This is a genomic window from Streptomyces sp. NPDC013317 (genome assembly GCF_055563155.1).
The window spans coordinates 730,326-841,271 of record NZ_JBVHDX010000002.1; the positions used below are offsets into that span (position 1 = coordinate 730,326).

The 110,946-nt window shown below is 71.7% G+C and carries 106 protein-coding genes and 3 pseudogenes (1 of these 109 cut by a window edge); 51 read left to right on the forward strand and 58 right to left on the reverse strand.

Features of this window, described 5'->3' with window-relative positions:
• Positions 1-291 precede the first annotated feature (291 nt).
• The 3 genes and pseudogenes from ACZ3IJ_RS08040 to ACZ3IJ_RS08050 form a co-directional block, all read left to right on the forward strand.
• Positions 292-405, forward strand: a pseudogene (locus tag ACZ3IJ_RS08040) (CPCC family cysteine-rich protein); the annotation flags it as partial.
• A 219-nt stretch (positions 406-624) separates the two neighbouring features.
• Entirely contained in the window at positions 625-1,410 is a 786-nt protein-coding gene (locus ACZ3IJ_RS08045) for a HEAT repeat domain-containing protein (protein WP_467466964.1), read from the forward strand.
• Positions 1,353-1,982 carry a DUF6000 family protein gene (locus ACZ3IJ_RS08050; protein WP_467466808.1) on the forward strand — a complete coding sequence of 210 codons (630 nt, stop codon included), beginning with the start codon at positions 1,353-1,355 and terminating at the stop codon, positions 1,980-1,982. The genes ACZ3IJ_RS08045 and ACZ3IJ_RS08050 overlap by 58 nt, the downstream gene beginning before the upstream one ends.
• A gap of 178 nt (positions 1,983-2,160) precedes the next feature.
• Here the strand turns inward: ACZ3IJ_RS08050 and ychF are convergent, their stop codons facing one another.
• Positions 2,161-3,249 (reverse strand): redox-regulated ATPase YchF, encoded by a 1,089-nt coding sequence (ychF, locus tag ACZ3IJ_RS08055; RefSeq protein ID WP_391798692.1) that lies wholly within the window; start codon positions 3,247-3,249, stop codon positions 2,161-2,163.
• A 184-nt stretch (positions 3,250-3,433) separates the two neighbouring features.
• Between ychF and ACZ3IJ_RS08060 the strand changes: the two genes are divergently transcribed.
• Positions 3,434-4,057, forward strand: coding sequence for a DUF6542 domain-containing protein (locus tag ACZ3IJ_RS08060; protein ID WP_467466809.1), 624 nt, complete (start codon positions 3,434-3,436; stop codon positions 4,055-4,057).
• A gap of 389 nt (positions 4,058-4,446) precedes the next feature.
• On the opposite strand, the gene ppgK is transcribed toward ACZ3IJ_RS08060, so the two are convergent.
• Positions 4,447-5,187 (reverse strand): polyphosphate--glucose phosphotransferase, encoded by a 741-nt coding sequence (ppgK, locus tag ACZ3IJ_RS08065; protein ID WP_467466810.1) that lies wholly within the window; start codon positions 5,185-5,187, stop codon positions 4,447-4,449.
• A gap of 65 nt (positions 5,188-5,252) precedes the next feature.
• Positions 5,253-6,281, reverse strand: coding sequence for a 4-hydroxy-3-methylbut-2-enyl diphosphate reductase (locus tag ACZ3IJ_RS08070; RefSeq protein WP_467466811.1), 1,029 nt, complete (start codon positions 6,279-6,281; stop codon positions 5,253-5,255).
• Positions 6,282-6,362: 81 nt separating this feature from the next.
• Between ACZ3IJ_RS08070 and ACZ3IJ_RS08075 the strand changes: the two genes are divergently transcribed.
• The 4 genes from ACZ3IJ_RS08075 (at position 6,363) to ACZ3IJ_RS08090 (ending at position 10,045) form a co-directional block, all read left to right on the forward strand.
• Positions 6,363-7,706: an APC family permease gene (locus ACZ3IJ_RS08075; protein ID WP_467466812.1), complete on the forward strand. Its 1,344-nt coding sequence runs from the start codon at positions 6,363-6,365 to the stop codon at positions 7,704-7,706.
• 153 nt (positions 7,707-7,859) lie between these two features.
• On the forward strand, positions 7,860-9,080 hold the full coding sequence (gene xseA / locus ACZ3IJ_RS08080) for an exodeoxyribonuclease VII large subunit (protein ID WP_391798697.1): 1,221 nt from the start codon (positions 7,860-7,862) through the stop codon (positions 9,078-9,080).
• Positions 9,081-9,090: 10 nt separating this feature from the next.
• A complete protein-coding gene (locus ACZ3IJ_RS08085; RefSeq protein ID WP_391798698.1) occupies positions 9,091-9,333 on the forward strand; it encodes an exodeoxyribonuclease VII small subunit in 243 nt (80 codons plus the stop codon).
• Between the two features lie 121 nt (positions 9,334-9,454).
• Entirely contained in the window at positions 9,455-10,045 is a 591-nt protein-coding gene (locus tag ACZ3IJ_RS08090) for a malonic semialdehyde reductase (RefSeq protein WP_467466813.1), read from the forward strand.
• A gap of 102 nt (positions 10,046-10,147) precedes the next feature.
• Here the strand turns inward: ACZ3IJ_RS08090 and ACZ3IJ_RS08095 are convergent, their stop codons facing one another.
• Positions 10,148-10,681: a DUF4245 domain-containing protein gene (locus ACZ3IJ_RS08095; protein ID WP_467466815.1), complete on the reverse strand. Its 534-nt coding sequence runs from the start codon at positions 10,679-10,681 to the stop codon at positions 10,148-10,150.
• A 117-nt stretch (positions 10,682-10,798) separates the two neighbouring features.
• Between ACZ3IJ_RS08095 and glpX the strand changes: the two genes are divergently transcribed.
• On the forward strand, positions 10,799-11,830 hold the full coding sequence (gene glpX / locus ACZ3IJ_RS08100; protein WP_391798701.1) for a class II fructose-bisphosphatase: 1,032 nt from the start codon (positions 10,799-10,801) through the stop codon (positions 11,828-11,830).
• A 119-nt stretch (positions 11,831-11,949) separates the two neighbouring features.
• On the opposite strand, the gene ACZ3IJ_RS08105 is transcribed toward glpX, so the two are convergent.
• Together ACZ3IJ_RS08105 and ACZ3IJ_RS08110 are read right to left on the reverse strand one after the other, a co-directional pair.
• Positions 11,950-12,318, reverse strand: coding sequence for a WhiB family transcriptional regulator (locus ACZ3IJ_RS08105; protein WP_391798702.1), 369 nt, complete (start codon positions 12,316-12,318; stop codon positions 11,950-11,952).
• Between the two features lie 194 nt (positions 12,319-12,512).
• Positions 12,513-13,226 (reverse strand): DUF1707 SHOCT-like domain-containing protein, encoded by a 714-nt coding sequence (locus tag ACZ3IJ_RS08110; RefSeq protein WP_467466817.1) that lies wholly within the window; start codon positions 13,224-13,226, stop codon positions 12,513-12,515.
• A gap of 132 nt (positions 13,227-13,358) precedes the next feature.
• Between ACZ3IJ_RS08110 and ACZ3IJ_RS08115 the strand changes: the two genes are divergently transcribed.
• The 5 genes from ACZ3IJ_RS08115 (at position 13,359) to ACZ3IJ_RS08135 (ending at position 17,367) form a co-directional block, all read left to right on the forward strand.
• On the forward strand, positions 13,359-13,721 hold the full coding sequence (locus tag ACZ3IJ_RS08115; protein WP_391798704.1) for a DUF1304 domain-containing protein: 363 nt from the start codon (positions 13,359-13,361) through the stop codon (positions 13,719-13,721).
• Positions 13,718-14,389, forward strand: coding sequence for a TetR/AcrR family transcriptional regulator (locus tag ACZ3IJ_RS08120; RefSeq protein WP_467466818.1), 672 nt, complete (start codon positions 13,718-13,720; stop codon positions 14,387-14,389). The genes ACZ3IJ_RS08115 and ACZ3IJ_RS08120 overlap by 4 nt, the downstream gene beginning before the upstream one ends.
• A gap of 107 nt (positions 14,390-14,496) precedes the next feature.
• Positions 14,497-16,167: a fumarate hydratase gene (locus ACZ3IJ_RS08125; RefSeq protein WP_467466819.1), complete on the forward strand. Its 1,671-nt coding sequence runs from the start codon at positions 14,497-14,499 to the stop codon at positions 16,165-16,167.
• 103 nt (positions 16,168-16,270) lie between these two features.
• The gene (locus ACZ3IJ_RS08130; protein ID WP_467466820.1) at positions 16,271-16,669 is read left to right on the forward strand and encodes a VOC family protein; all 399 of its coding nucleotides are present in this window, start codon (positions 16,271-16,273) and stop codon (positions 16,667-16,669) included.
• Positions 16,670-16,713: 44 nt separating this feature from the next.
• On the forward strand, positions 16,714-17,367 hold the full coding sequence (locus ACZ3IJ_RS08135; protein ID WP_467466821.1) for a lipoprotein: 654 nt from the start codon (positions 16,714-16,716) through the stop codon (positions 17,365-17,367).
• Between the two features lie 76 nt (positions 17,368-17,443).
• Here the strand turns inward: ACZ3IJ_RS08135 and ACZ3IJ_RS08140 are convergent, their stop codons facing one another.
• Positions 17,444-18,973, reverse strand: a complete 1,530-nt coding sequence (locus tag ACZ3IJ_RS08140; protein WP_467466822.1) for a ricin-type beta-trefoil lectin domain protein — start codon at positions 18,971-18,973, stop codon at positions 17,444-17,446.
• 105 nt (positions 18,974-19,078) lie between these two features.
• Here ACZ3IJ_RS08140 and ACZ3IJ_RS08145 point away from each other — a divergent pair, with 105 nt between their 5' ends.
• The 3 genes from ACZ3IJ_RS08145 to ACZ3IJ_RS08155 all read left to right on the forward strand — a co-directional run bounded on the left by ACZ3IJ_RS08145 (position 19,079) and on the right by ACZ3IJ_RS08155 (position 23,549).
• A complete protein-coding gene (locus ACZ3IJ_RS08145; RefSeq protein WP_467466823.1) occupies positions 19,079-20,482 on the forward strand; it encodes a class II fumarate hydratase in 1,404 nt (467 codons plus the stop codon).
• A 44-nt stretch (positions 20,483-20,526) separates the two neighbouring features.
• Positions 20,527-21,192 (forward strand): cytidylyl-2-hydroxypropylphosphonate hydrolase, encoded by a 666-nt coding sequence (gene fomD, locus ACZ3IJ_RS08150; RefSeq protein ID WP_467466824.1) that lies wholly within the window; start codon positions 20,527-20,529, stop codon positions 21,190-21,192.
• A gap of 290 nt (positions 21,193-21,482) precedes the next feature.
• Positions 21,483-23,549, forward strand: a complete 2,067-nt coding sequence (locus ACZ3IJ_RS08155) for a SpoIIE family protein phosphatase (RefSeq protein WP_467466825.1) — start codon at positions 21,483-21,485, stop codon at positions 23,547-23,549.
• A gap of 105 nt (positions 23,550-23,654) precedes the next feature.
• On the opposite strand, the gene ACZ3IJ_RS08160 is transcribed toward ACZ3IJ_RS08155, so the two are convergent.
• Positions 23,655-25,844, reverse strand: coding sequence for a transglycosylase domain-containing protein (locus tag ACZ3IJ_RS08160; RefSeq protein WP_467466826.1), 2,190 nt, complete (start codon positions 25,842-25,844; stop codon positions 23,655-23,657).
• A gap of 305 nt (positions 25,845-26,149) precedes the next feature.
• Between ACZ3IJ_RS08160 and ACZ3IJ_RS08165 the strand changes: the two genes are divergently transcribed.
• Genes ACZ3IJ_RS08165 through ACZ3IJ_RS08175 form a run of 3 tightly spaced genes read left to right on the forward strand, consistent with a single transcriptional unit; the run spans position 26,150 to position 29,699 of the window.
• The gene (locus ACZ3IJ_RS08165) at positions 26,150-26,674 is read left to right on the forward strand and encodes a PadR family transcriptional regulator (RefSeq protein WP_391798714.1); all 525 of its coding nucleotides are present in this window, start codon (positions 26,150-26,152) and stop codon (positions 26,672-26,674) included.
• Positions 26,671-27,354: an ABC transporter ATP-binding protein gene (locus ACZ3IJ_RS08170; protein WP_467466827.1), complete on the forward strand. Its 684-nt coding sequence runs from the start codon at positions 26,671-26,673 to the stop codon at positions 27,352-27,354. Before ACZ3IJ_RS08165 ends, ACZ3IJ_RS08170 begins: the two co-directional genes overlap by 4 nt.
• Positions 27,351-29,699, forward strand: coding sequence for an ABC transporter permease (locus ACZ3IJ_RS08175; protein ID WP_467466828.1), 2,349 nt, complete (start codon positions 27,351-27,353; stop codon positions 29,697-29,699). The genes ACZ3IJ_RS08170 and ACZ3IJ_RS08175 overlap by 4 nt, the downstream gene beginning before the upstream one ends.
• Positions 29,700-29,811: 112 nt before the next feature.
• Here the strand turns inward: ACZ3IJ_RS08175 and ACZ3IJ_RS08180 are convergent, their stop codons facing one another.
• Entirely contained in the window at positions 29,812-30,747 is a 936-nt protein-coding gene (locus ACZ3IJ_RS08180) for a hydrogen peroxide-inducible genes activator (protein ID WP_467466829.1), read from the reverse strand.
• Between the two features lie 150 nt (positions 30,748-30,897).
• On the opposite strand from ACZ3IJ_RS08180, the gene ACZ3IJ_RS08185 reads away from it, so the two are divergent.
• Both ACZ3IJ_RS08185 and ACZ3IJ_RS08190 read left to right on the forward strand, forming a co-directional pair.
• Entirely contained in the window at positions 30,898-31,452 is a 555-nt protein-coding gene (locus ACZ3IJ_RS08185; protein WP_260229113.1) for a peroxiredoxin, read from the forward strand.
• A gap of 6 nt (positions 31,453-31,458) precedes the next feature.
• Positions 31,459-31,992 (forward strand): alkyl hydroperoxide reductase, encoded by a 534-nt coding sequence (locus tag ACZ3IJ_RS08190; protein WP_329116564.1) that lies wholly within the window; start codon positions 31,459-31,461, stop codon positions 31,990-31,992.
• 134 nt (positions 31,993-32,126) lie between these two features.
• Here ACZ3IJ_RS08190 and ACZ3IJ_RS08195 read toward each other — a convergent pair whose 3' ends face one another.
• The 5 genes from ACZ3IJ_RS08195 to ACZ3IJ_RS08215 all read right to left on the reverse strand — a co-directional run bounded on the left by ACZ3IJ_RS08195 (position 32,127) and on the right by ACZ3IJ_RS08215 (position 38,112).
• A complete protein-coding gene (locus ACZ3IJ_RS08195) occupies positions 32,127-32,834 on the reverse strand; it encodes a hypothetical protein (protein WP_467466830.1) in 708 nt (235 codons plus the stop codon).
• Complete coding sequence (locus ACZ3IJ_RS08200) at positions 32,831-34,471, reverse strand: AI-2E family transporter (protein WP_467466831.1); 1,641 nt, start codon at positions 34,469-34,471, stop codon at positions 32,831-32,833. Before ACZ3IJ_RS08200 ends, ACZ3IJ_RS08195 begins: the two co-directional genes overlap by 4 nt.
• 116 nt (positions 34,472-34,587) lie before the next feature.
• A complete protein-coding gene (locus ACZ3IJ_RS08205; RefSeq protein ID WP_391798720.1) occupies positions 34,588-35,277 on the reverse strand; it encodes an aggregation-promoting factor C-terminal-like domain-containing protein in 690 nt (229 codons plus the stop codon).
• A gap of 376 nt (positions 35,278-35,653) precedes the next feature.
• Complete coding sequence (locus ACZ3IJ_RS08210; protein WP_352190479.1) at positions 35,654-36,976, reverse strand: PhoH family protein; 1,323 nt, start codon at positions 36,974-36,976, stop codon at positions 35,654-35,656.
• 374 nt (positions 36,977-37,350) lie between these two features.
• Complete coding sequence (locus tag ACZ3IJ_RS08215) at positions 37,351-38,112, reverse strand: isoprenyl transferase (protein ID WP_391798721.1); 762 nt, start codon at positions 38,110-38,112, stop codon at positions 37,351-37,353.
• A 110-nt stretch (positions 38,113-38,222) separates the two neighbouring features.
• Here ACZ3IJ_RS08215 and mgrA point away from each other — a divergent pair, with 110 nt between their 5' ends.
• Positions 38,223-39,260, forward strand: a complete 1,038-nt coding sequence (mgrA, locus tag ACZ3IJ_RS08220) for an L-glyceraldehyde 3-phosphate reductase (RefSeq protein WP_467466832.1) — start codon at positions 38,223-38,225, stop codon at positions 39,258-39,260.
• Between the two features lie 396 nt (positions 39,261-39,656).
• Here mgrA and ACZ3IJ_RS08225 read toward each other — a convergent pair whose 3' ends face one another.
• Complete coding sequence (locus ACZ3IJ_RS08225; protein ID WP_352190482.1) at positions 39,657-40,022, reverse strand: winged helix-turn-helix transcriptional regulator; 366 nt, start codon at positions 40,020-40,022, stop codon at positions 39,657-39,659.
• A 129-nt stretch (positions 40,023-40,151) separates the two neighbouring features.
• On the opposite strand from ACZ3IJ_RS08225, the gene ACZ3IJ_RS08230 reads away from it, so the two are divergent.
• The gene (locus tag ACZ3IJ_RS08230; RefSeq protein ID WP_467466834.1) at positions 40,152-41,309 is read left to right on the forward strand and encodes a winged helix DNA-binding domain-containing protein; all 1,158 of its coding nucleotides are present in this window, start codon (positions 40,152-40,154) and stop codon (positions 41,307-41,309) included.
• A gap of 74 nt (positions 41,310-41,383) precedes the next feature.
• Here the strand turns inward: ACZ3IJ_RS08230 and ACZ3IJ_RS08235 are convergent, their stop codons facing one another.
• Complete coding sequence (locus ACZ3IJ_RS08235; protein ID WP_467466836.1) at positions 41,384-42,910, reverse strand: DUF2079 domain-containing protein; 1,527 nt, start codon at positions 42,908-42,910, stop codon at positions 41,384-41,386.
• A gap of 25 nt (positions 42,911-42,935) precedes the next feature.
• Positions 42,936-43,817 (reverse strand): prepilin peptidase, encoded by an 882-nt coding sequence (locus tag ACZ3IJ_RS08240; RefSeq protein WP_467466838.1) that lies wholly within the window; start codon positions 43,815-43,817, stop codon positions 42,936-42,938.
• A 40-nt stretch (positions 43,818-43,857) separates the two neighbouring features.
• On the opposite strand from ACZ3IJ_RS08240, the gene ACZ3IJ_RS08245 reads away from it, so the two are divergent.
• Positions 43,858-44,217 (forward strand): DUF192 domain-containing protein, encoded by a 360-nt coding sequence (locus ACZ3IJ_RS08245; protein WP_467466839.1) that lies wholly within the window; start codon positions 43,858-43,860, stop codon positions 44,215-44,217.
• On the opposite strand, the gene ACZ3IJ_RS08250 is transcribed toward ACZ3IJ_RS08245, so the two are convergent.
• Together ACZ3IJ_RS08250 and ACZ3IJ_RS08255 are read right to left on the reverse strand one after the other, a co-directional pair.
• Complete coding sequence (locus ACZ3IJ_RS08250; protein WP_467466840.1) at positions 44,189-45,322, reverse strand: hypothetical protein; 1,134 nt, start codon at positions 45,320-45,322, stop codon at positions 44,189-44,191. The genes ACZ3IJ_RS08245 and ACZ3IJ_RS08250 overlap by 29 nt on opposite strands.
• A gap of 194 nt (positions 45,323-45,516) precedes the next feature.
• Positions 45,517-45,882 carry a DUF7674 family protein gene (locus ACZ3IJ_RS08255; protein WP_467466842.1) on the reverse strand — a complete coding sequence of 122 codons (366 nt, stop codon included), beginning with the start codon at positions 45,880-45,882 and terminating at the stop codon, positions 45,517-45,519.
• Between the two features lie 124 nt (positions 45,883-46,006).
• Here ACZ3IJ_RS08255 and ACZ3IJ_RS08260 point away from each other — a divergent pair, with 124 nt between their 5' ends.
• Positions 46,007-46,993, forward strand: a complete 987-nt coding sequence (locus ACZ3IJ_RS08260; RefSeq protein WP_467466843.1) for an endonuclease domain-containing protein — start codon at positions 46,007-46,009, stop codon at positions 46,991-46,993.
• 73 nt (positions 46,994-47,066) lie between these two features.
• Here the strand turns inward: ACZ3IJ_RS08260 and ACZ3IJ_RS08265 are convergent, their stop codons facing one another.
• From ACZ3IJ_RS08265 to ACZ3IJ_RS08335, 15 genes are all read right to left on the reverse strand, one after another.
• A complete protein-coding gene (locus tag ACZ3IJ_RS08265; protein WP_467466844.1) occupies positions 47,067-47,609 on the reverse strand; it encodes a DUF1707 SHOCT-like domain-containing protein in 543 nt (180 codons plus the stop codon).
• 13 nt (positions 47,610-47,622) lie between these two features.
• Positions 47,623-48,228, reverse strand: coding sequence for a GNAT family N-acetyltransferase (locus ACZ3IJ_RS08270; RefSeq protein WP_467466845.1), 606 nt, complete (start codon positions 48,226-48,228; stop codon positions 47,623-47,625).
• 191 nt (positions 48,229-48,419) lie between these two features.
• Positions 48,420-49,022, reverse strand: coding sequence for an OmpA family protein (locus tag ACZ3IJ_RS08275; RefSeq protein ID WP_467466846.1), 603 nt, complete (start codon positions 49,020-49,022; stop codon positions 48,420-48,422).
• A gap of 11 nt (positions 49,023-49,033) precedes the next feature.
• Positions 49,034-49,573 (reverse strand): hypothetical protein, encoded by a 540-nt coding sequence (locus ACZ3IJ_RS08280; protein ID WP_467466847.1) that lies wholly within the window; start codon positions 49,571-49,573, stop codon positions 49,034-49,036.
• A 62-nt stretch (positions 49,574-49,635) separates the two neighbouring features.
• On the reverse strand, positions 49,636-50,301 hold the full coding sequence (locus ACZ3IJ_RS08285) for a pilus assembly protein TadG-related protein (RefSeq protein ID WP_467466965.1): 666 nt from the start codon (positions 50,299-50,301) through the stop codon (positions 49,636-49,638).
• 2 nt (positions 50,302-50,303) lie between these two features.
• Complete coding sequence (locus tag ACZ3IJ_RS08290) at positions 50,304-50,519, reverse strand: Flp family type IVb pilin (RefSeq protein WP_467466967.1); 216 nt, start codon at positions 50,517-50,519, stop codon at positions 50,304-50,306.
• Positions 50,520-50,645: 126 nt separating this feature from the next.
• A complete protein-coding gene (locus tag ACZ3IJ_RS08295) occupies positions 50,646-51,347 on the reverse strand; it encodes a response regulator (protein WP_467466848.1) in 702 nt (233 codons plus the stop codon).
• A 45-nt stretch (positions 51,348-51,392) separates the two neighbouring features.
• Complete coding sequence (locus ACZ3IJ_RS08300; protein ID WP_391798735.1) at positions 51,393-52,280, reverse strand: DUF5936 domain-containing protein; 888 nt, start codon at positions 52,278-52,280, stop codon at positions 51,393-51,395.
• A 10-nt stretch (positions 52,281-52,290) separates the two neighbouring features.
• Positions 52,291-53,232: a type II secretion system F family protein gene (locus ACZ3IJ_RS08305; RefSeq protein ID WP_467466849.1), complete on the reverse strand. Its 942-nt coding sequence runs from the start codon at positions 53,230-53,232 to the stop codon at positions 52,291-52,293.
• Positions 53,233-53,319: 87 nt separating this feature from the next.
• The gene (locus ACZ3IJ_RS08310) at positions 53,320-54,660 is read right to left on the reverse strand and encodes a CpaF family protein (RefSeq protein WP_467466850.1); all 1,341 of its coding nucleotides are present in this window, start codon (positions 54,658-54,660) and stop codon (positions 53,320-53,322) included.
• Positions 54,657-55,100, reverse strand: a complete 444-nt coding sequence (locus tag ACZ3IJ_RS08315) for a TadE/TadG family type IV pilus assembly protein (RefSeq protein WP_467466851.1) — start codon at positions 55,098-55,100, stop codon at positions 54,657-54,659. The genes ACZ3IJ_RS08310 and ACZ3IJ_RS08315 overlap by 4 nt, the downstream gene beginning before the upstream one ends.
• On the reverse strand, positions 55,097-55,429 hold the full coding sequence (locus ACZ3IJ_RS08320; protein WP_467466852.1) for a TadE/TadG family type IV pilus assembly protein: 333 nt from the start codon (positions 55,427-55,429) through the stop codon (positions 55,097-55,099). The genes ACZ3IJ_RS08315 and ACZ3IJ_RS08320 overlap by 4 nt, the downstream gene beginning before the upstream one ends.
• Positions 55,430-55,474: 45 nt before the next feature.
• The gene (locus ACZ3IJ_RS08325) at positions 55,475-56,773 is read right to left on the reverse strand and encodes an AAA family ATPase (RefSeq protein WP_467466854.1); all 1,299 of its coding nucleotides are present in this window, start codon (positions 56,771-56,773) and stop codon (positions 55,475-55,477) included.
• A 7-nt stretch (positions 56,774-56,780) separates the two neighbouring features.
• Complete coding sequence (cpaB, locus tag ACZ3IJ_RS08330; protein ID WP_467466856.1) at positions 56,781-57,485, reverse strand: Flp pilus assembly protein CpaB; 705 nt, start codon at positions 57,483-57,485, stop codon at positions 56,781-56,783.
• Positions 57,486-57,518: 33 nt separating this feature from the next.
• Complete coding sequence (locus ACZ3IJ_RS08335; protein ID WP_467466857.1) at positions 57,519-58,535, reverse strand: hypothetical protein; 1,017 nt, start codon at positions 58,533-58,535, stop codon at positions 57,519-57,521.
• Between the two features lie 431 nt (positions 58,536-58,966).
• Here ACZ3IJ_RS08335 and ACZ3IJ_RS08340 point away from each other — a divergent pair, with 431 nt between their 5' ends.
• Complete coding sequence (locus ACZ3IJ_RS08340) at positions 58,967-60,670, forward strand: chitinase (RefSeq protein WP_467466858.1); 1,704 nt, start codon at positions 58,967-58,969, stop codon at positions 60,668-60,670.
• Positions 60,671-60,754: 84 nt separating this feature from the next.
• Here ACZ3IJ_RS08340 and ACZ3IJ_RS08345 read toward each other — a convergent pair whose 3' ends face one another.
• Positions 60,755-62,032 carry an Nramp family divalent metal transporter gene (locus tag ACZ3IJ_RS08345; protein ID WP_467466859.1) on the reverse strand — a complete coding sequence of 426 codons (1,278 nt, stop codon included), beginning with the start codon at positions 62,030-62,032 and terminating at the stop codon, positions 60,755-60,757.
• A 188-nt stretch (positions 62,033-62,220) separates the two neighbouring features.
• Between ACZ3IJ_RS08345 and ACZ3IJ_RS08350 the strand changes: the two genes are divergently transcribed.
• On the forward strand, positions 62,221-63,558 hold the full coding sequence (locus ACZ3IJ_RS08350) for a M14 family metallopeptidase (protein ID WP_467466860.1): 1,338 nt from the start codon (positions 62,221-62,223) through the stop codon (positions 63,556-63,558).
• A gap of 107 nt (positions 63,559-63,665) precedes the next feature.
• Here ACZ3IJ_RS08350 and ACZ3IJ_RS08355 read toward each other — a convergent pair whose 3' ends face one another.
• From ACZ3IJ_RS08355 to ACZ3IJ_RS08370, 4 genes are all read right to left on the reverse strand, one after another.
• Positions 63,666-65,132, reverse strand: a complete 1,467-nt coding sequence (locus ACZ3IJ_RS08355; RefSeq protein ID WP_383225276.1) for a GntP family permease — start codon at positions 65,130-65,132, stop codon at positions 63,666-63,668.
• Between the two features lie 94 nt (positions 65,133-65,226).
• Positions 65,227-65,637 carry a RidA family protein gene (locus ACZ3IJ_RS08360; protein WP_467466861.1) on the reverse strand — a complete coding sequence of 137 codons (411 nt, stop codon included), beginning with the start codon at positions 65,635-65,637 and terminating at the stop codon, positions 65,227-65,229.
• Positions 65,634-66,395, reverse strand: a complete 762-nt coding sequence (locus ACZ3IJ_RS08365) for an IclR family transcriptional regulator (protein ID WP_467466862.1) — start codon at positions 66,393-66,395, stop codon at positions 65,634-65,636. Before ACZ3IJ_RS08365 ends, ACZ3IJ_RS08360 begins: the two co-directional genes overlap by 4 nt.
• Positions 66,392-67,462: a sugar kinase gene (locus ACZ3IJ_RS08370; protein ID WP_467466863.1), complete on the reverse strand. Its 1,071-nt coding sequence runs from the start codon at positions 67,460-67,462 to the stop codon at positions 66,392-66,394. The genes ACZ3IJ_RS08365 and ACZ3IJ_RS08370 overlap by 4 nt, the downstream gene beginning before the upstream one ends.
• Positions 67,463-67,585: 123 nt before the next feature.
• On the opposite strand from ACZ3IJ_RS08370, the gene ACZ3IJ_RS08375 reads away from it, so the two are divergent.
• Both ACZ3IJ_RS08375 and ACZ3IJ_RS08380 read left to right on the forward strand, forming a co-directional pair.
• The gene (locus ACZ3IJ_RS08375) at positions 67,586-68,869 is read left to right on the forward strand and encodes an amino acid deaminase (protein WP_467466968.1); all 1,284 of its coding nucleotides are present in this window, start codon (positions 67,586-67,588) and stop codon (positions 68,867-68,869) included.
• Positions 68,870-68,883: 14 nt separating this feature from the next.
• Positions 68,884-70,503 (forward strand): N-acyl-D-amino-acid deacylase family protein, encoded by a 1,620-nt coding sequence (locus tag ACZ3IJ_RS08380; protein ID WP_467466864.1) that lies wholly within the window; start codon positions 68,884-68,886, stop codon positions 70,501-70,503.
• 60 nt (positions 70,504-70,563) lie between these two features.
• Here the strand turns inward: ACZ3IJ_RS08380 and mptB are convergent, their stop codons facing one another.
• Both mptB and ACZ3IJ_RS08390 read right to left on the reverse strand, forming a co-directional pair.
• A complete protein-coding gene (gene mptB, locus ACZ3IJ_RS08385; protein WP_467466865.1) occupies positions 70,564-72,009 on the reverse strand; it encodes a polyprenol phosphomannose-dependent alpha 1,6 mannosyltransferase MptB in 1,446 nt (481 codons plus the stop codon).
• A 20-nt stretch (positions 72,010-72,029) separates the two neighbouring features.
• On the reverse strand, positions 72,030-72,488 hold the full coding sequence (locus tag ACZ3IJ_RS08390; protein ID WP_467466866.1) for a hypothetical protein: 459 nt from the start codon (positions 72,486-72,488) through the stop codon (positions 72,030-72,032).
• 247 nt (positions 72,489-72,735) lie between these two features.
• Between ACZ3IJ_RS08390 and ACZ3IJ_RS08395 the strand changes: the two genes are divergently transcribed.
• Together ACZ3IJ_RS08395 and ACZ3IJ_RS08400 are read left to right on the forward strand one after the other, a co-directional pair.
• Positions 72,736-73,947: a pyridoxal phosphate-dependent aminotransferase gene (locus ACZ3IJ_RS08395; protein WP_391798754.1), complete on the forward strand. Its 1,212-nt coding sequence runs from the start codon at positions 72,736-72,738 to the stop codon at positions 73,945-73,947.
• 92 nt (positions 73,948-74,039) lie between these two features.
• Entirely contained in the window at positions 74,040-74,432 is a 393-nt protein-coding gene (locus ACZ3IJ_RS08400) for an SCO4983 family protein (RefSeq protein WP_467466867.1), read from the forward strand.
• 65 nt (positions 74,433-74,497) lie between these two features.
• Here the strand turns inward: ACZ3IJ_RS08400 and ACZ3IJ_RS08405 are convergent, their stop codons facing one another.
• A complete protein-coding gene (locus ACZ3IJ_RS08405; RefSeq protein ID WP_467466868.1) occupies positions 74,498-74,920 on the reverse strand; it encodes a hypothetical protein in 423 nt (140 codons plus the stop codon).
• A gap of 110 nt (positions 74,921-75,030) precedes the next feature.
• On the opposite strand from ACZ3IJ_RS08405, the pseudogene ACZ3IJ_RS08410 reads away from it, so the two are divergent.
• Both ACZ3IJ_RS08410 and ACZ3IJ_RS08415 read left to right on the forward strand, forming a co-directional pair.
• Positions 75,031-76,001 (forward strand): annotated as a pseudogene (locus ACZ3IJ_RS08410) (hypothetical protein).
• Positions 75,998-76,174: a hypothetical protein gene (locus tag ACZ3IJ_RS08415; protein WP_467466869.1), complete on the forward strand. Its 177-nt coding sequence runs from the start codon at positions 75,998-76,000 to the stop codon at positions 76,172-76,174. The pseudogene ACZ3IJ_RS08410 and the gene ACZ3IJ_RS08415 overlap by 4 nt, the downstream one beginning before the upstream one ends.
• 190 nt (positions 76,175-76,364) lie before the next feature.
• On the opposite strand, the gene ACZ3IJ_RS08420 is transcribed toward ACZ3IJ_RS08415, so the two are convergent.
• Positions 76,365-78,191, reverse strand: a complete 1,827-nt coding sequence (locus tag ACZ3IJ_RS08420) for a phosphoenolpyruvate carboxykinase (GTP) (protein WP_467466870.1) — start codon at positions 78,189-78,191, stop codon at positions 76,365-76,367.
• A 196-nt stretch (positions 78,192-78,387) separates the two neighbouring features.
• Here ACZ3IJ_RS08420 and trhA point away from each other — a divergent pair, with 196 nt between their 5' ends.
• The gene (gene trhA, locus ACZ3IJ_RS08425; protein ID WP_467466871.1) at positions 78,388-79,059 is read left to right on the forward strand and encodes a PAQR family membrane homeostasis protein TrhA; all 672 of its coding nucleotides are present in this window, start codon (positions 78,388-78,390) and stop codon (positions 79,057-79,059) included.
• Positions 79,060-79,062: 3 nt separating this feature from the next.
• On the opposite strand, the gene ACZ3IJ_RS08430 is transcribed toward trhA, so the two are convergent.
• The 3 genes from ACZ3IJ_RS08430 to ACZ3IJ_RS08440 are packed head-to-tail and all read right to left on the reverse strand — an operon-like array spanning position 79,063 to position 81,236.
• A complete protein-coding gene (locus tag ACZ3IJ_RS08430) occupies positions 79,063-80,055 on the reverse strand; it encodes a glycoside hydrolase family 26 protein (protein ID WP_467466872.1) in 993 nt (330 codons plus the stop codon).
• Between the two features lies 1 nt (position 80,056).
• Entirely contained in the window at positions 80,057-80,701 is a 645-nt protein-coding gene (locus ACZ3IJ_RS08435; protein ID WP_467466873.1) for a vitamin K epoxide reductase family protein, read from the reverse strand.
• A gap of 31 nt (positions 80,702-80,732) precedes the next feature.
• Positions 80,733-81,236 carry a DUF5949 family protein gene (locus ACZ3IJ_RS08440; protein ID WP_391798766.1) on the reverse strand — a complete coding sequence of 168 codons (504 nt, stop codon included), beginning with the start codon at positions 81,234-81,236 and terminating at the stop codon, positions 80,733-80,735.
• A gap of 150 nt (positions 81,237-81,386) precedes the next feature.
• Here ACZ3IJ_RS08440 and ACZ3IJ_RS08445 point away from each other — a divergent pair, with 150 nt between their 5' ends.
• A complete protein-coding gene (locus ACZ3IJ_RS08445) occupies positions 81,387-81,830 on the forward strand; it encodes a tyrosinase family oxidase copper chaperone (protein ID WP_467466875.1) in 444 nt (147 codons plus the stop codon).
• A complete protein-coding gene (locus ACZ3IJ_RS08450) occupies positions 81,814-82,680 on the forward strand; it encodes a tyrosinase family protein (RefSeq protein ID WP_467466876.1) in 867 nt (288 codons plus the stop codon). The genes ACZ3IJ_RS08445 and ACZ3IJ_RS08450 overlap by 17 nt, the downstream gene beginning before the upstream one ends.
• 55 nt (positions 82,681-82,735) lie before the next feature.
• On the opposite strand, the gene ACZ3IJ_RS08455 is transcribed toward ACZ3IJ_RS08450, so the two are convergent.
• The 3 genes from ACZ3IJ_RS08455 to ACZ3IJ_RS08465 all read right to left on the reverse strand — a co-directional run bounded on the left by ACZ3IJ_RS08455 (position 82,736) and on the right by ACZ3IJ_RS08465 (position 84,194).
• Positions 82,736-83,014, reverse strand: coding sequence for a chaplin (locus ACZ3IJ_RS08455; RefSeq protein WP_467466877.1), 279 nt, complete (start codon positions 83,012-83,014; stop codon positions 82,736-82,738).
• Between the two features lie 299 nt (positions 83,015-83,313).
• Positions 83,314-83,781: a hypothetical protein gene (locus ACZ3IJ_RS08460; protein WP_391798769.1), complete on the reverse strand. Its 468-nt coding sequence runs from the start codon at positions 83,779-83,781 to the stop codon at positions 83,314-83,316.
• A 200-nt stretch (positions 83,782-83,981) separates the two neighbouring features.
• Positions 83,982-84,194, reverse strand: coding sequence for an LPXTG cell wall anchor domain-containing protein (locus ACZ3IJ_RS08465; protein WP_467466878.1), 213 nt, complete (start codon positions 84,192-84,194; stop codon positions 83,982-83,984).
• A gap of 10 nt (positions 84,195-84,204) precedes the next feature.
• Here ACZ3IJ_RS08465 and ACZ3IJ_RS08470 point away from each other — a divergent pair, with 10 nt between their 5' ends.
• Positions 84,205-84,501 carry a hypothetical protein gene (locus ACZ3IJ_RS08470; RefSeq protein ID WP_467466879.1) on the forward strand — a complete coding sequence of 99 codons (297 nt, stop codon included), beginning with the start codon at positions 84,205-84,207 and terminating at the stop codon, positions 84,499-84,501.
• 686 nt (positions 84,502-85,187) lie between these two features.
• Here ACZ3IJ_RS08470 and ACZ3IJ_RS08475 read toward each other — a convergent pair.
• The 3 genes from ACZ3IJ_RS08475 to ACZ3IJ_RS08485 all read right to left on the reverse strand — a co-directional run bounded on the left by ACZ3IJ_RS08475 (position 85,188) and on the right by ACZ3IJ_RS08485 (position 86,770).
• Positions 85,188-85,451 carry a hypothetical protein gene (locus ACZ3IJ_RS08475; protein ID WP_467466880.1) on the reverse strand — a complete coding sequence of 88 codons (264 nt, stop codon included), beginning with the start codon at positions 85,449-85,451 and terminating at the stop codon, positions 85,188-85,190.
• A gap of 244 nt (positions 85,452-85,695) precedes the next feature.
• Positions 85,696-86,268 (reverse strand): hypothetical protein, encoded by a 573-nt coding sequence (locus ACZ3IJ_RS08480; RefSeq protein WP_467466881.1) that lies wholly within the window; start codon positions 86,266-86,268, stop codon positions 85,696-85,698.
• A 262-nt stretch (positions 86,269-86,530) separates the two neighbouring features.
• Entirely contained in the window at positions 86,531-86,770 is a 240-nt protein-coding gene (locus tag ACZ3IJ_RS08485) for a chaplin (protein WP_467466882.1), read from the reverse strand.
• A 635-nt stretch (positions 86,771-87,405) separates the two neighbouring features.
• Between ACZ3IJ_RS08485 and ACZ3IJ_RS08490 the strand changes: the two genes are divergently transcribed.
• The 8 genes from ACZ3IJ_RS08490 (at position 87,406) to ACZ3IJ_RS08525 (ending at position 97,310) form a co-directional block, all read left to right on the forward strand.
• On the forward strand, positions 87,406-88,542 hold the full coding sequence (locus ACZ3IJ_RS08490) for a glycosyltransferase (protein WP_467466883.1): 1,137 nt from the start codon (positions 87,406-87,408) through the stop codon (positions 88,540-88,542).
• Positions 88,539-89,978 carry an exopolysaccharide biosynthesis polyprenyl glycosylphosphotransferase gene (locus ACZ3IJ_RS08495; protein WP_467466885.1) on the forward strand — a complete coding sequence of 480 codons (1,440 nt, stop codon included), beginning with the start codon at positions 88,539-88,541 and terminating at the stop codon, positions 89,976-89,978. Before ACZ3IJ_RS08490 ends, ACZ3IJ_RS08495 begins: the two co-directional genes overlap by 4 nt.
• Positions 89,978-91,315, forward strand: a complete 1,338-nt coding sequence (locus tag ACZ3IJ_RS08500) for an O-antigen ligase family protein (protein ID WP_467466886.1) — start codon at positions 89,978-89,980, stop codon at positions 91,313-91,315. Before ACZ3IJ_RS08495 ends, ACZ3IJ_RS08500 begins: the two co-directional genes overlap by 1 nt.
• Positions 91,316-91,805: 490 nt before the next feature.
• The gene (locus ACZ3IJ_RS08505) at positions 91,806-93,521 is read left to right on the forward strand and encodes a lipid II flippase MurJ (protein WP_467466887.1); all 1,716 of its coding nucleotides are present in this window, start codon (positions 91,806-91,808) and stop codon (positions 93,519-93,521) included.
• Entirely contained in the window at positions 93,418-94,290 is an 873-nt protein-coding gene (locus ACZ3IJ_RS08510) for a polysaccharide deacetylase family protein (protein ID WP_467466888.1), read from the forward strand. Before ACZ3IJ_RS08505 ends, ACZ3IJ_RS08510 begins: the two co-directional genes overlap by 104 nt.
• The gene (locus ACZ3IJ_RS08515) at positions 94,287-95,420 is read left to right on the forward strand and encodes a glycosyltransferase (RefSeq protein WP_467466889.1); all 1,134 of its coding nucleotides are present in this window, start codon (positions 94,287-94,289) and stop codon (positions 95,418-95,420) included. The genes ACZ3IJ_RS08510 and ACZ3IJ_RS08515 overlap by 4 nt, the downstream gene beginning before the upstream one ends.
• Before the next feature lie 7 nt (positions 95,421-95,427).
• On the forward strand, positions 95,428-96,102 hold the full coding sequence (locus ACZ3IJ_RS08520) for a YveK family protein (protein ID WP_467466890.1): 675 nt from the start codon (positions 95,428-95,430) through the stop codon (positions 96,100-96,102).
• Positions 96,099-97,310 carry a GNAT family N-acetyltransferase gene (locus ACZ3IJ_RS08525; RefSeq protein ID WP_467466891.1) on the forward strand — a complete coding sequence of 404 codons (1,212 nt, stop codon included), beginning with the start codon at positions 96,099-96,101 and terminating at the stop codon, positions 97,308-97,310. Before ACZ3IJ_RS08520 ends, ACZ3IJ_RS08525 begins: the two co-directional genes overlap by 4 nt.
• A 591-nt stretch (positions 97,311-97,901) precedes the next feature.
• Here ACZ3IJ_RS08525 and ACZ3IJ_RS08530 read toward each other — a convergent pair.
• Together ACZ3IJ_RS08530 and ACZ3IJ_RS08535 are read right to left on the reverse strand one after the other, a co-directional pair.
• Positions 97,902-99,017 (reverse strand): annotated as a pseudogene (locus ACZ3IJ_RS08530) (glycoside hydrolase family 26 protein); the annotation flags it as partial.
• 240 nt (positions 99,018-99,257) lie between these two features.
• Positions 99,258-99,491 (reverse strand): chaplin, encoded by a 234-nt coding sequence (locus ACZ3IJ_RS08535; RefSeq protein WP_383171236.1) that lies wholly within the window; start codon positions 99,489-99,491, stop codon positions 99,258-99,260.
• Between the two features lie 535 nt (positions 99,492-100,026).
• Here ACZ3IJ_RS08535 and ACZ3IJ_RS08540 point away from each other — a divergent pair.
• Positions 100,027-101,070 (forward strand): LCP family protein, encoded by a 1,044-nt coding sequence (locus ACZ3IJ_RS08540; RefSeq protein WP_467466892.1) that lies wholly within the window; start codon positions 100,027-100,029, stop codon positions 101,068-101,070.
• Positions 101,071-101,078: 8 nt separating this feature from the next.
• Here the strand turns inward: ACZ3IJ_RS08540 and ACZ3IJ_RS08545 are convergent, their stop codons facing one another.
• Complete coding sequence (locus ACZ3IJ_RS08545) at positions 101,079-103,109, reverse strand: thioredoxin domain-containing protein (protein WP_467466893.1); 2,031 nt, start codon at positions 103,107-103,109, stop codon at positions 101,079-101,081.
• Between the two features lie 149 nt (positions 103,110-103,258).
• Positions 103,259-103,651: a rodlin gene (locus ACZ3IJ_RS08550; RefSeq protein ID WP_391798781.1), complete on the reverse strand. Its 393-nt coding sequence runs from the start codon at positions 103,649-103,651 to the stop codon at positions 103,259-103,261.
• Between the two features lie 244 nt (positions 103,652-103,895).
• On the opposite strand from ACZ3IJ_RS08550, the gene ACZ3IJ_RS08555 reads away from it, so the two are divergent.
• Entirely contained in the window at positions 103,896-107,108 is a 3,213-nt protein-coding gene (locus tag ACZ3IJ_RS08555) for a tetratricopeptide repeat protein (RefSeq protein ID WP_467466894.1), read from the forward strand.
• Between the two features lie 82 nt (positions 107,109-107,190).
• Here the strand turns inward: ACZ3IJ_RS08555 and ACZ3IJ_RS08560 are convergent, their stop codons facing one another.
• Positions 107,191-107,448 (reverse strand): hypothetical protein, encoded by a 258-nt coding sequence (locus ACZ3IJ_RS08560; protein ID WP_467466895.1) that lies wholly within the window; start codon positions 107,446-107,448, stop codon positions 107,191-107,193.
• Positions 107,441-108,322 (reverse strand): mycothiol conjugate amidase Mca, encoded by an 882-nt coding sequence (gene mca / locus ACZ3IJ_RS08565; RefSeq protein WP_391798784.1) that lies wholly within the window; start codon positions 108,320-108,322, stop codon positions 107,441-107,443. The genes ACZ3IJ_RS08560 and mca overlap by 8 nt, the downstream gene beginning before the upstream one ends.
• 95 nt (positions 108,323-108,417) lie before the next feature.
• Here mca and ACZ3IJ_RS08570 point away from each other — a divergent pair, with 95 nt between their 5' ends.
• The 3 genes from ACZ3IJ_RS08570 to ACZ3IJ_RS08580 all read left to right on the forward strand — a co-directional run.
• Positions 108,418-108,819: a DUF4307 domain-containing protein gene (locus ACZ3IJ_RS08570; RefSeq protein WP_467466896.1), complete on the forward strand. Its 402-nt coding sequence runs from the start codon at positions 108,418-108,420 to the stop codon at positions 108,817-108,819.
• A 188-nt stretch (positions 108,820-109,007) separates the two neighbouring features.
• On the forward strand, positions 109,008-109,505 hold the full coding sequence (gene greA / locus ACZ3IJ_RS08575; protein ID WP_391798786.1) for a transcription elongation factor GreA: 498 nt from the start codon (positions 109,008-109,010) through the stop codon (positions 109,503-109,505).
• Positions 109,506-109,604: 99 nt separating this feature from the next.
• Positions 109,605-110,946, forward strand: partial view of a protein kinase domain-containing protein gene (locus ACZ3IJ_RS08580; protein WP_467466897.1) — the 5' portion only. Its footprint extends 1,112 nt past the window's final position; the window shows 1,342 of its 2,454 coding nt (coding positions 1-1,342); its start codon is at positions 109,605-109,607; the stop codon falls past the right edge of the window.

Consider the following 110,946-nt stretch of genomic DNA (forward strand, 5'->3'; position numbering starts at 1 on the left):
GTACCGCCCCGCCCCCCCCGCCGCCCCCCCCCCCCCCCCCCCCCCCCCCCCCCCCCCCCCCCCCCCCCCCCCCCCCCCCCCCCCCCCCCCCCCCCCCCCCCCCCCCCCCCCCCGCCCCGGGGTCAGTTCGCTTCGCTCGGAGGGCCGCCGGCCTTGTCGATGTTGGCGAGGACGGCGCGCGCGTCCTCGACGTTTCCTTCGAGGGCGCACCGGCCGGCCCTGGGCAACGAGACTGCGCAGGTGAGCGACCGCTATCCCTGTCCCTGCTGCGGGCACCGCGTACTCGACGCCATGTCCGGCTCGTACGAGATCTGTCCCGTCTGCTTCTGGGAGGACGACGGGGTCCAGTTCCGCCGGCCGGCCAGGGCAGGCGGGGCGAACAAGGTCTCCCTGATCGAGGCCCAGCGCAACTACCAGGACTTCGGCGCCTGCGATGAACCCGGTAGATGCTTCGTGCGACTTCCGGGCAGCGGGCGAGTCGCTCGATCCGGCATGGCGTCCGATCGACTTCCGCGTCGACTCCTTCGAAGAGTGGGAGGCACAGGACCGCATCCCATGGCCGGAGGACCGCTCGGTGCTCTGCTGGTGGCTTCCCACCTTCTCGCGCCGGGACCACTCCGCGTCATGACCTCCCACATCAAGACACTCGTCCGGCAGCTCGACGGCAAGGCCGACGAGTCGTACGACGCCCGCGCAGAGCTGATCTGGATCGGCGCCGACGCCATACCGGCCATCATCGACGGCCTGTCTTCCCTCGGCGGCTTCGGTCAGCTGACCGCCATCGAGGTACTCGAGGAGGTGGGCGATCGCCGCTGCGGCCCAGCCCTCATCAGCCTGCTGGACAGCCACAACTCGACCGTCCGCGCGTGGGCGGCCATGGCCCTGGCGAGCCTGAAGATCGACGGCGCCGTCGAGCCCCTGCGCCGCGCCTACCGCGCCTGCCTGGAGCGGGCGACGCCACCGGACTGGAGCGAGCCGGAAGGCATCCGCTGGGCCCTGACCGAACTCGGCGCCCGCACCCCCGTCGTCCCACCGCTCACCGCACGGCTACGAACCACCGCGGCGGACGACGCCTGGCCCTCGGCCCACTTCACCGAGATCATCAACGACCTCGCCGACCACGCCCAGGTGATCCTCTACTCCCAGTTCTGGCGCGTGGACGCCGGCCGCACGTACGGCATCTCCGGCACCGGCCTGGACTGGGAACTCGACTGGACCGCGCCTTGGGAACATCTGGTCGAGGAGTCCCGCGCCTGGTCCTACTGGAAGCCTCCGAAAGTCCCACTGGCGGCAACTTCTTCGTCGCCCCCACCTGGATCGACCGTACCGACCTCTACCTGGAAAGGTGACCGATGCCGTCCCAGCACCCCGAGGAAGTCGGCTACGGCCATGTGGTCGAGAGCTACGTGACGAGGATGTACGGCGGCCTCCCGCGCTATCTCGTACTGAACGGCGGGCGGTTCCTGGGCCCCCGGTGGTGGCACACCACACGCTTTACCCGGCACCTGATCGCCGACGCCGCCGCGATCGACGACGAGGAACTGGAAGCCCTCCTCGGGTACGAATGGCGGGCACGCCTCACCGCCGGCTGGCTGATCGGCGTCGACCGCCGCGAACGGTTCCGAGCACGGATCGGCGACCTGCTCCTGGCCAGCGAGGTCTGCTTCTCCGGCGGCGCCTACTGCTTCGCCCTGGCTCGCTTCGGTACACACGCGGACGCCGAGATCCTCACCGCCTACCTCGACCGCTACCTGCCCCGCACCGACCTCCACTACGACCAGCCCGCCGCCCTGGGCGCCCTCCTCCGAATCGACGCCCTCCTCGGTACCCGCCACGCCGATCGCTTCACGGAGCCCGACGGCCTCTGGGACGAGTGGGTCACGGGCATCGGACGCCTCGGCTACCCCAGCTACACCCCCGCCGAACAGCGCCAATGGACAGACCTGACCTGCGAGTTCGCCAACGGCTGGACCCGGCCGTAGCCGCAGCCGCCGGACTCCGACCGCCTGAAGTCCGCCGATGCCCGGCCACAGTTCGACGAAGCGGCGTGGCCGCCCTCCCGCGCGCCGACCGAAGTCGGCACGCTGCGGACTCTGTGCGGACCACGAAGGCCGCCCGACCCGCTCCATCGCAGGTCGGACGGCCTTTCGTTTGGGCGCCTCAGACGTTGAAGCGGAACTCCACCACGTCGCCGTCCTGCATCACGTACTCCTTGCCCTCCATGCGGGCCTTGCCCGCCGCGCGGGCTTCGGCGACCGAGCCGGTCTCCACGAGGTCGGCGAAGGAGATGACCTCGGCCTTGATGAAGCCCTTCTGGAAATCCGTGTGGATCACGCCGGCCGCCTCGGGGGCCGTCGCGCCCTTCTTGATCGTCCAGGCGCGGGATTCCTTCGGGCCGGCCGTCAGGTACGTCTGGAGGCCCAGGGTGTCGAAGCCGACGCGGGCCAGGATCGCCAGGCCCGGCTCCTCGGCGCCGACGGACTGGAGGAGCTCCATGGCGTCCTCCTCGTCCAGCTCGGCGAGGTCCTGCTCCAGCTTGGCGTTGAGGAAGATCGCCTCGGCCGGGGCGACCAGCGCGCGCTGCTCCGCCTTGAAGGCGTCGTCCGTCAGCTCGTCCTCGTCCACGTTGAAGACGTAGAGGAAGGGCTTGGTCGTCAGGAGGTGCAGGTCGTGCAGGAGCTCCGCCTTCTCCGAGCCCTGCAGGATGCCCTGCGAGAAGAGCGTGTCGCCGCGCTCCAGGATCTCCTTCGCCGCCTCGACCGCCGCGACCTTGGGGGCCACGTCCTTCTTGATCCGGGCCTCCTTCGCCAGACGCGGCAGGACCTTCTCGATCGTCTGCAGGTCCGCGAGGATCAGCTCGGTGTTGATCGTCTCGATGTCGTCCTTCGGCGAGACCTTGCCGTCGACGTGCACGACGTTCTCGTCCTTGAAGGCGCGGATGACCTGGCAGATCGCGTCCGACTCGCGGATGTTCGCCAGGAACTTGTTGCCGAGGCCCTCACCCTCGCTCGCGCCGCGGACGATGCCCGCGATGTCCACGAAGTCGACCGTCGCCGGCAGGATCCGCTGCGAGGCGAAGATCTCCGCCAGCTTCGTCAGACGGGCGTCGGGGACACCGACGACGCCGACGTTCGGCTCGATCGTGGCGAACGGGTAGTTGGCCGCCAGGACGTCGTTCTTGGTCAGGGCGTTGAACAGGGTCGACTTGCCGACATTCGGCAGACCGACGATTCCGATCGTGAGCGACACGGTGGCGACTTCCTGGAGTACGGATGGGGGTGCGAATGGGGTGCGGTGGTGGGGCCGATCCCCCAGTTTACGGGCGGTCCGAACCGGCCTGTGACGCCGACCTTCGGCCGTTCTCTACGGCAACGTCACCCAAAGGGCGTGTCCTGTGCCGCTCCCCCGGGCCTTCCCGACCTACGTTGGTGTAGTGGAGCAGCAAAGGACAAGTCAGCCGCAAGGCCGCCGACGGCCGCAAACCCCTCTCACGCCGCCCGGCGCGCTCGTGGAGGGCGCCGCCGTCTATCGCGTCGCCGCCCGCCCGGGCCGCCCGGGCCGGGGCCGCGTCGAGCGGGCCACCGCGCCCGAACGACGGCCCGCACCGCCCGTGGCACCCGTCGTCCTCGCCCTGCGCCGGCTGCCCAATCCGCGGCTGACCGGCCTCGGGGCCGGGCTCTTCGCCTCCGCCACCATGCTGGTGCTCGGATTCCTCGACTGGCTGATCCTGGACGGCTCCCCGCTCGCCTACGGCCTGCTGTTCCTGCCGGTCAGCGCCCTGACCGCGCTCTGGGTCCGTACCGCCGACCTGGTCACCGCCCCGATCAGCGTGCCCATCGCCTTCGCCGTCGGGGTCGTGCCCATCTCGGGCGGCAGCGGCGGCTTCGGCGGCCAGGCGATGGCCGTCGTCACGGCGCTCGCCGTGCAGGCCGGATGGCTGTACGGAGGCACGCTCGTCGCCGGACTGATCACCAGCGTCCGGAAGGTACGCGACATGGGGCGCCGCCAGCGCGCCACCGCGAGGCCTGCCGCCCCGCAGAGGCGGCCCGCTCCGTAGACCCGGCGCGGTGGGCCCGCTCCGTGGACCCGACGCGGTGGGCCTGCGCGGCGGCCGGCGCAGTGGGCGGGTGTGGTGGGCCGACGCGCTGGGCCCGAGTGCGGCCCTGGCGCTGTGTGCGCTGTCGCGTTCTGGGCTCGCGGCGCGGCTGGCGCGCGGCCTGGGCCGACGCGGTGGGCCCGAGTGTGGCCCTGGCGCTGCGCGCGCTGTCGCGTCCTGGGCTCGCGGCGGGGCCGGTGCTGCCTGGGCCGGCTCGGTGCGGCTCGGTGCGGCGCCACACGCGCGCTCCGTGTCGCGTCCGCTGCCTCCGCGCCCCCTGCCCCGCCGCGCCTACCAGCGCGCGGCCACGCCCGCGCCGCCTACCCCCGCCCCGCCTAGCAGCGCGCCGCCTACCCCCGCGCCGCCATCGCCGCGCCCACGATTCCCGCGTTGTTCTGCAGCTCCGCCGGGACGATCTCCGCCCTGATGCCCTCGATCAGCGGCAGGAACTTGTCCGCCTTCCGGCTCACTCCGCCGCCGATGATGAACAGCTCCGGCGAGAAGAGCATCTCCACGTGCGCCAGGTACTTCTGCACGCGCCGCGTCGCCCAGTGCTCCCAGCTGAGGTCCTCGTCCTCCTTGGCCTTCGTCGACGCCCGCTTCTCCGCGTCGTGGCCCTTCAGCTCCAGATGGCCCAGCTCCGTGTTCGGGACGAGCCGGCCGTCGACGAAGAGCGCCGAGCCGATGCCCGTACCGAGCGTCAGCAGGATCACCGTGCCCGTACGGCCCCGGCCCGCGCCGAAGGTCATCTCGGCGACGCCGGCCGCGTCCGCGTCGTTCAGGACCGTCACCTCGTGGCCGCCGAGCCGCTCGCTGAGCAGCTTGCCCGCGTCGACGCCGATCCAGCGCTTGTCGACGTTGGCGGCCGTGCGGATCGTCGAGCCGGTGACCACGCCGGGGAAGGTCACCCCGACCGGGCCCGTCCAGCCGAAGTTCTCCACGACCTCGACGACACATCCCGCCACACCGTCGGGTGTGGCGGGATGCGGGGTCAGTACCTTGTGGCGGGGCTCGGCCAGCTCTCCGCGCTCCAGGTCGACGGGAGCGCCCTTGATGCCCGAGCCGCCGATGTCCACTCCGAAGACGTTCATGAACCCCACCGTAAGGGCTGCGGCCGGGAGTTACTCCTTGTACGCCACTCCCCGGAGGGGTGTCGCTACTCCTTGCCGAGCTCGGCCGCCTCGGCCCGAAGGTCCTTGTTGCGGAGCTCCTTCGGCAGCGAGAAGGTCAGCGACTCGTCGGCCGTCTTGACGATCTCCACGTCCGCGTAGCCGCGCTCGGAGAGCCACTCCAGGACCTCCTGGACGAGGACGTCCGGGACCGAGGCGCCCGACGACAGGCCGACCGAGGTGACGCCCTCCAGCCAGGCCTCGTCGATCTCGCTCGCGAAGTCGACCAGGTACGCGGCCGGCACGCCCGCCTGCTTGGCGACCTCGACCATACGGATCGAGTTCGAGGAGTTCTTCGAGCCGACGACGATCACCAGCTCCGCCTGGCCCGCGAGCTCCTTGATGGCCAGCTGACGGTTCTGCGTGGCGTAGCAGATGTCGTCGGACGGCGGGGAGATCAGGTTCGGGAACTTCTCCTTCAGCGCGTCGACCGTCTCCATCGTCTCGTCCACGGAGAGCGTGGTCTGCGAGAGCCAGACGACCCGGTCGGGGTCGCGGACCTCGACCTTGGCCACGTCCTCCGGGCCGTCGACGAGCTGGATGTGGTCGGGGGCCTCGCCGGAGGTGCCGATGACCTCCTCGTGGCCCTCGTGGCCGATCAGGAGGATGTCGAAGTCCTCCTTGGCGAACCGCACGGCCTCCTTGTGCACCTTCGTGACCAGCGGGCAGGTGGCGTCGATGGTCTTCAGACGGCCCTCGCGGGCCTCCTCGTGCACGGTCGGGGCGACGCCGTGGGCGGAGAACATCACGATGTTGCCGGCCGGGACCTCGGTCGCCTGGTCGACGAAGATCGCGCCCTTCCGCTCCAGGGTCTGTACGACGTACTTGTTGTGCACGATCTCGTGGCGCACGTAGATCGGCGCGCCGTACTGCTCCAGCGCCTTCTCCACGGCGATCACGGCACGGTCCACACCCGCGCAGTAGCCGCGGGGAGCGGCGAGCAGGACACGCTTCGGGCGGTTCGTCGTGGTCGCGTTCTCGGGCGTCGACGCGGGCGTAGCAGTCATGCGTCCCATCGTAAGGCCGCGTGATACCACGGCCGGCTACGGCCATGTCGGTGCGGCGGGTGATCGAGAACGTGGCCGAGACTGGGGCGCATGGCCGAGGAAGCTCAGGTGGCGACGCACACCGGACTGCGGCGGAGCCTGGGGTTCCGCGACCTTGTCGTCTACGGGCTGCTCTTCATCGCGCCCATGGCGCCCGTGGGGGTGTTCGGCACGCTGGACGCGAAGTCCGGCGGCGCGGTGGCGCTGGTGTACGTCGTCGCCACGGTCGCGATGGCGTTCACCGCTTTCAGTTACGCGCAGATGGTGCGGGTCGCCCCCTTCGCGGGCTCCGTCTTCACGTACGCCCGCAAGGCCCTGGGTGAGGGGCCGGGGTTCGTCGCGGGGTGGATGGCGATGCTCGACTACCTGCTGATCCCGGCCGTGGCGTACCTCTTCGCCGGCATCGCGATGGAGGCGCTGGTCCCGGAGGTGGACCGGTGGGTGTGGACGGCGATCGCGGTGGTCGTGACGACGCTGCTGAACCTGTGGGGGGTGCGGGCGGCGGCACGGGTCGGTTTCGCGGTGCTGGTGATGGAGATCGTGGTGCTGCTGGTCTTCGTGGTGTCGGCGGTGGTCGTACTCGTACGGGACGGGGCGCGGCGCGACTGGTGGTCGCCGCTGGCCGGGGACGCGACGTTCTCGTTGGCGGCGGTGATCGGCGCGGTGTCGGTGGCCGTGCTCTCGTACCTGGGGTTCGACGCGATCGCCTCGTTCGCGGAGGAGGTCACCGGGGGCTCGGAGAAGGTGGCACGGGCGGTGCTGTTCTGTCTGGTCCTCGCCGGTGCGCTGTTCGTGGGGCAGACGTATCTGGTGGCGCTCCTGGAGCCGGTCTCGTCGGCGGAGCTCGCCGCGGATCCGGCGAAGCAGGGTTCGGCCTTCTACGACGCGGTGGACGTGTCCGTGGGGACGTGGCTGCACGACCTGGTGGCGGCGTCGAAGGCGATCGGCGCGGCGTTCGCGGCGTTGGCGGGGCAGGCGGCGGCGGGGCGGCTCCTCTTCGCCATGGCTCGTGAACGGCGCCTCCCGCGACTGCTCGCCCGTACCGACGGAGGCGTGCCGCGGGTGGCCCTGCTGGTGGCGGCGACGGTGACGATGGCGGCGGCGGTCTGGGCGGCCGACCGGGACGACGGCCTCGACCACCTGGTGTCGGTGGTCGACGTCGGGGCGCTGACGGCGTTCGTGCTGCTGCACGCGAGCGTGGTGGGGTGGTTCGCGGTACGGCGGATGGAGGGGCCGCCGCACTGGCTGCGGCACGTGGCGATGCCGGTGGTGGGGGCGGCGATCCTGGTCGCGGTGATCGTCGAGGCGTCGGCGACGGCTCAGGTGGTCGGCGCGATCTGGCTGTGCGTGGGTCTGGCGGTCCTGGCGGTCCAGGGCGCGACCCGTAGGGCCTGAAGGGGCCCCGGGGCGCGCCTGTGGGCGGGCAGGCCTGTGGGCGGGCAGGCCTGTGGGCGGGCAGGCCTGTGGGCGGGCAGGCCGCCGCCTACCTTCCGCCCCCGGTTCGGCGACCGGCTCCGGGATGTCCGTGGCCGCCACTACGCTCGGCGCATGGGTCTCAACACGTCCGCCGAAGCGCCGCTGCCCGTCGGAGAGGTCTCCCGGTTGATCGGGGGGTGGATCGACCGGCTCGGGGCCGTCTGGGTCGAGGGGCAGATCACGCAGTTGTCGCGGCGGCCCGGTGCCGGGGTCGTCTTCCTGACGCTGCGCGATCCGTCGTACGACATCTCCATCGGCGTGACCTGCTACCGCCAGGTCTTCGACGCCGTCGCCGACATCGTCTCCGAGGGCGCCCGCGTCGTCGTGCACGCCAAGCCCGAGTGGTACGCGCCGCGCGGGCAGCTGTCGCTGCGGGCGGTGGAGATCAAGCCCGTCGGGATCGGGGAGCTCCTGGCCCGCCTGGAGCAGCTCAAGCGGAGCCTGGGCGCCGAGGGGCTCTTCGCGCTCGACCGCAAGAAGCCGCTGCCCTTCCTCCCCCAGCTCGTCGGCCTGGTCGTCGGCCGCGCCTCGGCCGCCGAGCGGGACGTCCTGGAGAACGCGCGCCGCCGCTGGCCGGCCGTCCGCTTCGAGGTGCGGAACGTGGCGGTCCAGGGCGTGAAGGCCGTGCCGCAGGTAGTCCAGGCCGTGAAGGAGCTGGACGCGCACGAGGGCGTGGACGTGATCATCGTGGCCCGGGGCGGCGGCAGCGTCGAGGACCTGCTGCCGTTCTCGGACGAGCAGTTGATCCGTACCGTCGCCGACTGCCGTACCCCCGTGGTCTCGGCGATCGGGCACGAACCGGACTCGCCGCTGCTCGACCTCGTCGCCGACTTGCGCGCCTCGACGCCGACCGACGCCGCCAAGAAGGTGGTACCGGACGTCGGCGAGGAGCTCGACCGGGTCCAGGGCCTGCGGGACCGGGCTCTGCGGACCGTGCGCGGGCTGCTCGACCGGGAGGAGCGCGGCCTCGCGCACGCGCTCGCGCGGCCGGTCATGGAACATCCGCAGCGGATGGTGGAGCAGCGCGAGGACGAGCTCGACGCGCTGCTCGCCCGCAGCCGCCGGACGCTCGGGCATCTGCTGGACCGGGCCGACTCCGAGCTCTCGCACACCCGGGCCCGCGTCCGCGCGCTGTCGCCCGCCGCGACGATGGAGCGCGGGTACGCCGTGCTGCAGAAGGCGGACGGGACGGTCGTGCGGTCTCCGGAGGAGGTCGCGGTGGACGAGGAGCTGCGGGCACGGGTCGTGGCGGGCGAGTTCACGGTGCGGCGCGCTGTCGGACCCGGCGCTTAGGGTGGTCGTCATGGCAGCCACCACGGAAGAGGCGCTCGGATACGAGCAGGCACGCGACGAGTTGATCGAGGTCGTTCGTCGTCTGGAGACGGGCGGGACGACGCTGGAGGAGTCGCTCGCGCTCTGGGAGCGTGGCGAGGAATTGGCGAAGGTGTGCCGGCGTTGGCTCGAAGGCGCACGAGCCCGCCTCGACGCCGCGATGTCCACGCCCGACGACGGCGACGAGGCCGAAGACGCGGACCGCTCCGAATAGGGGCCCCGCCGGGGGTCACGATGTGAACCGGATCACTATCCGGTTATTTGGTTGAAAGTTAACCAATCTCCGTCGTACGGTGAGGGCATCGCTTGAACCCCTTTGCCCGGAAGGTACGCGCATGTCCCTCGCCCTTGACCCCGCCGCCCAGGACCTCCTTTTCCGTGAGGCCCGCACCGCCAACACCTTCGCCGACGAGCCGGTGACCGACGAGCAGGTCCAGGCGATCTACGACCTGGTCAAGTACGGCCCCACCGCCTTCAACCAGACCCCGCTGCGCATCACGCTGGTCCGCTCCGCCGAGGCCCGCGAGCGCCTGGTGAAGCACATGGCCGAGGGCAACCAGGAGAAGACCCGCACCGCGCCGCTGGTCGCGATCCTCTCCGCCGACAACGAGTTCCACCACGAGCTCCCGACCCTGCTGCCGCACTTCCCGCAGGCCAAGGACATGTTCTTCGCCGAGCGCCCGGCCCGCGAGGGCTCGGCCCTGCTGAACGCCGCCCTCCAGGCCGCGTACTTCATCGTCGGCGTCCGCGCCGCCGGCCTGGCCGCCGGCCCGATGACCGGTCTCGACTTCGCGGGCCTCCAGAAGGAGTTCCTGGACGACGACCACACCCCGCTGATGGTCGTCAACATCGGCAAGCCGGGCGAGGACGCCTGGTTCCCGCGCTCCCCGCGCCTCCCCTTCGACGAGGTCGTCACCACCGTCTGATCAACGCCGCCTGATCAACGCCGTCCGATCACCTCGGACATGAGAAAGCCCCCGGACTCGTGGAGTCCGGGGGCTTTCTCACGCACGTCACGCGTACCGCGTCTAGACCTTCTTCGACTGCAGGGCGCCCGCCATCTCGGCCAGCCGCTCGAACGAGGCCGTCCCGGTCACGACCGTCGTCGCGCCGCCGTCCGTACGGACCAGGGCGTCGTACTTCGGCCCCTCCCAGCGCTGCCAGACCTGACCGGCGACCGTCTGGGTCTTCCCGGAGTCCTCGGCCTTCTGCGTGACGTCGGGAACGTACTTGTCGGGCTCCTCCGTCGACTGGTGGATCGCCACGTACTGCGCGTCCGGGTCGAGGAAGCCGAGCTTCCAGGCGTCGTGCTGCTCGCGCTTGTACGAGACCACGGTCGCCTTCCACCCCTCCCCGAGGCCTTCGGGGGCCAGCACCGCGTACGGTGCCGCCCGCTGCGCCGTCACCAGCTCGACCCGGTAGTCCTTCGCCTTGACCGGGTCCGCGTCCTCGTCGTGCGGGATGAAGAGATACATCACGCCCGCGGCGACCATGATCACCGCAAGGGACTGGATCATCCCGCGTACCGTCTGCCTGCCTCGCATACCTGCCACGCCCACCATGGTCGCATCATGGTGTTGTGCTCATACGTGGGCCCCTCTGCTCAATTTGTCGACGTACCGATAGAGTCGCAGCACCCTCTTTTTTCCGGCCGTCGCCGTACAGAAAGGTGCGCTCCGATGACCGAGCACTCCCTGCCGTCCGAGCTGGAGGTCTCTCCCGAGGCCCCCGACCGCAACCTCGCCCTGGAGCTGGTCCGCGTCACGGAGGCCGCCGCCATGGCCGCCGGCCGCTGGGTCGGCCGCGGCGACAAGATCGGTGCGGACGGCGCCGCGGTGAACGCGATGCGGACGCTGATCTCCACCGTCTCGATGAACGGCGTCGTCGTCATCGGCGAGGGCGAGAAGGACGAAGCCCCGATGCTGTTCAACGGCGAGCGGGTCGGCGACGGCACCGGCGCCGAGGTGGACATCGCCGTGGACCCGATCGACGGCACCACGCTCAACGCCAAGGGCATGCCGAACGCGATCGCCGTCCTGGCCGCCGCCGACCGCGGCACCATGTTCGACCCGTCCGCGGTCTTCTACATGGACAAGCTGGTCACCGGCCCCGAGGCCGCCGACTTCGTCGACATCAACGCACCCGTCTCGGTCAACATCCGCCGTGTCGCCAAGGCCAAGAGCATGGCCCCCGAGGACGTCACGGTCGTCATCCTGGACCGCCCCCGCCACGAGGGCATCGTCAAGGAGATCCGCGAGACCGGCGCCCGGATCAAGTTCATCACCGACGGCGACGTCGCCGGCTCGATCATGGCCGTCCGCGAGGGCACCGGCGTGGACCTGCTCCTCGGCATCGGCGGCACGCCCGAGGGCATCATCTCCGCCTGCGCCATAAAGTGCCTGGGCGGTGTCATCCAGGGCAAGCTGTGGCCCAAGGACGAGGCCGAGCGCCAGAAGGCGATCGACGCGGGCCACGACCTGGACCGCGTGCTCTCCACGAACGACCTGGTCAGCGGCGAGAACGTGTTCTTCGTCGCCACCGGCATCACGGACGGCGAGCTGCTGCGCGGCGTCCGCTACCGCTCGGAGACCGCGACCACGTCATCGCTGGTGATGCGCTCGAAGTCCGGCACGATCCGCCAGATCGACTCCACGCACCGGCTCTCGAAGCTCCGCGCGTACAGCAAGATCGACTTCGACCGGGCCAAGTGACCCGGACCGCGACAGGCGCCCCGTAGCGGGCGCCGCGGTACGGCAAGGGGCGCCCCCATGTGCGGTGGGGGCGCCCCTTGCCGTACGTACGGCCGACGTCGACGAGCGCTCGGGGCCCGTCAGCCGGCCGCGGCGATCGGGCCGGGCGACGCCTTCTTGAGCTCCACCTCGCGCCGCCTGCGCCGGGCGAGCACGACGCGGCGCTCGGCCGCGGTGAGCCCGCCCCACACGCCGTACGGCTCGGGCTGGAGCAGCGCGTGCTCCCGGCACTCGACCATGACGGGGCAGCGGGCACAGACCCGCTTGGCGGCCTCCTCGCGGGAGAGCCGCGAGGCGGTCGGCTCCTTGGACGGGGCGAAGAACAGTCCGGCTTCGTCCCGGCGGCACACCGCCTCCGTGTGCCAGGGACCGGCCTCGTCCTCCCGAGCGGGGGCACGCTGGGGCGGGGCGGCGGCGACCTGGAGGGGCTGATGCGGCAGTTGCAGCACGGTCTACTCCTGACGACGGCTTCGCGAGCGAGAGACGATGCAGCAGCCCTACCCGCTGTACGCGCGCCTATGCACTGCGTGCCGCCGAGTTCCGGAGTGCGGAATCCGAGGGGCGGAATCCGGTCACTCCGTCACCCCTGGTCAGGCGGGGGGATCGGCCCGGCGCGCCAGGAGAGGTGGAACGGGACCGGCGATCAGTGGCCGAGGTGCTTGCGCAGCTTGTCCTGGACGTGGTTCTGGAGATCCGTGATCCACTTGCCGCGCTTGGGCTTGGCCTCGACGTTGCCGAAGAGCGAGTAGCCGTTGATCACGACCACCGGGGCCTGCGGGTCGGCGGCCTCCAGGGTCACGACCTCGAAATTGCCGAAGATCCCGGTGCCGTTGCCCCGGAGGCTGATGTTCTCCGGGACCCGCACCTCGACGTTGCCGAAGATCGAGGTGGCGTTGACGGTGGTCAGCCGCTGGGCGAAGAGCGCCTCGGTCAGGTCGATCTCGATGTTGCCGAAGAGCGCGAAGGCGTTGGTCCTGCGGCCCACGCGCCAGCGGCCCTTGCGGGTGGTGCTGGAGAAGACGGCGATCAGGTTGTCGGCGGGACCCGCCGTGTCGTCGGGGCCGTACTCGTACGCCGGGTCGGGCTCCCGGCGGGCGCGGTTCCCCGCGGGGAGGTCGCGGACGATCGGCTCCAGCTCGCCCACGGTCTTCGCCCGGTAGACGGCGTCGATCCGCTCGGAGTGCTCCTCCGCGTCGATCCGCCCCTCGGCCAGCGCGTCCCTGAGGATGTCCGCGATCCGGTCCCGGTCGGCGTCCGAGGCGCGCAGAGAGTCCCCCGGAGCGGCGGCGGGAACGGCCGGGGCAGGGGCGGGCTCGGCGGGGGCGACCGGCTTCTGAGGCTGCTTTTCGAGGTCCACGACCCCACCCTAGCGAAACGCGATAGATCGCGACTAGTGGGCACGACCGGACGCCTCGAACAGAACACCCCGGCCACCACACCCGACCGCCTCGGGCACGCTAATGGACACCTGTCCAGCTATCCTGGACACATGTCCATCATCGCGAACGTCGCCGTCGGCCTTGTCGCCGCCCTGCACGCCTACATCCTCGTTCTGGAGATGTTCCTCTGGGAGCGTCGCCCGGGCCGCGGACTCTCCGGTTTCGACGCCCCCATGGCCCGCGCGACCGCGCCCCTCGCCGCCAATCAGGGCCTCTACAACGGCTTCCTGGCGGCCGGTCTGGTCTGGGGCCTGATCGCCGGCGACCCCACCGGACACCAGGTCCAGGTGTTCTTCCTCTCCTGCGTGGTGATCGCCGGGGTGTACGGCGGCCTCACCGCGAACCGCCGGATCCTCCTCGCCCAGGCGCTGCCCGGGACCCTCGCCCTCGCCGCCGTACTGTGGGCGGGATGACCGCCTCAGCCGCCGCCCCCGCCGGCCCCGGTGCTCCCGGCCCCGGTGCTCCCGGCCCCGGTGCTCCCGGTGCCGCCGACTCCCGCGCCGCCGGCCCCGGTGCCACCGACCCCCGCGCCGCCCGTACCCGCGCCAGGCTCCGCGCCGCGCTCTGGGAGGAGTGCGCCGAGCGCCCCCTCGACGAGGTCGGCGTCGCCGCGCTCGTCCGCAGGGCGGGCGTCGGCAGGGCCACGTTCTACCTGCACTACCCCGACCTCCAGGCCCTCGCCGTCGACGCCTGCGCCGATGTCGTACGGGACGCGGTCGAGGCGCTCCACGCCTGGCGCGGCACGCCCGACCCCGCCGCCCCGCCGCCCGCCCTCGCCGCCTTCTTCGCCGACGTCGCTCCCCGGGCGCCGCTCTACCGCGGCCTGCTGCGGCCGGGCGGTGGCGGGCCGCTCGGCGAGCTGCTCCACCGCGAGCTGCGCGCGTACAGCCGGCGCGAGCGGGAACTGGCCGGGGCCCCCGAGCCCGACCTCGTCGCCTCCGCGGTCGCGGCGGCCTTCGGAGGGCTGCTCGCGGACTGGGTGCACGGCCTGATCGAGGCCTCCCCCGACCAGATCGCCGACCGCACCTGGCGGCTGTTGATCTCCCTCCACCGCACCCCGCTGCCGGAGGGCAGGCCCTAACTGAGCCTTACCTCACAGGATCGGCCCCCCGGCCGCGCTCTACGCTGGAGGAGGCGCCGCCAACGGAGGTGGCGCCGCTGTCTGCCGAGTGAGGAATGGCTGCCGTCATGCCAGAGTTTTCGTACTCCGATCTGCTCCCCCTGGGAGAGGACACCACGCCCTACCGCCTGGTGACCGCCGAAGGTGTCTCCACCTTCGAGGCCGACGGCCGTACGTTCCTCAAGGTCGAGCCGGAGGCGCTCCGCACGCTCGCCGCCGAGGCGATCCACGACATCCAGCACTACCTGCGCCCGGCACACCTCGCCCAGCTGCGCCGGATCATCGACGACCCGGAGGCGTCGAGCAACGACAAGTTCGTCGCGCTCGACCTCCTCAAGAACGCGAACATCGCCGCCGCCGGCGTCCTCCCGATGTGCCAGGACACCGGCACGGCGATCGTCATGGGCAAGCGCGGCCAGAACGTGCTGACCTCCGGCCTCGACGAGGAGGCCCTGTCCAAGGGCATCTACGACGCGTACACCAAGCTCAACCTGCGGTACTCGCAGATGGCCCCGGTCACCATGTGGGAGGAGAAGAACACCGGCTCGAACCTGCCCGCGCAGATCGAGCTCTACGCGACCGACGGCGGCGCGTACAAGTTCCTCTTCATGGCCAAGGGCGGCGGCTCCGCCAACAAGTCCTTCCTCTACCAGGAGACGAAGGCCGTGCTCAACGAGGCGAGCATGATGAAGTTCCTGGAGGAGAAGATCCGTTCGCTCGGCACGGCCGCCTGCCCGCCGTACCACCTGGCGATCGTCGTCGGCGGCACCTCCGCCGAGTTCGCGCTGAAGACCGCGAAGTACGCCTCCGCGCACTACCTGGACGAGCTGCCCACCGAGGGCTCGGCCGAGACCGGCCACGGCTTCCGGGACAAGGAGCTGGAGGAGAAGGTCTTCGAGCTCACGCAGAAGATCGGCATCGGCGCGCAGTTCGGCGGCAAGTACTTCTGCCACGACGTCCGTGTCGTCCGGCTGCCGCGCCATGGCGCCTCGCTGCCCGTCGCGATCGCCGTGTCGTGCTCGGCGGACCGCCAGGCCGTCGCGAAGATCACCGCCGAGGGCGTCTTCCTGGAGCAGCTGGAGACCGACCCGGCGCGCTTCCTGCCGGAGACGACGGACGAGCATCTCGACGAGGCCTCCGACGTGGTGAAGATCGACCTGAACCAGCCGATGGACGAGATCCTCGCCGAGCTGACGAAGTACCCGGTCAAGACCAGGCTCTCGCTCACCGGCCCGCTGGTCGTGGCGCGCGACATCGCGCACGCCAAGATCAAGGAGCGGCTCGACGCGGGCGAGGAGATGCCGCAGTACCTGAAGGACCACCCGGTCTACTACGCGGGCCCGGCGAAGACCCCCGAGGGCTACGCCTCCGGCTCCTTCGGCCCGACGACGGCCGGCCGGATGGACAGTTACGTCGAGCAGTTCCAGGCGGCGGGCGGCTCCAAGGTCATGCTGGCCAAGGGCAACCGCTCGAAGCAGGTCACGGACGCGTGCGGCAGCCACGGCGGCTTCTACCTGGGCTCCATCGGCGGCCCGGCGGCCCGCCTCGCGCAGGACTGCATCAAGAAGGTCGAGGTCGTCGAGTACGAGGAGCTCGGCATGGAGGCGGTCTGGAAGATCGAGGTCGAGGACTTCCCGGCGTTCATCGTCGTCGACGACAAGGGCAACGACTTCTTCCAGAACCCGGCCCCGGAGCCGACGTTCACCCACATCCCGGTCCGCGGCCCGGGCCCGGTCTGACCCGCCGCGCCTCGCGGCGTTTCCTCTCCGGGGGTCAAGTAGGACGTAATCAGTCCTACTTGACCCCTACGGTGACGACATCGGACGAGGAGAGGGGAACACCATGCTGCGAGGGCTCACCACGGTCAGCTTCTGGGCCGACGACCTGACCGCCGCGAAGGCCTGGTACACGGAACTGCTCGGCCTGGAGCCGTACTTCGAGCGCCCCGGGTACGCGGAGTTCCGTATCGGCGACTACCAGCACGAGCTCGGGCTGATCGACCGCGCCTACGCGCCGGCGGCTTCGGCGACCGGCGAGGCCGGCGGCGCGATCGTGTACTGGCACGTGGACGACGTGCGTGCGACGCTCGACCGGCTGCTGTCCCTGGGGGCGAAGGAGTACGAGCCGCTCACGCCCCGCGGCCCGGGTTTCGTCACGGCCTCGGTGACCGACCCCTTCGGGAACGTCCTGGGCGTCATGCAGAACCAGCACTACGTGGACGTCCTGCGGGACGGTCGGTGAAAAACCGCGAGGGGTGCCCGGGACGTCCCGGATAGCCTGCGCGCATGAGACATCCGATACGGGTCATGGGGCCGGCGCTGGCCGTTCTCACGGCCGTCGGCGCGCTGACCGGCTGTGGCACCACGGCGAAACCCGTCGGCACCGCGCCGCCCGTCACGACGCCCACCACCACCGCGGCGGCCGGTTCCGGCGCGGACGCCAAGGCCGCCGAGGCCTCGGCGTCCGTAGGGGCCTCCGGGTCCGCCTGTGCGCTGCCGGTCTCCTTCGGTCTGGCCGCCGGCTGGAGGCCGAAGGCCGTCGAGGCCACCGACGACGAGCTTTTCGCCGCGCTCGCCGTGCGGGGTCCGGCGACGATGACCTGCGAGATCGACGCGAAGCCGGCCGGCAACATCGGTTATCTGCGGGTCTGGACGGCGGACAAGGGCGCGGCCCGTACCGCGCTCGAAGGGTTCGTGAAGGCGGAGGAGAACACCTCGAAGGTCACCTACAAGGAGACCAGGGCGGGCGCGCTGCCGGCCGTCGAGGTGACGTACACCGTCTACAACGAGCTCATGGAGGAGTCGAAGGAGGAGCGGGCCTTCGCCGTCGCCGCGCCGAAGGGGACGGTCATCGTCCACCTCGGCGGGCTCGACACCGAGGAGCACCGGGAGATGCTTCCGGCGTACGAGCTGGCCCGGACCAGCCTCAAGGCCCTCTGACGGCAGGATTCCCCTCAGGCGTGACCGTGGCCCCCGTCCCGCACCGGACGGGGGCCACGGCGTCGTGGGTTCGGCGCTACGCGAACCGCTGGTTCGCCGAGCCGTCGCAGTTCTGCAGCCGCAGCGGCTGCTTCGCGGCGGCCTGCGTCAGGCAGAGCCCGGTCGCGGCCGCGGGCCTGATGGTGGCCCCGTCGCGTACGAACCTCTGGTTCGCGGCGCCCGAGCAGTTCCAGACGATCAGCGCCTCGCCCGCGCGGTAGCGGGCGCCCGGCACGTCCAGGCAGCGGTCCTGGGTCAGTTCCGTGTGGAGGGTCTGCCGGGCGGGGTCGTACCACCAGCCCTGGTTGCGGCCGCCGTGGCAGTCCCAGCCGAGCACGGCGGTGCCGTTCCTGGACGTGGCCGCGTCGACGTCCGCGCAGTTGCCGGTGGCCTGGTTCTTCAGCGGCCGGTAGACGTCGTCCCAGGCGTACGGGAAGAGGGTCGGCGTCCCGCTGGAGTTGACGTCCGCGCAGCCGGCCTCGCGGAGACCGGAGTCGTAGAGCTGCGTGAGGCACGACGCGAAGGCGCGGTGACCGCTCGCGTTCGGGTGGAAGGACTGCCGGAGCGAGTTCTCGTCGGGGGTGCCGGGCTTGGAGAGGTCGATGTACAGACCGCGGGCCCAGGTGTCCTCCATGCACACCTCGTGGCCGTGGAAGAGCCGCGAGTTGTCGAGGTAGGTCGCGCCGGTGTTCGCCGCCGCCCTGCGCATGCCGCGCTCGAAGGCGGGCACGGCGGTGTTGCGGCCCCAGACCGTGTCGGAGTCGTAGCCCAGGCCGCCGCAGACGAGCTTGCCGGGGAAGTTCGGATTGTCGGGGAAGTCGGGGCCGATGGGGCTCGGGTAGCCCATGACGACGAGCTTGTAGTCGCCGTCGGCGTAGCCGGCGTCGCGCATCACGGTCCTGAGGTCGCGCACCGTCTGCTCGACCTTGGGGACGAGGGCGTCGACGCGGGCCTGCCAGCCGGGAGCGTACTTCGGCTCGCACGCGCCCTGGAACGTGAGGTAGCGGGTGACGCAGTCGGTCATGACGGGCCCGAACTGGAGGTCGTCGTTGGCTCCGGCCACGAGCAGGACCATCTTGATCCGGGTGTTGCGGGCCTTGACGGCCAGGTTGTCGCTCTGGACCAGCTCGTCGGCGTACTGCTTCGAGCCGCCGATCCTGATGTTGCCGCTGTAGGCACCGGAGCAGGACACGTTGAACGTGAGGTCCGCGGGGATCCCGGTGCGGTGGATGGCGGCTTCGGGCGAGCGGTGGCACCAGTTGCTCGGTCCGTTGGTGGGCGGTTCGTACGTGCCGACGCCCTCGCCGGAGATCTCGCTGTCGCCGAGCGAGATCAGGCCGCTCTTGCGCTGCGCGAGCGGGCGCTCCTCGGGGCTGCCGTAGATCCTGGTCGCCTCGGCGGCCCGGACGGCTTCGAGCTCGGGCGGCAGCGGTACGGCGGAGACCGCCGCCGGGGGTGTGCTCGGGGCCGCGCCGGCGGGGGCGGCGGCCCCCGTCGCTCCGAGGACCGCGGCGGCCGCGGCCGAGGCCGCGATCGCCCAACGGAGTCTGTACCTGGTGCGCCTCATTGCGCCTCCTGGAAGTGGGGTTACCCACGGTTTTTACTGGCTGGTAAGCGCAAGGGGAATAGGCAGAACAAGACAAGTGCTCACCTTTGTATGGAGGTTGACGTCATGAGCGACGACACGAGCGGCTACCGGATCGAGCACGACTCGATGGGCGAGGTGCGGGTCCCCGCACACGCCAAGTGGCGGGCCCAGACCCAGCGGGCGATGGAGAACTTCCCCGTCTCGGGACAGCGCCTGGAGCGCGCCCACATCGAGGCCCTCGCCCGGATCAAGGCCGCCGCGGCCAAGGTCAACGCCTCGCTCGGGGTGATCGACCAGGACCGCGCGGACGCCATCGCGGAGGCCGCCGCCGAGGTCGCCGAGGGCCAGTGGGACGAGCACTTCCCGGTGGACGTCTTCCAGACCGGCTCGGGCACCTCGTCCAACATGAACACCAACGAGGTCATCGCCACGCTCGCCACCGAGCGGCTCCCCGAGGGGCGCGAGGTCCACCCCAACGACCACGTGAACGCCTCGCAGTCCTCCAACGACGTCTTCCCGTCCTCGATCCACATCGCCGCCACCGCCGCCGTGACCCACGACCTCGTCCCCGCCCTCGACCATCTGGCCGCGTCGCTGGAGCGGAAATCGGCCGAATTCGCGACCGTGGTGAAGTCCGGCCGGACGCATCTCATGGACGCCACGCCGGTGACCCTCGGCCAGGAGTTCGGGGGCTACGCGGCGCAGGTCAGGTACGGCGTCGAACGCCTGCGCGCCTCCCTCCCCCGACTCGCCGAACTCCCCCTCGGCGGTACGGCGGTGGGCACCGGCATCAACACGCCACCCGGCTTCTCCGCCGCGGTCATCGCCGAACTCGCCGGCACGACGGGGCTCCCCCTCACCGAGGCCCGGGACCACTTCGAGGCCCAGGGCGCCCGGGACGGCCTGGTGGAGACGTCGGGCCAGCTCAGGACCATCGCCGTCGGTCTGACGAAGATCTCCAACGATCTGCGCTGGATGGCGAGCGGTCCGCGTACGGGGCTGGCCGAGATCAACCTCCCCGACCTGCAGCCCGGCTCCTCGATCATGCCGGGCAAGGTGAATCCGGTCATTCCCGAGGCCGTCCTGATGGTCGCCGCGCAGGTGACCGGAAACGACACCACCGTGGCGGTGGCGGGCGCGGCCGGCAACTTCGAGCTCAACGTGATGCTCCCGGTGATGGCCAAGAACCTGCTGGAATCCGTACGGCTCCTGGCCAATGCCGCGCGTCTGCTGGCGGACCGCACCGTCGACGGCATCACCGCCAACGCCGAACGGGCCCGGGAGTACGCCGAGTCCTCGCCGTCCGTCGTCACCCCGCTGAACAGGTACATCGGCTACGAGGAGGCGGCGAAGGTGGCCAAGAGGTCCCTGGCCGAACGGAAGACGATCCGCCAGGTGGTCCTGGAGGGCGGCTACGTCGACCGGGGCGACCTCACCGTCGAACAGCTGGACGAGGCGCTCGACGTGCTGCGTATGACTCATCCGTGACCTGCATCGCAGCGGTCGAGGAGGCGCACCCCTAATATCTGTGCATGACAGGATCGGGTGGTTCTCAGCACTGGGCGCCGGGGGATCACATCCTCTGGCGCTACCTCGACAACGCCTCCGGCGACGTGCACATCTGCCGTCCCGTGACCGTCGTGCGCGACACCCCCGACCTGCTCGCCGTCTGGATGGCGCCGGGCACCGAGTGCGTCAAGCCGGTGCTCGCCGACGGCACCCCCGTCCACCAGGAACCCCTCGCCACCCGCTACACCGCGCCCCGCACCACGGTCCGCTCGCGCTGGTTCGGGACGGGTGTGCTGAAGTTGGCCCGGCCGGCCGACCCCTGGTCGGTCTGGCTGTTCTGGGACCGCGGCTGGCTCTTCCGCAGCTGGTACGTGAACCTGGAGGAGCCGCGCACCCGGTGGTCCGGCGGCGTCGACTCCGTGGACCACTTCCTCGACATCTCCGTCTACCCCGACCGCAGTTGGCTCTGGCGGGACGAGGACGAGTTCGCGCAGGCCCAGCGGTCCGGTCTGATGGACGCGGCGCAGGCCGAGCGCGTCCGGGCGGCCGGCAGCGCGGCCGTCGAACTGATCCGCGCCTGGGGGACGCCGTTCCGCGACGGGTGGGAGGACTGGCGGCCCGATCCCGGCTGGACCGTTCCCGAACTGCCGTCGGACTGGGATCGCACCCCGGCGCACACGGCACCGTGAGACCCTTGATGCGCCCCCGGGGTGCAAACGTAGGATCGTCCTCCGCACGACGATGATCCACCGAACACGGTGTCAACCACACAGCACAGCGCAGGACCTGACCGTAAGTCATTCTTGAGGGGGAGAGCAGTGCCGGACGTCTGCCCGGGTGTGCCGACCCCTGTCGTAGCCGCTGCTCGCGGGGCATTCAGATCCACCGCGCGCCAGGGGTTTATCCCCCGCGAAGGCGCGGCATCGGCGAGAAGAGCGAGTGCATCGCACCACCGGCCCGGACGGACGGAATCCCACGCGTGACGGAGCATCCCACCTCCCACGAAGGCCGGCAGCCGCTGGCTGCCCGGCCGCACGAGCGCACCCGCCCCCGGCAGCAAGCGGCCGAGGCGCCGGTGCCGGCGCAGCCCGGTTCGGCAGGTCCCCGGTCCGCCGCCGTCGGCAGACGCCCCGACGACACGCCTGGCGCCGACCGTGAGCACACCCCCGACGGCACGGGCGACGGCGGAGGCCGGCCCGTGCCCGGCCAGGTGACGCCGCCCGCGGCCGCCGCCCCGGGCTCCACGCCCGCGCAGGCGGGTGCTCCGGCGGCCGCGGTGGCCGTGAACGCCACCCCGGCGATCCCGGGCTCCCCGGGCACCCCCGGCGCGCCGCAGTCGCCGGACGGCGCCGCGGCCCGGCGCGAGGGCGACCGGCTCCGGTTCGTGGGCGCGGCGACCCGGCGGATCGCACGCGGGATAGACCTCGACGAGATCGTGCTCGGGCTCTGCCGGGCGACCGTGCCGACCTTCTCCGACGCGATCCTGGTCTATCTGCGCGATCCGCTCCCGGTCGGCGACGAACGGCCGGTCGCGCCGTTCGTGCTGCGGCTGCGCCGCACCGACCGGCTCCGTTTAACGGACGTGGAGGGCGAGGAGCTGACCCTCGTCCCCGACCCGGACCCGACCCCCGCGGCCGAACTCTGCGAGGTGCGCTCCGGCGGGAACCTGGCGGAGGTGCTGCGCGGCGTGCGGCCGGTCTTCGGCGACTCCGCGGCCGCCCGCGCCGCGCTGTCCGAACTGCTCGGCCGGGAACACGTCCTGCCGGGCGGCCACCGGGCGATCCTCGCCCCGCTGCGCGGCCGGCGCCGGGTCATCGGCGCCGCCGTCTTCCTGCGCCGCCCCGAACGGCCCGCGTTCGAGCCGAACGACCTGCTCGTCGCGGCCCAGCTCGCCACCCACACCGCGCTCGGCATCGACAAGGCCGTGCTCTACGGCCGTGAGGCGTACATCGCCGACGAACTCCAGCGGACGATGCTCCCCGACTCGCTGCCGCAGCCGACCGGCGTCCGGCTCGCCTCCCGCTATCTGCCGGCCGCCGAGACGGCCCGGGTGGGCGGTGACTGGTACGACGCGATCCCGCTGCCCGGCAGCCGGGTGGCCCTGGTCGTCGGCGACGTCATGGGCCACTCCATGACGTCCGCGGCGATCATGGGCCAGCTGCGGACCACGGCGCAGACGCTCGCCGGGCTCGACCTGCCGCCCCAGGAGGTCCTGCACCACCTGGACGAGCAGGCCCAGCGGCTCGGCCAGGACCGGATGGCGACCTGCATGTACGCGGTGTACGACCCGGTCTCGCACCGGATCACCATCGCCAACGCGGGCCATCCGCCGCCGATACTGCTCCACCTCGGAGGCCGTGCCGAGGTCCTGCGCGTTCCGCCGGGCGCGCCGATCGGCGTGGGCGGGGTCGACTTCGAGGCCGTCGAGCTGGACGCCCCTGCGGGCGCCACGCTGCTGCTGTACACGGACGGTCTGGTCGAGTCGCGGCTGCGGGACGTGTGGACCGGGATAGAGCAGCTCCGCGAGCGCCTTGCGGCGACCGCCCAGCTGACCGGCCCGGACCACTCGCCGCCGCTGGAGGCCCTCTGCGACGACGTCCTCGACATGCTCGGCCCGGGTGACCGGGACGACGACATCGCGCTGCTCGCGGCCCGTTTCGACGGGATCGCGCCGAGTGATGTGGCGTACTGGTTCCTGGAGCCGGAGGACGCGGCGCCGGGGCGGGCGCGGCGGCTCGCCCGGCGGGCGCTGGCCCGCTGGGACCTGGAGGAGCTCTCGGACTCGGTCGAGCTGCTGATCAGCGAGGTCGTGACGAACGCGGTCCGGTACGCGGAGCGGCCGGTGACGCTGCGTCTGCTCAAGACGGACGTGCTGCGCTGCGAGGTCGGCGACGACTCGCCGCAGCTGCCCCGGCAGCGGCGGGCGCGGGACACGGACGAGGGCGGGCGCGGGCTCTTCCTGGTGAACCGGCTGGCCAGGCGGTGGGGGGCGACCCGGCTCTCGGGTGGCAAGGTCGTCTGGTTCGAGCTGCCGACGCGTATCTGAGCGTGGCACGGCGCGTGGCGTGACACGGCGAAGGCCGGACCCGAAGTGGGTCCGGCCTTCGCCGTGTGGCCGCTCGGTGCCGGCGCTCGGTGCCGGCGGCCCGTGTCAGCGCTCGGGGCGGAGGTTCTCGGTGCCGACGTCGCCGTCGACCGGTGGTTCGATCGTCGGCGGCACCGGGTCCGTCGTCTGCGTGGGCGGCGGCGGCACCGTGACTGTGTCCGTCGGCTGCGGCGGCGTGGTCGCGGTCGAGGTCGGCGGGGGCGTCGGGTCCGGGGACTGGGTGACGGGCGGCGGGGTCGACGTCGGGGCGTCGCCGGTCGGCGTCGTGGTCGGGTCGGGCTCCACGACGTCGTCGAGGCCGTCGGTCTCCAGGTCGAAGCGGGCGTCGGAGCCGCCGTCGAGCGCCGCTGCGGTGTAGTCGCCCCAGATCTCGGCGGGGGTGCGGCCACCGTTGGCGCGGCCCGGGTTGATCGTGTCGGTCAGGGTGACCTGGTTACCCTTGGGGTCCTCGCCGAAGAGGCCGACGGCGGTGACCAGTTCGGGGGTGTAGCCGACGAACCAGGCGGAGCGGTTGTTCTCCGAGGTTCCGGTCTTGCCGGCGGCCGCGTAGTCGCCCGCGGCCCGGAAGCCGGAGCCGCTGCGGACGACGCCGGTCATCGCCTTGGTGACGGTGTCGGCGGCCTCGCGGCTGATGACCTGGCCGCCGATCGACTTCACCGGCTCGGCCTTGCGGTCCTTGTGCTCGGCGGACTTCACGATGGTCGGGGTGACCTTGACCCCGTGGTTGTCGAGCGTGGCGTAGACGCCGGCCATGTCCCAGGTGGAGGCGCCCATGGTGCCGAGGGACATCGCGGGGGTCTCCCCGAAGTCCGCCCCGTCCTTCATGCCGAGGTCGATCGCGGTCTTCTTGGTGGTGCCCGGGCCGACGTCCACGATCATCTGCGCGTACACGGAGTTGATCGAGCTGTTGGTGGCCTTCTGGACGGTCACCGGTCCGTAGCTGCGGTTGTCCTCGTTCTCCGGCTTGAACGGGATGGAGCTGCCGACCACGGGACGCTTGCTGGTGCCGTCGTAGATCGTGCCGAGGCCGATCTTCCGGCCGTCCTGGGTCAGCGCGCGGTTGTCGAGCGCGGAGGCGAGGACGATCGGCTTGAACGTCGAGGCGGGCTGGTAGTCGCGGCGGGTGGCGTTCGACGTCCAGTGCTCGGTGGCGCCGACGCCGCCGTACATCGCGACGACCTTGCCGGTCTTCGGGTCGACGGAGGTGGCGCCCGCCTGGACGGTGGCGTCCTTCTTGTCGCCCTTGCGGTCGAGCTTCTTCTCCAGCTGCCGCTCGACCGCCTTGACCAGGTCCTTCTGCTTCTGCTCGTCGATGTTGAGGGTGATCGTCCAGCCCCCGGCCTTGATGTCCTCGGTGCTGATGCCCTGCCGCATGAGCTCCTGGTTGGCGGCCTCGACGAGGTAGCCGCGCTGGCCCTCCATGCCGGGGGCGGCCTTCTCCTTGCGCGGGGCGGGGAACTTCAGCGTGGCGCGCTCGGCCGGGTCGAGCCAGCCCTCCTCGACCATGTTGTCCAGGGTGTAGTTCCAGCGCTCCTCGACCAGCTTGCGGCCGGTGGGCGTGGCGGCGGTCCAGTCGTACTGGTTGGGGGCCTGGAGCAGTGAGGCGAGGTAGGCGCCCTGGGCGACGTTCAGCTTCGAGGCGTCGACACCGTAGTACGACTGCGAGGCGGCCTGGATGCCGTAGGCGCTGCGGCCGTAGAAGCTCGTGTTCATGTAGCCGGCGAGGATGTCGGTCTTCGACATGCGCTGGTCGACCTTGAGCGCGATCACCATCTCGCGGAGCTTGCGGGTGACCGTCTGGTCCTGGTCCAGGTAGTAGTTCTTCACGTACTGCTGGGTGATGGTCGAACCACCCTGCTTGCCCTTGCCGGTGATCGTGTTGAGGGCGCCGCGCGCGGTGCCCTTGATGTCGATGCCGTTGTCCTTGTAGAAGGACTTGTTCTCGGCGGCGACGAAGGCGTGCTGCACGTCGAGCGGGATCTTCTCCAGGCCCACGATCTCGCGGTTGATCTCGCCGGTACGGGCGAGGATCTTGCCGTCCGCGTACTTGTAGACGTTGCTCTGCATGGTCGCCTGAGCGTTGGCGGTCGGCACCGGGACCATCAGGTAGATCGCGTAGAAGGCGCCCATCACGAGCAGGCAGCCGACGAAGAACGTGCCCAGGATCTTCTTCCAGGTGAAGAGGCGGCGTATGCGCCCGCCCTTCTTCCCCTGGCCCTTGTCCGCTCGGCCCATGTTCTCCGTCGCTCCGCTCGTCGTGTTCTCGTCGTCGTGCTGTCGACACCGTGCTGTCGACGCCGTGGTGTCGCCGTCGGCTCTCGGGCGGGTGTCCGCTCCGGATCAGCTCAGCAAGCTAACACCGCCGATGCCGACAAAGTGCACTCGATCCGGTCTTTTCCGGACGTGAGAATCAGCACCTGCTTACGGTGAAACCGACGCTTCTGGGCCCCGGATGGTTGTGCGTCGCGGGTCACATTGCGTGTCATCGCTGGTCACCGCAGCTATACATCGTGCGTATACACAGGGTGTAGAGTGACGGCATGTCAATCGGACACACCCTTCTCGGGCTCCTGGAGTCCGGCCCGCGCCACGGCTACGACCTCAAGCGCGCCTTCGACGAGAAGTTCGGCCACGACCGCCCGCTGCACTACGGGCAGGTCTACTCGACGATGTCCAGGCTCCTGAAGAACGGCCTGGTCGAGGTCGACAGCATCGAGGCCGGCGAAGGCCCCGAGCGGAAGCGGTACGCCATCACCGAGGCCGGCGTCACCGACGTCGAGCAGTGGCTGGGCCGCCCCGAGAAGCCGGAGCCGTACCTCCAGTCCACGCTCTACACCAAGGTCGTCCTCGCGCTCCTCACCGGGCGCGGCGCCGCCGAGCTGCTCGACGTCCAGCGCGCCGAGCACCTCCGCCTGATGCGCGAGCTGACCCGGCGCAAGAAGGGCGGCGACCTCGCCGACCAGCTGATCTGCGACCACGCCCTCTTCCACCTCGAAGCCGACCTGCGCTGGCTGGAGCTGACCGCCGCCCGGCTCGACCGCCTCGCCGAGGAGATCCGCCGATGACCGCCACCCCCCTGCTCCGGGCGAGCGGCCTGGACAAGGCCTACGGACCGACCCCGGCGCTCTCCGGCGCCGAGTTCGCCATCCGGGCCGGCGAGGTCGTCGCCGTGATGGGCCCCTCCGGCTCCGGGAAGTCCACGCTCCTGCACTGCCTCGCCGGCATCGTCCGGCCCGACGCCGGAACCATCGACTACGACGGGCGCGACCTCACCACGATGTCGGACGGCGAACGCAGCGCCCTGCGCCGCACCGATTTCGGCTTCGTCTTCCAGTTCGGGCAGCTCGTGCCGGAGCTGACCTGCGTCGAGAACGTCGCCCTTCCGCTCCGCCTGAACGGCGAGAGCCGCAGGCGCGCCGAGTCCCGCGCCCGGGAGTGGCTGGACCGCCTGGAGATCGGCGACATCGCCGGCAAGCGGCCCGGCGAGATATCCGGCGGCCAGGGCCAGCGCGTGGCGGTCGCCCGCTCGCTCGTCACCGCCCCGCGGGTGCTCTTCGCCGACGAACCCACCGGCGCGCTCGACTCCCTCAACGGCGAACGCGTCATGGAGCTGCTCACGGACGCGGCCCGCGACACCGGCGCCGCCGTCGTCCTCGTCACCCACGAGGCCCGCGTCGCGGCCTACTCCGACCGCGAGGTCGTCGTCCGCGACGGCGCGGTCCGCTCCACGGAGTGGGCGGCATGAGGCTCCGTACCTGGTCCCGCGACCTGACGCTCGGCGCCCGGTTCGCGGTCACCGGAGGCCGCTCGGGCCTGCTCCGCACCCTCCTGACCGCGCTCGGCGTCGGCATCGGCGTGGCCCTGCTGCTCGCCGCCGCCTCCCTGCCCGGCATGCTCTTCCAGCGGGAGGTCCGCGAGGCGACCCGCTCCGTCGACGGCAGCGAGCAGGAGACCGGCCCCCGCCCCGACACCTTTCTCCACCTCGGGCAGACGACGCTCTACCGGGACCAGGCCGTCACCGGGCTCCTGCTGCGCCCCGAGGGCACCGAGACCCCTCTCCCGCCCGGTACGGCGAAGCTGCCCGCGAGCGGCGAGATGCTGGTCTCGCCCGCGCTCCGCGAGCTCCTCGACTCCCCCGAAGGCGCCCTCCTCGAGGAGCGGCTCCCCTACAAGGCCGTCGGCACGATCGGCGACGCCGGCCTCATCGGCCCGGCCGAACTCCGCTACATCGCCCAGGTCGACTTCCTCACCACGGACAACTACGACGGGCGCGCCTCCCGCTACGGGTGGTCGGTGCCCGAGGAGCCCTTCAACGCGTTCCTGATCCTCCTCGTCCTCGTCGCCTCCGTCGTCCTGCTGCTCCCCGTGCTCGTCTTCATCGCCACCGCCGTCCGCTTCGGCGGCGAACAGCGCGACCGGCGCCTCGCGGCCCTCCGGCTCGTCGGCGCGGACACCGCGACGACCCGTCGGATCGCGGCCGGCGAGTCCCTGGCCGGCGCACTCGCCGGCCTCGCCGTGGGCGTCGGACTCTTCGCGGTCGCACGGCAGTTCGTGGGCACGGTCACCATCTGGGACGTCAACGCCTTCCCCTCCGACGTCGCACCGATGCCCGCCCTCGCCGCGCTCGTCCTCGCCGTCGTCCCCGTCGCCTCCGTCGTCGTCACCCTCTTCGCCCTGCGCGGAGTGGCGATCGAACCCCTCGGCGTCGTCCGCTCCGCCACGCCGCGCCGCCGCCGGTTGTGGTGGCGGCTGCTGCTCGTGGCAGCAGGCGCGGCCCTGCTCGTCCCGCTGTTCGGGACGGTGGAGATCGGCCAGACCACCCTCGACACCGTCGGAATCGGAGCCGGAGTCACACTCTGCCTGACCGGCCTCACCACCCTGCTGCCGTGGCTCGTCGAAGCCGGCGTGAAGCGGCTCCACCGGGGGCCGGTCTCCTGGCAGCTCGCCGTACGCAGGCTCCAGCTGAGCAGCGGTACGGCGGCCCGTGCCGTCAGCGGCATCGTCGTCGCGGCGGCCGGCGCGATCGCGCTCCAGATGCTCTTCCAGGCGATGGAGGGCTCCTTCACACAGGCCACGGGCGAGGACGCCACGCGGGCCCAGCTCGTCGCCGCGACCGAGGCGAAGACCGGCGACGAGGCCCGGGAGATGATCACCCGGTTCACGGACACGCGGGGCGTCGAAGGGGTGTCGGGCACGATCGTCTCGCATGCCTGGCGGCCCGGCCCCCTGAAGGACGGCGAGGACTTCGCCCCGATCACCTCGGTCAAGGTCGGCGACTGCGCCTCGCTCCGCGAGTTCGCGAAGCTGCCCTCCTGCACGGACGGCGACGTCTTCGTCGCCCTCTCCCACGGAGCCCAGGGAGGAGCGCCCGACAGCTGGGTCATGGAGACCGCGAAGCCGGGCAGGACGGTCGCCCTGCGCGACCCCGAAGCGCACAAGAGCACGCTCCCGACGTGGCGCATCCCCGCCACCGCCCGGATCGTCGACTCCCGCCCCGACCCGACCGGCATGTACGAGTTCGGAATCCTCGCCACGCCGTCGTCGGTCGACGCGGCCCGGCTCGACGCCCCCGCCGCGCTCGCCATGGTGCGGCTCGACCCGGCCGTACCGGACGCCGCGGAGTACGTACGGAACACGGCGGCGGCCCTGGACCGGACCTCATGGGTCCGTACGCTCAAGAACACCGAGCGGAGCGCCCAGTTCGCCAGCGTCCGCACCGGCATCCTCGTCGGCTCCACCCTCACGATGCTCCTGGTGGCGGCCTCGCTCCTGGTCACCACGCTCGAACAGCTCAGGGACCGCAAGCGGCTGCTCTCCGCGCTGGTCGCCTTCGGCACCCGGCGCACCACCCTGAGCTGGTCGGTGCTGTGGCAGACGGCGGTGCCGATCACGCTCGGCCTCGCCCTGGCCGTGGCGGGCGGGCTCGGCCTCGGCGTCGTCCTGCTGAAGATGACAGACCAACAGGTCCTGGACTGGTGGGTCTTCCTGCCCGTCACCGGCGTCGGTCTCGCCCTGATCGCGGCCGTGACCCTGCTCAGCCTGCCGATGCTGTGGCGCCTGATGCGCACGGACGGGCTGAGGACCGAGTAGGACCGGCTGAGACCGAGGAGGACGACCAGGACCGACCAGGACCGACCAGGGCCGAGTAACCCTTCGAGTCCGTGTACGACGCGTGGGCGTCGGTTCCCGCAGCCGGGGGGCTTCAGGAACCGGCGCCCACCACCCGTACCGGCAGGCGCCGCATCGCACCCCGCAGCGCCCCGGCCAGCTCCTCGAACTCCGCCTGCCGGGCCGCGCCCGTACGCATCGCGAGGGCGACCTGCCGTGAGGGCGCCGGATCGGTGAAGCAGCCGGTGAACAGGGCGGCGTTGCGCGCGGTCTCGACCTTCACCGCCGTCCGCGGGAGCAGCGTCACCCCGAGACCGCCCGCCACCAGCTGGACCAGGGTGGAGAGGCCCGCCGCGGTCGTCGTGACCGGCGCCCCCTCCGTGCGACCCGCCTCCCGGCAGATGTCGAGGGCCTGGTCACGCAGACAGTGCCCCTCGTCGAGGAGCAGCAGGTTGAGCTCCTTCAGCGCCTCGCGCGGAATGTCGTCCCGGCCGGCCAGCGCATGGCCACGCGGCGTGACGAGCACGAAGTCCTCGTCGAAGAGCGGGAGTTCGGTGACACCGGGCACACCGAGCGGCACCGCGAGCAGCAGCAGGTCCAGCCGTCCGGCCGCGAGCCCCTCCAGGAGCGAGGACGTCTGCTCCTCGTGGACCTGGAGGTCGAGCTCCGGATAGCGCTCGTGGACCAGGCTCAGCACCGTGGGCAGCAGATAGGGCGCGACGGTCGGGATCACACCCAGCCGCAGCACCCCGGTGAAGGGGGCCTGCGCCGCCTCCGCCTCCTCCATCAGCTCCGCCACGGCGTCCAGGACACCCCGCGCCCGCACCGCGAGCCGCTCACCCGCGGGCGAGAGCAGCACTCTGCGCGTCGTACGCTCGAGGAGCTGGACACCGAGTGCCTCTTCGAGAGCCGAAACCGCGCCCGAAAGCGCCGGCTGGCTCATCCCGATCGCCGCCGCCGCATCACGGAAGTGCAGATGCTCCGCGACCGCCGCGAAGGCTCTGAGCTGGGACAGGCTGGGTTGTTTCACACGTCGTGCCGGGATCACTGATAACCACCTTCGATCAACCCGAGGCAGTCTAGCTATTTCACTGATCAATGCACTCCGTGCCAGGATGAAGCCCGTCCAACCCCTCACGGAAGACCCCAAAAGGGACCCTTCCCACTGCAAGGAGAGCGCGTGCTCACTGTCGGTGACCAGTTCCCCACCTACGACCTGACCGCCTGCGTGTCGCTGGAGAGCGGCAAGGAGTTCGAGCAGATCAACCACAAGTCCTACGAGGGCAAGTGGCGCGTGGTGTTCTTCTGGCCCAAGGACTTCACCTTCGTCTGCCCGACCGAGATCGCCGCCTTCGGCAAGCTGAACGACGAGTTCGCGGACCGCGACGCCCAGATCCTCGGCGCCTCCGGCGACTCCGAGTTCGTGCACCACGCCTGGCGCAAGGACCACGCGGACCTGCGTGACCTGCCCTTCCCGATGCTCGCCGACTCCAAGCACGAGCTCATGCGCGACTGCGGCGTCGAGGGCGAGGACGGCTTCGCCCAGCGCGCCGTCTTCATCGTCGACCCGAACAACGAGATCCAGTTCACGATGGTGACCGCCGGTTCCGTGGGCCGTAACCCCAAGGAGGTCCTGCGGGTCCTCGACGCCCTGCAGACCGACGAGCTGTGCCCGTGCAACTGGACCAAGGGCGAGAACACCCTCGACCCGGTCGCGCTCCTCTCGGGCGAGTGATCTGACATGGCTCTCGACGAACTCAAGTCCGCCATACCGGACTTCGCCAAGGACCTGAAGCTGAACCTCGGTTCGGTCATCGGCAACAGCGAGCTCCCGCAGCAGCAGCTCTGGGGCACGGTCCTCGCCTGCGCGATCGCCTCGCGCTCGCCGAAGGTCCTCGCCGAGCTGGAGCCGGAGGCCAAGGCCAACCTCAAGCCCGAGGCGTACACGGCGGCCAAGTCCGCCGCCGCGATCATGGCGATGAACAACGTCTTCTACCGGACCCGGCACCTGCTGTCGGACCCCGAGTACGGGACGCTGCGCGCCGGTCTGCGGATGAACGTCATCGGCAACCCGGGCGTCGAGAAGGTCGACTTCGAGCTGTGGTCGCTGGCCGTCTCCGCGATCAACGGCTGCGGCCAGTGCCTGGACTCGCACGAGCAGGTCCTGCGCAAGGCCGGTGTCGACCGCGAGACGATCCAGGAGGCCGTCAAGATCGCCTCGGTGATCCAGGCGGTCGGCGTGACGCTGGACGCGGAGGCGCTCATCGCCGAGTAGGCGAGCGCGCCCGACAGGAAGGGCCCCGGGGTCTCCGCCCCGGGGCCCTTCCGTCGTCTCCCGGGCCCTGCTCGTCGTCTCCCGGGCCCCACTCGACATCTCCCGGGCGCTACCGCCCATCTCGCGCGGGGCCGTCAGGGCTTCTTGAGCGCGGCCATCAGAGCCGTCATGTCCTGGGCGAGGACGGTCTCGACGCCGGAGAGGTCGACCGCCGGGGCGGGGGCGGCCGGCTCGTCCGTCTCCGGGTCCCAGTCCGCCTGCCGGCGGAAGGAGATCATCAGCTCGGCCTGACCGTCGAGGACGCGGATCCACGCGCTCCCGTTCTCCGCCTCACGGTGGACGAACGCCCGCTCGCCGAGCCCTTCCACCGGCTCCGCGTCCTCGTTCCAGACGCCCAGGCGCGGCTCGAACTCCGGCTCGGGGTCGGTGACCTTGTGCAGGTCGTAGGCGACCTCGACGCTGAACCCCGTCTCGGGCGACCCCATCGTGGCGAAGCAGAGGGCCTGGTCGAGAGCGGGGTGCTTCGTCGTCGGGATCTCGTGGTCCACGGACTTCGCCCCGAGCACCACGGACAACGCCTTCAGTTCGGCCTTCTCGCAGAGCTCGTCGACGGTGCGGTACCCCCTGAGGTCCGGCGCCTCGTCCTGGCTCCGCTCGTACGCGTACAGCCCGCCGGCCCACACCGCAGAGGCCACCACCGCACCGCCGAGCACCCACGGCCAGGGGCGGCGGGGGCGCGGCGCCTTCGGCTCGCGCGGCTCTCCGGGTTCGCGGGCCTCCGGATCGAGCACCTGCGCCGGCGGGTACGCGACACCGCCCACCAGTTCCGGCTCGGAGATCACGCGTCGCTCCTGTCCCTGGAACCGGGCGCCTTGACGGGCGCCACGGCGAAAGCGGTCGCACCACGCGGCTCCGGCGTGCTGAGCAGCGCCTGTTCGTGGCTGTACGCGCGCAGATATCCGACCACGGTGTTGGTGACGGCGACCAGCGGCACCGCGACCACCGCGCCGCCGATGCCGGCGGTCAGCCCGCCCGCCGCGACCGCGAGGACGACGGCGAGCGGGTGGACCCGGACGGCCCGGCCCAGGATGAACGGCTGGAGCACATGGCCCTCGATCTGCTGCACCGCCAGGACCACGAGGAGGACCATCAGGGCGGTGAACACCCCGTTGGTGACCAGCGCGACCACGACCGCGAGGGCACCGGAGATGACGGCGCCGACGAGCGGGATGAAGGCGAAGAGGAAGATGAAGACGGCGAGCGGGACGGCCATCGGGACCTCGAGGAAGTACAGCCCGAGGCCGATGAAGACCGCGTCGATGAGGGCGACGAGCACCGTTCCGCGCACATACGCGGTCAGCGTGCGCCAGGCCCGCGGCCCCGCGCCCGCGACACCCGGGCGGGCCTGGGCGGGCACCAGCTTCAGCGTCCACTGCCAGACCTTCTTCCCGTCGTAGAGGAGGAAGAGGGTCGAGAACATCGCGAGCAGTATCCCGGTGATCGCCTCGATGATCACGGTCACGCCCTGGAGTCCCGCGGAGGTGATCTGCTCGGTGTTCGCACCGATCGTGTCGCTGAGGTTCTTCGCGATGTCGTTGATCTGCTTCTCGGTCACGTGGAACGGGCTGTCGAGGAGCCAGCGCTTCAACTCCTCGATACCGTCCCGGACCCGGTCCGAGAGGTTGTCGATGTTGTCCATGACCTGCCAGACCACGAACCAGCCGACCAGCCCCATGATCACGAAGCCGGAGACGGCGGTGACCGCCGTGGCGACCCCGCGCGGCAGCCCCATCCCGCGCAGCCGTGCGACGGTCGGCTGGAGCAGGGCGGTGATGAGGAGCGCGGCGACGAAGGCGAGGACGACCAGCTGCACCGAGCTGATCACCTTCATCAGGACCCAGAGGGTGCCGGCGAGTACGAGCAGACGCCAGCCCGCCTCGGCGGCGACCCGCATGCCCCACGGGATCGCGGCGACGGGATCCGGCCGGGCGGCGACGGCGGGGGCGTAGGCGGGCGGCGCGGGAACGGAGACGGCCACGGCGGTCTGCTGCGGCGCCCGCCGCTTCCCGGGCCACCGCTCGGCCTCGCGGCCCGACTCGGACGGGGTCTCACGGCCGGGGTCGTGGCCGGGGTCGCGGTCTGCTCCGGACGCGGGGACGGCGGCCGCCGGTCCGGACGAGGACGCCCCCGCGGGGGACTCGTCGATACCGGACACCGGCCCCGCTGCCGACCCGGATGCCGATCCCGGTGCCGACCTCCGTGCCGACACGGACGCCGAGCCGGACGCAGACTCCGGGCCGCGGCTCGTGGCGGGTTCGTCGCCCCGGTCCGGCCCGACGCCCTGGCCGGTGGACACGGACGCGTCGCCCGCGCCCAGGTCGTGCGCACGCTCGGCGCGGACCCGGCGCTCGTCCAGGCGCTCCCCCATGCGGCTCAGCTCTTCGCCCAGCCGGCTCAGCCATCCTGGCAGTCTCGACATCTCTTCTTCCTCTTCCCCCGCTCACTCCCCCGGGGAGCACGTCTGCCCGAACCTACACGCATGAAGCCCCCCACCGTAGGACGGTGAGGGGCTCAGCAGGGTTGAGAGCGCCGGTACTAGTACCAGCGGTTGGCCTGCCAGAAGTTCCACGCGCCGCAGGGGCTGTCGTAGCGGCTGTTCATGTAGTTCAGGCCCCACTTGATCTGGGTGGCCGGGTTCGTCTGCCAGTCGGCGCCGGCCGACGACATCTTCGAACCCGGGAGGGCCTGGACGAGACCGTACGCGCCCGAGGACGGGTTGGTCGCCCGGTAGTTCCAGCCGGACTCGTGGTCCACGATGTTGCTGAAGCACTGGAACTGCGAGGCCGGGATCATCTGGCGAGCGATCGCCTTGACCTCGGAGATGGAGTACGAGCCCTGGGCCGAGAAGCTGGACGCGTCACGGACGGAGGAACGCTCGGCGCGCTCGGCGGCCTCCTTGCGCTCCTTCTCCGCCTTGTCGGCAGCCTTCTTCTTCGCCTCGGCGTCCTTGGCCGCCTGAATACGGGCAGCCTCCTCCGCGGACTTCTTCATGGCCGAGTCGGCCGCGGCGGCCTGGACGGCGGCCTGCTCCGAGAGCGAGGAGACCTGTACCTGGGCCTGCTCGCCCGCGGGAATGTCCGCGAGCAGCGTGGTGTCGGCCGCGGTGGCCTCGAAGTTGTCGTCAGAGGGCTGGGTGTTGCCCGAGGCAACGCCCACGACGGCGCCGACGGTGGTGACCGCAGTGGCCGAAGCCACCGCGAATCCCCGGACCGAGATCCGGCTCACACGGTTTCCTTCCAGCATCGTCCACAGAGGTGACCACGTGGGCGAAATCGTGCCCCTGGCGCTGGTCTCCGACGTACTGGGTCACAGAAGACACGGGCCCGTGGTGCTGTGGGCGGCATACGGCGAACGAGTGTTGAGTTGTGTGGTGCAGCACCTCTGGAGGTGCACGTGTGCCGTATGCGGGGCCTGACGGAAGCAAGACTCTGCCGGACGCCGATACCGCAAGGCAATTCTGCGTTGCGTGTGAAAGCTCACACCTCGCAAGTCGCACGAGTTTTGGCCGATTTCCCGGACAGCACGACGCCGCCCGGCTAAGCTCCTGCGCTCTGCCGGGCGGCGCCAACTCCCGTACCCGTACGGGATCGTGCGAATCGGGTCAGATCTGAACATCCTCCAGCATTTCGGTCACCAGGGCGGCGATCTGCGACCGCTCCGAACGGGTCAGCGTGACGTGCGCGAAGAGCGGATGCCCCTTCAGCTTCTCGACCACGGCGACGACTCCGTCGTACCGGCCGACCCGGAGGTTGTCGCGCTGGGCGACGTCATGCGTCAGCACCACCCGCGAATTCGCCCCGATCCGGGACAGAACGGTCAACAGGACGTTCCGCTCCAGCGACTGGGCCTCGTCCACGATGACGAACGCGTCATGGAGCGAGCGACCCCGGATGTGGGTGAGCGGCAGGACCTCCAGCATCCCGCGCCCGAGCACCTCCTCGATGACCTCACGGCCCGCCACGGCCGAGAGCGTGTCGAAGACCGCCTGCGCCCAGGGGCTCATCTTCTCGGCCTCGCTGCCCGGCAGATAGCCGAGCTCCTGGCCGCCGACCGCGTACAGCGGACGGAACACCATCACCTTCTGGTGCTGCCGGCGCTCCAGGACCGCCTCCAGGCCCGCGCACAGGGCGAGCGCCGACTTGCCCGTACCGGCCCGGCCGCCCATCGAGATGATCCCGACGTCCGGATCGAGGAGCAGATCCAGCGCGATCCGCTGCTCCGCGCTGCGGCCCCGGATGCCGAAGGCCTCCCGGTCGCCGCGCACCAGCCGGACGTTGCCCTCCGCCGTGATCCGGCCGAGCGCCTTGCCCCGCTCGGACTGCAGGACCAGACCCGTGTGCACCGGAAGCTCGGCGGCCTCCGGCACGTACAGCGTCTCCTGGTCGTAGAGGATGTCCACCTGGTCGGCCGAGAGGGCCAGTTCGGACATTCCGGTCCAACCGGAGTCCGTGATGGCCAGCTCCGCGCGGTACTCCTCCGCGAGGAGACCGACCGAGGACGCCTTGATACGCAGCGGCAGGTCCTTGGAGACGACCGTGACGTCGTACCCCTCGGCCTGCAGATTGCGCGCGACGGCCAGGATCCGGGAGTCGTTGTCCCCCAGCCGGTAGCCGGCCGGGAGCACTCCGGGGTCCGAATGGTTCAGCTCGACACGCAGAGTGCCGCCCAGCTCCCCGATGGGGAGCGGGGCGTCCAGGCGCCCGTACCGGACCCGGAAGTCGTCCAGGAGGCGCAGGGCCGCCCGGGCGAAGTAGCCGAGCTCGGGGTGGTGCCGCTTGGCCTCCAACTCGGTGACCACGACGATCGGGAGCACGACCTCGTGCTCGTCGAACCGTGACACGGCGTTGGGGTCGGCCAGCAGGACGCTGGTGTCGAGTACGTAGGTGCGCCTGTCGGACAAGCGGCGCTTAGTGCTGGTCACCACGGAAGGACAGACCCCCTTTGACGACCCCTGAGAGGTCGGGGCGCGACGGAAGCGGTGTCGCTGCGGGATGGGACCGGGCTCTGGCCACGATGCGCGGGCCGAGCTCCGGCCCTCCGCTCCGTCCGTACATGTCCTGCACGGTCGTCCTGGTGCAACGGGCCTCCCGGGTGGCGGTCTCCGTGCCGCTCACTCTGGAAGGGGTATTCCCGCGAAAAGACTCAGCCATGCCATGGCATATGACGACGTGTTCGTGAACAGAGTCGAACGTCCGGTGATCGTCCGGCGACGGAGTCCGTGCTTCCGTGCTGCTTCCGTGCTGCGCCCGTGCTTCTCCGTGCTGCGTCCGGTGGGTTTCCGCGGTCCCCGAGGTTCGCTCAGGTGCCGTAGCGACGGTGACGGGCGGCGTAGTCGCGCAGGGCCCGCAGGAAGTCGACCTTGCGGAAGGCCGGCCAGTGGACCTCGCAGAAGTAGTACTCGGAGTGCGCGCTCTGCCACAGCATGAAGCCCGACAGGCGCTGCTCGCCGCTCGTACGGATCACCAGGTCCGGATCGGGCTGGCCGCGCGTGTAGAGGTGCTCCGAGATGTGCTCGACGTCGACGATCTCGGCGAGCTCCTCGAAGCTCGTCCCCTTCTCCGCGTGCTCCAGGAGCAGCGAGCGGACCGCGTCCGCGATCTCCTGGCGGCCTCCGTAGCCCACGGCGACGTTCACGAGTATCCCCGTGTTGTCGTGCGTGGCCTGCTCGGCCTCCTTCAGTACGGACTGGGTACGGGCCGGCAGCAGGTCCAGCGTGCCCACGTGGTGCACGCGCCAGCGGCCGTCGGAGGCCAGGGCGCGCACCGCGCCCTCGATGATCGAGAGCAGCGGGCCCAGCTGGTCCTCGGGCCGGTTCAGGTTGTCCGTCGAGAGCATCCAGAGCGTGACGACCTCGACGTCCGTCTCGGCGCACCAGCCGAGCAGTTCCTGGATCTTGTCCGCGCCGGCCTTGTGGCCCTGCTCGGGGGTTCCACCGGAGGCCTTGGCCCAGCGCCGGTTGCCGTCGAGGATGACACCGATGTGCTTCGGCACCTGGGCGTGATCGAGGCGGCCTTCCACCCGGCGTGCGTAGAGCCCGTACACCAGGTCGCGCAGGTTCACTGTTCTTAACCCCTCCATGCTGCGGCGGCCCCCGAAGCCGACACACTACTGCGGACGGGTAACAGGCTCCCAGCCCGGGACTGTCACAAGTCCGTGATAAGCAGAGATACGTGACTGATTCCCCGATCTACCGCGCCTCCGCGGACCGCTACGAGCACATGGAGTACCGCCGCACCGGCCGCAGCGGACTCAAGCTTCCCGCCGTCTCCCTCGGCCTCTGGCACAACTTCGGCGACGACCGCGCGCTCGACACGCAGCGCGCGATCCTGCGCCGCGCCTTCGACCTCGGCGTCACCCACTTCGACCTGGCGAACAACTACGGACCGCCCCCGGGGTCCGCCGAGCTGAACTTCGGCAAGATCTTCGCCCAGGACTTCGCCCGGTACCGGGACGAGCTGATCGTCTCCACCAAGGCCGGCTACGAGATGCACCCCGGCCCGTACGGCGAGTGGGGCTCCCGCAAGTACCTGATGTCCTCGCTCGACGCCTCCCTGAAGCGGATGGGCCTCGACTACGTCGACATCTTCTACTCGCACCGCTTCGACCCGCACACCCCGCTGGAGGAGACGATGGGGGCGCTCGCCTCCGCCGTCCAGCAGGGCAAGGCGCTGTACGTCGGCGTCTCGTCCTACAACAGCGAGCAGACGACCGAGGCCGCGCGGCTCCTGAAGGAGATGGGTGTCCCGGCGCTCATCCACCAGCCGTCGTACTCGATGATCAACCGCTGGACCGAGGAGGACGCCCTCCTCGACACGCTGGAGGCGGCCGGTATGGGCTGCATCTCCTTCGTGCCGCTGGCGCAGGGGCTGCTCACCGACAAGTACCTGAAGGGCATCCCGGAGGGCTCGCGGGCCACACAGGGCAAGTCCCTCGACCCGAACCTGCTCTCCGACGAGGTGCTGCGGCGGCTGCACGGCCTGGCCGACATCGCCGAGCGGCGCGGACAGTCGCTGGCGCAGCTGGCGCTCCGCTGGGTGCTGCGCGACGAGCGGATGACCTCCGCGCTGATCGGCGCGTCCAGCGTCGCGCAGCTGGAGGAGAACGTGGCCGCGCTGGCCGGGCCGCCGCTGACGGAGGAGGAGCTGAAGGAGATCGACTCCTTCGCCGTGGACACCGAGGGCACCAACATCTGGGCCGGCCGGGGCTGAGCCTGTCCGGGCCGGCGGGGGCTGTGCCCGTCCGGGCCGACCGGGGGCTGTGCCCGTCCGGGCCGGCGAGGGCCGAGGCGCGAGGCCCGCGGCACGGGGGGCTCGGGGGCGACGCTTCAGGCCGGCTCCACGGGGGCGCGCCAGGCCGTGGGAAAAGAAAACGGGCCGGTCCGTGGGGGGGATACGGACCGGCCCGAGGGGGGGTTTCCACCATAACCCTTCAGAAGCCCTGCTGCGTGCCAAGCAGTGCCGCCGACCTGTGCCGGATGACGCGGAGCCCAGTCGGGACAAGGCTCTTGCGGTGCGCTGGCGGGTTTGCGCCCCGGCGTGGCGGCGGGTTCCGTACCTCCCAAGAGGGACCCACCCCGAAGGGTCCCAGGTTGACGGCGCTCCCCGTCACGCGGCCTCCGCGGACCTCTGCGCCTCCTTGGCGGCGAGGATGTCCGCCATGAAGCGATCACCCCACTCCCCCAGCGGCATCAGCGCGGTGTTCAGCGCCTCGCCGAGCCCCGTGAGGGAGTACTCCACCCGGGGCGGGACCTCCGGGTAGACCTCGCGGTGGACGACCCCGTCCGCCTCCAGCTCCCGCAGCTGCTGGATCAGCACCTTCTCGCTGACGCCCGTGACCTGCCGCCTCAGCTCCCCGAAGCGGATGGCGCCGTGCGCGTGCAGAGCCCACAGGATCAGCGGCTTCCACTTCCCCCCGACCACGTCGACGGCCACCTCGATCCCACAGCCGTACGTCGTCTTCCCCTTGGCCATGCCAACTCCTCGTCTGTCCCGGCTCTTCGACGCGTCGACGCGTCGACCCTCGCCCCTTCGGCCCTTCGGCTCTCCCCTACTCCGCCAAGGCGGACAGGACCTGACCTATTCCGGGCCTACGGTCGACGCATGACGACCTCCACCCCACCACAGGTCACCTGGACGCAGGCCGACGCCCGCAGGATCCGCCGGCAGTTCCTGGACGAGCCGACGGACGCCCCGCCGGCGGCGGTCGCCGCGGCGATGCTCGGCGCGCACGCCCAGGTCCTGTCCGCGGCGGAGCTGTCCGTCGCCCTGCGCACCGCCGACGCCACCCGGGCGGACGTACGGGCGGCCCTGTGGGAGACCGGCACGCTGGTCAAGACGTACGGCCCGCGCGGCACGGTCCATCTGCTGCCCGCCGCCGACCTGCCGATGTGGACCGGCGCCCTGTCGGCCGTCCCCGGCGGGGCGAGCCCGATGCCGCCGGACGTACGGATGACCGCCGAGCAGACCGACCAGGTCCTGGCCGCCGTCGCGGACGCCCTGACGGACACCGAGCTGACCGTCGACGAACTCACGGACGCCATCGTGGCGCGCACCGGGCCCTGGGCGGGCGAGCGGGTGATGGAGGCCTTCCAGGACAAGTGGCCCCGCTGGCGGCAGATCACCCATCTGGCGGGACACCGCGGGGTGCTGTGCTTCGGCCGGGACCGGGGCCGGAAGGTCACGTACACCAACCCGGGGGTGCGTCCGGCGGAGGGCACGACGGCCCTCCGCGATCTGGTGGAACGCTACCTGTACGCCTACGGGCCGGCGTCTCCCCAGCACTTCGCGAAGTGGCTGGCGGCGCCCGCGGGCTGGGCGAACGGGCTGTTCGCCTCGCTGGCCGAGGCCGGCCGGATCGAGGAGGTCTCCTTCGACGGCGCGGCCGGCTGGGTCGTCGCAGGAGACTCCGACTTTCCGGACCCGCGGCCCGCACGCGGGGTGCGGCTGCTGCCGTACTTCGACGCCTTCACCATCGCCTCGCAGCCGCGCGACCGGCTCTTCCCGGGCGCCGCCCACGGCAGGGCGCTGGCGGGCGGCCAGGCCGGGAACTACCCCGTGCTCCTCGTGGACGGAACGGTCGCGGGGGTCTGGCACCAGCGGCGCTCGGGAAAGCGGATCACGTTGACGGTCGAGCCGCTGAAGCCGCTGAGCGCGGCCCGCCTCCGGGACGTGGAGGCCCAGGCCGACCGCGTGGCGACGATCCTGGAGGGCCGTCCGGACCTGGTGGTGGGCACGGTGACGGTGGGACCGCACGCCTGAAGCGTGTTTCGAAAGTAGCGTCGTTCGTCCGAAGGGGCGTGGCCCCCGGCCGGACGGGGCTTTCGAAACACGCTTCAGGAGGCGCGGCGGAGGAGCGTGATGCCGTCGCGGGCGGCCACGACCTCGTAGCCGTGCGACTCCTGTGCCGCCTTCAGCTCCCTCTCCTGCTGCTCCTTCGGGTACGGCCACGGGCCGCTCTGCTGGGGCCAGGCCTCCGGCGGTACGGCGTCGTAGACGATCCACTCGGCCGTGGGGGCCGGCAGCGGGCCGGTCTCCCGGAGGTCGAGGCGGGCGTCCACCGGGAACGTCGGGAAGATCACCACCTCGCAGCGCGAAGTGAGTTGCGGGGCCAGCCGGTTGGAGGCGGCGACGGTGGCACCGTCCGGGATGCGGTCGAGCAGCGCCCGCGCGGCCCCGATGTGCGGCGTGGTCCGCCAGGTGGGCCGCTGGGCGAGCTGGGCCAGGGGGAACGCCGGGATCATCACCACGGTCACGGCGAGGACGACGGCGAGCGAGGCACGCACGTTCCGGGCGGACGCACCGGGGGACGGCGACTCCCTGGCCGCCTGTCGTTCCCGGCCCAGGACGTCGATCAGGCCGGCGAAGACGACCGGCATCAGGATCGCGCTGTAGTGGTACGCCGTGCCCCAGTGGAAGGTGTTCTCCGAGAACATCCGCCAGCCGAGCGTGGGCACGGCGATCAGCGAGAGCGGCGAGCGCAGGGCGAGCAGCGCCGACGGGGCGAAGACCAGGATCAGTGTCATCGCCTTGATGTCCGGGCGCAGTGCGTCGATCGGGGCGTGGGCGAGGGTGGAGAGCAGCGAGCCGTGCCCGTCGGCGAGGTGACCACCGTGCGCGTAGGCGCCGCCCGGGTTGAACGCCGGCAGCAGCAGCTTCACCTCGACCAGCGAGCCGAGCAGACCGACCGCCGCCGTGGCGGCCCCGAGCCGCCGCGGCCCCTTCAACGCGACATGGACACCGACGGCCGCAAGGGTCAGCCCGAGGTCCTCCTTGACGAGGAGCAGGGGCGCCGCCCAGGCGACGGCGACACCCCAGCGCCGGCGCCCCAGCGCCTCGAGCGCGAACGCGAGCAGCGGAACGGCGAGCGCGACCTCGTGGAAGTCGAAGGCGGCCGCGGAGGCGACGCCCCAGCTGAGCCCGTACCCGGCGGCGACCACGTGCGCGGCCCGGGTGCCGAGCGCGCGCCGCGCCCAGCGCGCCAGGGGGACGACGGCGAGGGCGAGCAGGGCCGACTGGGCGACCAGCAGACAGAGGGGCGAGGGCCAGAGACGGTAGAAGGGAGCGAGGGCGGCGAGGAGCGGGTGGAAGTGATCGCCCAGGAGATGGAAGCCCGGGCCGCGCAAGGGGACGACCGGGGCCCGGAGTTCGGCGTACGCGCGGACGGCCTGCTCGAAGATGCCCAGGTCGTAGCCGGTGGTCCGCAGGAGCTGGTGGCGGCGTACGGCGACGGTCGCGTAGAGGAGACACAGGCCCGCTGCCCACGCCCAGGGGAGGACGGCGGGCCGCCGGTACCAGGGCACGGGAGGCGGAGTGGCCTCCCGTGGCGACACCACGGGCAGATTGTCAGTCATTGTCCGCATGTGCCGGAATGCTAGGCCGCGGACCTCAGGGCGAGGCGGAGAGCGCGCCGAGGAGCAGCCCGACCAGGGCACCGCCGATCATGAACGGCCCGAAGGGGATCACCGACCTCCCGCTCCCACGCCGGAGGACGACCAGACCGAGCCCGTACAGCGAGCCCGCGAGGAAGGCCGCGACGGAACCGACGAAGAGAACACCCCAGCCGTACCAGCCCAGAGCCGCGCCCACGCCGAGCGCGAGCTTGACGTCGCCCAGGCCCATGCCGCTCGGACGGATCAGGAACAGCACGAGATACCCGGCACCCAGCGCGACTCCGCCGAGCAGCGCATGGAACCAGGAGCCGGCGTCGTACGGCAGGAGTTCGGCACCGAGCAGGAGCAGCGGGACGGCCGCGGCGAGCGGGAGCGTGAGCGGGTCGGGCAGCCGGTGGACACGCACGTCGACGGTGGCGAGGAGCACGCCGAACGGTCCGAGGAGCAGCCAGACGGCGAGTTCGGGACGCGGCCCGGTGACGGCGGCGAGAGCGGCACAGGCGACTGCCGTGAGGAGCGGCGCGGTGAGGACGGTACGGAGGGGGACGGTGAAGGCAGGGCGCAGGGGAACGGCGAAGGCAGCCCGGAGGGGGACGGTGAGCGCGGTGCGGAGGGGGACGGTACGGCGTGGGGCCGTCCCGGGGCGCGTGGAGGTTGCGGGAGCCGTCGGGCCGGACTCGGACGGATGGGTCGCACAGGCCGCGCACACCGGAGCGCCCAGCCAGCCGCGCGCCGGCCCCACCAGTGCGTGACCCGACCCGCAGGTGTCCCGCCACGGCTCCTCCGGATCGACCGACAGCCGGTACGCGGCGCGCGGCACCAACAACCCGGTGGCGGCACCCCACAGCACGGCGACGGCGATCAGCGTGGCTAACACCCGCCGCACCCTACCCAGCCGCACCGCTACCGTCTCCCCCATGGGGAGATGGCAGGACGGGACGGGAACGCTGACCGTGCCCACGGGGCAGGTCGTGCTGGAGATCGCGGCCACCTACCGGGCACGCCGAAAAGGCCTCCTCGGCCGGGACGGGATCGAGGGCGCGATGCTCATCACCCCGACCAACAGCATCCACACCTTCGGCATGCGCTTCCCCATCGACGTGGCCTACCTCGACCGGAACCTCACGGTCCTCGCCGTGGTGACCATGCGGCCGGGACGCCTCGGCATGGTGCGCCCGCGCGCCCGGCACGTCCTGGAGGCCGAGGGCGGGGCGATGGCGGGCTGGGGTCTGCGCGAAGGCGTCCGGGTCACGGCGGTCCCGACCCCAGCAACGTGAACGCGCCGTACACGCCCGACCCGAGCGCGAGGCCGGTGAGCACCAGGACGCGGTTGCGCACCCGAAGGCGTACGAGCGCGGCCGCGGCCGGCAGCAGAAGGCCGAACGCGGGCATCATCAGACGCGGCCGGGAGCCGAAGTAGGCGGCGCCGATGAGCGACACGACGACGACCCCGATCGTGTACACGAGCAGCGGCAGCGGCTGCCCCTGCCGTACGCACAGCACGACCAGCCACCCGAGCAGGCCGAGCGCCGCGCACAGCCCGAGCGCGGCGAGCGGCGGCAGGCCCCAGATGAAGCGGGCGAGGGCGACACCGCCGTCGACGGAGTTCCCCCAGGCCGCCTGGACGTCGAAGTACGCGGTGGCGCTGCCCTCGCGCACGCCGACGTAGACGATGTACGCGAGCCAGCCGAGGGGCGCGAGGAGGACGCCGGCCACCATGCGGGCGGGCAGCTCCCGTTCGCGTACGACGGAGACGAGGGCCGTGATCCCGAGGGCGGCGATCAGCGCGGCGGCCGTCGGCCGGGTGAGCCCGGCGCACGCGCACAGCGCTCCGGCGAGGATCCAGCGGCCGCGCAGCACGGCCAGGACCGACCAGGCGGCGAGGGCGGTGAAGAGCGTCTCGGTGTACGCCATCGACTGCACGAACGCGGTCGGGTACACGCCCCAGAGGACGGCCAGCACGACACCGGCCGGCCGGCCGGCGACATGGGAGCCGACCGCGTAGATGCCCCAGGCGGCGGCGAGCGAGGCGGTCCAGGAGACGAGGAGCCCGGCGGTGGCGGCGTCGACGGGGAGGACGGTGGACAGGGCCCGTTCGAGCGCCGGGAAGAGGGGGAAGAACGCCAGATCGGAGTGGACGCTGCCGTTGGGGAGGGTGACCTCGTACCCGTAACCGTTCTTCGCGATCCGGACATACCAGACGGAGTCCCAGCGGCCCGACAGTCGGTGCAGCCCGTCCTTGCCGGTCGCGACGGCGGCGAGGGCGAGGATCGCGAGGCCGATGAGGCGGGTGGCGGCGTAGCCGCCGAGAGCCACGGCGGGCGAATCGGGTGTACGGAACGACAGAGACGAGCGGGGCGAAGGGGGCCGGTCTGGGGACATGCGCTCGATTATGTCCGGCGGCCGGGAGCGGTCGGTGGCCTGGCCGGGGGCCGGGGCTCGGGGCCCGGGGCGGCGGCCCGGAGGCCGAGGGCGGCGGCCCGGGGGCCGGGGGCCGAGGGGGGCGGCCCGGGGGCCGGGGGCCGAGGGGGGCGGCCCGGGGGCCGGGGCTCGGGGGACGGGCCCTGGGGCGGCGCTCACCCCGAGGGGCGGATGCGTCCGAAACGCGCGGCCATGACCGGGCCGAGTTCCCTGACGATGGCGTACCCGGGCTCGTGGGGGTACGGCAGATCGTTGAGGAACGAGGTGACGATGACCTCGTCGACGCCCAGCTCCCCGCGAGCGCTCTGCTCCTCCAGGAACTCCAGCGTGCGTCGCCAGTCGGCGGCGGCCGGGTCCTCCCCGAGGAACGAGCGCACGGTGTTCTGGACGACGTCCCAGAAGAACACGTGCGGAAGCACGCCGCCCTGACTGAACACATGGTCGTCGTACGCGCCCCGGAACTCGGGGATCCGTGTCACAAGATCGCTGACCAGTCGCACGCTGGGGGATGTCGTTTCCATCGGCAGTCCACTTCGGAGCAGCAGTCCCGGCGCCCGTTCCGCCCGTTCCGACCAGGATGCGGCATAGAGGCACAAGTTATCCACAGGGGATGCGAACGTTCGCCCGTCCGTGGATCGTTGGGGCATGAGAGGAGAGACGGAGGAACTGGTGAGGGTCGCCCGGGGCGGGGTGCTCCTCACGGTGTGGGCGTACGGAGCAGGCTGGTCGCGGGGCCGGGCGACGAGAAGGCTCCGCGCGGACGGATGGCAGCGCATCTGCCAGGGAGCCTGGGCGGCCCCCGGCAAGGAGGTCGACTGGCGCGTCCGCGCCAGAGCCCACCAACTGCTCCGCCCTGAGCTGGTGTGCAGCCACGGCACGGCGGCGGCACTGCACCGGATCGAGGTACTGGGGGAGCTCGGGGGGATCGGGGGGAGGGGGGTGGGGCCCCCGGGGGAAGCGGACGCCTCGGAGGTGCTGGACTTCACCGTGCCCCGCCCCGGCCGGTCCTCCCGTACCGCCGAGGGGGTGCGCGTCCACTCCACGGAGTTCCTCACCGCCGGCGACTGTGTCATGCGCGGAGGCCTGCGGGCGACGAGCCCCGCGCGGACGGTCGGCGACCTGATACGGGGCTGCGGCACCCGCGAGCACGCGGTCGTGGTCGCGGACTCGGCCCTGTCGCGCCGCACGGTCCGGGGTGTGCGCCGCGAGCCGCTCGTCCACCGCGAGGAGCTGGTGGCCGAGCTGTCCGCACCCCGGCCGGGCGCGACCCGGGCCCGCCGCTGGCTGCCGTTCGCCGACCCGGCGTGCGGCTCCCCGGCGGAGACGGTCGCCCGCCTCCGTATGCGGGACGCGGGCCTGCGCCCCGAGTCCCAGCCGCTGCTCCACACCCGCGGGGGCCGCTCCCTTCGCCCCGACTTCCTCTTCCGGGTTCAGGGCCTGGCGGTCGAGATCGAGGGGTACGCCTTCCACGGCAGCCGCCAGGCACACGACCGGGACATCCGCCGCTACAACGACCTCGCGGACTGCCCGGAGGTCCGCCGGGTCCTCCGCTTCACGGCGCGGGACGTGTTCCTCCGCCCGGAGGCTGTGATCGCGACGATCCGGGGGGTGCTGGGGCAGTTGGGCACGTGAGCGAAAGCCCGGAGCAGGCGGGGGGTGGTACTGCAGGGGTACGGGCGGGCGGTACGGCAGGCGGGCCGGGAGTTCAGCGCTTCGCGTGCCGGATCTTCAGCCGCCCGTACCCCATGGCCCCGGAGATCCGGATCGTGGGTCCGGTGCGGTGGGAACCGGTCCGAGGCTTGGAGCGCACGTCCTTCCACCCCGTGGTCAGACCCTCGACGTCGACGATCGCGTCGCGCGGCACCGTGATCTTGGCTCTGCCGGTGCCGAGTTGGAGCTCTATGTCGACGGTCGCATGCTCGATGACGGCCCGGGACAGGTCCAGACGCACCCTGCCGAACGCGGACTCGATCTTCAGGTTCCGAGGCACCCGCCATGCGCCGCGCCGCTTGATGCGCCCGCTCGCGGCACCGATCGTGGACGTCGTGGCCTCCGGCTCCTCCGGGAGCGAGGCCAGAGCGGTCGCGAGCTCGCGGTGGGTCGTGACGGTGAACACCTGGTGGAGGCTGCGGTCCAGGTCCTCGTGCGCGACGTGCCCGTCGGCGTACGCCTCCTGCAGGCGCCGCACAGCCCTGTCGCGGTCGTCCTCGCTGATCGATCGCGGTCCGTCCTCCGGCAATGCGGTCACCTTGGCACCCTCCTCACGGGGCGGCGGGTCGGTAGACGAATCCACTCAAGGGCGAGAGGACCTTCCAGCCGAGCGATTCGTAGAGCGCCCGGCCCTGGACGGTCGCCCCGAGGATGCCGGTGGACACCCCGTTCTCGATGGCCGCGTTGGTGAGTGTGTCCATCACCATCGTTCCGAGGCCACGGCGCTGGTGGGCCGGGTCGGTGACGATCTGGTCGAAGACGCAGGCGGTACCGGTCAGACCTGTCTGACCGCACGCGGCGAGTTCCCCGTCGGCGCTCTGGATGCGTACGTAGGTGACGCCACTGGTGGTCTTGACGGTGGCGGTGTAGCCCTCCGGCCCCTGAACGCGCGAGGGGCGCAGGTCGATGGCCATCAGGTAGCAGGGATCGGTGGGTTCCCAGGCGGACGAGACCCAGGGTTCCATGGCGTGGGGCGGGAGGAACGCTTTAACGCACGTGGTGGGTTCGGTCACCGAGTCGATGAGCCGGCGGGCGGTTCCGGCGTCGGCGTCCGTGTCGGTGTCGAGGAGGACGTGCCGGACCGCCTGGGTCGGCTGTCCGACCTCGATACGGAGTCCCCAGGGCACGTCCACCGGCTTGGGTGTCCCCCGGGACACGGCCCAGCCTTCGGCCCACGACCGTGCAGTCGCCCACATTGACCCCACCCCCGAGACACGTCTGCCGGCACGAGGCGAGGGAGTCCACGGCCGGTGTGTGAAGACCGCCCCGGACGCCCACGCCATCGCACTGTACGGGACGACGACCGACAGCGAATCGCCCACGGCCGCGGGCCACTTGGGCAGATTCTCTAGGGACTGGTGCGGGGGAAGGAGATCTCGACGCGGCGGTTCTTGGTGCGGCCTTCCTCGGTGGCGTTGTCGGCGATCGGGTAGTCCTCGCTGTACCCGCGGATGTCGAAGGTCTTGCCCGGGTCGAGCGTCTTGGACAGCTCCTGTTGCACGGCGTCGGCGCGCTGCTTGGAGAGCTTGAGTCCGTGCTCGTACGTCCCGAGGTTGTCGGTGAACCCGAAGACGCGGACGCGGCTGGAGTTCTGCTTGTTGATCTCCAGGGCGATGGCGGCGATACGGGCGGTGGCAGCGGGGCTGAGCTTGGCGCTGTCCTTGCCGAAGAGCACCTCGGCCTGGAGGGCGAAGGTCACGTCGACATTGGTGTCCTCCCGCCGCTGTTCCCCGCCTTCCTCCTCGACGACCTGCTTGATGTCGAGGACCTTGGGTGCGGCGAGGGTGGCTCCGTCGGGAAGCATGAGTTCGGGCGAGTTGGCGTCGATCTCGGGGGGCGGGGAGGCGCTGGAGGTGGAGTTGGGGGGATCGTCGGCGAGTGCGGGGATGGCCGTACCGGCGACGAGGAGCAGGGAAGCTGCGGCGAGGGTGACGAGGCGGTGGGGAGTCATGGCGGCGTCCGTCAGGAGAGTTTGATGGTGCCGGGCTCGAAGGTGGGGAGCTGGAAGGTGACCTCGGTGGTCTGTTCTGCGGGGGCGGGGAACTGCATGAAGACTTCGGCGGAGTCTTCGGAGCCCAGGATGTCGAGGCCGGTCGTCGTCAGCGGCCTGCCGTCGGTGTCGCGGAGGACGTAGTAGCGCTTCTTACCCACCGTGTCCACCAGGGTCGCACCCCCCAGGGAACTGCCATGCTTCAGAACCTCGGTTTCGTTCCCCTTCACTCCGGCCGGAATCGCCCGCCCTTTGTCGCCGGTGTTCGTCAACCGTCCCTTCACTGTGACGAAGCCTCCGACATCCCGCTTGGCCGACGTAATGGTCAGCTCGAATCCGTCCTGCCCCTTGAGTACGGCCAGCGTCTCCTCCGGCGCTTCCGACTGAGGCTTCTCGTTGCTTTCGCTCTTGTCGGGAGCCGCAAAACTCGCGGACGGCTGACTCTTCGGAGGCTCGTCCTCGCTGCCGCAGCCGGCTACGCCGAGGACCAGGCCGGCCGCGGTGACCGCCACGGCCCACCTCCTGAGGGCCGTCGTTGCGTACCGAACACTCATGAACGGGAATCCTTCGCTTGTCAGTCGGCCAGTCGAACGGTGAAGAGGTCAGCTGCGCTGGGGAGCTCCGGCCGGTCGGGGTCGATCGTCCACGGAACACCGTTGCATGTGAGGCCGAGGATCGGAGCGGGTTCTGTCGGTGTGGGGCTCGGCTCCGGGTCGGGTTCCGGCTCCGGCTCGACGGGAGGTTCGGGCGCCTCTGTAGGTTCAGGAGCCTCGAAGGTGCACAGCGGCTTGATGACGGCGGTGGCCGTCGCTGTGGCGTGCTGGTTCTCCGTATCGGGGACGACTGATCGACCGACGCTGTCGAGAGCACGCACCTTCACCCGGAATCCGTACTCGCCGAGCGGGAGGGGGTCGCAGCCGCCGTCCAGGAGTTCCGCGCCGTTCTTGGCGGCGAACGAAGCTGCGCTCTGACACGCGGCGTACTCGTCGTACTCGTCGCCCGAGAGGAAGCGATCCCACTCCGTGGGGTCGAGGATGACCGTCAACCAACCGTCCCGCAGCTGGTCGCGCGCATCCTGGGCTGCGGCCAGTGCTGCCGCGTCGGCCGCGGTCTGGGCACCGTTCCGGTTCGCCGCGGCCTGACCGACAGCGAAGTACGCGAACGCGAGGAGGAGCAGGCCGGCCATCACAGTGATGTAGACGGGGAACGCCTGTCCTGAATCCTTCCCCCTGCGAGCCAGCGCTAGTCGAGAAGATCGGCGATCTCGTTCGAGATTGCGGTCTTGATCGTGTTGCCGATGTCCGTGCCACTGATCGCCACAACGATCGCCACCACCACCACGATGATGCCCAGATACTCGACCGCAGTCTGCCCACGGTCGTTCGCAGCCCTCGCTCGGATCCAGCCGCCGAGGCGCGCCTTCGTCGTCATCGCAGCCTTCAGCATGAGGTCGTTCATGGTCGTCCCCTCCGGATTCGTACGTCCCCGTGCCGATGCCGAACTCGGCAGGTGCACGGTACGCCCCCAACCCCTCCTCCCCACAGGGCCCGTAGGCCCAAACACGGGCCCACCTCGGCATGTGTGTCATGACGCCGCCCGGGTGCCCAGCCAGGCTGCTATGGCTTCGCTGCGGGTGGCGGCGTGGAGTTTGGCGAAGATGCGGTTGATGTGGTTCTTGACGGTCTTCTCGCTGATGAAGCATGTGCCGGCGATCTGGCGGTTGTTCAGGCCCGACGCGATCAAGTCCATCACCTCCCCCTCCCTCACGCTCAGTCCAAACCGTGCCACATTTGATTGCACCTGCGAAGCCGTTCTGTCAAATCGCAATGAATCCGAGACGATTGGCCTTCCGTAACCATGTGCAGTCGCACCCCGCACCACCCCCACCAAGGCGTTCGCCGCCGTCGGTGTGAAGCGTGCGCGGCCCGCGCGTACGTCGCAGACCGCCGTCACCAGTTCCTCCGCCGTGAACTCGCCGTGGACCAGGTAGCCCCCCGCGCCCAGCCGCAGCGCCTCCTGGACGACCTCGCTCTCCCCGCTGTACGTCAGCATCAGCACCGGCGCCACCCGCACCAGGTGCGGCAGGGCCGTGAGGCCGTCCACGATCGGCATGCGGACGTCGAGGAGGACCACGTCAGGGCGGTGGCGGCGGGTCTCGTCCATCGCCGTGCGGCCGTCGGGGGCCTCCGCGACGACGCGGATGCCCGTGCCGGCGGCGTCGAGCAGGGCCCGCACACCCGCCCGTACGACAGGGTTGTCATCCGCGACGACCACCGTCAGCGTCATCGTGCGTCCACCTCCTCGGCCCCGTGCAGGGTCGTCGTCACCGCGTCACTCCCCCGTGATCGAGCCGAGGTTCGTCCCCGTGCCCAGGAACAGGCCCGCGCCCAGCAGGATCATCGTCGCCGGGACCATCAGCGTCGTGATCACCATCGTGGCCTTGGGGACCGCCTTCGCCGCCTTGCGGCGGGCGTTCTGCGCGTCGGTCCGCCGCATGTCGTTGGCGATCTGTATCAGCGTCTCCACGATCGGCGCGCCCAGCTCCTCGCCCTGCTGGAGCGCCGTGACGAACTGGGCCACCTGTTCGCTGTCGTTGCGCCGGCGCAGTTCGTCGAAGGCCTGCCGCCTGCTCACGCCCATGTCCATCTGGCGGAGCGTGATGCGGAGTTCGTCGGACCAGGGGCCTTCGTACTGGTCCGCCACCCGGTCGAGTGCCTGGCGGAAGCCGAGGCCCGCCGACACCACCACCGCGAGGACGTCGAGGAAGTCCGGCAGCGTCCGCTCGATCTGGTCCTTGCGGATGCGGATCGCCGACCAGATGCCGACCTCGGTCCAGAGCGCGGCGAAGGCGAAGAGCAGCAGCGCGACGAGGACGTCGCCGTTGGAGAGCATGACCAGGCCGCCGAGGCCGCCGAGGAAGCCGTAGACGGCGCGCCTGGCTCCGTACCGGTCTATGGTCAGCCCGCCGGGGTTGCCCGCCAGGTCGATGCGGCGGCGGACGGCGTTGACGCGTTTGGGTCCCATCGCGCGCAGGACGGCGGCGGAGTAGCGCATGCCGAGCCGGTCGACCACGGAGTAGACGGCGCCGGTGCGGGTGGAGCCGACCTCGAGGGCGAGTTGCAGGTCGTCGGGGAGTCTGGCGTCGGCCCGGTAGAGGCGGATGCCGTAGAAGATGCCGGCGACCGAGATGCCGGCGGTCAGGGCGAGCAGAAGTTCCATGTCCGGCCCCTCACACGTCGATCTTCGAGAAGCGGCGGATGACGACGAAGCCGACGACGTACAGCGCGAAGGCGGTGACGACGGCGAACTGGCCGAGGCCCGAGCCGGTCATCCGGTCCAGGGCGCCCGGCTGCATGTTGTCGATGAGGAGGAGCGAGCCGATGCCGATGACCGGGACCGCGTACGCCGTCATGCTCACCTGGGACAGCTGCGTACGGACCTCCCTGCGCGTCTCCTTGCGCTCCTCCAGGGTCTCCGTGAGGTTGCGCAGCGAGGAGACGACGGTGCCGCCCGCTTTGTTGGCGAGGACGAGCGTGGTGACGAGGACGACGAGTTCGCGGGAGGGCAGGCGTTCGGCGAGTTCGCCGAGCGCGTCGTCGATGGAGGTGCCGACGGCGAGCTGCTGGGCGACCTTCTCCAGTTCGTCGCCTGCCGGTGCCTCCATCTCGTCGGCGGCCATGCTGAGCGCCATCCGCAGGGCGAGGCCGGCCTGGGTGGCGTTGGCGAGGATCCGGGACAGCTCGGGCAGCTGGTTGATGAACTTCTCGATGCGTTTCTGGCGCTGCCAGTTGAGGAAGCCCATGGCGACCCAGAGGCCGAGGAGTCCGCAGATCGGGCCGAAGAACGGGGAGAGAGCGGCCTGTCCTGCGATCCACAGCGCGATCACGAGCACCGCCATCGCGACGACGAACTCGCCGGGTGTCACGTCGAGGCCGGTGGCGGAGATCCGCAGCTCCAGTTTCCGGCCGAACGCGGTACGGCGCAGGCGCCGGTCGATGCCGCGGAAGCGTCGTCTGCGGCGGCCGGTGCCGTCCGGGCCGCCGCTCTGGGTCAGCCGGGCGACGAGGGCGGCCCGGTCGGCGGCCCCGCGCGCGTACAGGCGGATGCCGAGCACGCCGAGGACGCAGGCGAGCAGCGCGACGCCGGTCACCAGCCAGGTGAGTGGGTTCATCTCCGCCTCATCTCCGTCCCTCTGCTCCTTCGCTTCTTCGCCGCTTCGTTACTTCGCCACTTCGCCACTTCGCCACTTCGCTACTCGTCACTTCGCTTCCCGGGTGGCGAGCTGGTCGTCGGACGCGGCGACGCCGAAGGCCTGCGGGATCGGCTGGCCGGCCAGGTAGAGCCGGTCGGCGACCCGGCGGGGCAGCGGGTGGTACTCGTACACGCCGTAGACCCGTCCGTCGGCCGCGAGCGGCCGGGCGCGGAAGGCACAGACGGTGGCGAGGGTGAAGCGCTCGCGCCCGTTCGACGCCAGGACGGCGATCTCGGTGACGCGGCGCGTGCCGTCGGCGTGCCGGGTGAGCTGGACGAGGACGTCGACGGCGCTGTTGATCTGGTCCCTGAGCGCCTCGAAGGGGACCTTGACCTCGGACATCGACGCCAGGGTCTGGAGCCGCATCAGGGCGTCCTCGGCCGAGTTGGCGTGGACGGTGGCGAGCGAGCCGTCGTGTCCGGTGGACATGGCCTGGAGCATGTCGAGGGTCTCGCCGCCTCGGACCTCGCCGACGATGATGCGGTCGGGCCGCATGCGCAGGGAGTTGCGGACGAGGTCGCGGATGGTGACCTGGCCGCGCCCCTCGATGTTCGGGGGGCGGCTCTCCAGGCGGATGACGTGGGACTGCTGGAGCTGGAGTTCGGCCGAGTCCTCGATGGTGATGACGCGTTCGCCCTCCGGGATCAGCTCGGAGAGCGCGTTGAGGAGGGTGGTCTTGCCGGTGCCGGTGGCGCCGGAGACGATCACGTTGAACTTGGCCTGGACGAGTCCGGCGAGCAGCAGGACCATCTGTTCGTCGAGCGAGCCGAGGCCGACCATCTCGCGGAGCGTGTACGCGCGGGGGAAGCGGCGGATCGTCAGGGTCGCCCCGGTGAGGGAGAGGGGCGGGATGATGACGTTGACGCGCTCGCCGGACGGCAGCCGGGCGTCCACCATCGGGTTGGACTCGTCCACCCGTCGGTTGACGGTGGAGACGATCCGCTCGATGGTCTGCATCAGCTGCTCGTGGGAGGCGAAGCGGAGCGGGAGGAGTTCGACGCGGCCCGCGCGCTCGATGTAGATCTGGTCGGGGCCGTTGACCATGATCTCGGTGATGGAGGCGTCTTCGAGGAGCGGTTCGAGGACGCCGAGGCCGAGCGCCTCGTCGACGACGCGGCGGATCAGCTGGGCCCGTTCGGCGGTGGAGAGGACGGGGCCTTCGCGGCTGATGATGTGGCCGAGTACGCGTTCGAGCCGTGCGCGGCGCTCGGCGGCGGCGAGCGCCGACATCTCGGTGAGGTCGATCTCCTCGAGGAGCTTGGCGCGGAAGGAGGCGACCAGGTGGCCGTCCTCCCTGGTTCCGGCTCCGCCTTCCTCGGGCGTGTGGATACGGGCCCGCAGGCTCATGGCTGCTCGTCCTCCTCGGGCTGCGGCAGGGTGGCACTCCTCGTCACGGACCCGAAGCCGTCCCAGAAGGGGACGACGGACGGGATCCGTACCCTCACGGTCGCGGTGAACTCGCCGGACCCCTCGGAGGTGGTGACGACGCTCCGTTCGGCGATCCAGTCGCTCATCGCGGCGCGGCCCGCCTGCTGCGGGCCGAGGGTCGCCTCGTCGTGGGTGGCGGCCCGCGCGGCGGCCCGCGCGCCGGTGCCGGCCTGCTGGGCGGCGTACGCGGCGATGCCGAGCTGGATGCCGGCGAGGCCGACGAGCAGCAGGACGGGCAGGAAGCCGAGGTACTCGACGGCGACCTGCCCCCGGTCACGGCGCCCGGCGCCGCGTACGGCGAGGTGGGTCTCCGTCTCCCGGTCGTCGTGCCCTCCGGTGGCCGCGTCTCGTCGTGTCATCCTCCGGCCCCCTTCTCCCGTACGGCTCCGGCCTCGCTCGTCACCGTGAAGGGGAAGTCGATCGCGCCCGGGAAGAGCACCGGGACCTTCAGCTTCACCGTCGCCCGGGCGAGGTCGCCCGACGCCGCGCAGTCCACCCGCGCCGACCACGAGTCGCCCACGTGCCGCTTCCCCGCCTCGTCGTAGTCGCCGTCCACCGCGCAGACCCGGGCCGCCTCGTCCGCCGCGTTGCCCGCGAGCGTGAACGTGTAGCCGACCAGGACGCACTGCCAGAGCAGGACGAGCGTGAGCAGGATGAGCGGCACCATGCCGAGGAACTCGACGGCCACCTGCCCCCTGTCGTCCCGCCGTGTACGCCCGGTGGCCGGCACGGCTCAGCGCCCGCCCTTGCCGCGGGTCAGCCGTGCGAGCTGCTTCCCCGACCCGACCGCGATCGCGCCCTGCCCGCCCCGTCCGCCGCGGCCGCCCCGCCCGGCGTGGCCGTCCCGCCCGCCCTCGCCCGGCGCGCCGACCAGGCCCAGTTCGCCCGCGAGGGACCAGAGGGCCTGCTTCACGCTGGAGCGGGCGTCCAGTTCGTGCATGCGGCCCGCGTCGACGACGCCCTGGAGCTCCTTGAAGTTGGCGGGGACGACGACGCCCGAGATCCGCGTCCCGGTGATCTTCTGGATGAGCGCGGGCTGGATCTCGGTGGCCCGGGTGTACCGGTTGACCAGGAGCGTGGTCTCCTCCGCCTTGCGGATCTGGAGCCGGTCCCACATCCGTACCGTCCGCTTCGCCGCCCGCACGGTGACGACGTCGGGCGTGGTGACCAGGATGGCCGCGTCGGCCATCTCGACGGCGGCCGCGTTGGCGCCGTTGAGGTACGTGCCGCAGTCGACGACCACGACGTCGTAGCGGGAGCGCAGGGCGCTGACGATCTGGCGGGCGGAGCGGTCGGCGACGTCCTCGGCGCGTTCGCCCTCCGCGGGGGCGAGGAGGAGGGCGATGCCCGTCTCGTGGACGTACAGGGCGTCCTGGAGGACGCGGGGCGAGATGTCGTCGACGGCCGCGAGGTCGGCGACGGAGCGGCGGAACTGGACGTCGAGGTACGAGGCGATGTCGCCGCCCTGGAGGTCCATGTCGACGAGGGCCACGTTGCGGCCGGAGGCCCGGGAGGCGAGGGCGAGCTGCACGGCGGTGACGGTGGTGCCGACGCCGCCCTTGGCGCCGCTGACGGTGACCACCGTGCCGCCGGGGCCGGTGAGGACGTCGGCGCCGGTGCCGAGGTGGCGGCGGACTCCGACGGACCACTGGGCGGCGGCCTGCACGCGGCTGGCCAGTTCCTCGTATCCGAGCGGGAGGGTGACGAGGCCTCGGGCGCCGGAGTCCATGGCGGCGGAGAAGAGCACCGGGCTCGCGTCGGCGGTGATGAGGACGACGCCGACGGCGGGGAAGCGGAGGGCGACTTCGCGGACCAGTTCGAGGGCGGGGACGGGGCCGATCCGCTCGTGGACCAGGACGACTTCGGGGAGTTCGGAGACGGACTCGGCGGCCAGCCGGGCGAGGGTGTCGACGAGCTGGGTGGAGTCGGCGACGGGCGGGGCGGGTTCGGCGTCGGGGAGCTGGCTGAGCAGGCTGGTGACGGCCCGGGCCGCGTCGGGGTCGGCGACGGCAGGCAGGATCCTGGTGGTCATACCGGCCTCACTTGTCCTTGTCGAGCGTGTAGGTGCGGTCGCCGGGGGCGAGGGTGGGCTCGCCGCCGGGCGCGACGAGGGCGAGCCGGACGTGTTCGGCGAAGGACTCGGCGTACGCGACGCGCTGGGTGTCGATGGTGGAGAGCGCGAAGGTGATCGGGACGGCTTCGGTGGGCCGGCTGGTCCGGTCGTTGCGCTGGGAGATGGGGGTGAGTTCGCCGACGTCGAGAACCCGGGCGTTGCTCACGATGACCTTGGACTGGGCGGCCTGGCCGCCCTTCTCGCCGGCGAACGTGGCGTAGATGTTGACCGTGGCGCCGGGGGTGATCTTGCCGGCGACTCCCGTGGCCGCGTCGATCATGATGGCGATCTCCTGCTGGCCCGGCCGGAGGGCGGGGCGCGCGACGATCATGTCCGACTGGAGGAGGGAGCCGGAGGCGAGCGTGGTGACGGCGATCTTGCCGTTGATCTGGTCGAGGTCGGTGACGGCGGTGGCCGGGAGCCATCGTTCCGGCATCGAGATCTTCTCGAACTGTCCGGCCTTCAGCGGGGTGTAGGGCGCCACCCTGTCTTTGATGCGGTACGCCGTCACTTCGGGTCCGACCTTGGAGTTCACGTCGTCGATCACCGAGAGGACGCCGGCGAAGGCAGCGAGGGCGCACAGGACGGACAGCAGCAGCAGGATGACGCCACGACGCTGGCGGGAGTTCATTGCCGGACAACCTCGATCGGGGGTACGTGTGGCTCAGCGGACGGGGGACGTGAGCGCCCTTGGCGTTCGGGACGACCGGAGCGCCCGCGGTTCCGACCTGCCGGAGGGCGGACCGGCGGCGTGGGACCCGGTGGCGTGGGACCCGGCGGCGTGGGACCCGGTGGCGTGGGACCCGGTGGCGTGGGATCCGCCGGTCCGGGCCCCGCCGCCCTGGGCCCCTGCGGGCACGGGGGCGGTCAGCGGGGCGCAGCAGAAGGCGCAGCGGTCGCCGATGAGCTCCATTCCGCACCAGTGGCAGGCCTCCCGCCGTACGGAGGAGACCAGTTGGTGGAGGACGGCGATGTCCGACAGGTACGCGGCGAACTCGACCAGCCGCCCCGTCCCCCACCATCCGGGCGATTCGGCGGGCAGCGGCGCCTCCTGCACTCCCTGGACCTGCCAGCGCGGTGCGAGGGTGCCGGTGGGCCAGTCGGTCTGCAGGTGTCCCCTGGCCAGCAGGAGCTGGGTGGCGAACTCGGGGCCCGTGGGCGGTTCGACCCCCGGTCCGACGCGGACGAGCTGCGGGACGGGTCCGGCCAGCACGGCGAACTGGGAGCCGGGCAGCCAGCCCTTGAGGTGCGACTTCAGGCCGACGGGTACGCGGTCGAGCTTGGCGACCGAGCCGAGGACCGCGCCGGCGTACACGTAGTGCGCGAGCAGCCGGGCCGCGGAGGCGACGACGCCGGGGCTGAAGTCGCAGACGGAGAGCTGGCGCAGCTGCCGGGCGAGGACGGCGACGCCCAGGGGCGGCAGATCCGTCTTGACCAGGGCGATCCGGTCGCTCTCCAGGAGGGCGCGGCCGGCGTGGAGCCGCTGTTCGGCCGCCTTGGGCAGGGAGGTCGGGCAGACGACGATCACGTGGCCGTAGCGGTCGAGGAGGAGTTGGAGGTCCGCGACGGCGGAGGCGAGTGGCCGGGTGTCGAGTGCGGGCAGGACGGCGGCGGTGGGTGTCTGCTGGTCGGTCGGTGGCAGCACCAGATCTGCGCTGGTGACCGCGATCGCTGTCGGCACGTCGGGCTCCCCGTCCCCATGTCCCCATGACTCACTGCGTTCACCGCGTCACTGCACGGCGGTGCTTCTGCACTTTATCCACGTCCCGCGGGGTGGTGAACACACAATCCGCCAAGCACAACGAGAAATCTGGGCCCGGACGGGTCGCCTGGCACCCCCGCTCCGGCCCCCGCACCGGTCCCGTACCCGTGCCGCCCTGGTCCCGCGCCCGGGCCCACCCCTGGGTCCACCCGTAGGTCCGCCCATGGGTCCACCGGTAGGCCCGCCCCTGGGTCTCGCCGTAGGCCCACCTCTGGGCCCGGGGACCCATCACGCCAACTCCCCAACGGTGCCAGAGGTCTTGACAAGTCGATTGGTCTGGACCAGCTTGTTCCCCCAAGCGGTGGCCACCGTTCCCGACCCCTCCCACACTCCCCCACCGGAGGCAGCAAGTGGACCGCACCACCACACGCTCGCGCAGATGGATCGGCAGCGCCCTCGCGCTGGCCGTCGGCTCCGGGCTCGTACTCGTCGGCGGCGCGGGCACCGCCCAGGCCGCGGACGTCAACGTGGCCAAGAACGCGGGCTTCGAGTCCGGCATGGCCAACTGGAGCTGTACGGCGGGCAGCGGCGCCGCCGTCTCCTCGCCCGTACGGACCGGGGCGGGCGCCCTCAGGGCGACCCCGGCCGGGCAGGACAACGCCCGCTGCAGCCAGGTCGTCACCGTCAAGCCCAACTCGACGTACACGCTGAGCGCCTGGGTCCAGGGCGGGTACACCTACCTCGGCACGACCGGGACCGGGACCACGGACGTCTCCACCTGGACCCCCGACAGCTCCTCCTGGAAGCAGCTGACCACCAGCTTCACCACCGGCGCCAACACCACCTCGGTGACGGTCTACACCCACGGCTGGTACGGCCAGGCCGCCTACCACGTGGACGACGTCTCCGTATTCGGCCCGGACGGCGGAGGCGGCACCGACCCCGACCCGGTCGTCCCGTCGACCCCGGCGGGCCTCGCCGCGGGCACGGTCACCTCGTCCTCGGTCGCGCTGAGCTGGAACGCCGTCTCGGGCGCCACGGGCTACAAGGTCTACCGCGACGGCGCCCTCGCGCAGACCGTGTCCGGCACCTCGGCCACCGTGACCGGTCTGGCCGCGAACACCTCGTACCAGTTCCAGGTCTCCGCGACCAACGCGGCGGGCGAGTCGGCCAAGTCCACCGCCGTCTCCGCGCGGACCGGTACGACCGACCCGGGGGGCCCGGGGCCGTCCGTACCCAAGCACGCCCTGACCGGCTACTGGCAGAACTTCAACAACGGGGCCACCGTCCAGAAGCTGCGGGACGTGCAGGCGCAGTACGACATCATCGCCGTCTCCTTCGCCGACTCGACGACCACACCGGGCCAGATCGTCTTCAACCTCGACCCGGCCGTCGGCTACGCCTCCGTCGCCGACTTCAAGGCCGACGTCGCGGCCAAGAAGGCGGCCGGCAAGTCGGTCGTCATCTCGGTCGGCGGCGAGAAGGGGAACGTCACGATCAACAGTGACGCGTCCGCCACCACCTTCGCGAACAGCGCGTACGCCCTGATGCAGGAGTACGGCTTCAACGGGGTCGACATCGACCTGGAGCACGGCATCAACTCGACCTACCTGACCAAGGCGCTGCGCCAGCTCTCCGCCAAGGCCGGTTCGTCGATGGTGCTCACGATGGCCCCGCAGACCATCGACATGCAGAACACCGGCACCGAGTACTTCAAGACCGCGCTGGCCGTGAAGGACATCCTCACGGTCGTCAACATGCAGTACTACAACAGCGGTTCGATGCTCGGATGCGACGGCAAGGTGTACAGCCAGGGGTCGGTGGACTTCCTCACCGCGCTCGCCTGCATCCAGCTCCAGGGCGGGCTGGACGCCTCCCAGGTCGGACTCGGCGTGCCGGCCTCGACCCGCGGCGCGGGCAGCGGCTACGTCGACCCGTCGATCGTGAAGAACGCCCTCGACTGCCTGACCCGCGGCACGGGCTGCGGATCCTTCAAGCCCTCGCAGACCTGGCCGAATCTGCGCGGTGCGATGACCTGGTCGACCAACTGGGACGCGACGGCGGGCAACGCCTGGTCCAACGCGGTCGGCCCGCACGTCCACAACCTCCCGTAACTCGCGTCCTCCGCCCACGCGAGCAGCGCCGCCGCTTCCCCCGGCGGCGCTGTCCGCGTTTCCCGGCTCACCGAGGCGGCTCGCTCACCAGGGCAGCTCGCGCACCTGCTGGACACAGAGCACGACGAAGAGCAGGCCGGCCGCCGCGAGCATCGTGTTGCTCACCGGTCCGTTGCGCCATTCGGCCGGGGTACGGGAGGAGTTGAGGAGCCGGATCAGGGTCAGCGCCAGGAACGGCATGAAGAACGCGCCGATCACGCCGTAGACGATGACGAGCCCGAACGGCTGGTCGAGGAAGAGCAGCGCGATCGGCGGGAAGGTCAGCCAGAGGAGGTACGCGCGGAACGGCAGGGACCTGTCGCGCGGCGTGCCCGCGGGCACGAGGCCGGGCCGGTAGTGCGCCACGAAGTCGGCGAACATCAGGCTGACGCCGTGCCAGACCCCGATGAGCGAGGTGAAGGAGGTGGCGAAGAAGCCGATCAGGAAGAGCTTGGCGGTGGCGTTCCCGTACCGCTCGGACAGGATGCCGCCGAGGTCGAGCAGCCCCTTGTCGCCCTTGGCGATCGCGAGCCCGGAGGAGTGCAGCAGCTCGGCGCCGACGAAGAGCATCGCGACGACGAAGATGCCGGTGGTGACGTAGGCGACGCGGTTGTCGAGCCGCATCACCTTCATCCAGCCGCTGTCCCGCCAGCCCTTGGCGTTGATCCAGTAGCCGTACGCCGCCAGGGTGATGGTGCCGCCCACGCCGCCGATCAGGCCGAGGGTGTAGACGAGGGAGCCGTCGGGAAGGGCCGGGACCAGACCGGCGGCGGCGTCGCCGAGGTGGGGGGTCACCCGGACGGCGAGGTAGACGGTGACCACGAACATCACGCCGACCAGGACCGTCATGACCTTCTCGAAGACGGCGTACCGGTTGAACCAGACGAAGACCAGGCCGGCCAGGCCGCACAGCACGGCCCAGACCTTGAGGTCCATGAGGCCGGGGAAGAGGGCGCCGAGCGGGAGGGCGCTGGAGGACATCGCGGCCGCTCCGTAGACGAAGCCCCAGACGACGACGTATCCGACGAAGTAGACGGTGGTCCAGGAGCCGAGGCTGCGCCAGCCGTCGAAGAGGGTGCGGCCGGTGGCCAGGTGCCAGCGGCCGGCGGCCTCGGCGAGGGAGATCTTGACGAGGCAGCCGATGACGGCGGCCCAGAGCAGGGTGTAGCCGAACTTCGAGCCCGCCACGAGGGTCGCGACGAGGTCTCCGGCGCCGACGCCGGTGGCCGCGACCACGATGCCGGGGCCCACGTACCGCCACGAGGCCTTGCGCGGGCGGACGACCGTGTCATCGGTGCCCTCCTCCCGAGCGATCTCCGCCATGTCCGACCGCCTTTCACCTTGCGTGTGTGATCTGCTGGTTGGCCCAGACACCCAAGCGGGTGGGACGCGACAGCACAAGAGGGCATGGCCGAACTTCCTCTTGACCAGTTCATGTCATCGCCGGACGATGTGCCGGGACACCCGCACAGCCTGTCGCACACCCCCACACTCCCCACCCAGGAGACAGCATGCGACTTCGAACCCGCGGAAGAAGGTCCGCCACTCTCGCGGCCCTTCTGGCGCTCGCCCTGGCGGCGCCGCTCTCCGCCGGCGCGTACCAGGCCGGAGCCGACTCGGAGCCGACCCCCGCCGCCGAGGAGGTCATCCGTCAGTACGAGATCCACGGCCCGTCCACGGTCGCCGAACGCACCGCGCTCGCCGCGACCGGCGTCTCGATCGACGAGGCCGACGACCACAGCGTCGTCGTCAGCGCCAACACCGCCCAGCTGCGCAAGCTCCGCGCGCTCGGCCACCGCCCCGAGGCGCTGCCCGCGCCGCCGGACCGGTCGGTCAAGGGCCTGGCCGCCAAGCCTTTCGACTTCCCCTCCGCCGACGCGAAGTACCACAACTTCGCCGAGATGAACGCGGAGATCGACCAGCGCCTGACCCAGTACCCGAGCATCATGAACAAGCGGGTCATCGGGAAGACGTACCAGGGCCGGGACATCGTCGCCATCAAGATCAGCGACAACGTCGGTACGGACGAGGCCGAGCCCGAGGTGCTCTTCACCCACCACCAGCACGCCCGCGAGCACCTGACCGTCGAGATGGCGCTGTATCTGCTGCGCGAGCTGGGCGCGGGGTACGGCTCGGACACCCGCGTCACGAATCTGGTGAACAGCCGCGAGATCTGGATCGTGCCGGACCTCAACCCGGACGGCGGCGAGTACGACATCGCCTCCGGCTCCTACCGCAGCTGGCGCAAGAACCGGCAGCCCAACTCCGGTTCCTCCTACGTCGGTACGGACATGAACCGGAACTGGGACTACAAGTGGGGCTGCTGCGGCGGCTCCTCCGGCTCCAAGAGCTCCGAGACCTACCGGGGCGCGGCCCCCGAGTCGGCCCCCGAGGTCAAGGTCGTCGCCGACTTCGTCCGCTCGCGCGTGGTGGGCGGCAAGCAGCAGATCAGGGCGGCGATCGACTTCCACACGTACAGCGAACTGGTGCTCTGGCCCTTCGGCTGGACCACCGCGAACACGGCGCCGGGCATGACCCAGGACGACCGCGACGCGTTCGCGACCGTCGGCCAGAAGATGGCGGCCAGCAACGGCTACACGCCTGAACAGTCAAGCGACCTCTACATCACGGACGGGTCGATCGACGACTACCTCTGGGGCGCGCACAGGATCTTCGGCTACACCTTCGAGATGTACCCGGCCTCGTCCTGGAACGGCGGCTTCTACCCGCCCGACGAGGTGATCGAACGCGAGACGAGCCGCAACAAGGACGCCGTCCTCCAGCTCCTGGAGAACGCCGACTGCATGTACCGCTCGATCGGCAAGGCCTCGCAGTACTGCACGGCCTGACCCGGGTACTGCCCGGCCCGACCCGGCACACGGGCAGGAGGGGCGCCCCGGAATCTCCGGGGCGCCCCTCGCCGTGCCGGAACCCGGCATGATCCGGGAGACAGGTCCTAGACCGCCAGGCTCAGGGCGGCGGCGACGGCGAAGCCCGCCAGGGAGAGGACCGACTCCAGGACGGTCCAGGACTTCAGGGTGTCGCGCTCGGAGATGCCGAAGTACTTGCTCACGATCCAGAAGCCGCCGTCGTTGACGTGCGAGGCGAAGATCGAGCCCGCCGAGATCGCCATGATGACCAGGGCGAGGAACGCCTGCGAGTGGTCGCCGCCCTCGACCAGGGGCAGGACGATGCCGGCCGTGGTGACGATGGCGACGGTCGCCGAGCCCTGCGCGACCCGGAGGACGAGCGAGATCAGGTAGGCGAGGACGATCACCGGCAGGCCGACGTCGTTGAAGGTGTCGGACAGGGCCTGCGCGACGCCGCTCGCCTTGAGCACCGCGCCGAAGACGCCGCCGGCGCCGACCACCAGCAGGATGTTGCCGACCGGCTTCAGCGAGGAGGTGGACACCTGCTCCAGGGACTTGCGGGACCAGCCGCGCCGGATGCCGAGCAGGTAGTACGCGAGGAAGAGCGCGATCGTCAGGGCGACGAACGGGTTGCCGAAGAACTCGATCACGGAGCGGGCCGTCGACTCGTCCAGGGCGATGGAGGAGAACGTCGCGGCGAGGATGAGGACCAGGGGCGTACCGATGATGAGGAGCACGGTGGCGAGGGAGACGGGCGCCTCGGAGGCACCGCCCTTGCGCTCGGCGGCGACCTGCGCCTTGGCGTCCTCGGCGGCCTCGACCATGTCCTGCGGGACCTCGACGAAGATGCGCCTGCCGATCCAGGCGGCGTAGGCCCAGGCGGCGAGGACGGCGGGGACGCCGACGACGACGCCCATGAGGATGACCCAGCCGAGCGAGACGTGGAGCATGCCCGCGGCGGCGACGGGGCCGGGGTGCGGCGGCAGGAAGGCGTGGGTCATGGAGAGACCCGCGAGGAGCGGCATGCAGTAGAGCAGGATCGATTTTCCGGACCGCTTGGCGGCCGCGTAGACGATCGGGGCGAGGACGAAGATGCCGACGTCGAAGAAGACCGGGATGCCGAAGATCAGTCCGGTGAGGCCCATCGCGAGCGGCGCGCGCTTCTCGCCGAAGAGGCCGAGCAGCCGGGAGGAGAGCACCTCGGCGCCGCCGGAGACCTCGAGGATCGCGCCCAGCATGGTGCCGAGGCCGATGATGATCGCGACATGGCCGAGGATGCCGCCCATGCCGGTCTCGATGACGGAGGTGGCGGCGGACTTCTGGACGGTGCCGAAGAGTTCGGTGACGGAGAGGCCCGCGGCGAGGCCGACGCTGATGGAGACGGCGAGCAGCGCGACGAACGGCTGCAGCCTGACCTTGATGATCAGGAAGAGGAGGAGGGCGATGCCGAGGGCGGCGACGGTGAGCAGTCCGGCGGTGCCCGGTATCAGCAGCAGAAGACCGCCGGTGTGGGGCGGTGTCTCGGCGGCGGGGGGCGCGGCGGCGAGCAGCAAGGGGGACCTCGTTTTTGGGTAGGGGGGAGCGCGGCACGGCGTCCCGGGGCGGACGCCGTGCCGTGGAGCGGCGGTTTCAGGAAGATCAGTCCGGTCAGCCGAGGACCGCGAGGGCGTCGATCTCGATGAGGAGGCCCTTGGGGAGGCCGACGTAGACCGTCGTACGGGCCGAGGCGGGCGCCTTGAGGCCCTGCTCCTCGAAGTACGCGTTGTAGATCTCGTTCATCTCGGCGAAGTGGTCGACGTCGGTGAGGTAGACGCGCATCATCATCACGTCGTCCCAGCTCGCGCCGCCCTCCTCCAGGATCGCCTTGACGTTGGCGAAGGTCTGGAGGGTCTGCTCGCGCAGCGTCGGGCCGGCGGGCGTGGGCGGCTCGCCCTCCTCGGCGGGCAGGAAGCCGACCTGGCCGGCGACCTGGAGGATGTTGCCCTTCTTGACGCCGTGCGAGAACTTCGCGGGCGGGGCGGTGTGGGTGGCGGGGGTGAGTGCGGTCTTCTCGGTCATGTCCGGTCCTTGGTAGGGGTGTTGCCTGAGTAGTCCCTGCTGACGGCGTCGGCGGTGCGGCGCACCAGCGGGAGCAGAGTGAGGAGTTCCTCGGCCGTCACGACCACATTGGGTGCCGAGACCGACATGGCGGCGGCGACGCGGCCGTCGGCGCCACGGATGGGGGCGGCGACGCAGTTGATGGACTCCTCGTGGCCGCCGAGGTCGGTGGCCCAGCCCTGTTCGCGTACGGTCGCCAGCTCCTTGAGGAACGCGGCGGCGTTGGGGGTCGAACGGGGCGTGTACATGGGGTAGTCGAGCTTGGCGGCGACGGCGCGCCGCTCGGTCTCGGGAAGGTCGGCGAGCAGCAGTTTGGCGACGGCGGCGACGGTGATCGCGACGGGTTTGCCGATGCGGGAGTACATCCGGACGGGGTAGCGGCTCTCGACCTTGTCGATGTACAGGACCTCGCTCTCCTCGTACACGGCGAGGTGGACGGTGTGTCCGATCTGCTCGTTGAGGGCGGTGAGGTGGGGGTGCGCGATCTCCCGGATGTCGAGGTTCTCGACGGCCTCCTGCGCGAGGGCGAAGAGGCGGGCGCCGAGGCGGTAGCGCTGGTCCTGCTGGCGGTAGACGAGTCCGTGCTCGTGCAGGGTGCGCAGCAGCCGGAGCGCGGTGGACTTGTGCACCCCGAGCCGGTCGGCGACCTGCCCGAGGTCGGCGGGACCCTGGGCGAGCAGCGGCAGGATGCTGAGCGCGCGGTCGACGGTCTGGCTCATGGCGTACGTACCTCCTGGTCCTCCCCGGTCCAGCCGGGGGCGAGGTGCAGTCTCCCCCAGCTCTCGTCGTCGAGTGCGACGAGACGGTCGGCGTCTTCGGTACGGGCGGGCTCGCCGAGGTCTCCGGGGACGGTCAGCGCTGCGGCGGCCATGAGGTGGCCGTGCCTGGTCCGGGCCGTGGCGTCGAGCCCGCGGAGGGTTCCGGAGAGGAACCCGGCGGCGAAGGCGTCCCCGGCGCCGACGGGGGCGACGACGTCGACGCGGGGGGCGGGAACGGCGGTGACGGTGTCGGGGGCGGGTGGGCGGCCGCCGCCGAGGGAAGCCGCGCAGCGCTCGAAGACGACCGCACCCGCCGCACCCCGCTTGACCACCAGCACGGCCGGCTCGGGGAGCGCCTCGCGGATCGCGTCCACGCCCTTGATACCCCACGCCTCCTCCGCCTCGTCCTCCCCCACGAACACCAGATCCGCCCCCCGGGCCAGCTCCAGCAGCACCCGGCCCCCGGCCGCCGCGTCCCGCCAGAGCCCGGCACGGAAGTTCACGTCGAACGACACCAGCGGCCGCCCGGCGCGCGCAGCGGTGAGCGTCCTCATCAGCTCCAGGCAGTCGGGGGAGAGCGCGGACGTGATGCCCGAGAGGTGGAGCACCCGTCCGTCGCCGAGGGAGTCGTACGGGACCGTCGCGGGCGACATCGCGGACGCCGCCGAGCCGGCCCGGTAGTACGCGACCTCGTGTCCGGCGGTCGCCCGGTCCGTGGCCGTACGGAAGTAGATCCCGGTCGGCCGCCAGGGATCCCGGCCCACCGCCGACACGTCGACCCCGTACGCCCCGATCGCCTCCACCAGGTGGTCGCCGAAGCCGTCCGCGCCGACCCGGCTCACCCACTTCGCCCGGTGGCCCGCCGCGGCCAGCGCGCAGGCCACGTTGGACTCGGCGCCGCCTATGGTGCGGGCGAACGAGGGGACGTCGGCGAGGCGGCCCGGCCGGGAGGGCAGAAAGGTGACCATGGACTCGCCGAGGCAGACGACGTCCACGGGCGTCGCGTCCACGGGCGGGGCTCCGGTCACGTGCGGACTCCTCGTCGGTCATGCGGGTCCATTGACCCGGCGTTGGCCCGGATGTTAGACAGCCGTAAGCGATATGCGCAATGACCGTTGCAGAGGATGCAACACCTCGACGAGGAGGACCCCATGCCCGCCGACCGGCCCACCCCTCAGCTGGCCAACGAGCGCGTCGACCACCGCTTCAAGGCCCTGCCCCCGGACGCCGAGGGTCTGACCGTCGGCGAGCTGGCCGCCCAGCGCCGCAACCTCTTCACGGGCGGCTTCACCACCCCCGTCCTCGCCCTCTCCGCCGAGTCCGTCGAGCACAACCTGCGCCTCCTGGAGACCTACTCCGAGCGCCACGGCCTCGCCTTCGCCCCGCACGGCAAGACCTCGATGGCGCCGCAGCTCTTCGACCGCCAGCTGGAGCACGGCGCCTGGGGCATCACCGCCGCCGTCCCGCACCAGGCCCGCGTCTACCGCGCCCACGGCATCGCCCGGATCTTCCTCGCCAACGAGCTCGTCGACGCGCCCGCCCTGCGCTGGCTGGCCTCCGAACTCGACGGGGACCCGGACTTCCGCTTCGTCTGTTACGTCGACTCCGTGCGCGGGGTCGAGCTGATGGACGCGGCGCTCACCGAGGCGGGCGCCCGCCGCCCCGTGGACGTCGTCGTCGAGCTCGGCGCCGGCGAGGGAGCCCGTACCGGAGCCCGTACGGAGGCCGACTGCACCGCCGTCGCCGACGCCGTCGCCACGACGACCACCCTGCGCCTGGTCGGTGTCGCCGGGTACGAGGGCGAGGTCCCGCGGGCGGACGCCGACCGCGTCCACGCCTGGCTGCGGCGGCTGACCGCCCTCGCCGCGGAGTTCGACAAGGCGGGCCGCTTCTCCCCGGAGATCGAGGAGATCGTGGTCAGCGCGGGCGGCAGCGCCTGGTTCGACGCGGTCGCCGACGTCTTCGCGGAGATCCACGAACTCTCCCTCCCCGTACTGAAGCTGCTCCGCTCGGGGGCGTACGTCTCGCACGACTCCGGCCACTACCGCACGCTCACCCCCTTCAACCGGGTCCCCGAGGAGGGGGAGCTGCAGCCCGCGTTCAGGCTCTGGGCGCAGGTCGTCTCCCGCCCGACACCCGAGCAGGCGTTCACCAACGCGGGCAAGCGCGACGCGGCGTACGACCTCCACCTCCCCGAGGCGCAGGTCGTCCGCGACGCCCGCACCGGCGAGGTCCGCCCCGCCGACGGCATCGCGGTCACCGGCCTCTCCGACCAGCACGGCTGGGTACGGACGGAGCCGGGCGCCGGGATCGAGGTCGGCGACTGGCTGGGCATGGGCCTCTCCCACCCCTGTACGTCCTTCGACAAGTGGCAGCTGATCCCGCTGGTCGAGGCGGACGGCACGGTCGTCGACTACATCCGCACCTTCTTCTAGAGGAGCCTGTCACCATGGACCTCGTCATCCGCGACGTGGACGTCATCGACGGCTCGGGCGGGGACTCGTACCGCGCCGACGTCGCCGTCGAGAACGGCCGGATCGCCGCCATCGTCAAGGAGGCCGCGGCGGCGGGCTGCCAGCGCCCGACCGCCCGGCGCGTCCTGGACGCCGAGGGCCTCGTCCTCTCCCCCGGCTTCATCGACATGCACGCCCACAGCGACCTCGCGCTGCTGCGCGACCCGGAGCACACCGCGAAGGTCGCGCAGGGGGTCACCCTCGAAGTCCTGGGCCAGGACGGGCTGTCGTACGCGCCGGTCGACGACCGCACGCTCACGGAGGTCCGCCGCACGATCGCGGGCTGGAACGGCGGCGCGCCCGGAGACACGACCGTCGACTTCGACTGGCGCACGGTCGGCGAGTACCTGGACCGCCTGGACCGTGGCGTCGCGGTGAACGCCGCCTACCTGATCCCGCAGGGCACGGTCCGGATGTACGCCGTCGGCTGGGACGACCGCCCGGCGACCGAGGCCGAGCTGAACCGGATGCGGCAGCTCGTCGCGGAGGGCCTGGAGCAGGGCGCGGTGGGCATGTCCTCCGGCCTGACCTACACCCCGGGGATGTACGCGAAGGACGCCGAACTCACCGAGCTCTGCAAGGTCGTGGCGGAGTACGGCGGCTACTACTGCCCGCACCACCGCTCGTACGGCGCCGGCGCGCTCCAGGCGTACGAGGAGATGGTCGCCCTCACCCGCGACGCGGGCTGCGCCCTGCACCTCGCGCACGCGACGATGAACTTCGGCGTGAACAAGGGCAGGGCGCCCGATCTGCTGGCCCTGCTGGACGAGGCGCTCGCGGGCGGCTCCGACATCTCCCTGGACACCTACCCGTACACGCCCGGCTGCACGACCCTCGTGGCGATGCTGCCGAGCTGGGCGGGCGAGGGCGGCCCGGAGGCGACGCTCGCACGGCTCCGGGACCCGGAGACCTCGGAGCGCATCCGCCACCACCTGGAGGAGCTGGGCTCGGACGGCTGCCACGGGGTGCCGATCGAGTGGGACACGATCGAGATCTCCGGGGTGGGCGACCCGGCGCTGGCGTCCCACGTCGGCAGGACGGTCCTGGAGTCCGCCGAGGCGTGCGGCGAGGACCCGTGGACCACGGCCCGGCGGCTGCTGATCGAGGACCGGCTCGGGTCGACGATCCTCCAGCACGTCGGCCATGAGGAGAACGTCCGCGCGATCATGCGCCACCGGGTCCACACCGGCGGCTCGGACGGCATCCTCCAGGGCTCCAAGCCGCACCCGCGGGCGTACGGGACGTTCCCGGAGTACCTGGGGAAGTACGCGCGGGACGAGGGCGTCCTGTCGCTGGAGGAGTGCGTGGCCCACCTGACCTCCCGCCCGGCGGCCCGCCTCCGCCTCCCCGACCGCGGCCTGGTCCGCGAGGGCCACGTCGCGGACCTGGTCCTCTTCGACCCGGGGACGGTGGCGGCGGGCTCGACGTACGAAGCCCCCCGCACGCTCCCGGTGGGCATCCCGTACGTCCTCGTGAACGGCGAATTCGTGATGGAGGACGGCACGCGCACGAGCGCCGTACCGGGCCGATCGGTCAGACGGACACCGGTGGGGTGACACCCCCGTGCGGGCCACCGCCCGCCAGGGGCGGTGGGGTGGGCACACGGGGCGGCGCCTTCAGGGGCGCGTCGGCTCCAGTTGCCCGCCCGCCACGGGTTCGGCGTCCGTGGCGGGCCAGGCCCACGGCGACCGCCGCACCCACAGCAGCCCCGCCCCCAGCACCACGCCCGCCGCCACGAACCCGTACCAGGGCGTGGCCCCCGAGGGCGCCGTCTCGTACACGAGCGCCGCCGACAGAACGGCGAGCACCTGTCCCGCCCGCCCCCGCCACGCCGGTGTCGCCGCCACCACGCACACCCCCCACAGCAGGTACCACGGCTGCACCATCGGCGAGAGGGCGACCAGCGCCACGAGCGAGAGCCCGAGGCCCAGGACCGGATCGATCCGCCCCCGCCACGCCCGCCAGGCGAGCGTCAGGACGACCGCCACCGCCGCCAGCAGCCCGAGCTTCTGGACCACGCCCTTCAGCGGATCGGGGTCGTCCGCGAGGAGCAGTCCGAGCCCGAGCCCCACGTCGCTGGTCAGCGACAGCGCGGTATGGATCGCCCCGGCGACGCTCTGCGTGCGCAGCCAGCCGAACCCGGTCCCGGCCGCCACCGTCGCGCCCACGGCGACCGCGCCCGCCACGAGCCCCGGCAGGACGAGGCCCTTCGCCACGCCCCGGCCGCCGCCGTCCCGCCGCGCGATCGTCACGCCGATGAAGAGCAGTGCGACCGCCGCCGGTGACTTGATCATCACGGCGAGTCCGACGAGCACACAGCCGAGCACCCACCGGCCCCGCACCGCCAGCAGGACCCCGCCGAGCATGAGTCCGGCCATCAGCCCGTCGTTGTGCGTCCCGCCGACGACGTGGATGAGGAAGAGGGGGTTGAGCGCGGCCAGCCACAGCGCGCCGCTGTCGCCGCCGAGCCCCCGGACGGCCCGGACGACGAGCAGGAGCGCGCCGAGCGCGATCAGCCGCATGCCGATCACGGCCGGCACGATCTCGCCGCCGGTCAGCTTGACGACAGCCTGGGCGAGGACGAGGAAGACCGGGCCGTACGGGGCCGGGGTGTCCGTCCAGTGCCCGCCGACGCTCGCCGCGGCGTCCGCGCCGAGGTCGCCGGGGCCGAGGACCGACGGCCCCGCCCCGTACACGTCGTACCCCTCCAGGACCATGCCGCCCTGCGCGATGTAGCTGTAGACGTCGGCGCTGTACAGCGGCGGCGCGAGCACCAGCGGCGCGGTCCACCACGCGAGCGTGGAGAGCACCCGCTCCCGCGCGTCCCGTACGCCACGCGCGAGGAGCACCCCGTACCGCCACCAGGCCAGGACGAGCAGGGTCAGGCCGAGGTACGCGAGGAGGGCGCCGGCCTGCGCCGCCGCGGACTCCCGGGGCACCCACACGCCCCACGGCTCACGCGCCGGGAGCCTCCCGGCGGTGTAGCCGCCGACGGTGACGGCGAGCGCGCCGAGCGCCCCCAGCCACCGGCAGCCGTGGGCGTTCCCCAGGCGGCTCCGCATCGACGCCACCGCTCCCGGCCTCACCTCGGACGTTTCGTCTGCCCGGGGGCCGAGCCCGACTTCCCGGGCGTGTCGCTCCCGGAGTCCCCGGTCGCGACGGGCCCGGGCGACTCCGTGGCGGTGTCGCCCGCCCCGACGGACGCCGAAACCGACGCGGTCGCCGAGGCAGACGGGGACTCGGACGCGGACCGAGGCGCGGCGGACGAGGACGCCGATGGCGTACCGGTGGCGTCGCTCTCCGCCCCGTCGCCCGAAGGGTCGGCCTGGATCAGCGAAGGCATCCCCGGCCGGCCGTCGTCGACCGTCGGCGCCCCTCCGGTCTGGCCCGACCGGAACGCCCCGGCGACGACCGCGACCAGCAGCCCGACGCCGACGACGCCGGCGCCCGCCAGCAGTCGGCGCGGGCCCGGGGTCCGCCGCTTCGTGGCATGACGGCGGCGGCCGGGGGCGTCTGCGGCTCGGTCGCGCTGGTGGCTCATGGCCGCGCATTCTACGGAGCGGACAGCGGGCCGGGTCACGCCAGGTCGCCTCCCGGGACCGGCCGGGACAACGGCCCGGGGCACCGGCCCGGGCACGGTCCCGGGCACCGGCCGGGACACGGCCCCGGAGCACGGCCCTGAAGTGCGGCCCTGAAGTGCGCCTTCCAGCCCCCGGGCCGGGCTCCGATCTGCCCGACGTGTCCCAAAACACGAGGCGTCCCGCGCCACACCCCCGTAAGCTCTCGACATGCAGGTGATCCAGTCCACGAAGCTCGCCAACGTCTGTTACGAAATCCGGGGTCCGGTGCTCGAAGAGGCGATGCGGCTTGAGGCTGCGGGTCATCGCATCCTCAAGCTCAACACCGGAAACCCGGCCGCCTTCGGGTTCGAGTGCCCGCCGGCGATCCTCGAGGACGTGCTGCGCAACCTCGCCGACGCGCACGGCTACGGCGACGCGAAGGGCCTGCTCGCCGCCCGCCGCGCGGTGATGAGCCACTACGAGACCAAGGGCATCCCGCTCTCCGTCGAGGACATCTACCTCGGCAACGGCGTCTCCGAGCTGATCCAGATGTCGATGCAGGCGCTGCTCGACGACGGCGACGAGGTCCTCGTCCCCGCCCCGGACTACCCGCTGTGGACCGCCTCGGTCTCGCTGGCCGGCGGTACGGCCGTGCACTACCGCTGCGACGAGCAGTCGGACTGGATGCCGGACCTCGCCGACATCGAGCGGAAGATCACCGACCGCACCAAGGCGATCGTGATCATCAACCCGAACAACCCGACGGGCGCCGTCTACGACGACGAGATGCTCCGCTCGCTCACGGAGATCGCCCGCCGCCACAACCTGGTCGTCTGTTCGGACGAGATCTACGACAAGATCCTCTACGACGGCACCACGCACACCCCGACCGCCGCCATCGCCCCGGATCTCCTGGTCCTGACGTTCAACGGGATGAGCAAGAACTACCGGGTGGCCGGCTTCCGCTCCGGCTGGCTCGCGGTCTGCGGCCCCAAGGCCCACGCCACCTCGTACATCGAGGGCCTCACGATCCTCGCCAACATGCGACTGTGCGCCAACATGCCCGCGCAGCACGCGGTGGCCGCCGCCCTGCAGGGCCGGCAGTCGATCGAGGACCTGGTGCTGCCGGGCGGGCGGCTCCTGGAGCAGCGCGACGTGGCGTACGACCTGCTGACGCAGATCCCGGGCGTGACCTGTGTGAAGCCGAAGGGCGCCCTGTACCTCTTCCCGCGGCTCGACCCGAGCGTCTACAAGGTCAAGGACGACCGGCAGATGGTCCTCGACCTGCTGCGGGCCGAGAAGATCATGGTGGTTCACGGGACGGGCTTCAACTGGCACGAGCCGGACCACTTCCGGATCGTGACGCTGCCGAACGCGACGGACCTGGCGGACGCGGTGACCCGGATCGGCACCTTCCTGGACGGCTACAGCCAGCACTGACCCGCCACGCCGGGCCGCGATCCCGGACCGCGCTCAACTTTAGATTGAATCCAAGCTAGGATGGATCCAGAGATACCTCAGGAGGCCGTCCCATGTACGAACCGATCCGCACGAAGTCGGTCCACCGGATGGCCGACGACGACCAGGACGCGTACCCGCACCGCTCCCGCGAGGAGGAGCTGGACATCCAGCTCGCCGGTCACCTCGCCGCCCTCCTCGCCGTCACGGACGAGCTGGGCGACGCGGAGGCCGGTGACCTCATCGCCCGGCAGGTCGCGCGGCTGCGCGGCGCGCCGCCGGCCCGGCACGCCGGACTGAGCGGCTCGGGCGCCCCGTCGCTGCACCGGCGCGCCCACGCCCTCGCCGGCCGCGCCCTGGTGGTCGCCGCCTCCCGGGCCGACACGGCCGCCGCGATCCTCGCCGCCGAGCGCATGGACGCGCACACCGCGGCGCTGACCTCCACCGAGCTGGTCAGCGCCCCCTGACGGCCCCGGGCCGCGTGCCGGGGAGGCGCACGGCCCGGGTGCCACACACCCCACGACCGGTCCCGCTACGGCGAGACGGTCCCCGCCGGCTCCGTCGACTCGAACCGCGCCTCCATCACCACGCACCGCAGCTCGCCGCCCTCGTACGGCCACCTGCCCACGATCGCGGTCCGCCCCGTCGCCCCCGGCACCAGGTCCTCGACAGCCGGCCGGCCCGTCTCGACGAACCGGCCTTCCCCGTCCTGGAAGTCGATCATCAGGTGGTACGTGCCCGTGCGGGCCGCCTGGCTGGTGACCGCCAGTTCGGCGACCGGCCGCCGTGTCACCGGGTCCACCGCGCACCGCGTGACCGACACGTCGTCCTCGGGGAACCGCATGTCCGCGTGGTTCTCGCCGTAGACGTAGAAGAACGCGACGAGCAGACCGACCGGCGCCAGTACCACCGACGCCCCCACGACCACCAGCAGGACGATCACCCATCGCGGCATGCCGCCACCCCTCCCCAGAGGCGATCACCGTACACGGCGGGTGCTCGTCCTCCGGTTCTGTACCGGGATCACCCCTTCACCCCCCGTCCACCCAACTCCCCCTGGAAAATGTGGGCTTCCGTGAGCAGCCTGCCCTCGTGAGACGCATCCTGGGAATCGTCCTGGCCGTCCTGCTGCTGGGCGGCGTGGCCGTCGTCCTCGTGGCGGGCGGCGACAAGGACAAGGGCACGGCAACGAAGACCGTGCGAGGAGTGATCGGGTCGGAGAAGGCGGAGTTCTTCGCCGACACCGAGGTCGTGAAGGCCCTGGCCGACAAGGGCTTCACCGTGACGACGGAGACATCGGGATCCTGGGACATGGAGGAGCTGCCCCTCACGGGCTACGACTTCGCGTTCCCGGCCTCCAAGGCGCCCGCCGACGAGCTGCGTTCCAAAGCGGGCGTGAAGGGCGCCGCGCTGCGGCCCTTCTACTCGCCGCTGGTCGTCGTCGCCCACCGCGCCGCCGCCGAGGTCCTCGCCGACAACGGCCTGGTACGGCTGGGCTCCGGGGGCCGGACGGGCACGCTGCTCATGGACCCCTATCTGAAGGCCGCGAAGGCCGACAGGACCTGGCAGCAGCTCAAGGGCGCGAGCGCGCACCCGGAGCTGAGCGGCACGGTCTTCGTCACCTCGACCGACCCCGTCGCCTCCAACTCCGGCGCCCTCTACCTCGCCGCGGCCGGTTATGTCGCCGACGGGGGCAGAGTCGCCGGCGACAAGGCGGCCGTGGACCGTACGGCACCGCTGCTGCGCACGCTGATCGGCGTCCAGGGCGCCCAGCAGTCGACCACACGGTCGTACCGCTCACCGAGAACGGCCGGGCGCTCGGCGAACTCCTCACCTCCGACCCGGAGCTGCGCAAGCTCGCGGTACGTCACGGCTTCCGCCCGCAGGGCGCCGCGGCCGAGTTCACGGCCGCGACGGCGGACCTCGGGGACCGCCTCAACCAGACACTGACCGGGGTCCGCCAGGCGCCCGTGCCCACCAGCGAGATGCTGCACGAGATGGCGCGTCGGGCCCGCAACCAGGGGGACTCCGCATGACCACGCCCAACGACCCTGCCACCGCGCAACTGGTCCTCACCCCACCGGAGCCGGTGCCCCCGGTCCGCACCGAGCAGCAGGAGGCCGCGGCGATCGCCTCGGCCCTGCAGGACGCGGAGGCGATCCGGCAGCAGACCCACACGCGCTATCTGGAGGAGCGCGGAAGGTCCTGACCCGCCGCCCGCCCGGGCATCGCCGGGTACGGCCCGGTCGACGCGGCGGGAATGCACCGGCCCCCGGAGCCGTGAGGGGGCTCCGGGGGCCGGTGTGCGTCGCAGCGAGCCGTTCGTGACCCCACTGGTCAGGGCGGTGTTCGGGGCGACTCGCCACGAGTCTTTCGGTGGTACCTCGGTGGTACGGGGATCAGCCCAGGCGCTCGACCAGCGCGCGGTACTCGTCCCACAGCTCCTTCGGCGTGTGGTCGCCGAAGGTGTTGAGGTGCTCGGGGACCAGGGCGGCCTCCTCGCGCCAGACGTCGCGGTCGACCTTGAGCAGGAACTCCAGGTCCTCCGCGGGCAGGTCCAGGCCCTCGGTGTCGAGCGCGTCGGCGGTCGGGAGGATGCCGATCGGGGTCTCGACGCCCTCGGCCTTGCCCTCCAGGCGCTCCACGATCCACTTCAGGACGCGGCTGTTCTCGCCGAAGCCGGGCCAGACGAACTTGCCGGCCTCGTTCTTGCGGAACCAGTTCACGTAGTAGATCTTCGGCAGCTTGGCCTGGTCCGCGTTGGCGCCGACCTTGATCCAGTGCGCCATGTAGTCGCCCATGTTGTAGCCGCAGAACGGCAGCATGGCGAACGGGTCGCGGCGCAGCTCGCCGACCTTGCCCTCGGCGGCGGCGGTCTTCTCGGAGGCGACGTTCGCGCCGAGGAAGACACCGTGGTTCCAGTCGAAGGACTCGGTGACCAGCGGGACGGCGGAGGCGCGGCGGCCACCGAAGAGGATCGCCGAGATCGGCACGCCCTTCGGGTCCTCCCACTCCGGGGCGATCGTCGGGCACTGGCCGGCCGGGACGGTGAAGCGGGCGTTGGGGTGGGCGGCCGGGGTCTCGGACTCCGGCGTCCAGTCGTTGCCCTTCCAGTCGGTGAGGTGGGCGGGCGCCTTCTCGGTCATGCCCTCCCACCAGACGTCGCCGTCGTCGGTGAGCGCGACGTTGGTGAAGACGGAGTTGCCCCACAGGGTCTTCATGGCGTTGGCGTTGGTGTGCTCGCCGGTGCCGGGCGCGACGCCGAAGAAGCCGGCCTCGGGGTTGATCGCGTAGAGGCGGCCGTCCTCGCCGAAGCGCATCCAGGCGATGTCGTCGCCGATGGTCTCGACCGTCCAGCCGGAGATCGTGGGCTCCAGCATGGCGAGGTTGGTCTTGCCACAGGCGGACGGGAAGGCGGCGGCGACGTACTTCGACTCGCCCTGCGGCGGGGTGAGCTTCAGGACGAGCATGTGCTCGGCGAGCCAGCCCTCGTCACGCGCCATGACGGAGGCGATGCGCAGCGCGTAGCACTTCTTGCCGAGCAGGGCGTTGCCGCCGTAGCCGGAGCCGTAGGACCAGATCTCTCGGGTCTCCGGGAAGTGCGAGATGTACTTGGTGGAGTTGCACGGCCACGGCACGTCCTCCTCGCCCTCCGCGAGCGGGGCGCCGAGGGTGTGGACGGCCTTGACGAAGAAGCCGTCGGTGCCGAGCTCGTCGAGGACGGCCTGTCCCATGCGGGTCATGGTGCGCATGGAGGCGGCGACGTACGCGGAGTCGGTGATCTCGACGCCGATGGCGGAGAGCGGGGAGCCGACCGGGCCCATGCAGAAGGGCACGACGTACATGGTGCGGCCCTTCATCGAGCCGCGGAAGATGCCCTTCTCGCCCGCGAAGACGGCCTTCATCTCCGCCGGGGCCTTCCAGTGGTTGGTCGGGCCCGCGTCCTCCTCCTTCTCGGAGCAGATGAAGGTCCGGTCCTCGACGCGCGCGACGTCGGACGGGTCGGAGGCGGCGTAGTAGGAGTTCGGGCGCAGCGTGGGGTCGAGCTTCTTGAACGTTCCCTTGGCGACGAGCTCCTCGCACAGGCGCTCGTACTCGGCCTCGGATCCGTCGCACCAGACGATGCTGTCCGGCTGCGTGATCTCGGCGATCTCGTTCACCCAGGCGACCAGTTCCTGGTGCTGGGTGGGGACGGCGGTGGTGGGAGCCGCGTTGTCGCGCGCCACGATTGCTCCTTGATGAGGGGTTTTGAAGATGTCTGCCCCGTGGGGGCTGCGACCCGGATGCGTCGTAGCTGCTCATCCGGTGCCGACCACACTCATTTGATCATCCGACGCATGCGCCCATATGTCCAGAGGGCCGCACACGTGAGCATCGCCACTCCTTTCCGTGCCTTACGGGTCCGTAGGTAGCATTCGGCTCATGACTTCTGCGGTGCCGGACCTGAACGAGATCGAGCAGTTCGTCAAGCCACGGCTCAGGGGCTGGCTGCACGCGGGCATGTTCCCCGCGGTCGTCATCGCGGGCCTCACCCTCGTCGCGTTCTGCGACTCGTCGCGCGCGCGGATCGCCTGCGGGATCTACGTCCTCACCGCCTGCCTGCTCTTCGGCATCAGCGCGCTCTACCACCGCGGCAACTGGGGTCCGCGCGGCGAGGCCGTCCTGCGGCGCCTGGACCACGCCAACATCTTCCTGATCATCGCGGGCACCTACACCCCGCTGACCCTGCTCCTGCTCCCCGAGTCCACCGGGCGGCCGCTCATGTGGGCGGTCTGGGTCGCCGCCGCCGCGGGCATCGCCTTCCGGGTCTTCTGGGTCGGCGCACCTCGCTGGCTGTACACGCCCTGCTACATCGCGATGGGCTGGGCCGCCGTCTTCTTCCTGCCCGACTTCATGCGGACCGGCGGCATCGCCGTCCTCGTCCTGGTGGTCGTCGGCGGCGTGCTCTACAGCGCCGGCGGGGTCGTCTACGGCATGAAGCGCCCGAACCCGTCCCCGCGCTGGTTCGGCTTCCACGAGGTCTTCCACTCCCTCACCCTCGCGGCCTTCATCGTCCACTACGTCGGCATCTCCCTGGTCGCCTACAACGCCTGAGCCTCACGGCCCGCCCAGCGCGCCCCTGACCACCTCGCCCGACTCCGGGTTGTCCGCGCACCCGTACACCCCGTGCGGGCAGTAGTCCGTGAAGGTCTGGTAGACGGGCCGGTACCGCGCGAACCAGTCGAGCATCCCGCGTACGTAGGCCGGGTTGTCCCCGTTGCGGAAGAGTCCCCACTCCGGGTACGAGACGGGCTTGCCGTGCGCCGCCGCGAACCGCACATGGTGCGCGAGGCCGAACTCCTCGGTCACCTGCTCCTCGAAGCCGACCCCCTCGGGCTGGTCGTAGGCGTCGAGGCCGATGATGTCGACGTACGCGTCGCCCGGGTAGCACCGCGGCCACTCCACGGCGTCCCGCCCCCGGCTCGCGGTGAAGTCGAAGCGGAACCGCTGCCCCGGTACGTCCCGCAACACGCCCACCACCCGCTTCCAGTACGCCTTCCAGGCCTCGGGGTCCGGCCCGCAGCGATGGCTGTAGGTGGTGCCGTTCATCTCCCAGCCGAGGACGAGGACGGCGTCGGAGAGCCGGTGCGCGACCAGCCGCTCCCCCAGGGTCCGGAAGTGCCCGTCGTACGCGCCCGCCGCCCCGCTGCGCAGTCCCGCCCGGACCTCGCCGTCCGCCAGCCCCTCCTCGCTGCGGTCGAGCAGAGGGACGTTCAGGACGAAGAGCCGCCCCGGCCCCTCCTCCTTCCACCGCGCCCAGGGCTCGAAGAGCGCGGGGTGCCCCTCGATGTTGGACCAACGGTCGCCGGGCAGGTAGGTGTGCCCGACGGTCAGGTCCGCACCGCCGAGCCAGCGCTGCACCTCGGCGATCCGCCGCACCCCGGTCGCGTCGGAACCGGTGAAGAACCCGGACGGCACGTCCGGCCGCCCCGGCACGGGCGCGGGCACGCGGTCCCCGGGCGCGAGCCGGCCGCCGGGCAGCAGGACGAACGCGAGAACGGCCGCGAGCAGCACGGTCGGTGCGGCCCGCGGCCAGGAGAGGAGGGTCACGTCAGCTGGTCCAGAAGTCCCACCACCGGGTGAGGATCAGCATCCCGATGATCCCGATGTGCAGCACCGGCAGCGCGAAGGTGAACTCCTCGAAGAAGCCCCTCAGGGCGGCGGGCGCCGGCAGTACCCCCGTACGGACGTTGTGCGAGGTCACGTACCAGAACATGAGGAGCGTCGCGGTCCAGGCCAGGCAGCACCACAGGCAGAGCGCGTTGATCTCGTACAGGGACTGCTGCATCAGCCAGGTGCAGAAGCCGACGCCGAACAGCATCCCGGCGTTGAGGCCGAGCCAGAACCAGCCCCGGTAGCGGGCCCCGGCGAGCAGGCCGGCGCCGATCGCGACGACCATCCCGTACGTCACGAGACCGAGCATCGGGTTCGGGAAGCCGAACACCGCCGCCTGCTCACTCTTCATGATGTTGCCGCAGGACACGACCGGGTTGAGGCTGCAGCCCGGCTGGAAGTTCGGGTCTTCCAGGAGCTTGAACTTGTCGATCGTGATGACCCAGCCGGCCAGCACCCCGGCCGCCCCGGTGATCACGAGCAGCAGCCCGAGGGCCCGGCTCGCGCCGATCGTTCCGGCGCTCTGCGGGGACTCCTCCTGCCGCTGTCCCGGGACCCCGCCGCGTACGTTCACCGTCGCCATGCCGCCACCCCCACTCTCCGCCGCTCTCCGCTCAGCCCTGCAGGCGCCGGACCGGCAGCAGGAGGTGGGCGGCGGAGCCGACCACCTGGTCGTCGGTGACGAAGCTCTTCAGCCGCTCCTCGGTGACCGCCTCGCCGGGCACCGCGTCGGGCCAGGGGCGTACCGAGCAGATCAGGTAGACGTGCCCGTTCTCCTTGGCGGCCGCCTCCCACTCGGCGGGCACCGGGCACTGCGCCTTCATGAACGGCAGCGTGAGCACCGCCCGCTGGGCCTCGACGAGCAGGTGGGCGCCGGTCGCCCGCTCCACCGAGGCGTCGACGACGCGGTCCCCCAGCGGCAGCCCCATGCCTTCGAGGGCGGCCCGCATGGCCTCCTCGCCGGCCTCGGGACCGTCACGGCCGTCCCCGAGGGAATACACCATCAGGAAAGGGGTGACGGGGGTGTCGTCGGTCGGACCGATGGTCCACGGAACGACGGTGAGCGTGCCCAGCGGATTGTCACTGCGCGCCGCGGAAACGGCGGAGGGAGAAGTCATGGACCCGGATGGTAGTGGTCGAACAGCCGCCTTCCCGCGCTGAATTCACTCGATCGGCCGACATTCCACCCGCTGGCATTTCCCTCGCAACGAAGTCGGGTTTCCATCGTTGTGCCCTGAGGGCATTCTCCGACCGTTTGGAGATCACTCATGATCGTCCCGCGCCGCGTCGCACTGCGGTCCCTTTTCACCCTGGCCGTCGCCGCCTTCACCGGCGGCGCCCTGGCCCGCATCGCCGCCACACCGCGCGGGGGCACACCCCGCGCCTCGGCCGGCGACACCGCCGAGAAGCCGTTCGGGGAGCCGTTCGGGGAACACGGGGAGCTCTTCGACGAGATGTACCGAGGGCGCCGCATCCGGAGCCTCGCGGGCCCCTCGGGCGAGCCCCTCGTCCTCGTCGACGGCCGGCCGCTCCATCTGATGCGCCGCGCCGACGGCGGCTATCTCACCCCCGTCGACCACTACGAGTCCCATGCGACACCGCTGGCGGCCACCCGCGCGGCCGTGGACGAGCTGGGATCCGCCCCGCTGACCCGCTACGCCGCCGCCCACGGCGTCCACCAGGGAGGGAGTCCGCGTGGCCTACACGCGTAAGAACCAGCGCGATCTGACGAGCGCCGAGCGGAAGAAGTTCGTCGCCGCCGTCCTGGAACTCAAGCGGTCCGGAAAGTACGACGACTTCGTCCGCACGCACATCGACTACTACGTCGCCGACGGGGACAACCGCCTCCGCGTGGCCCACATGACCCCCAGCTTCCTGCCCTGGCACCGCAAGTTCCTGCTGGAGTTCGAACGGGCTCTGCGCCGGATCGACCCGACCGTCACCGTGCCGTACTGGGACTGGACCCGGGACAACACCCCGGCCGCCTCCCTCTGGAGCGAGGACTTCATGGGCGGCAACGGGCGCCGCGAGGACCTCCAGGTGATGACCGGTCCCTTCGCCTACACCGGCGGACGGTGGGCGGTGAAGCACGGCATGACCGAAGGCCGCTTCCTGACCAGGGACTTCGGCCGCCCCCGGGACCCGATCACGCTGCCCACGAAGGCGCAGCTGGACGCGGCGATGCGGGAGACCGTCTACGACGTCGAGCCGTGGAACTCCACGAGCCGCTCGGGGTTCCGGAACACCCTGGAGGGCTGGGCCCCGGGCCGCGGCAACGAACGGTTCCGCATCCACAACCGTGTGCACCGCTGGGTCGGCGGCCTGATGCTCGGCGGCGCCTCCGTCAACGACCCGGTCTTCTGGCTCCACCACTCCTTCGTGGACCTCCAGTGGTCCCGCTGGCAGCAGCGCAACCCACGGGCCGGGTATCTCCCCACGCGCCCGCCGCAGCTGGGCGAGTCCCAGTACCGGCGGATCGCGGCCCGCGACGAGAAGATGGGCCCCTGGGGGGTCACCCCCGGCGAGATGCTCGACCACAGCGCCATCTACCGGTACGCATGACAGAACGTCCCCCCGGCCGACCGGCCGGGGGGACGTCGATGACGAGGGGTCGGCCTCAGCCGCCGTAGCCGCCGTCACGGGATTCGTCGCCACCGTCGACGTTCGCGCACTGGTTGCCGAACGCCGGGTTGATCAGCCCGATGACCGTGACGGTGTTGCCGCACAGGTTGACCGGCACGTGGACCGGGACCTGGACGACGTTGCCCGAGCCGACGCCGGGCGAGTGGGCGGCGACACCGTGGGCGCCCGAGTCGGCGACGGCCATGCCGGCTCCGCTGAGGGCAACGGCACCCGTGCCGGCGAGAACAGCGGCAGCCTTCGCGATGCGAGACATCAAGAACTCCTTGGACGTGGAAAGGCGACCGCGAGAATCACGGCCGACATTCCCGTTCAACGCCGAAACGGCGCATGGGTCACGGCCATTACGCCGGACGGGACTGAAGGTGAGGGAAGGCCCGCAGAACCGGTGGGTCCGCCCGCCGTCGGATACGACGGAACGGTCCCGGGATCTGCGGGCCACGGCCATGCGACCAGCCTTCCGTTGTAACGAGCAACGACCCCTCGGGTGGCGGGGAAGAATCGTGCCTTCACCCGCCGGGCCATTGGTCGTACAAACGAACGCCGTCAGGCCGTCTACTGCGCCAGACCCAGCTGGGAGTCCAGCGCTCCGCTCAGCATCGGGGCGACGACACCGACCTCGGGCACCGCGAGGTCCGGCAGCCCGAGCCGGTCGCCGCGCGGCGCGACGACCGGGTTGCCGACCGTGGCGCCCGGGGTGGCGGCGACCATCTCCGAGCGCGGGGTGGTGAAGAGGGCCTTGCCCGGCTCGCTGCCCTCGATGACCTCGGGGAGCTGCGCGGCGAGGACGGTCTCCGGGAGCGTGCTCGTGAACGGCACCCGGGGCAGGGCCACGTCCGGCAGCAGACCCGCCTGCCCCTCCTGGAAACCGGTGGGGCCGCCCGGCACGGGCAGGGGAACCCCGCTGGCGACCGTGGGGGCGTCCATCGGGATCACCGGCTCCAGCCCCTGGAGCGGAACGACGACCGGCGCGTCGGCGGCGACGGCGGGGGAGGCCATGGCCGCGGAGGCGAGAGCGGTCATGAGGATTCCCATGCCGGCGTGAGAGCGCAGATTCATGACTGCGTAGGCCCTTCAGAGCAGGTGTCGACGTTACTGAGGTACTGCGCCCTGACAACGAGCCCGGCGGAGGGAACGTCGCGAGATTCCCCTGTCTGCAGCAACGTGAAAACCCCCACCGGTGACGGTGGGGGTCTTCGTTGACGTGTTGTCAGTACGGAACGTCAGTGTCGGCGCCCACGGCGTCCGGCGCCGACGACGCGGCCGGCCCGGAGGTAGACGACGGTACCGCCGATGATCAGGGCCGCGCTGATCGCCGCCGCGCCCATCGTCACAGAGTCGGCGCCCGTGTCGGGAAGGTGGGGCTTGTCGGGACCGTGCGACTCCCCGGGGCCGCCCGGCCCGCCGGGGTGGCTCGGGGACGAAGTCGGCGGCATCGTGGGCGGCTTGGTCGGAGGCGTGGTGGGCGGCTTCGTCGGAGGCGTGGTCGGCGGCTTCGTGGGCGGCTTGGTCGGAGGCTTCGTCGGAGGCTTCGTGGGCGGAGTCGTCGGAGGCTTCGTCGGAGGCGTGGTCGGCGGCTTCGTCGGAGGCTTCGTGGGCGGAGTCGTCGGAGGCTTCGTGGGCGGAGTCGTCGGAGGCTTCGTCGGAGGCGTGGTCGGCGGCTTCGTCGGCGGAGTCGTCGGAGGCTTCGTCGGAGGCGTGGTCGGCGGCTTCGTGGGAGGCGTGGTCTCGTCGTCCCCGTAGCCGCCGGGCTCTTCCTCGTCCGACGGCGGGCCGCACAGTTCCGCGAGTACGGAGGGCGGGACATGAGCGAACGGCGCGTGGTCGCCGCACAGGTCCGGCGGGACGGGGGCCTGGACGTGGTGCCCCGAGCCGGGGTCTGGCGAACGGCCGTCTCCGCTCAGGGAGTTCGCCGCCAGCGCGAGACCTCCCGTCAGCGACAGGATTCCCGTCGTCGCCGCTGCGGTGATCAGCTTTCGGCTGATGTTGGATCGCATACCGATCTTCCTCTGGAGAAGGGAGAGACCGGCGGGACCCCCCTCGCTCCGACCGGCCTGTCCACGCACTCAACGCGTCGGTCCACTGACGCACTGGTTACGGAACGTCAGGCTCAGGGACACCGGGCAGCGGCGCCGTGGACAGCGGCGCGAGTTCGAGCGCTGCCGCCCTCGGTCTCTCCATGGGCCGACCTTCCGTGAGGGGTCGGCGAGAGCCTAAGGAGCGGCACACCGCGGGAGCCGCGACCACACGGCAGCCGATCTGAAAATCATTCGATCAGCCGATCACTGTGGGTGGCGGCATACGCTCGGCGAAGGCGTCCGCCCGGGGCCAGGCGGAGCGAGGGTTCGATCCAGGAGGGTCGGGACCACGTGCGCGGTCCGCCACGCCGGGGAGCGGCGCGGGTCAGGCGGTCCTGCGGGGAGAGAGCGTCAGCCGCCGATCGGGAGGCCGCCGAGGAGCGGGGCGCTCTGGGTCGTCTTGTTGAGCTGGTTGGCGGTGTCTCCCACGGTCTTGACGACGGAGCCGTCGGTGGTGCTGCTCAGCGCGTCCGTCTTCAGGCCCTCGCTGGCGAGCGTCCCGAGGCCACCGTTCAGGCTGGTGGGCATCATCGCCTCGGCGGCCATGGCGGGCGCGGCGGCACCCAGGGCCATCACAGAACCGGCGACGACCGCGGCAACCTTGGTGGGCTTCATGAATCGAATCCTTCCTCTTGGCATCACTGTGCAAGCAAGTCGCTTGCTGTACAGGCCTCTTGGCCGATTCCTGTACGTCGTTCTGCCTTCTGTAACGAGAGGTGCGCTCCACGGAAACTCCGAGAGGAGGGATTTCTCTCCACTGCACTCGAATGACTGGACCCGGTGCTATTTGCGGATCGGATACCCGGACGCCGTGCCGTCCGGGAGACCGGGCGGCACGGCGTCGGGTGGTGCGGCGGAGCTACCAGCGGACCGGCAGGTCCAGTTCGGGCAGGTCCACCTCGGGCGGTTCGACGTCGGGAAGCTCCGTCGCGGGAAGCTCCACCGGCGGCACGGCCACCTCCGGCAGCTCGACCGGAAGCGTGGGCACCTCGACGGGGAGCTCCGGCAGCGCCGGCAGTCCGCCGAGCACCCCGGAGAGAACCGAGTTGATCAGCGAGGTGACGGTCGCGGTGACCTGGGGCACGAGGCCGCTGACACCGCCGGTGACCGTCGCGAGGAGATCGGCGATCACCTTCTGGACGGTCGCGAGGGCGTCGGCGACGGGGTCGGCGGCCGCCGCTTTCGCGGTCGGTGCCCCGGAGAAGGAGACCGGGGTACCGGGGCGCGAGGCCGGCGTGATGCCCTTGGCGGCGTCGACCGCCGTCGTGACCTTCGCCTTGAGCGCCTCGATCTCGGAGGGGGGCGCCTCGGCCGTCACGGCCGGGACGCGGGACGGGAGGTGTTCGTCGGCGACGGCGGTTCCGGCCGCGCCGAGGGTGAGGGTGGCGGTTATCGCCAGGACGGTGAGGCGGCTGCAAGCGAGGGGACGCATATGTGTTCCTTTTCCTTATGCGTCGGACAACATCTCGGCCACCGTGCGCTGCACACATAGCGCTCCGCAACAGGAGGACTACGGAGCGCCACCCCCTCCGTTCGGGTGAATCCGCCGCTCTGACCTGCTCCTCCGAGGGGCGTGCGCCGTTGCACCGGGCGGCGCACGAGGGTGCGTCCGAATGATGCAGAAGGCCGGCGCGCCACCCCGGGTACAGGGGCGGCGCGCCGGCCTCGGAAGGACCACGATCCGGCGTGCGAGATCAGACGTTGGCGCAGGTGTTGCCGAAGGCGGGGTTCAGGGCGCCGATGACGTTGACCGTGTTGCCGCAGACGTTGACCGGCACGTGGATCGGCGCCTGGACGAGGTTGCCGGACAGGACGCCCGGGGACTTGACGGCAGCGCCCTCGGCCAGGGAGTCGGCAGCGGCGACACCGGCGGCACCCGCGACGGACGCGGCGACACCCACGGACAGGACTACAGCCTTCGCGATACGGGACATGGAGAAGCGCTCCTCGATTGTTGACGAACCTGCGAGACGGCACGGACGGTTTCGCCCGGCTCCTTCAACAACGCTTCCGCAATTCATCGGTTGCTCTCCCGAACGGGTGACGTTCAACCGATCTTTGGGCCATAAGAGGGCCATTCGAGCGACTGACCGAAGAATGGCGCAACACGCTCAACGAGGAAACTGCCGAGCAGATGCGGGAGTTAGCGTTTGTGAGCATCTAATGCTTACTATCGCCCGACGTCGGGGCTATAACGTTCCCGAGCGTCGCCTACGGTCCAGCCGCGTGAACATCCCTTTCTCGCGGTCGACATCTTCTTCTCCCCCGGTCTACACGGGTGTTCCCTTGCTTCTCTCATCAAAGCGGAGAACCACTATGCGGAATTCAGCAGGTCGTGCTGTGCGCCGCGGTCTGTCGTGTGCCCGGTCGTGTGCGGCCCTGTCCGTCACGCCGCCGGCCGCCTCCGCCGCCGCGCTCCCATCCAAGCAGGGCTTTCACGACACCGAGTTGGGGAACACGGCGGATTCCTCCCATTCCGCGGACGACGGGGGTGCGCTGCGCCATGGAGCCGACCGATTCCACATTCGCTTCGCAGCGCTCTTCCTCCAGGCGGACGTCGGGCGCTGACATGCGTTCCTTCTCCGTTCTGCACGCGGTCCAGCCCGGTGACGGCGGGGTCGCACGGGTCGTCGTCGACCTCGTGCGCGCCCAGCTCGAAGAGGGGCTGCGGGTGTCCGTCGCGTGCCCGCCCGGCACCGCGCTCGCCTCGGCCGTCCGGGCCGAGGGCGCGGAGCCGTACGACTGGCGGGCCGGGCGCGATCCGGGTCCCCGTCTGGTCGGCGAGACCCGCGACCTGGCGCGGGTGATCCGTACGGTCCGCCCCGCCCTGGTCCACGCGCACAGCGCCAAGGCCGGGCTCTGCGCCCGGCTGGCCGTGCGCGGCCGGATCCCGACGGTGTACCAGCCGCACGCCTGGTCCTTCGAGGCGGTCGACGGCGCCGTCGCCGCGGCGGCCCGCCGCTGGGAGGCGTGGGCGGCGCGCTGGACGCACCGGATCGTCTGCGTCAGCGAGGCGGAGCGCCGTACCGGCGAGGCCGCGGGCGTCCGCGCGCCCTGGTCGGTCATCCACAACGGTGTGGACGTCGAGCGGTTCGGAACGTCCACGGCCGCCGTGGCGGACACCGGCTCCGACGGCTCCGCCGACGGGCCCACCGTCGTCTGCGTCGGGCGGCTCTGCCGGCAGAAGGGGCAGGACGTCCTGCTCGCCGCCTGGCCCGCCGTCCTGGAGCGGGTGCCCACGGCCCGGCTCGTCCTGGTCGGCGACGGGCCCGACGCGGAGCGGCTGCGGGCCGCGGCTCCGCCGTCGGTGCGGTTCACCGGCAACGTCGACGACACCGCGCCCTGGTACCGGGCGGCCGATCTCGTCGTCCTGCCGTCCCGTTGGGAGGGCATGGCGCTCGCGCCCCTGGAGGCGATGGCGAGCGGACGCCCGGTCGTCGTCAGCGACGTGGACGGGGCGCGCGAGAGCCTGCCGCCCGGCCACGAACCCCTGTGCCTGGTCCCGCCCGAGGACCCGGCCGCCCTCGCCGCCGCCGTCGGCCGCCTGCTCGGCGGGCCGGAGCCGCGGCGAACCCTGGGCCGCGAGGCCCACGACCACGTACTCAGCAGATTCGATGTGCGGCGCACCGGCGCGGCCGTCGCGGACGTGTACCGCGAGCTGGCCGGAGTGCGGTGCACCGAGCACAGAGAGCCGATTTCGCCGTGACCACGGAAAGCACCAGCGTTCCTCCTTCACCGGGCCCCTGGCCCTCGACGGTCCAGGGCCCCGGCCCCGGACGCGCCTCCCTCGCACCGCAGCGCGGCAGGCCCGACCGGCTCGCGCTGCCGCCGCGCCGGCCCGCGCCGCCGCGGCTGACCGCCGTACCGCTGATCGCGGCCGACGGTCTCGCCGTGCTCGTCGCGGCCGCGCTGCTGCCCGAACCGCAGCGCGGGCTCCGGCTCTTCCTGCTGGTCGCCGTGTGCGTGCTCGTCGTCAACGCGCACGGCGGCCTGCACCGGCCGTCCGGCGTCGCCGCCTGCGTACTGGACGAACTGCCGGCGCTCGCCGTGCGCGCCGGTGTGGCCTGGTGCGTGGCCGCGGCGGCCGTCGCCGCGTTCGCCCCGGCCCTGGCCATCGGTCCGGTCGCGCTCTGCTCCGCGTACGCGACACAGCTCGCCGCCGTCGCCCTGGCCCGTGCCGCGGTGCACGCCCTCAGGCGGCGCAGGGCCCGGACGCATCCGCGCTCCGCGCTGGTCGTCGGCAGTCCCGCCGCCGCCCGCAGGTTCGCGGCGGCGCTGGCGCAGCACCCGGAGTACGGCATCAGGCCGGTCGGGATCGTCGGGTCACGGGCGGACGGGGAGCCCGGGCTTCCGGTGCTCACCTCGTCCGAGGAGATCCACCGGGCGGTCATCCAGAACACGGTCCGCGACGCCGTCCTCCTGACCGACGACAGCAGCCTGGTGACGCTCTTCCAGCACTACGGCTGCACCACCTGGCGGGTGGGTGGCCGGGATCACGACGGCCCGATGGGCGACCACCTGTGGGGGTACGCCTGCAGTCGTCTGGTCCCGCTGGACGAGCGGCCGGGACAGGGCGCGAAGCGCGCCCTGGACGTGGCCGTGGCAGGTCCCGCGCTCGTGCTCGCCCTGCCCGTGCTGCTGCTGTGCGCGCTGGCGGTACGGCTCTCCGACGGGCCCGGGGTGCTCTTCCGGCAGGAGCGGGTGGGGCAGCACGGGCGGCTGTTCACGCTGCTGAAGTTCCGTACGATCCGGCCGGCCGACGAGACCGAGTCGGCGACCCGGTGGAGCGTCGCCGAGGACCGGCGGATGAGCGCGGTCGGCGGCTTCCTGCGGAAGTCCTCGCTCGACGAGCTGCCGCAGCTGTGGAACGTGCTGCGCGGAGACATGAGCCTGGTCGGGCCGCGCCCCGAACGTCCTTACTTCGTCACGCAGTTCAGCCGTGTGCACGCCGGTTACGCGGACCGGCACCGGATGCCCGTCGGGCTGACGGGCCTGGCCCAGGTGCACGGGCTGCGCGGCGACACCTCCATCGAGGACCGCTGCCGCTTCGACAACCACTACATCGACCACTGGTCGCTCTGGCAGGACGTCCGGATCCTGCTGCGCACCGCGGCGGGCCTGGTCCGGCCGGCGGGGAGCTGATGATGGCGACGGCGGCCTGGGCGCTCCCCGGGACGGCTGAGACGGCCGGGACGGCTGGGACGGCTGGGACGGCTGGGACCGGCGTACAGGACTGGGCGCGCCGGGCCTGGGCGCTGTCCCCGGTCCTCGCGGTGATCGCGCTGCTGCTCGTCCCCGGCGGCGGTGGCGCCGAGGGCGGCACCGGCGGTACGGGAACGATCGCGGACGCGGCCTCGGGGCTCCTCGTGCTGATCTGTCTGGTGCGGGTGGTCCGCAGCGGGGCGCGGCCGTTGAGCCGCGCGGCCGCGGTCGTGCTCGGGCTGCCGGTGCTCGGCATCTGTCTGGCGGCGATCACCTCGAACGACCCGGCGGCGAGCCTCCCGGGGGTCGCCCGGTACGTACAGGTCTTCGTACTCGTCCCGGCCGCCGTGCTGCTGATGATCCGCGACCGGCGGGACTTCGCGGTGGTCGCCTGGGCGCTTGTCGGGCTGGCGCTGCTCCAGGGCGCGGTCGGGGTCACGCAGTACCTGACCGGGACGGGCGCGTCGTACCAGGGCGAGGACATCCGGGCGGTCGGGACGTTCGGTCCGACGGACGTGATGGGGATGGCGACGGTCGTCTCGTACGGCCTGGTCATCGTCACCGGGATCGCGCTGGGGAGCGGGCGGGGCCGGGCCCGTACCGCGGCGCTGGTCTGCGCCGGGCTGCTGTTCGTCCCCCTCGTGCTCTCGTTCAGCCGGGGCGCGTGGATCGCGACGGTGCTGACGGTCGCGATCCAGCTGGTGCTTTCGGGGCTGCGACGGGCGGGGCGGGTGGCACTCGCGGCGGGCGCGCTGGCGGTGGTCCTGGTGGGCGGGCTCGGGGTCGGTTCGGCCATGGTGAAGGAGCGGGTCGCCAGCATCACGCAGGTGGCGGGCGCGCCGGACCAGTCGGTGACGGACCGGTACACGATGTGGGCGGCGGCCGGGGAGATGTGGCGGTCGGATCCGCTGACCGGGGTGGGACTCAAGGGCTTCCCGGCGTACCGGGACTCGCACGCCTCGCTGGCGCTGTCGTCGGGCAGCGACACGGCGGGCGCGGGCGCCGCGTTCCACCGTCAGCCGCTGCTGTCCCCGCACAACATGTACCTGCTGGTGCTCAGCGAACAGGGGCTGCTGGGGCTGCTCGCCCTCGTGGGCAGCTGGGCGGCGTTGCTCGTGGGGGCGGTGCGGCGGATGGGACTCGTGGCCATCGGCGTGCTGTCGTGGCAGCTCATCGACTTCTTCTACGCGGACATCGGGGGGCCTTCGACGGTCCTGATGTCGGTCGTCCTCGGGCTCGCGGCCTGGTGGTCGCTGGCGGAGGTGAAACGTGCGTGACCCATGGGGAGGGGAGCCCGAGTCCACGGACCGGGTGTCCGCTCCGGAGGGCCGGGGGGCCGCGGGACCGCCGGTCTGGGCGGACCCGTGGCCCATGCCCGATCTCCCGGTGGGCGGCCGTCGCTGGGCGGGCACGGCCTCCCCCGTCCCGGACTCCCCACCGGTCCGGCTCCCTCAAGGGCCCGCGGACCAGGGCTCGGTGGGCCACGGCCCGGTGGGCCACGGCCGGGGTCCGGGCGCCGGGCCGCGTCCGAGACCGGCGGGTGCGACAGACCGTCCGGGCTCCGGCGGGGGCGGCACAGGCACCGGGCCGCGAACCGGCCCGTGGCCCGGGCCGGGGGCCCGAGCGGCGGTGCGCCCCGGCGGGTACACCGGTGCACACCTCGGCGGCGGTCCCGGCGGCCGTTCCGGCGCCGGTGCCGGTCCGGGGGGCGCCCGGGCCGGTGGTGCGACCGCGGTCCAGCCGCACGTCCACCGGGCGGACCGGGCCGTGGAGTACCCCGACGACTGGCGGCCCCGTCCGCCGCGCGGCGAGGGCGCCCCCGCACGGGGACGCGCCCGGCACAGGGCGCCGAAGCCCGCCCGCTCCGGCGGGTTCCTCGCGCGGGCCGCGGCCGTGACGGCCGGGCTCACCGCGGCGGGGGCCGTACTCGGTCTCGTACGGGACCAGAGCCTCGCGCGCTACTTCGGCGCCGGGGCGGAGACCGACGCGTTCCTCGTCGCCTGGACCGTGCCCGAGTTCGCGTCGACGCTGCTCATCGAGGACGCGATGGCCCTCATCCTCGTGCCCGCGTTCAGCCGCGCCCTCACCCGCCGCGGCGCCGTCCGCGCGCTCGTACGCTCCACGCTGCCCCGGCTCGCGCTCGTCATGTCCGCCCTCGCCGGCCTCCTGGTCCTCGCCGCGCCGCTGCTCGTCGCCGCCCTCGCGCCCGGTCTCCCCGACCCTCGGCTCGCCGTCGACTGCACCCGGCTGACCGCGACCTGCGTGCTGACCTTCGCCCTCGCCGGCTACTGCTCGGCCGCGCTCCGCGCGCACGGCTCCTTCCTCCCGCCGGCCGCCATCTACGTCGCGTACAACGTCGGCATCATCGGCACGATCGTGGCGCTGCGCGAACCCTTCGGCGTCCGGGCGGCGGCCGCGGGGGTCGCCGTCGGCGGCGTGCTGATGGTGGCGGTCCAGGCGCCGTACCTCGTCAGGGAGTTGCGGCGCACACCACGAGTCCCGCGCTCCACGCCGGCGACCGACGGACGGCTCCTGGTGCTCGGGCTGATCGCCCCCGTCATCGCCTTCACGGTCTCCCGCCAGTCCCAGATCCTCATCGAGCGCTTTCTCGCCTCACCGCTGCCCTCCGGCGCGATCTCGCATCTGAACTACGCGCAGAAGGTCGCGCAGATGCCGATGATCCTCTCGCTGATGCTGTGCACGGTCAGCTTCCCCGTCGTCGCCCGCGCCATGGCGGCGGGCGACACGGACGGCGCGCGCCGCCGTGTCGAGCGGGACCTGTTGCTCGCCGCCGTGGTCGTCCTCATGGGCACGTCGATCGTCATCGCGGCCGCCCCCCAGATCATCGAACTCCTCTTCCAGCGAGGCGCGTTCGACCACTCCGACACCGGGGCGACCGCCGCCGTGATGCGCGTCTACGCCCTCGGCCTGCTGGGTCAGACGACGGTCGGCACGCTCGTCCGCTGCTACTTCTCCGCCTCCCGCCCGCTCTGGTACCCGGCCGCCGCCATGGCCGTCGGCCTCGCCGCGACCGCCGTGGCCGGCGTCGTCGGCGCCGGCCTCTGGGGCGCCGTCGGCATCGCCGCCGCCAACGCCCTCGGGATCACGCTCACCGCCGCGATGATGCTGCTGGGCGCCCGCCGCCAGGCCATCGCGGTCCGGATCCGTTACCTCGGCGAGGGACTCCTGCGGCTCGCCACCGCCGCCGCCTGGGCCACCGCCGCCGGCTGGCTCTGCTCGGTCCTGATCGAGCCCGCGCTCCTCTCCCTCGCCGTCGCGTGCGCGGTCTGCGCCGCCGTCTTCCTGCTCCTCCTCGCCTGCTCCGCCCACGCGCCGGACATCCCTCCCCTCACCCGCACCGCGTCACGAAGGCTCGCCCATGCCCGATGCCACGGCGCCACGCGCCGCCTCGATCCGTCGACTGCTGCCGAAACCGCCTCCGTGGGTGGTGATGTACCACTCGATCGCCGACACCAGGGATGACCCGTACCGGGTGACCGTCTCCCCCGTGCGCTTCGCCCGGCAGCTGCACTGGCTCAACGACCGGGGGCTGCGGGGTGTCTCCGTACGCGAGCTGCTCGACGCGAGGGCGGCGGGCCGCGCGAAGGGACTCGTGGGCCTCACCTTCGACGACGGGTACGCCGACTTCGCCGACTCGGCCCTGCCGCTGCTGCGCCGCCACGGCTTCACCGCCACCGTCTACGTCCTGCCCGGCCGGATCGGCGGTGAGAACGCCTGGGACGACGACGGCCCGCGCAAACCGCTCCTGACGGAGGACGGCATCGTGGCCGTCGCCCGGGCCGGCATGGAGATCGGCTCGCACGGGCTGCGGCACGTCTCGCTGCCCACCGTCGACACCGCGACGCTCGCCGAGGAGACCCGCCGCAGCCGCGAGCTCCTGGAGGAGATCACCGGCGGCCCGGTGCAGGGCTTCTGCTACCCGTACGGGCACATCGACGCGCGGGCGGTGCGGGCCGTGAGGGAAGCGGGGTACCGGTACGGCTGCGCCGTCGACCCCGGCCCGCTGACCTGCGCGCACGCGCTGCCCCGGGTTCACATCGACGAGCAGGACACTCCTCTGCGCCTCGCCGCCAAGCGCGTCCTGCACCCCCTTCGCCGCCGCCGTCCCCGCGACCTCGACGACGGCCTCGGCAACGGAAACGGCAACGGCCTCGTCGTCGGCAACGGCACCCGTACCGGCGCCGGCCTCGAGGCGATGTCCGGCCGCGACGCCGTACGGGAGGCGTCGTGAAGGTCCTCCACGTCATCACCGGCCTCGGCATCGGCGGCGCCGAGCAGCAGCTGCGGCTGATGCTGCGTCATCTTCCGGTCCGCAGTGAGGTCGTCACGCTCACCAACCCGGGCCCGGTCGCCCGCGGCCTGGAGTCCGACGGGGTCCCGGTCACGCATCTCGGCATGACCGGCAACCGAGACCTCCGCGCGCTCCCGCGCCTCACGGGACTGGTCCGCCGTGGCGGGTACGACCTCGTCCACACCCATCTCTACCGGGCGTGCGTGTACGGCAGGATCGCCGCCCGTCTCGGCGGTGTCCGTGCCGTCGTCGCGACCGAGCACTCCCTCGGGGAGACCCAGATCGAGGGCCGGCCGCTGTCGTCCGGAACCCGTGCGCTCTACCGGGCCACGGAGCGGCTGGGCACGGCGACGGTCGCCGTCTCGCCCAGCGTCGCGCGCCGCCTGGAGGCGTGGGGGGTGACGCCCTCCCGTGTCCGGGTCGTTCCCAACGGCATCGAGCGGGCCCGCTTCGGCTACGACGAGGACGCGCGCCGGATCGCCAGGAAGCAGCTCGACCTGCCGGACGACGCGTTCGTCGTCGGCGGGGTGGGACGGCTCGCCCCGGGCAAGCGCTTCGACCGGCTCGTACGGGCGGTGGCGTCGGTGCCCGACGCACGGCTGCTGCTCGTCGGCGACGGGGAGGAGCGCACCCGGCTCCTCGCCGTCGCGCGCGAGTGCGGGGCCGCCGACCGGGTGCTCCTGCCGGGCGCCTGCGAGGACCCGCCGCCCGCGTTCTCGCCCGACCCCGACCTTCCGTCGCTGCTCGCGGCGATGGACGTCTTCGTCTCCACCTCCCCCGACGAGGCCTTCGGGCTCGCGGTCGTCGAGGCACTGGCCGCCGGGCTGCCCGCGCTGTACGTGGCCTGCCCGGCGATCGACGACCTGCCGCCGGACGAGGCGCCCGGGGCCCGGCGGGTCGGCGAGTCCGTACCCGAGCTGATCTCGGCGCTGCGCGGCATCCGCGACGCCCGGCTCACCCGGCTGCCGCAGCCCGCCGCGGCACGCCGCTACGACATCGCGCACAGCGCCCGGCAGTTGATGTCCCTCTACGAACAGGCCGTCCACGGCACCCCAATCCTTGCGAAGTGAGTCACCAATGAGCTCCCTGAGTCCCCGACGCTCCCGTCTCGCGACGGCCCTGCGCACCCCTCGCCGCTGGTGGGTGCTGCCCTCGTCCGTACTGATCGGCGCGGTGCTCGGCGGCGGCTACGGGGCCGTGAAGACCCCGCAGTACGCGGCGACGAGTTACGTCATCGTGGTCCCCGGCGAGAAGTCCGACCCGGCCGCGGCGCTCGGCTTCGCCCAGGCGTACGGCAGGGTCGCCACCGACATCGCGGTCACCGGCGACGCCCAGGTGTGGTCGGGGGTCTCCGCCGCGACACTCCGCGAGAGCGTGCAGGCGGAGACCTCCCCCGACGCGCCGATGATCTCCCTCACGGCGCGGTCCACCACGCCGGCCAAGGCCGTCGCCATGGCGGACGGCGTCGCCCGCTCGCTGATCCTCAACAGCACGCAGGTCTCGGGGAGCACGGGCGTGAAGGTCGTGCAGTTCTCCCGGGCGACCAGGCCGACGGCGCCCGTGTCGCCGTCGGCCTCCCTCTCGGCGCTGGTCGGCGGCTGCGCGGGCGGGCTGCTCGGTGGTCTGGCGCTGCTCGTACGCCCCCAGCGCGCGGTGCGCGCGGAGGCCCGGCACTCCCGGCCGGCCACGGCCCCCGTCCCCGGCCCGGCGGCGGGCAGGACCCAGCCCGAACCGGCGTCGGAGACGGTGTGACGAGGGACGGCGTGTCGGGACGGGGCGGGCCGGGGGACGGCCGGTCGGGGGACGGCCGGTCGGGGGTCGGCCGGTCCGGCGGCTGGAGAAGCGAGGTCTGCCGGGACGGCGCGGAGTTCGGCCGGCTCGGCGAGCGATGGGCTTCGCTGTACGCCCGCTGCTCCACGGCCACTCCCTTCCAGTCCCACTCCTGGCTGCACTCCTGGTGGGTGTCGTACGGCAGGCCGGGCGCGCTGCGGCTCGTGCTCGTACGGCGGGAGGACGGCGAACTGGTCGCGGCGGCGCCCCTGATGCGCGCCCGCGGCCCGCTCCCGGTCCTCACCCAGCTCGGCGGCGCGATCACCGACTTCACGGACGTCCTGCTCGACGACGCATGCCCCGGTGCCGCCGCCGCGCTGGCCGATGCGCTGGCCGGGTCGGCGCGCGGCGCGGTGATCGATCTGCGCGAGGTCCGGCCGGGGGCGTCGGCCGAGCAGGTCTTCGCCCGTTGGAGGGGGCCGCGCCGACGGCTCCCCGACTCGCTCTGCCTGGAGCTCCCCGCCCAGCCGATGGACTCCCTGCTCGAACGGATCCCCACGGGCAAGGCCCAGCAGCGGGTGCGGGCGAAGCTGCGCAAGCTGGACGCGCTCGGGATCGATGAGCGGATCGTGCCCGGCGACGAGGTGCCGGCCGCGCTCGACCGGCTGCTGAGGCTGCACCGGCTGCAGTGGCAGGGGCGTGGCGTGACCGCCGAGCACACCAGCGACCGGTTCGCCCAGCATCTCGCGCGGGCCGTGCGGCCGATGGTCGAGGGCGGGGACGCGCGGGTGACGGAGTTCCGGCTGGGCGGGGACGTCGTCGCCGCCGACCTGACCCTGATGTCGCCCCGCCTCGCGGGCGGCTACCTCTACGGTGCCGATCCCGAGCTGCGCGCGCGGAAGGTCGACGTCGCGACGATGCTGCTGCGGCACGGGATCCGGGAAGCCGGTGCGAGCGGGCGGGCCACGCTGAGCATGCTGCGCGGGAACGAACCGTACAAGCGGCACTGGCGGCCGGAGGCCGTACCCAACCAGCGGCTGATGCTGGCGGGTCCCGGTACGGCTCCGCTGCTGTGGCTGCGCGCGGGCGCGGCGGACGGCAGGCGCTGGGCGGCGCGGCAGGCCCGCGAACGGGCCTGGGTGGGGCGGGCGGTCGAACGGCTGCCGGGACGGCCGCGCGGCGGCGGATGATCTCCTCCGCCGCCGCGCGGGACGGCGTCAGAAGGGCCAGACGCCGTTCAGCATCTCCTCCCAGTCGCCGCTGTCGCCGAGGCCCAGGGAGCCCTCGTCCTTCCAGGTCTCCTTGGGGACGCAGACGGGCCCGCCGATCCAGTTCTCGACCCACGAGCCGAGCCCCAGGGTCCAGCAGTCCGGCTTCGGCTCGGGCTTGGGCTCGGGCTTCGGCTCGGGCTTCGGTTCCGGCTTGGGCTCGGGCTTCGGTTCCGGCTTGGGCTCGGGCTTCGGTTCCGGCTTGGGCTCGGGCTTCGGTTCCGGCTTGGGCTCCGGCTTGGGCTCCGGCTTGGGCTCCGGCTTCGGTTCCGGCTTCGGTTCCGGCTTGGGCTCCGGCTTCGGTTCCGGCTTCGGTTCCGGCTTGGGCTCCGGCTTGGGCGGGACCTGCGGCTTGGGCTCCGGGACCGTCGGTTCCTCCGGCTGCGTCGGCAGCTCGGGAATCTCGGGCTCGGCCGGGATCTCCGGGAGTTCGGGGATCTCCGGATACTCCGGGATCTCCGGATACTCCGGGATCTCCGGATACTCCGGCACGTCCGGGATCTCCGGATACTCCGGGACCTCCGGGAACTCCGGCAGCCCTGGCTCGGTCGGGGTCTCCGGCACCTCGGGAACCTCGGGAACCTCGGGCTCCGTCGGGACCTCCGGGATCTCCGGGACCTCCGGCTCGGCGCCCATCAGCATCTGCCGGAACACCTGCGAGGACTTCGGGTTGGTGTCGCACTGCCAGACGCCGTGCGGGCAGTAGTCCGTGATCGTGTGGTACAGCGGCTGGTGCTCGTCGATCCACTCGAGCATCCGGCGCATGTACTCCGGGTTGTCCCCGTTCCGGAAGAGACCCCATTCCGGATAGGAGATCTCCTTGCCGTGCTCGGCCGCGAAGTCCACCTGCTTCTGCAGCCCGTACGGCTCGTCGATGTGCCGCTGGAAGTCCGACCCGGCCGGCTGGTCGTACGAATCCATGCCGATGATGTCGACCACGTCGTCACCCGGATAGCACTCCGTCCACGGAATGGCGTCCCTGCCCCGGCTCGGATTGAAGTCGAAGCGGAACTCCTGGCCGGGAACGGACCGCATGGCGGTGACGATACGCGTCCAGTACTTCTTCCACGACGTGGGATCGGGCGCACACCGGTGGGTGTACGTCGTGCCGTTCATCTCCCAGCCGAGGACGATGACGGTGTCCTTGGCCTTCAGGCCGACGAGCCGCTCCGCCAGCTTCTTGAAGTGGTGGTCGTAGTACCCCGCCGCGCCGAGCTGGAGCTGGCGGCGGACCTCGTGGTCGGAGACGCCGGCCTCGTTCCTCTCCAGCATCGGGACGTTCAGGACGAACATCCGGTCGGCCCGCTGGTTGCGCCAGGCAGCCCAGGCGTCCAGGAAGCCGGGCGGGCTCTCGATGTTCGACCAGAGGTCACCCGGGAGGTAGGTGTGGCCGACGCGGAGTTCCCGCCCGCCGAGCCATCGCTCCAGCTGGCCGATCCGGCCGACGCCGGGCGGTCCCGATTCGAGGAACGCGCCCAGTGCGGTGGAGAGAGTCGGTTCGGGGTCTCGTGTCGTGACGGATTCGGCGGCGTGAACGGGAGAGGACAGCACGACGGAACCTGAGGCGAGGAGACCTGCGGTGAACACCCCCAGCCACACTCTCGATGCTTTCCGCTTCCTGTTGGTCATGGCCCACTCCTTCACGATCCGCGCCGCTTGATGCACCGTCAGTCTGATACTCGGAAAGTATTCCTAATGAGCCGACCGTGAACGCGGCACCGACCTGATCAGTAGTCCATTGGTGTATTTCATCGCCCGGTTGGGGCACCGGAATGACGACACGAGATGCGGAAGGACCGACCGCAGGCATGGCAAAGGGCCGGGCTCCGGAGAGCGGAAGGCTCTCCGGAGACCGGCCCTGAGCGTGCGTCAGGCGTTGACGCAGGTGTTGAAGGCGGCCGGGTTCAGGACCCCGATCACGTTCACGGAGTTGCCGCAGACGTTGATGGGAGCGTGGATCGGAACCTGGACGACGTTCCCGGACAGCACGCCCGGCGAACCGATGGCCGCACCGTACGCGTCGGCGTCCGCCATCGCGGGGGCGGCCGCACCCAGGGCCATGAACAGTCCGGCGACGACGACCGCGGCCTTCTTGCACTTCATTTCTCTTACGTCCCTTCCGCGGCGGACGGAATTTCACGGATTTCGTGAATCGCCGGTGGACAAAGAAGTCTCCCGGCCTCCGCCGCACACATCACAACGACCATGCCCCGAAAAGGAAACCGGCTTATCGCCGACCGGCCGGTATTCACTCCATTGAGCCCGGGCCCCGCGCGGGACGCGTCATCGCGGCCAGACCGGCGTCGAGACCAGCCGTTCCCACTCGCGGTCGGGCATCCCCGGAACGGTGCGCCCTGCCAGGGCCCACTGCTGAACCAGCGAGGAATAGACGGGGAAGGGTCCCCGGTCGGCGGGTGGCGGGTCCGCCACATAACGGCTCTTCGGAATGAAGGCCATCCGTTCCCATTTCCCGGGATCGGGTGCCATCTTCCCTCCCATCCACAACGGTTCTCGCATCATTACACACACCCCGCAGCCGAGTGATTCGTCCGCACCATGTCGCGTCGCGAACCTGTGTGCGAGGCATATAGGCCTATCGTGCGCTCATCCCATTTCTCGGAGTCAGGTGGTGTGCCCCGTGACCGTCAGGAAATTCCGCCGCCCCGGCCGGCTCGTGTTCGCCTCCGCGGCGCTCGTCACCCTCGCGTCGGGGGCGGTCGCCGGCGCCGCGGCCCTGCCGACCCTGCCGGCCCCACGGCACGGGCTCACCGTCCTGGTGGCCGGCGTCGACAGCCGGGAAGGCCTCACGGCCGCGGAGCTGAAGCGCTATCACGCCGGCGGCAAGGGGTGCGACTGCACCGACGTGATGATGCTGGTGCACATCTCGGCCGCGAACGACCGCGTGAGCGTGGTGAGTCTGCCCCGCGACTCGCTCACCGAGTTCGACAGGGACCACGTCGACCAGCGGACGGGCAAGACGCACAAGCCGCACCCGGCGAAGATCAACGCGGCGCACACGGAGGGCGGTCCCGCGTTCACCGTCGAGGCCGTCGAGCGGATGACGGGCACGCCCGTCCACCGCTATCTGGAGATCGACTTCCGGCGCTTCGTCGACGGTGTGAACCGCGTCGAGGGCGGTGTGCCGATCTGCACCGACGCACCGCTCAAGGACCACGTCACCGGGCTCGACCTGGCGGCGGGCACCACTCGTCACGTCGGGGGCGGCGAGGCACTCCAGTACGTACGGTCGCGGCGCGCCGACGGGAAGATGGACTTCGGCCGGATCCAGAAGCAGCAGCGGTTCGTCGCCAACACGCTGAAGACGATCCGGGCGGACCTCGCCGCCCCCACCCGGCTGCGGCAGCTCGCCGCCACCCTGCGCGGTACGGCTCCGGTCGAGCGCTCCCTGACCGTCACCGAGATGCTCGTCCTCGGATCACGGCTGCGGAACCTCACCCCGGACCACATGGAGTTCGCGATGGTGCCGATCCGCCGCTTCAACCCCCTCATCGCGGGCGTCGGGTCCTCCGTCGCGGTGGACGAGGAGCACGCCGAGGAGGTCTTCGAGGCGCTGCGCTCCGACCGGCCGCTGCCGAAGGCGCGCCCCGACTCCACGAGCGAGATCCCGCGGGGTCTGGGCGACTACCGGCCGGCCGGAGGCGCCTCCCTGGTCTGTCCGTGACGGCAGCCTCAGCGGGAGAGCGCGTGGGCCAGGTCGGCCGGGTCCGTCGTCGGCGCGTCGCAGGTGAAGTGGCGGCAGACGTACGCGGCGGCTCCGCCGGCCACCAGCGGGCGGTCCCTGAGCAGGGGGAACTCCTCGCTGTCCGGGGCCCCGACGGCGACCACGGCGCCAGGCGCCGAACCCAGCAGCGCGGTGCGGTGCAGCGCACGGGTCAGGGCGTCGTCGCCGTCGGGGCCGACCACCGCGATCTCGCGGGGCCCGTCGAGCAGCGCCTCCGCCGTGGCCAGGCCCCAGCCGATGAAGCGCGGCGCGCGCGGGCCCAGCGCCTTGACCACGCCGAGCGCGCGCTCGGCGGCGGAACGGTGCGCCTCGGAGCCGGTGTGGGCGGCGTACGAGAGAAGCGCGCCGGCGGCGGCCGTCCAGCCGGAGGGCGTCGCGTTGTCGGTGGGGTCCTGGGGGCGGCGGATCAGCGCCTCTGCGTCGTGGGCCGTGTCGTACAGCGCCCCGCCCTCGGCGACGAACTGGTCGAGGACGATGTCGAGCAGGAAGCCCGCGAACTCCAGCCAGACACCCTCGCCCGTGACCCCGGCGAGCGTCAGGAAGCCCTCGGCGACGTCGGCGTAGTCCTCCAGAACCCCGGCGTTGGCGCCGGCCTTGCCGTCCTTGCTGGTACGGAAGAGCCGCGCGCCCTCGTTCATGTGGAGCCGTACGAGCAGGTCGGCGGCGTCCGTGGCGCGCTCGACCAGATCGGGCCGGTCGAAGAGGGCGCCGGTCTCGGCGAGGGCCGCGATCGCGAGGCCGTTCCAGGCGGCGACGATCTTGTCGTCACGGCCGGGGCGTTCGCGCAGGTCGCGGGCGGCGAACAGCCGCTCCCGGACGGAGGCGACGCGGTCCGCGTCGGCGACACCGGCGTCCTGGGGAAGCTGGAGGACGGAGGCGCCCTCCTCGAAGGTGCCCTCGTCGGTGACGCCGAAGTACCGCGCGGCGAAGGCCGCGTCCTCCTCGCCGAGCACCTCGGCGAGCTGGGCCGGGGTCCACACGTAGTAGGCGCCCTCGACATGCCTGCCCGTGGCGTCGGCGCTGTCCGCGTCGAGCGCGGAGGCGAAACCGCCCTCGGAGGTGCGCAGTTCGCGGACCAGGAAGTCGGCGGTCTCCAGGGCGACCCGGCGGGCCAGGTCGCTGCCGGTGGTCCGCCACAGATGTGCGTAGGTCCGGCACAGCAGGGCGTTGTCGTAGAGCATCTTCTCGAAGTGCGGGACGACCCACTCGCGGTCCACCGAGTAGCGGGCGAAGCCGCCGCCGAGCTGGTCGTAGATCCCGCCCCGCGCCATCGCCTCGCAGGTGTCGGCGGCCATCTGCAGGGCGCCCTCGGCCCCCGTACGGGCGTGGTGGCGCAGCAGGAACTCCAGCGCCATCGACGGCGGGAACTTGGGCGCCCCGCCGAAACCGCCGCTGCGGCTGTCGTACTCACGGGTCAGGCCGAGCAGCGCCTGCGAGAGCTCCTGCTCGCCCGGCACGCCGTCGCCGCCGAAGGCGAGCGAGCGGGCGGAGAGGTCCTCGACGATCTTCGCCGCGACCTCGCCGACCTCCTCGCGGCGGTCGGCCCATGCGCGGGCGACTCCGTCGAGGACGTCACCGAAGGAGGGCATGCCGTGCCGGGACTCGGGCGGGAAGTACGTACCGAAGTAGAAGGGCTCCGCGTCGGGCGTGAGGAAGACGGTCATCGGCCAGCCGCCCTGGCCGGTGGCCGCCTGCACGGCCTCCATGTAGACCGCGTCGACGTCGGGCCGCTCCTCGCGGTCGACCTTGACGGCGACGTAGTGCTCGTTGACCTGGGCGGCGGTGGCCTCGTCCTCGAAGGACTCGTGGGCCATCACATGGCACCAGTGACAACTGCTGTAGCCGACGCTGAGCAGCACGGGAACGTCGCGGCGCCGCGCCTCCTCGAACGCCTCGGCCGACCACGGCCACCAGTCGACCGGGTTGTCGGCGTGCTGCAGGAGATAGGGGGACGTCTCATGGGCCAGTCTGTTCGGCATGTCTCCATCCTCGCGCACACGACAAGACCCCGGTCGTACGCCACGGGTGGTGACGCGCGAACGGGGCAGTGATAGTGATACGGAAAGCGGCCCCGTTCCCCGCAGGTCGAATGCGGGGAACGGGGCCGTTTTCAGCGGTGCGGTCGGACTCAGCCGCCGACGTTCCCGTTCTGGGACAGAACCTCGCCCAGGATGTGCGACAGGGCGTCGTCGCCCTTCTGCTGCACGGAGTTCTGGGTGCAGGTCTGGTTCGACATCGGGTTGCCGAGGACGTCCTGGACGGCGACCGGGACGGCGATGACGCCGACCGGAACCTGCGCCTGGATCTTCTGGATGTCGAAGCAGTGCAGGACGCCACCGTTGATGAGGCCGAAGTTCGGGCTCATGTAGCCACCGGTGGAGTTGCTGCCGATCGACTGCTTCGACGTGTTGCCGATGATGTTGGCGCTGCCGCCGTCGTTGCCGGCCGCCGACGCAGCGGTCGCCGTCACACCGACGACCGAGGCCGCAACTGCCGCCGTAGCAAGAACCTTCTTGATCACGAGTCTTCCTTCTTGAGCTCGAGGGCCCTGGAATGCTCCGTTAGCCGAAGCACGCTGATCAACTGCCCTCCGAGGGATTGGTTCCGGGGCGTCACCCGGACGCGGTATTCGGCAGATGAACGCCATCGGACGCCGTGTCGAGGGGCAGGCGTTCGGGACCCCGGTCACCCCCGCTCCCTCGCGCCGACGGGCGTCCCGCAGGACACTTGGGGCCGCAAGCGGAAGCTCTCGGAGGGGGACGTACATGCGGGACAGCCACCGGGCCGAAGCCGAACGGCTGTTGGCACGCGCCGTGGAGGAGGAGGTGCGGCGCTCCGGAGGCCGCCTCGACGCCACGGCTCTGCTGGCACGCGGCCGGGCCGCGCTGGACACCATGGCGGCGGGTGCGGGCGATGAGTACACGGCCTATCTGCGGGCCCTGGAGGAGACGGAGGCGGCGCACCGCTCGCTGGGGGATCGATTCAGCAGAGCCGCGGTGGGAACGCCCTCGCTGGTGACCGCCGTCGCGGCGGTCGCCGCCGTCGGCGCGGACCTGGCGCTGGGCACGGCGGCCGGGACGGCGCTGGCCGCCGGCGCCGTGGTGGCGGTGACGGGCGCGGCGGCGACGGTCCTGAAGGTGACGGCGGGGCACTGGCCCGCCGCGCACCGCCGGGCGGGCGCCCTGGGCCAGCCGGGAGGCCCCGAGCAGCTCAGGCTGCAGTGGCTGACGGCGCTCGACGTCCGGGGCGTACGGCCGTTCATCGACCAGCAGCGGGTGCTGCTCGCCACCACGCAGCCGCCCGCGCAGAAGGTCGTGTCCCAGCTGCGCGGCGCCGACCGCAGCGCGGCGGCCCGCCGGCGGACCGTCCTCGAGCAGTCCTTCGGCCATCTGCCCGACCCGGGAGGGCCGTTCGCGGGCCGACGGGCCGAGCTGGCCCAGATCACCCAGTGGGTGCAGGCCGGGCGGGCGTCGACCATGACCCGGCCGACGGTCGTGATGCTCCACGGGGAGCAGGGGGCGGGCCGGACGGCGCTCGCCTTACGGGCGGCGCACGCGCTGCGGGACCAGTTCCGCGGGGCGTGCGTGGTGGACCTGCGGGGCGGGACACCCGGCGAGAAGCCGCTGACGACCCGGGAGGCGCTGCTGCACCTGCTGAACCGGCTCGGTGCGCCGCGCGAGCAGCTGCTGTTCCGGGAACGGTCCTCGGCGGAGCAACAGGTGCGCAGACTGGCCGAGTTGTACCACCAGCATCTGACCGGGCTCGCGGTGACGGTGATCCTCGACGACGCGGTGGAGGCGGAGCAGGTCCGCACGCTGCTGCCCGAGCGCTCGGACAGTCTGGTCCTGGTGACCTGCCGCGAGCCGCTGGACCTGGGCGGGGACGTGCCGGCGTCGGTGCACGCGCTGCCGGTGGCGGCGCTGGACGCGGCGGGGGCGGAGGAACTGCTGCGGGAGGCGGCCTGGGCGCCGGACCCGGGGCCGTACGACTCCGAGGCGTTCGAGGAGATCCGGGGGCTGTGCGGCGGGCTGCCGCTGGCGCTGCGGGTCGCCGGTTCCTCGCTGGGCCGCCGTTCGATGAGCGATCTGGCGCAGCTGCTCGCCCGGCCCGACTGGGGCCCGGCACCGCTCGGACGGGCGCTCTCCGTACGGTACTTCACCGATCTCGACGAGGACGGCAGGCGGCTGCTGCGGCGGCTCGCGCTGGCCGGGAGGGCCTCACTGGGCGCGGCCGCGGCGGGGGCGCTGTTCGGCGGCAGCGGGCAGGACGGGGCCCGGCTGCTGGCGGAGCTGGCCCGGGCCGGGCTGCTGGACCACGTCCGGGGAGAGCGGTACCGGCTGCACGACGCGGTGCGCGGTTTCGCGGCGGCCCGGCTCAGGGACGAGGAGGACGCGGCGTCGATCGCGGCGGCGCAGGAGCGGCTGATCCAGAACTACGCGGAGCTCGCCGACGCGGTGATCCGGATGGTCGACGGCAAGATGTCGACCCGCGCGAACCGGTTCGACGGGCACGGCTTCGGCTCGCTGGAGGCCGCGCTGCGCTGGCTGGACGACGAGTCGAGCTTCATCACGGCGGCCCTGCGGCTCGCGGAGGGCGTCGACCAGCAGGCCGTACTGAACCTGCTCGGCGCGCTCTGCGACTACTGCCTGCTGCGCGGCGACCTCTACCGGCTCGGTGAGATCAACGAGCTGACCGACGCCGTCGGGCAGGGGCTGCTGTCCCGGTCGGTGCAGTGGCGGACCGGTATCGCGGCCCGGCAGCTCGGCGAGCTGGACAAGGCGCGCACCACGCTGACCTCGGTGGTCTCCCTCTACCAGGAGGCGCACCAGGACGCCGGGGCCGCGCTCGCGCTCTGCTCGCTCGGGATCACGCTGCACCATCAGGGCAATCTGACGGAGGCGTCGGCGAAGCTGCGGGAGGCCCTGGGGCTCCAGGAGCCCGAGTCGCTCGCGGCCGACCGGGGCTGGACCCTGCACGCCCTCGCGGCGGTCGAACGGGACCGGGCGAACCTGGCCGAGGCGCTGGCCCTGCTGCACAGGGCCCTGGAGCTGCACCGGGAGCACGAGTCCGTGCACGGCGAGGCCTGGGCGCACTTCCAGCTGGGCCAGGTGTGCCTGCGCATGGGCGACGTGGAGCGGGCGGACGCCGAGCTGCGGCGCGCGCTGGAGCTGTACGGGCGGACCCGCGACGGGCGCGGCGAGGCGTGGGCGCTGACCCAGCTCGCCCGCGCCCGGCTCGTCGAGGGCGAGGTGGCGCCCGCGGTCGAGGGCCTGCGCCAGGCGCTCGCCCGCCACCGCGACCAGGAGGACGCGCGGGGCGAGGCCTGGACGCTGTACTACCTGGGGCACGCCCTCGAGGAGCGCGGGGATCTGGACAAGGCGGTGCGGGAGCTGGAGCGGGCCCGCACGATGTTCTCCCGGATGCGGGACGTGTACGGGCTCGCCTGCGCCCGCCACCACTCGGGGCGGGTCACCCGCGACCAGCGGGCGGCGCAGACCGGCAACCTGCGCAACTCCGGCTTCGCCCGGCAGCTCCTGGTGGACGCCCGGGCGGACTTCCACCGCGTCGGCGTGGCCCACGGCGAGGCCTGGACCTGTCTTGAGCTGGCGATCGTGGACGCCGGGAACGGGAAGGCGGCGCAGGCCCTGGAGCTGTGCGGGGAGTCGGAGCGGCTCTTCCTGTCGTACGGCGACCGCAGGGGCGCCGACTGGGCCCGCTTCCTGCGCTGCACCCTGCTCCCGTACGCCTCGCCGGGCGGTGTGGAGGTGGGTACGGCGGTGGCGCAGGAGGAGCTGGCGCTGCTGCGCCGGGACCGCCATCCGACGCGGGACGGCAAGGTCGAGGACTGCGCGGAGGCGTACGCCCTCGTCCTGGAGCGGGGCGTCCAGCTGGAGGCCGGCTGGCAGGCCTGGGATCTGGGCATGGTGCCGAACCGCCACGCCCGGGAGGTGATGGGCGTTCCGGTGGAGGTGGCGTAGCCGCGGAAGCCGGTGTGCGTACGGGGGTCACCGCGGCGCGGGCCCTCCTCGGGGGGAGGGCCCGCGCCGCGGCGTACCGCCGCTACTCCCGCGCGGCCGTCTTGCCGCCCTGCGGGGCGGCGGGGGCCGGGGCGGCGGGCGCCTTCGGGTCCGGGGCCTCCTCGAAGGAGACCTTGCCCATGTGGCGGTTCATCGACTTCATCAGCATCCAGACGGCCACGGCCATCACCGCGAAGACGACGAAGCCGAGGACGCCGGGGGTGACCTTGTTCTTGTCCAGCTCTTCGGCGGCGAAGGGGACAAGCTGGGTCAGTGCCAGGTGTGCGCTCATGTCAGGCATTGTCGCGGATGCCCGCGAAGAGGTCGTCCTCGGGGAGGGAGGTGGGCACCAGCGACTTGCTGAGCTCGTACTCCTCCGTCGGCCAGACCTCCTTCTGGATCTCCATGGGGACCCGGAACCAGCCACCGTCCGGGTCGATCTGCGTACGGTGCGCGATCAGCGCCTTGTCGCGGATCTCGTAGAAGTCCGCGCAGGGCACGTGCGTGGTCAGCGTCCGCTCCTTGCGCTCGAACTCCTTCCAGCGCTCCAGCCACTCGCCGTAGGGCGACTCCATGCCCCGGTCGAGCAGCGCCTGGTGCAGGGCCATGGTGCGCGGCTTGTTGAAGCCCTGGTTGTAGTAGAGCTTCTGGGGCTGGAACGCGGGGCCGAACTCGGCCTCCGGGTACTTCTCGGTGTCCGCGGCGCCGTCGAAGGCCACCATCGTGATCTTGTGGGTCATGATGTGGTCGGGGTGCGGGTACCCGCCGTTCTCGTCGTAGGTCGTGATGACCTGCGGACGGAAGGCGCGGATCTTGCGGACCAGGGCTCCGGCGGCCGTGTCGACGTCCTCCAGGGCGAAACAGCCCTGGGGCAGCGGCGGCAGCGGGTCGCCCTCCGGCAGGCCGGAGTCGACGAAGCCGAGCCACTCCTGGTCGACGCCCAGGATCTCCCGGGCCTCGTCCATCTCCTTGCGGCGCACCTCGTGGATGTTCGCCTCGATGTAGGCGTCTCCCTGGAGCTTGGGGTTGAGGATGGAGCCGCGCTCGCCGCCCGTGCACGTGACCACGAGCACGTCCACCCCCTCGGACACGTACTTGGCCATCGTCGCCGCACCCTTGCTCGACTCGTCGTCGGGGTGGGCGTGAACGGCCATCAGTCGCAGCTGCTCAGTCAAGGCTCGATCCTCTGTGATGGGGCGTGGAGGGAGGTCTCTATAGTGACGGAACCGGGGGGCGGAAAATTCCCACCCCCGCGGCGAGAGGAACGATCATGAGCGCGGTGCGAGAGCGGCTGCCCGAGGGGCGCTACGGGCGTTCCGCGGACGAGCGCGCCGACCGCACGCTCAAGATCGCCGGCGCCGTGCTGGGCGTGCTGTTCCTCGGGCTTCTCGGCTGGTTCGGCTGGTTCTACGTGGTCGACAGCAAGATCAGCGCGGAGACGATCAAGTTCGACGTGGTGAGCGACACCGAGGTGCAGGTGCACCTGGAGGTCCGCAAGGACGCCGGTGCCGAGGGTGTCTGCACCCTGCGCTCACGCGCCGAGGACGGGGCCGAGGTGGGCCGCAAGGACGTCCGCTTCGACGAGGCGAGCGAGCGGATCGACCGTGTCGTCGCGATCCGTACGACCGCGCGGGCGACCAGCGCCGAGCTCATCGGGTGTACGGCGCGGTAGCAGTGGGTAGGCACCGGATGGCGCGTCGTCCGGGAGTCCGCGCTGACCAGGGATGACGTCATCTTGATGCTTTATGTCCTCCCCCTTTTCGCCACTAATTGTTAGGCTCGTGGTTTCGCCCGCTCAGGAAGGACAATTCTTCCGGGTAGGGCGATGCTTTGTATTCCCAGTACCTACGAGGAGCACCTGTGACCCAGACCAGCGACAACGTCACCTGGCTCACCCAGGAGGCGTACAACCAGCTCAGGGCCGAGCTGGAGTACCTGTCTGGTCCCGCGCGAACCGAGATCGCCGCCAAGATCGCCGCGGCGCGCGAGGAGGGCGACCTGCGCGAGAACGGCGGGTACCACGCGGCCAAGGAGGAGCAGGGCAAGCAGGAGCTCCGGGTCCGCCAGCTGACCCAGCTGCTCGAGCACGCCAAGGTGGGCGAGGCCCCGGCCGACGAGGGCGTCGTCGCCCCCGGCACGGTCGTCACGATCGCGTTCGACGGCGACGAGGACGACACGACGACCTTCCTGCTGGCCTCGCGCGAGTACGCGAGCAGCGACATCGAGACGTACTCGCCGCAGTCCCCGCTCGGCGTGGGCGTCAACGGCAAGAAGGCGGGCGAGGACGCCGAGTACGAGCTGCCGAACGGCAGGACCGCCTCGGTGAAGATCCTCAGCGTGAAGCCCTACACCGGCTGAGCCGCCGGCGACGATCACGGGCCGGACCCCTTCGGGGGTTCGGCCCTTCGCCTTTCATGGACATGTAATGATCGGGACCTGACGTCACGTCACAGGGGGATGACACAGGTGCTGGGACCACTGCGCGAGGACGCGCCGGGGCGGATCGGACCGTACGAGATCCTGGCGCGGCTCGGCGCCGGCGGCATGGGCGAGGTGTTCCTGGGCCGGCTGCCCGGCGAGGGCACCTTCGTGGCGGTGAAGACCGTACGACGGGACGTCGCGAACGAGCCCGCCTTCCGTGACCGCTTCCGGCGCGAGATCAAGGTCGCCGGACTCGTGCGGAGCGCCTGGGCGGCCGCCCCGGAAGGCGGGGACGCCGATGCCCGGGTGCCCTGGCTGGCGACCGCGTACGTCCCCGGACCGAGCCTGTCGCAAGCCGTGCGGCGGGGCGGCGCGCTGCCGGTGGCGACCGTGCGGGAGCTGGGCGCCGGGATCGCCCGCGCTCTCGCCGACCTGCACACGGCCGGCGTGCTGCACCGGGACCTCAAGCCCGGCAACGTCATGCTCTCCGTCGACGGGCCGCGCCTGATCGACTTCGGTATCGCCCGGAGCACCGGCGCCACGACGATGACGGCGACCGGGATGATGGTCGGCACCCCCGCCTTCATGTCGCCCGAGCACGTCGCGGGTGCGCGCCATGTCACCGGCGCTTCTGACGTCTTCTGCCTGGGCTCGCTGCTCTGCTACGCGGCGACCGGCGAGGACCCCTTCGGGGACGGGCCCCTGGCGGCCGTCCTCTACCGCGTCTCCCAGGCCGAGGCGGACCTGGCCCGCGTCCCTGAGGAGCTGCGGGACGCCATCGCCGCGTGCCTGCGCCTCGACCCGGCCGAGCGGCCCACACCGGCCGAGCTCGTGGAGCTCCTGGGCGGCGAACGGCGGCCCGCGTGGCCCGAGAGCGTACGGGAGCACATCGGGGAGTACGGGCGGGAGCTCGCGCAGCTCGTGGCGTCGGGAGGCCCGCTCCGGGCGGTCCCGGCGACCGCACCCGCCGCGGCCCCGGGTCTCGACCAGCTGCCGACGATGCCGCCGGCACCGGCGGCGCCCACCGCTCCGCAGGACCCCCCGCGCCGGAAGCGCCGGGCGCTCGTCGCGGCCGCGGTGGCCCTCGCGGTGGTCGCCGGCGGGGTGGGCACGTATCTGCTCCGGCCGGAGGCCGAGCGTAAGCAGCCCCCGGCGAAGGCGGCCCCACCGGCGGCCACCGCCCCCAAGGCCGCCGGCGTCGACGACCGCGGGCTCCCCGACGCCTCCGGTGTCGTCCCGCAGAACACGGCCCAGCGACCGGCCGGCTGGAAGCCGTGGAAGGCGAAGCTGAGCGCGCCGGCGTTCGGCTGCTCGGCGGGCGAGTCCGTGGTGGTGTGCCGGACGACGGACGGGCGGTACGAGGCGCTGGACACGGCGA

Bases quoted from the DNA above. Each gene is read 5' to 3' on its own strand.
- ACZ3IJ_RS08045 (WP_467466964.1), top strand. From the start codon at position 625: ATGACCTCCCACATCAAGACACTCGTCCGGCAGCTCGACGGCAAGGCC.
- ACZ3IJ_RS08050 (WP_467466808.1), top strand. From the start codon at position 1,353: ATGCCGTCCCAGCACCCCGAGGAAGTCGGCTACGGCCATGTGGTCGAG.
- ppgK (WP_467466810.1), bottom strand. From the start codon at position 5,187: ATGAACGTCTTCGGAGTGGACATCGGCGGCTCGGGCATCAAGGGCGCT.
- ACZ3IJ_RS08070 (WP_467466811.1), bottom strand. From the start codon at position 6,281: ATGGGACGCATGACTGCTACGCCCGCGTCGACGCCCGAGAACGCGACC.
- ACZ3IJ_RS08075 (WP_467466812.1), top strand. From the start codon at position 6,363: ATGGCCGAGGAAGCTCAGGTGGCGACGCACACCGGACTGCGGCGGAGC.
- xseA (WP_391798697.1), top strand. From the start codon at position 7,860: ATGGGTCTCAACACGTCCGCCGAAGCGCCGCTGCCCGTCGGAGAGGTC.
- ACZ3IJ_RS08085 (WP_391798698.1), top strand. From the start codon at position 9,091: ATGGCAGCCACCACGGAAGAGGCGCTCGGATACGAGCAGGCACGCGAC.
- ACZ3IJ_RS08090 (WP_467466813.1), top strand. From the start codon at position 9,455: ATGTCCCTCGCCCTTGACCCCGCCGCCCAGGACCTCCTTTTCCGTGAG.
- ACZ3IJ_RS08095 (WP_467466815.1), bottom strand. From the start codon at position 10,681: ATGGTGGGCGTGGCAGGTATGCGAGGCAGGCAGACGGTACGCGGGATG.
- glpX (WP_391798701.1), top strand. From the start codon at position 10,799: ATGACCGAGCACTCCCTGCCGTCCGAGCTGGAGGTCTCTCCCGAGGCC.
- ACZ3IJ_RS08115 (WP_391798704.1), top strand. From the start codon at position 13,359: ATGTCCATCATCGCGAACGTCGCCGTCGGCCTTGTCGCCGCCCTGCAC.
- ACZ3IJ_RS08120 (WP_467466818.1), top strand. From the start codon at position 13,718: ATGACCGCCTCAGCCGCCGCCCCCGCCGGCCCCGGTGCTCCCGGCCCC.
- ACZ3IJ_RS08125 (WP_467466819.1), top strand. From the start codon at position 14,497: ATGCCAGAGTTTTCGTACTCCGATCTGCTCCCCCTGGGAGAGGACACC.
- ACZ3IJ_RS08130 (WP_467466820.1), top strand. From the start codon at position 16,271: ATGCTGCGAGGGCTCACCACGGTCAGCTTCTGGGCCGACGACCTGACC.
- ACZ3IJ_RS08135 (WP_467466821.1), top strand. From the start codon at position 16,714: ATGAGACATCCGATACGGGTCATGGGGCCGGCGCTGGCCGTTCTCACG.
- ACZ3IJ_RS08140 (WP_467466822.1), bottom strand. From the start codon at position 18,973: ATGAGGCGCACCAGGTACAGACTCCGTTGGGCGATCGCGGCCTCGGCC.
- ACZ3IJ_RS08145 (WP_467466823.1), top strand. From the start codon at position 19,079: ATGAGCGACGACACGAGCGGCTACCGGATCGAGCACGACTCGATGGGC.
- fomD (WP_467466824.1), top strand. From the start codon at position 20,527: ATGACAGGATCGGGTGGTTCTCAGCACTGGGCGCCGGGGGATCACATC.
- ACZ3IJ_RS08160 (WP_467466826.1), bottom strand. From the start codon at position 25,844: ATGGGCCGAGCGGACAAGGGCCAGGGGAAGAAGGGCGGGCGCATACGC.
- ACZ3IJ_RS08165 (WP_391798714.1), top strand. From the start codon at position 26,150: ATGTCAATCGGACACACCCTTCTCGGGCTCCTGGAGTCCGGCCCGCGC.
- ACZ3IJ_RS08170 (WP_467466827.1), top strand. From the start codon at position 26,671: ATGACCGCCACCCCCCTGCTCCGGGCGAGCGGCCTGGACAAGGCCTAC.
- ACZ3IJ_RS08175 (WP_467466828.1), top strand. From the start codon at position 27,351: ATGAGGCTCCGTACCTGGTCCCGCGACCTGACGCTCGGCGCCCGGTTC.
- ACZ3IJ_RS08190 (WP_329116564.1), top strand. From the start codon at position 31,459: ATGGCTCTCGACGAACTCAAGTCCGCCATACCGGACTTCGCCAAGGAC.
- ACZ3IJ_RS08200 (WP_467466831.1), bottom strand. From the start codon at position 34,471: ATGTCGAGACTGCCAGGATGGCTGAGCCGGCTGGGCGAAGAGCTGAGC.
- ACZ3IJ_RS08225 (WP_352190482.1), bottom strand. From the start codon at position 40,022: ATGGCCAAGGGGAAGACGACGTACGGCTGTGGGATCGAGGTGGCCGTC.
- ACZ3IJ_RS08230 (WP_467466834.1), top strand. From the start codon at position 40,152: ATGACGACCTCCACCCCACCACAGGTCACCTGGACGCAGGCCGACGCC.
- ACZ3IJ_RS08235 (WP_467466836.1), bottom strand. From the start codon at position 42,910: ATGCGGACAATGACTGACAATCTGCCCGTGGTGTCGCCACGGGAGGCC.
- ACZ3IJ_RS08245 (WP_467466839.1), top strand. From the start codon at position 43,858: ATGGGGAGATGGCAGGACGGGACGGGAACGCTGACCGTGCCCACGGGG.
- ACZ3IJ_RS08250 (WP_467466840.1), bottom strand. From the start codon at position 45,322: ATGTCCCCAGACCGGCCCCCTTCGCCCCGCTCGTCTCTGTCGTTCCGT.
- ACZ3IJ_RS08255 (WP_467466842.1), bottom strand. From the start codon at position 45,882: ATGGAAACGACATCCCCCAGCGTGCGACTGGTCAGCGATCTTGTGACA.
- ACZ3IJ_RS08260 (WP_467466843.1), top strand. From the start codon at position 46,007: ATGAGAGGAGAGACGGAGGAACTGGTGAGGGTCGCCCGGGGCGGGGTG.
- ACZ3IJ_RS08275 (WP_467466846.1), bottom strand. From the start codon at position 49,022: ATGACTCCCCACCGCCTCGTCACCCTCGCCGCAGCTTCCCTGCTCCTC.
- ACZ3IJ_RS08290 (WP_467466967.1), bottom strand. From the start codon at position 50,519: ATGAACGACCTCATGCTGAAGGCTGCGATGACGACGAAGGCGCGCCTC.
- ACZ3IJ_RS08295 (WP_467466848.1), bottom strand. From the start codon at position 51,347: ATGACGCTGACGGTGGTCGTCGCGGATGACAACCCTGTCGTACGGGCG.
- ACZ3IJ_RS08300 (WP_391798735.1), bottom strand. From the start codon at position 52,280: ATGGAACTTCTGCTCGCCCTGACCGCCGGCATCTCGGTCGCCGGCATC.
- ACZ3IJ_RS08305 (WP_467466849.1), bottom strand. From the start codon at position 53,232: ATGAACCCACTCACCTGGCTGGTGACCGGCGTCGCGCTGCTCGCCTGC.
- ACZ3IJ_RS08310 (WP_467466850.1), bottom strand. From the start codon at position 54,660: ATGAGCCTGCGGGCCCGTATCCACACGCCCGAGGAAGGCGGAGCCGGA.
- ACZ3IJ_RS08315 (WP_467466851.1), bottom strand. From the start codon at position 55,100: ATGACACGACGAGACGCGGCCACCGGAGGGCACGACGACCGGGAGACG.
- ACZ3IJ_RS08325 (WP_467466854.1), bottom strand. From the start codon at position 56,773: ATGACCACCAGGATCCTGCCTGCCGTCGCCGACCCCGACGCGGCCCGG.
- cpaB (WP_467466856.1), bottom strand. From the start codon at position 57,485: ATGAACTCCCGCCAGCGTCGTGGCGTCATCCTGCTGCTGCTGTCCGTC.
- ACZ3IJ_RS08345 (WP_467466859.1), bottom strand. From the start codon at position 62,032: ATGGCGGAGATCGCTCGGGAGGAGGGCACCGATGACACGGTCGTCCGC.
- ACZ3IJ_RS08350 (WP_467466860.1), top strand. From the start codon at position 62,221: ATGCGACTTCGAACCCGCGGAAGAAGGTCCGCCACTCTCGCGGCCCTT.
- ACZ3IJ_RS08360 (WP_467466861.1), bottom strand. From the start codon at position 65,637: ATGACCGAGAAGACCGCACTCACCCCCGCCACCCACACCGCCCCGCCC.
- ACZ3IJ_RS08365 (WP_467466862.1), bottom strand. From the start codon at position 66,395: ATGAGCCAGACCGTCGACCGCGCGCTCAGCATCCTGCCGCTGCTCGCC.
- ACZ3IJ_RS08375 (WP_467466968.1), top strand. From the start codon at position 67,586: ATGCCCGCCGACCGGCCCACCCCTCAGCTGGCCAACGAGCGCGTCGAC.
- ACZ3IJ_RS08380 (WP_467466864.1), top strand. From the start codon at position 68,884: ATGGACCTCGTCATCCGCGACGTGGACGTCATCGACGGCTCGGGCGGG.
- mptB (WP_467466865.1), bottom strand. From the start codon at position 72,009: ATGCGGAGCCGCCTGGGGAACGCCCACGGCTGCCGGTGGCTGGGGGCG.
- ACZ3IJ_RS08390 (WP_467466866.1), bottom strand. From the start codon at position 72,488: ATGAGCCACCAGCGCGACCGAGCCGCAGACGCCCCCGGCCGCCGCCGT.
- ACZ3IJ_RS08395 (WP_391798754.1), top strand. From the start codon at position 72,736: ATGCAGGTGATCCAGTCCACGAAGCTCGCCAACGTCTGTTACGAAATC.
- ACZ3IJ_RS08400 (WP_467466867.1), top strand. From the start codon at position 74,040: ATGTACGAACCGATCCGCACGAAGTCGGTCCACCGGATGGCCGACGAC.
- ACZ3IJ_RS08405 (WP_467466868.1), bottom strand. From the start codon at position 74,920: ATGCCGCGATGGGTGATCGTCCTGCTGGTGGTCGTGGGGGCGTCGGTG.
- ACZ3IJ_RS08415 (WP_467466869.1), top strand. From the start codon at position 75,998: ATGACCACGCCCAACGACCCTGCCACCGCGCAACTGGTCCTCACCCCA.
- trhA (WP_467466871.1), top strand. From the start codon at position 78,388: ATGACTTCTGCGGTGCCGGACCTGAACGAGATCGAGCAGTTCGTCAAG.
- ACZ3IJ_RS08435 (WP_467466873.1), bottom strand. From the start codon at position 80,701: ATGGCGACGGTGAACGTACGCGGCGGGGTCCCGGGACAGCGGCAGGAG.
- ACZ3IJ_RS08440 (WP_391798766.1), bottom strand. From the start codon at position 81,236: ATGACTTCTCCCTCCGCCGTTTCCGCGGCGCGCAGTGACAATCCGCTG.
- ACZ3IJ_RS08445 (WP_467466875.1), top strand. From the start codon at position 81,387: ATGATCGTCCCGCGCCGCGTCGCACTGCGGTCCCTTTTCACCCTGGCC.
- ACZ3IJ_RS08455 (WP_467466877.1), bottom strand. From the start codon at position 83,014: ATGTCTCGCATCGCGAAGGCTGCCGCTGTTCTCGCCGGCACGGGTGCC.
- ACZ3IJ_RS08460 (WP_391798769.1), bottom strand. From the start codon at position 83,781: ATGACCGCTCTCGCCTCCGCGGCCATGGCCTCCCCCGCCGTCGCCGCC.
- ACZ3IJ_RS08465 (WP_467466878.1), bottom strand. From the start codon at position 84,194: ATGCCGCCGACTTCGTCCCCGAGCCACCCCGGCGGGCCGGGCGGCCCC.
- ACZ3IJ_RS08475 (WP_467466880.1), bottom strand. From the start codon at position 85,451: ATGAAGCCCACCAAGGTTGCCGCGGTCGTCGCCGGTTCTGTGATGGCC.
- ACZ3IJ_RS08480 (WP_467466881.1), bottom strand. From the start codon at position 86,268: ATGCGTCCCCTCGCTTGCAGCCGCCTCACCGTCCTGGCGATAACCGCC.
- ACZ3IJ_RS08485 (WP_467466882.1), bottom strand. From the start codon at position 86,770: ATGTCCCGTATCGCGAAGGCTGTAGTCCTGTCCGTGGGTGTCGCCGCG.
- ACZ3IJ_RS08490 (WP_467466883.1), top strand. From the start codon at position 87,406: ATGCGTTCCTTCTCCGTTCTGCACGCGGTCCAGCCCGGTGACGGCGGG.
- ACZ3IJ_RS08500 (WP_467466886.1), top strand. From the start codon at position 89,978: ATGATGGCGACGGCGGCCTGGGCGCTCCCCGGGACGGCTGAGACGGCC.
- ACZ3IJ_RS08510 (WP_467466888.1), top strand. From the start codon at position 93,418: ATGCCCGATGCCACGGCGCCACGCGCCGCCTCGATCCGTCGACTGCTG.
- ACZ3IJ_RS08520 (WP_467466890.1), top strand. From the start codon at position 95,428: ATGAGCTCCCTGAGTCCCCGACGCTCCCGTCTCGCGACGGCCCTGCGC.
- ACZ3IJ_RS08535 (WP_383171236.1), bottom strand. From the start codon at position 99,491: ATGAAGTGCAAGAAGGCCGCGGTCGTCGTCGCCGGACTGTTCATGGCC.
- ACZ3IJ_RS08545 (WP_467466893.1), bottom strand. From the start codon at position 103,109: ATGCCGAACAGACTGGCCCATGAGACGTCCCCCTATCTCCTGCAGCAC.
- ACZ3IJ_RS08555 (WP_467466894.1), top strand. From the start codon at position 103,896: ATGCGGGACAGCCACCGGGCCGAAGCCGAACGGCTGTTGGCACGCGCC.
- ACZ3IJ_RS08560 (WP_467466895.1), bottom strand. From the start codon at position 107,448: ATGCCTGACATGAGCGCACACCTGGCACTGACCCAGCTTGTCCCCTTC.
- ACZ3IJ_RS08570 (WP_467466896.1), top strand. From the start codon at position 108,418: ATGAGCGCGGTGCGAGAGCGGCTGCCCGAGGGGCGCTACGGGCGTTCC.